General features: G+C 64.5%; 72 protein-coding genes and 2 tRNA genes (1 of these 74 cut by a window edge). 59 read left to right on the plus strand and 15 right to left on the minus strand.

Annotated elements, in window-relative coordinates:
• The 11 genes from treY to JWQ90_RS16010 form a co-directional block, all read left to right on the plus strand.
• Positions 1-116: the 3' end of a malto-oligosyltrehalose synthase gene (treY, locus tag JWQ90_RS15960; RefSeq protein ID WP_299695976.1), read on the plus strand. 2,728 nt of this gene lie to the left of the window's left edge; only the last 116 of its 2,844 coding nucleotides appear in the window; its start codon lies beyond the left edge, outside the window; it ends in the stop codon at positions 114-116.
• 165 nt (positions 117-281) lie between these two features.
• Positions 282-815 carry a nucleotide exchange factor GrpE gene (gene grpE, locus JWQ90_RS15965; RefSeq protein WP_299695978.1) on the plus strand — a complete coding sequence of 178 codons (534 nt, stop codon included), beginning with the start codon at positions 282-284 and terminating at the stop codon, positions 813-815.
• A gap of 116 nt (positions 816-931) precedes the next feature.
• Complete coding sequence (gene dnaK, locus JWQ90_RS15970) at positions 932-2,854, plus strand: molecular chaperone DnaK (RefSeq protein ID WP_299695980.1); 1,923 nt, start codon at positions 932-934, stop codon at positions 2,852-2,854.
• Positions 2,855-2,998: 144 nt separating this feature from the next.
• Complete coding sequence (gene dnaJ / locus JWQ90_RS15975) at positions 2,999-4,123, plus strand: molecular chaperone DnaJ (RefSeq protein WP_299695981.1); 1,125 nt, start codon at positions 2,999-3,001, stop codon at positions 4,121-4,123.
• Between the two features lie 305 nt (positions 4,124-4,428).
• Positions 4,429-4,911, plus strand: coding sequence for a hypothetical protein (locus tag JWQ90_RS15980; protein WP_299695983.1), 483 nt, complete (start codon positions 4,429-4,431; stop codon positions 4,909-4,911).
• Positions 4,912-4,930: 19 nt separating this feature from the next.
• Positions 4,931-5,743 (plus strand): BcsR/BcsP family cellulose biosynthesis protein, encoded by an 813-nt coding sequence (gene bcsR, locus JWQ90_RS15985; protein ID WP_299695985.1) that lies wholly within the window; start codon positions 4,931-4,933, stop codon positions 5,741-5,743.
• 21 nt (positions 5,744-5,764) lie between these two features.
• Complete coding sequence (gene bcsQ, locus JWQ90_RS15990; RefSeq protein ID WP_299695986.1) at positions 5,765-6,541, plus strand: cellulose biosynthesis protein BcsQ; 777 nt, start codon at positions 5,765-5,767, stop codon at positions 6,539-6,541.
• A gap of 6 nt (positions 6,542-6,547) precedes the next feature.
• Positions 6,548-11,035 (plus strand): UDP-forming cellulose synthase catalytic subunit, encoded by a 4,488-nt coding sequence (gene bcsA, locus JWQ90_RS15995; RefSeq protein WP_299695987.1) that lies wholly within the window; start codon positions 6,548-6,550, stop codon positions 11,033-11,035.
• 32 nt (positions 11,036-11,067) lie between these two features.
• Positions 11,068-12,210 carry a cellulose synthase complex periplasmic endoglucanase BcsZ gene (gene bcsZ, locus JWQ90_RS16000; RefSeq protein ID WP_299695988.1) on the plus strand — a complete coding sequence of 381 codons (1,143 nt, stop codon included), beginning with the start codon at positions 11,068-11,070 and terminating at the stop codon, positions 12,208-12,210.
• Entirely contained in the window at positions 12,195-17,135 is a 4,941-nt protein-coding gene (locus JWQ90_RS16005) for a cellulose synthase subunit BcsC-related outer membrane protein (RefSeq protein WP_299695989.1), read from the plus strand. Before bcsZ ends, JWQ90_RS16005 begins: the two co-directional genes overlap by 16 nt.
• Positions 17,132-17,641 (plus strand): tetratricopeptide repeat protein, encoded by a 510-nt coding sequence (locus JWQ90_RS16010; protein ID WP_299695990.1) that lies wholly within the window; start codon positions 17,132-17,134, stop codon positions 17,639-17,641. Before JWQ90_RS16005 ends, JWQ90_RS16010 begins: the two co-directional genes overlap by 4 nt.
• A gap of 113 nt (positions 17,642-17,754) precedes the next feature.
• Here the strand turns inward: JWQ90_RS16010 and JWQ90_RS16015 are convergent, their stop codons facing one another.
• Positions 17,755-18,525, minus strand: a complete 771-nt coding sequence (locus JWQ90_RS16015; RefSeq protein WP_366919524.1) for a ParA family protein — start codon at positions 18,523-18,525, stop codon at positions 17,755-17,757.
• Positions 18,526-18,681: 156 nt separating this feature from the next.
• On the opposite strand from JWQ90_RS16015, the gene JWQ90_RS16020 reads away from it, so the two are divergent.
• Complete coding sequence (locus tag JWQ90_RS16020) at positions 18,682-19,113, plus strand: thioesterase family protein (protein ID WP_366919525.1); 432 nt, start codon at positions 18,682-18,684, stop codon at positions 19,111-19,113.
• Positions 19,114-19,193: 80 nt separating this feature from the next.
• On the opposite strand, the gene JWQ90_RS16025 is transcribed toward JWQ90_RS16020, so the two are convergent.
• Both JWQ90_RS16025 and JWQ90_RS16030 read right to left on the minus strand, forming a co-directional pair.
• Entirely contained in the window at positions 19,194-19,628 is a 435-nt protein-coding gene (locus JWQ90_RS16025; RefSeq protein ID WP_299695993.1) for a DUF3293 domain-containing protein, read from the minus strand.
• Positions 19,625-20,140, minus strand: a complete 516-nt coding sequence (locus JWQ90_RS16030; RefSeq protein WP_299695994.1) for a YqiA/YcfP family alpha/beta fold hydrolase — start codon at positions 20,138-20,140, stop codon at positions 19,625-19,627. Before JWQ90_RS16030 ends, JWQ90_RS16025 begins: the two co-directional genes overlap by 4 nt.
• A gap of 40 nt (positions 20,141-20,180) precedes the next feature.
• On the opposite strand from JWQ90_RS16030, the gene JWQ90_RS16035 reads away from it, so the two are divergent.
• From JWQ90_RS16035 to JWQ90_RS16050, 4 genes are all read left to right on the plus strand, one after another.
• The gene (locus JWQ90_RS16035; protein ID WP_299695995.1) at positions 20,181-20,474 is read left to right on the plus strand and encodes a hypothetical protein; all 294 of its coding nucleotides are present in this window, start codon (positions 20,181-20,183) and stop codon (positions 20,472-20,474) included.
• A complete protein-coding gene (locus JWQ90_RS16040) occupies positions 20,471-20,767 on the plus strand; it encodes a hypothetical protein (protein ID WP_299695996.1) in 297 nt (98 codons plus the stop codon). Before JWQ90_RS16035 ends, JWQ90_RS16040 begins: the two co-directional genes overlap by 4 nt.
• A 93-nt stretch (positions 20,768-20,860) precedes the next feature.
• Entirely contained in the window at positions 20,861-22,291 is a 1,431-nt protein-coding gene (locus tag JWQ90_RS16045) for a hypothetical protein (protein ID WP_299695997.1), read from the plus strand.
• A 55-nt stretch (positions 22,292-22,346) separates the two neighbouring features.
• On the plus strand, positions 22,347-23,468 hold the full coding sequence (locus tag JWQ90_RS16050; protein ID WP_299695998.1) for a beta-ketoacyl-ACP synthase III: 1,122 nt from the start codon (positions 22,347-22,349) through the stop codon (positions 23,466-23,468).
• Here JWQ90_RS16050 and JWQ90_RS16055 read toward each other — a convergent pair.
• Positions 23,432-23,713: a hypothetical protein gene (locus tag JWQ90_RS16055; protein WP_299695999.1), complete on the minus strand. Its 282-nt coding sequence runs from the start codon at positions 23,711-23,713 to the stop codon at positions 23,432-23,434. The two genes, JWQ90_RS16050 and JWQ90_RS16055, sit on opposite strands and share 37 nt — an antisense overlap.
• A 74-nt stretch (positions 23,714-23,787) precedes the next feature.
• Here JWQ90_RS16055 and JWQ90_RS16060 point away from each other — a divergent pair, with 74 nt between their 5' ends.
• Both JWQ90_RS16060 and JWQ90_RS16065 read left to right on the plus strand, forming a co-directional pair.
• Entirely contained in the window at positions 23,788-24,441 is a 654-nt protein-coding gene (locus tag JWQ90_RS16060; protein ID WP_299696000.1) for a CoA pyrophosphatase, read from the plus strand.
• 103 nt (positions 24,442-24,544) lie between these two features.
• Positions 24,545-24,910, plus strand: coding sequence for a MazG nucleotide pyrophosphohydrolase domain-containing protein (locus JWQ90_RS16065; protein WP_299696001.1), 366 nt, complete (start codon positions 24,545-24,547; stop codon positions 24,908-24,910).
• Positions 24,911-25,072: 162 nt separating this feature from the next.
• Here the strand turns inward: JWQ90_RS16065 and JWQ90_RS16070 are convergent, their stop codons facing one another.
• Genes JWQ90_RS16070 through JWQ90_RS29195 form a run of 3 tightly spaced genes read right to left on the minus strand, consistent with a single transcriptional unit; the run spans position 25,073 to position 28,977 of the window.
• Complete coding sequence (locus tag JWQ90_RS16070) at positions 25,073-26,413, minus strand: sigma 54-interacting transcriptional regulator (RefSeq protein ID WP_299696002.1); 1,341 nt, start codon at positions 26,411-26,413, stop codon at positions 25,073-25,075.
• Complete coding sequence (locus JWQ90_RS16075) at positions 26,379-26,894, minus strand: hypothetical protein (protein ID WP_299696052.1); 516 nt, start codon at positions 26,892-26,894, stop codon at positions 26,379-26,381. The genes JWQ90_RS16070 and JWQ90_RS16075 overlap by 35 nt, the downstream gene beginning before the upstream one ends.
• A complete protein-coding gene (locus JWQ90_RS29195) occupies positions 26,842-28,977 on the minus strand; it encodes a HAMP domain-containing sensor histidine kinase (protein WP_366919520.1) in 2,136 nt (711 codons plus the stop codon). The genes JWQ90_RS16075 and JWQ90_RS29195 overlap by 53 nt, the downstream gene beginning before the upstream one ends.
• Here JWQ90_RS29195 and JWQ90_RS16085 point away from each other — a divergent pair.
• The 34 genes from JWQ90_RS16085 (at position 28,879) to pnp (ending at position 71,416) form a co-directional block, all read left to right on the plus strand.
• The gene (locus tag JWQ90_RS16085; protein ID WP_299696003.1) at positions 28,879-30,339 is read left to right on the plus strand and encodes a mannose-1-phosphate guanylyltransferase/mannose-6-phosphate isomerase; all 1,461 of its coding nucleotides are present in this window, start codon (positions 28,879-28,881) and stop codon (positions 30,337-30,339) included. The two genes, JWQ90_RS29195 and JWQ90_RS16085, sit on opposite strands and share 99 nt — an antisense overlap.
• A gap of 153 nt (positions 30,340-30,492) precedes the next feature.
• Positions 30,493-31,803, plus strand: a complete 1,311-nt coding sequence (locus tag JWQ90_RS16090; protein WP_299696004.1) for a nucleotide sugar dehydrogenase — start codon at positions 30,493-30,495, stop codon at positions 31,801-31,803.
• 100 nt (positions 31,804-31,903) lie between these two features.
• A complete protein-coding gene (locus JWQ90_RS16095) occupies positions 31,904-33,367 on the plus strand; it encodes a glycosyltransferase family 2 protein (RefSeq protein ID WP_366919526.1) in 1,464 nt (487 codons plus the stop codon).
• Positions 33,368-33,463: 96 nt separating this feature from the next.
• The gene (locus JWQ90_RS16100; RefSeq protein ID WP_299696006.1) at positions 33,464-34,705 is read left to right on the plus strand and encodes a PilZ domain-containing protein; all 1,242 of its coding nucleotides are present in this window, start codon (positions 33,464-33,466) and stop codon (positions 34,703-34,705) included.
• 10 nt (positions 34,706-34,715) lie between these two features.
• A complete protein-coding gene (locus tag JWQ90_RS16105) occupies positions 34,716-36,410 on the plus strand; it encodes a hypothetical protein (protein WP_299696007.1) in 1,695 nt (564 codons plus the stop codon).
• Between the two features lie 74 nt (positions 36,411-36,484).
• On the plus strand, positions 36,485-37,945 hold the full coding sequence (locus JWQ90_RS16110) for an alginate export family protein (protein ID WP_299696008.1): 1,461 nt from the start codon (positions 36,485-36,487) through the stop codon (positions 37,943-37,945).
• A complete protein-coding gene (gene algG, locus JWQ90_RS16115) occupies positions 37,942-39,708 on the plus strand; it encodes a mannuronan 5-epimerase AlgG (protein ID WP_299696009.1) in 1,767 nt (588 codons plus the stop codon). Before JWQ90_RS16110 ends, algG begins: the two co-directional genes overlap by 4 nt.
• Before the next feature lie 183 nt (positions 39,709-39,891).
• On the plus strand, positions 39,892-41,322 hold the full coding sequence (locus JWQ90_RS16120; protein WP_299696010.1) for an MBOAT family protein: 1,431 nt from the start codon (positions 39,892-39,894) through the stop codon (positions 41,320-41,322).
• Between the two features lie 41 nt (positions 41,323-41,363).
• Positions 41,364-42,470, plus strand: a complete 1,107-nt coding sequence (locus JWQ90_RS16125; RefSeq protein ID WP_299696011.1) for an alginate O-acetyltransferase — start codon at positions 41,364-41,366, stop codon at positions 42,468-42,470.
• A gap of 144 nt (positions 42,471-42,614) precedes the next feature.
• Entirely contained in the window at positions 42,615-43,238 is a 624-nt protein-coding gene (locus JWQ90_RS16130; RefSeq protein ID WP_299696012.1) for an alginate O-acetyltransferase AlgF, read from the plus strand.
• A gap of 20 nt (positions 43,239-43,258) precedes the next feature.
• Positions 43,259-44,845, plus strand: a complete 1,587-nt coding sequence (locus tag JWQ90_RS16135) for an alginate biosynthesis protein AlgX (RefSeq protein WP_299696013.1) — start codon at positions 43,259-43,261, stop codon at positions 44,843-44,845.
• Positions 44,829-45,932 carry a mannuronate-specific alginate lyase gene (locus JWQ90_RS16140; RefSeq protein WP_299696014.1) on the plus strand — a complete coding sequence of 368 codons (1,104 nt, stop codon included), beginning with the start codon at positions 44,829-44,831 and terminating at the stop codon, positions 45,930-45,932. The genes JWQ90_RS16135 and JWQ90_RS16140 overlap by 17 nt, the downstream gene beginning before the upstream one ends.
• A 201-nt stretch (positions 45,933-46,133) precedes the next feature.
• Positions 46,134-46,919, plus strand: a complete 786-nt coding sequence (gene dapB, locus JWQ90_RS16145) for a 4-hydroxy-tetrahydrodipicolinate reductase (RefSeq protein WP_299696015.1) — start codon at positions 46,134-46,136, stop codon at positions 46,917-46,919.
• A 155-nt stretch (positions 46,920-47,074) separates the two neighbouring features.
• Positions 47,075-48,397 carry an amidohydrolase gene (locus tag JWQ90_RS16150; protein WP_299696016.1) on the plus strand — a complete coding sequence of 441 codons (1,323 nt, stop codon included), beginning with the start codon at positions 47,075-47,077 and terminating at the stop codon, positions 48,395-48,397.
• 154 nt (positions 48,398-48,551) lie between these two features.
• Positions 48,552-49,622: a PA0069 family radical SAM protein gene (locus JWQ90_RS16155; protein WP_299696017.1), complete on the plus strand. Its 1,071-nt coding sequence runs from the start codon at positions 48,552-48,554 to the stop codon at positions 49,620-49,622.
• A 413-nt stretch (positions 49,623-50,035) separates the two neighbouring features.
• Positions 50,036-51,184, plus strand: a complete 1,149-nt coding sequence (carA, locus tag JWQ90_RS16160; protein WP_299696018.1) for a glutamine-hydrolyzing carbamoyl-phosphate synthase small subunit — start codon at positions 50,036-50,038, stop codon at positions 51,182-51,184.
• Between the two features lie 7 nt (positions 51,185-51,191).
• Positions 51,192-51,881, plus strand: a complete 690-nt coding sequence (gene leuE, locus JWQ90_RS16165) for a leucine efflux protein LeuE (RefSeq protein ID WP_299696019.1) — start codon at positions 51,192-51,194, stop codon at positions 51,879-51,881.
• A gap of 7 nt (positions 51,882-51,888) precedes the next feature.
• Positions 51,889-55,113 (plus strand): carbamoyl-phosphate synthase large subunit, encoded by a 3,225-nt coding sequence (gene carB, locus JWQ90_RS16170; RefSeq protein WP_299696020.1) that lies wholly within the window; start codon positions 51,889-51,891, stop codon positions 55,111-55,113.
• 79 nt (positions 55,114-55,192) lie between these two features.
• Positions 55,193-55,669: a transcription elongation factor GreA gene (greA, locus tag JWQ90_RS16175; protein WP_299696021.1), complete on the plus strand. Its 477-nt coding sequence runs from the start codon at positions 55,193-55,195 to the stop codon at positions 55,667-55,669.
• A gap of 17 nt (positions 55,670-55,686) precedes the next feature.
• The gene (gene rlmE / locus JWQ90_RS16180) at positions 55,687-56,316 is read left to right on the plus strand and encodes a 23S rRNA (uridine(2552)-2'-O)-methyltransferase RlmE (RefSeq protein WP_299696022.1); all 630 of its coding nucleotides are present in this window, start codon (positions 55,687-55,689) and stop codon (positions 56,314-56,316) included.
• Between the two features lie 72 nt (positions 56,317-56,388).
• Entirely contained in the window at positions 56,389-58,323 is a 1,935-nt protein-coding gene (gene ftsH, locus JWQ90_RS16185) for an ATP-dependent zinc metalloprotease FtsH (protein ID WP_299696023.1), read from the plus strand.
• Between the two features lie 79 nt (positions 58,324-58,402).
• The gene (folP, locus tag JWQ90_RS16190) at positions 58,403-59,236 is read left to right on the plus strand and encodes a dihydropteroate synthase (RefSeq protein ID WP_299696024.1); all 834 of its coding nucleotides are present in this window, start codon (positions 58,403-58,405) and stop codon (positions 59,234-59,236) included.
• A 278-nt stretch (positions 59,237-59,514) separates the two neighbouring features.
• Positions 59,515-60,855: a phosphoglucosamine mutase gene (gene glmM, locus JWQ90_RS16195; RefSeq protein ID WP_299696025.1), complete on the plus strand. Its 1,341-nt coding sequence runs from the start codon at positions 59,515-59,517 to the stop codon at positions 60,853-60,855.
• Positions 60,856-60,894: 39 nt separating this feature from the next.
• Positions 60,895-61,665: a triose-phosphate isomerase gene (gene tpiA, locus JWQ90_RS16200; protein WP_299696026.1), complete on the plus strand. Its 771-nt coding sequence runs from the start codon at positions 60,895-60,897 to the stop codon at positions 61,663-61,665.
• 56 nt (positions 61,666-61,721) lie between these two features.
• The gene (secG, locus tag JWQ90_RS16205) at positions 61,722-62,093 is read left to right on the plus strand and encodes a preprotein translocase subunit SecG (RefSeq protein WP_299696027.1); all 372 of its coding nucleotides are present in this window, start codon (positions 61,722-61,724) and stop codon (positions 62,091-62,093) included.
• 163 nt (positions 62,094-62,256) lie between these two features.
• A tRNA-Leu gene (locus JWQ90_RS16210) sits at positions 62,257-62,341 on the plus strand.
• 96 nt (positions 62,342-62,437) lie between these two features.
• Positions 62,438-62,514, plus strand: a tRNA-Met gene (locus JWQ90_RS16215).
• A gap of 139 nt (positions 62,515-62,653) precedes the next feature.
• A complete protein-coding gene (rimP, locus tag JWQ90_RS16220; protein ID WP_299696028.1) occupies positions 62,654-63,103 on the plus strand; it encodes a ribosome maturation factor RimP in 450 nt (149 codons plus the stop codon).
• Complete coding sequence (gene nusA / locus JWQ90_RS16225) at positions 63,100-64,587, plus strand: transcription termination factor NusA (RefSeq protein ID WP_299696029.1); 1,488 nt, start codon at positions 63,100-63,102, stop codon at positions 64,585-64,587. The genes rimP and nusA overlap by 4 nt, the downstream gene beginning before the upstream one ends.
• A 31-nt stretch (positions 64,588-64,618) precedes the next feature.
• On the plus strand, positions 64,619-67,402 hold the full coding sequence (infB, locus tag JWQ90_RS16230) for a translation initiation factor IF-2 (RefSeq protein ID WP_299696030.1): 2,784 nt from the start codon (positions 64,619-64,621) through the stop codon (positions 67,400-67,402).
• Between the two features lie 23 nt (positions 67,403-67,425).
• Entirely contained in the window at positions 67,426-67,821 is a 396-nt protein-coding gene (rbfA, locus tag JWQ90_RS16235; RefSeq protein ID WP_299696031.1) for a 30S ribosome-binding factor RbfA, read from the plus strand.
• Positions 67,818-68,741 (plus strand): tRNA pseudouridine(55) synthase TruB, encoded by a 924-nt coding sequence (gene truB, locus JWQ90_RS16240; protein ID WP_299696032.1) that lies wholly within the window; start codon positions 67,818-67,820, stop codon positions 68,739-68,741. The genes rbfA and truB overlap by 4 nt, the downstream gene beginning before the upstream one ends.
• A gap of 80 nt (positions 68,742-68,821) precedes the next feature.
• On the plus strand, positions 68,822-69,091 hold the full coding sequence (gene rpsO / locus JWQ90_RS16245; RefSeq protein WP_299696033.1) for a 30S ribosomal protein S15: 270 nt from the start codon (positions 68,822-68,824) through the stop codon (positions 69,089-69,091).
• 213 nt (positions 69,092-69,304) lie between these two features.
• On the plus strand, positions 69,305-71,416 hold the full coding sequence (gene pnp / locus JWQ90_RS16250) for a polyribonucleotide nucleotidyltransferase (RefSeq protein WP_299696034.1): 2,112 nt from the start codon (positions 69,305-69,307) through the stop codon (positions 71,414-71,416).
• An 816-nt stretch (positions 71,417-72,232) separates the two neighbouring features.
• Here pnp and phaR read toward each other — a convergent pair.
• Both phaR and gluQRS read right to left on the minus strand, forming a co-directional pair.
• The gene (gene phaR, locus JWQ90_RS16255) at positions 72,233-72,697 is read right to left on the minus strand and encodes a polyhydroxyalkanoate synthesis repressor PhaR (RefSeq protein WP_299696035.1); all 465 of its coding nucleotides are present in this window, start codon (positions 72,695-72,697) and stop codon (positions 72,233-72,235) included.
• A gap of 58 nt (positions 72,698-72,755) precedes the next feature.
• Positions 72,756-73,652, minus strand: a complete 897-nt coding sequence (gene gluQRS, locus JWQ90_RS16260; protein WP_299696036.1) for a tRNA glutamyl-Q(34) synthetase GluQRS — start codon at positions 73,650-73,652, stop codon at positions 72,756-72,758.
• 217 nt (positions 73,653-73,869) lie between these two features.
• Between gluQRS and JWQ90_RS16265 the strand changes: the two genes are divergently transcribed.
• A complete protein-coding gene (locus JWQ90_RS16265) occupies positions 73,870-74,655 on the plus strand; it encodes an HAD-IA family hydrolase (protein ID WP_299696037.1) in 786 nt (261 codons plus the stop codon).
• Positions 74,656-74,670: 15 nt separating this feature from the next.
• Here the strand turns inward: JWQ90_RS16265 and queF are convergent, their stop codons facing one another.
• Positions 74,671-75,096, minus strand: a complete 426-nt coding sequence (gene queF, locus JWQ90_RS16270) for a preQ(1) synthase (protein WP_299696038.1) — start codon at positions 75,094-75,096, stop codon at positions 74,671-74,673.
• A 143-nt stretch (positions 75,097-75,239) separates the two neighbouring features.
• Between queF and smc the strand changes: the two genes are divergently transcribed.
• The 4 genes from smc to JWQ90_RS16290 all read left to right on the plus strand — a co-directional run bounded on the left by smc (position 75,240) and on the right by JWQ90_RS16290 (position 83,226).
• Complete coding sequence (gene smc, locus JWQ90_RS16275) at positions 75,240-78,800, plus strand: chromosome segregation protein SMC (protein ID WP_299696039.1); 3,561 nt, start codon at positions 75,240-75,242, stop codon at positions 78,798-78,800.
• A 54-nt stretch (positions 78,801-78,854) separates the two neighbouring features.
• Complete coding sequence (locus JWQ90_RS16280; protein ID WP_299696040.1) at positions 78,855-79,883, plus strand: cell division protein ZipA C-terminal FtsZ-binding domain-containing protein; 1,029 nt, start codon at positions 78,855-78,857, stop codon at positions 79,881-79,883.
• A gap of 7 nt (positions 79,884-79,890) precedes the next feature.
• A complete protein-coding gene (ligA, locus tag JWQ90_RS16285) occupies positions 79,891-81,960 on the plus strand; it encodes an NAD-dependent DNA ligase LigA (RefSeq protein ID WP_299696041.1) in 2,070 nt (689 codons plus the stop codon).
• A gap of 120 nt (positions 81,961-82,080) precedes the next feature.
• Positions 82,081-83,226 (plus strand): hypothetical protein, encoded by a 1,146-nt coding sequence (locus JWQ90_RS16290; RefSeq protein WP_299696042.1) that lies wholly within the window; start codon positions 82,081-82,083, stop codon positions 83,224-83,226.
• A 54-nt stretch (positions 83,227-83,280) separates the two neighbouring features.
• On the opposite strand, the gene JWQ90_RS16295 is transcribed toward JWQ90_RS16290, so the two are convergent.
• Positions 83,281-84,912: an alpha-D-glucose phosphate-specific phosphoglucomutase gene (locus JWQ90_RS16295; RefSeq protein WP_299696043.1), complete on the minus strand. Its 1,632-nt coding sequence runs from the start codon at positions 84,910-84,912 to the stop codon at positions 83,281-83,283.
• Between the two features lie 111 nt (positions 84,913-85,023).
• Between JWQ90_RS16295 and JWQ90_RS16300 the strand changes: the two genes are divergently transcribed.
• Positions 85,024-85,539: a DUF1249 domain-containing protein gene (locus JWQ90_RS16300; RefSeq protein ID WP_299696044.1), complete on the plus strand. Its 516-nt coding sequence runs from the start codon at positions 85,024-85,026 to the stop codon at positions 85,537-85,539.
• Between the two features lie 113 nt (positions 85,540-85,652).
• Here the strand turns inward: JWQ90_RS16300 and JWQ90_RS16305 are convergent, their stop codons facing one another.
• Complete coding sequence (locus JWQ90_RS16305) at positions 85,653-87,008, minus strand: phosphomannomutase (RefSeq protein WP_299696045.1); 1,356 nt, start codon at positions 87,006-87,008, stop codon at positions 85,653-85,655.
• Between the two features lie 117 nt (positions 87,009-87,125).
• Between JWQ90_RS16305 and JWQ90_RS16310 the strand changes: the two genes are divergently transcribed.
• The gene (locus tag JWQ90_RS16310; RefSeq protein WP_299696046.1) at positions 87,126-87,644 is read left to right on the plus strand and encodes a gamma carbonic anhydrase family protein; all 519 of its coding nucleotides are present in this window, start codon (positions 87,126-87,128) and stop codon (positions 87,642-87,644) included.
• A gap of 98 nt (positions 87,645-87,742) precedes the next feature.
• On the opposite strand, the gene JWQ90_RS16315 is transcribed toward JWQ90_RS16310, so the two are convergent.
• Genes JWQ90_RS16315 through JWQ90_RS16325 form a run of 3 tightly spaced genes read right to left on the minus strand, consistent with a single transcriptional unit; the run spans position 87,743 to position 89,301 of the window.
• Positions 87,743-88,237, minus strand: coding sequence for a histidine phosphatase family protein (locus tag JWQ90_RS16315; RefSeq protein ID WP_299696047.1), 495 nt, complete (start codon positions 88,235-88,237; stop codon positions 87,743-87,745).
• A gap of 25 nt (positions 88,238-88,262) precedes the next feature.
• Positions 88,263-88,988 carry a class I SAM-dependent methyltransferase gene (locus JWQ90_RS16320; protein ID WP_299696048.1) on the minus strand — a complete coding sequence of 242 codons (726 nt, stop codon included), beginning with the start codon at positions 88,986-88,988 and terminating at the stop codon, positions 88,263-88,265.
• Entirely contained in the window at positions 88,981-89,301 is a 321-nt protein-coding gene (locus JWQ90_RS16325) for an SCP2 sterol-binding domain-containing protein (protein ID WP_299696049.1), read from the minus strand. The genes JWQ90_RS16320 and JWQ90_RS16325 overlap by 8 nt, the downstream gene beginning before the upstream one ends.
• Positions 89,302-89,518: the final 217 nt, after the last annotated feature.

Consider the following 89,518-nt stretch of genomic DNA (forward strand, 5'->3'; position numbering starts at 1 on the left):
CCGGCCGCTATTGCGACGTGTTGAGCGGCCGGGGCCTCGAGTTGCCGTCCGATCAGTCCCTGCCGCTGGCCCGGCTGCTGGCCGATTTTCCCGTGGGACTGCTGCTGAAGGCCTGAGGTCGCTACAATCGCGGCCCCAACGGCTGGCGCGTTTGCTAACGGCCAGCGGCGGCTTCGGCTGTTTTGGGGCTTGAACGACCTGTTTTTGCCCCCAAAACAAGCCGCACACGACGTTTTTCATACAAAACCCCTACAGAACCCAGACATCATTCGACTCAGACCATGACGGCGACTCCCGAACCTTCGATAGACGAGACCGCTACCGCGGCCGACGCCCCGCCCGACCTGGCCGCGCTGACTGCCCAGATCGAGGATCTGCGTGCCCAGGCCCAGGCCGCCCGCGAGGCGCAACTGCGGGCGCTGGCTGAACTCGACAACGTGCGCAAGCGCGCCGAACGCGAGATCGGCGCGGCGTCCAAGTTCGGGGCCGAGAAGCTGCTCGGCGAGTTGCTCGGCATTTCCGACTCCGTCGATCTGGGCCTGCAGGCCGCATCGGCACCCGACGTGCAGGTCAAGACCATCGTCGAAGGTCTGGAGCTGACGCGCCGCCAGCTGGTGGCGCTGCTGGAGAAGCAGGGCGTGACCCAGGTCGACCCCAGGGGTCAGCCGTTCAACCCCGACTTCCACGAGGCGGTCAGCATGGTGCCTTCGGCCGATGTGCCGCCCAACCATGTGCTCAACGTGATGCAGAAGGGCTACAAGCTGCACGAGCGGCTGCTGCGTCCGGCAATGGTGATCGTCGCTCGCGCACCCTGACCTGCGTCAAGGCTTTATGGCGGTACCCGGTAAAAACTCTCTTGAATGCCGACGACCGGCCACTAGATAGGCAGCAGTCGTCGGCAATACGAACCAATATTTTCGGAGTTACTCAAATGGCAAGAATCATCGGCATCGACCTCGGCACCACCAATTCCTGCGTCGCCATCATGGAAGGCGGCACGGTCAAGGTCATCGAGAACAGCGAAGGCGAGCGCACCACGCCGTCGATCGTCGCCTACGCCGACGACGGCCAGGTGATCGTCGGCCGCGCCGCCAAGCGCCAGGCCGTGACCAATCCGCACAACACGCTGTATGCGGTGAAGCGCCTGATCGGCCGCCGCTTCGAAGACAGCGTCGTGCAGAAAGACATCGGCATGGTGCCCTACAAGATCATCAAGGCGCCCAACGGCGACGCCTGGATCGACGTCAAGGGCAAGAAGCTGTCGGCGCCGGAAATCTCCGCGCAGACCCTGCTGAAGATGAAGAAGACCGCCGAAGACTATCTCGGCGAAACCGTCACCGAAGCCGTGATCACGGTGCCGGCCTACTTCAACGACAGCCAGCGCCAGGCGACCAAGGACGCCGGCAAGATCGCCGGCCTGGACGTCAAGCGCATCATCAACGAGCCGACCGCGGCCGCGCTGGCTTTCGGCCTGGACAAAGTCAAGGGCGACCGCAAGATCGCGGTGTACGATCTCGGCGGCGGCACCTTCGACGTGTCGATCATCGAGATCGCCGAAGTCGATGGCGAGCACCAGTTCGAAGTGCTGTCCACCAACGGCGACACCTTCCTGGGTGGCGAAGACTTCGACATGCGCGTGATCGAATACATCGCCGACGAGTTCAAGAAAGAGCAGGGCATCGACCTGCGCAAGGACCCGCTCGCATTGCAGCGCCTGAAAGAGGCCGCCGAGAAGGCCAAGATCGAGCTGTCCAGCACCACCCAGACCGACATCAACCTGCCGTACGTGACCGCCGACGCCTCCGGCCCGAAGCATCTGAATATCAAGATGACGCGCTCCAAGCTGGAGTCGCTGGTCGACGAGCTGATCGCCAAGACCATCGAGCCCTGCAAGATTGCGCTCAAGGATGCCGGCCTGAAGGCAGGCGACATCCAGGAAGTGATCATGGTCGGCGGCCAGACCCGCATGCCCAAGGTGCAGGACGCGGTCAAGGAGTTCTTCGGCCGCGAACCGCGCCGTGACGTCAACCCCGACGAGGCGGTCGCTGTCGGCGCCGCGATCCAGGGCGCCGTGCTGTCCGGCGAGGTCAAGGACGTGCTGCTGCTCGACGTCACTCCGCTGAGCCTGGGCATCGAAACCCTGGGCGGCAAGATGACCAAGCTGATCGAGAAGAACACCACGATCCCGACCCGCAAGAGCGAGACCTTCACCACCGCCGACGACAACCAGACGGCCGTGACGATCCAGGTGTTCCAGGGCGAGCGCGAAGTCGCCTCGGCCAACAAGATGCTCGGCCGTTTCGACCTCACCGACATCCCGCCGGCCAGCCGCGGCATGCCGCAGATCGAAGTGACTTTCGACATCGACGCCAACGGCATCCTGAATGTCGGCGCCAAGGACAAGGCCACCGGCAAGAGCCAGAGCATCGTCATCAAGGCGAACTCGGGCCTCAGCGACGCCGAGATCCAGCAGATGATCAAGGACGCCGAAGCCCACGCCGAGGACGACAAGAAGTTCAACGAGCTGGTCACCGCCCGCAACCAGGCCGACCAGCTGATCCACGGCGTCGAAAAGTCGCTGAAGGATCTGGCCGACCAGGTGCAGGCTGACGAGAAGACCCAGATCGAGTCCGCGATCAGCGAGCTGCGCGAAGCGGTCAAGAGCGGCGACAAGGACGCGATCGACGCCAAGAGCGCGGTGCTGTCCGAGTCCGCCGGCAAGCTCGCCGAGCGCGCCTACGCCAAGGCCGGTGCCGCCGAGGGCGCCTCGCCGAACGCCAAGAACGCGGGTGGCAACAAGGACGGAGACGTGATGGACGCGGAGTTCACCGAAGTCAACGACGACAAGAAATAAGTCGGCGATGAGCGAACGGGAGACGGGCGAGAAATCGCCCGTCTCCTTTTGCGTCTCTAGCGCGGTCCTTGCTTCCACCAAGTTGTTCGCCAAACTATTCGCCGATCCATACCCCGTTCCAACTCTTCTGGATTTCCCGGTCTCATGAGCAAGCGTGACTATTACGAAGTTCTCGGTGTCAGCCGCCAGGCCAGCGACGAGGAACTGAAAAAAGCTTATCGCCGCCTGGCGATGAAGCTGCACCCGGACCGCAATCCGGGTGACACCGCTGCCGAAGAGAAATTCAAGGAGGCCAACGAGGCCTACGAAGTGCTGACCGACGCGCAGAAGCGCGCGATCTACGACGAGCACGGTCACGAAGGCCTGCAGCGCGGTGGTGCCGGCGGTGGTTTCGGCGAAGGCGGTTTCAGCGACATCTTCGGCGACGTCTTCAGCGACATTTTTGGCGGCGGCGGTGGCCGTCGCAGCGGGCCGCGCCGCGGCTCCGACCTGCGCTACATGATGGAGCTGAGCCTGGAGCAGGCGGTGTTCGGATCGGCCGAGACGATCCGCATTCCGACTTTGGCAGACTGCGCCAGCTGCAACGGCCAGGGCACCGCCGACGGCAAGGCGCCGCCCAAGTGCATCAGCTGTGCAGGCAGCGGCCAGGTGCGCGTGCAGCAGGGTTTCTTCGTTCTGCAACAGACCTGCCCGCATTGCCGCGGTCGCGGCACCCAGATCAGCGATCCCTGCAAGACCTGCCGCGGCGCCGCCAAGATCCGCCGCGAGAAGACCCTCGAGGTCAAGATCCCGGCCGGCGTCGATACCGGCGATCGCATCCGCCTGACCGGCGAAGGCGAGGCCGGCGAGCGCGGCGCACCTCCGGGTGATCTGTACGTGCAGGTCAACGTCAAGCCGCACGAGTTCTTCGAGCGCGATGGCAGCGATCTGTACTGCACGGTGCCGATCGACTTCGTCACCGCCGCGCTCGGCGGCGAGCTCGACGTGCCGACCCTGGCCGGCCGCGCCCAGCTCAAGCTGCCGGAGGAAACCCAGACCGGCAAGGTGTTCCGCCTGCGCGGCAAGGGCGTCAAGTCGGTGCGCGGCGGTGCGATCGGCGACCTGCTATGCACGGTCGTGATCGAGACGCCGGTGCGCCTGAACAAGAAGCAGCGCGAGAGCCTGCGCGAGTTCGGCGCCTCGCTACAGGGCGACGGCAGCACCCGCCACAATCCCGAAGCCGCAGGCTGGCTGGACCGGGCCAAGAAGTTCTTCGGCGCGGCGGATTAGCGGCGCGATGCCTGACGTGTAGGAGCGGGTCATACCCGCGACTGCGGCCCCACCGGCGCAGTCGCGGGTATGACCCGCTCCTACAACTGCGGGAAATATCCGGCGTGGTTGTGGAGCAAATTGCCCAGCGGCGCGCACGGCGCTGACATCGAGTTCAATATGCGCCCCAGCCGTAGCGCTGACATGGGCGATGCGTATGCCTGTAAGTTACGGCCTTGGCATTGTTATCAAAGCTTTCCCCGATTAACTTAACGGCATTCGCAGCGCGCTCGCCTGACCCGGGGCGAACGCGAACAAGGGACCGCATGAGCGATTTGGAACAGGGCAGTCTCCAGTATTTCCACAGCCGGGCGTCCCACAGCCTGTGGTTGCCTCTGCTGCGTGCGCTTGCCGATGAACTCAATGCGCAGATGCCGCCGGAAGAGCTGCGTTCGTTTTTCTTCGCGATCGGCGGGCGCATCGCGGCGGCCGACCCGCTGCCGGCCGGCACCTCGCTGGCCGATCTGGAGCGCAACGCCAACCATTGGTTCGGCTACGCCGGCTGGGGCTGGGTCAAGATCCGCGATCTGCAGTCCTCGCTCGAGTTTGTCCATGCCTGCGCTCCGCTGCGCCAGGCTTTCGGCGACGTCGCGCTGGCCTGGTCGCCGGCCGTCATCGAAGGCATCTACGCGGCCTGGCTGAAACGACTGGGCGCAAGCGGCCCGCTGGAACTGCACCAGGTCGGCGGCGTCGAGGGCCCGGTCGACGTGCTGCGTTTCCGCCTGGCTCATCCCAGCTACTTCGTCTGAGCGCCCGAGCCCGTCCGCCATGGCCGATCGTAGCGACGACATCAAGCAGCTGTTCTCGCATCTGGGTCTGAACCCGGGCGACTACCAGGAGCTGCGCGAGAAAACCCGCGCCGCGACTCGTGGCGGATCGCTGATGCCGCCGACCGTCGCACCGACGACCCTTGCTGCGGCCACCGTCCAGCTGCCGCCGACCGTTCCGGCCGCGGTACCGATGCCGCCGCCGATCGCGCCCACGACGATCGCGCCGCCGCCGGTGCGTCTGCAGGCGCCGACCGTGACACCGGTTGCGGCTGCTGCGACCGACTTGTCCACGCGCTGGTCCTTGCTGCGTGCCGCGGTGGAAACACCGACTCGCGTTGCCCAGATCGAACGCAGTCAGGCACCGATCGCGCCCGTCGAAATGCCGATTCCGGTGATCAGCGAGGACCAGCCGACGCGCCGCCTGTTCATGGAGTTGAGCCGTCGTCCGGTCGCCGAAGCCGTCGATCAGCTCACCGAGGCGGCTCGCCGGCGCTGGCGGGAGCCGGTGGCTCCGGCCGAGCCCATGCGGCCGCCCGCAGCAGCGCCGGTTTCGGCCGAGGCGCCGCAAGCCCCGGCGCCTGGCGCGCCGACTTTTGCCGATGCCGGGCCGTCTGCAGAGGTGCCGGCCAGCGGCGAACTGCTCAGCACCTTCCGTCGCCTGGTCGCGCCCGAACGCGTAGCGCAGCAGAAGCCGGCACATCTGCACTTCAACTACAGTGCCGATTCCATCGCGCCACGTGCCATGCAGGCGCGCGAGGAGAATCTGGGCGATGTATTCAGCCGGATTTCCGACCCGCGTCCGCCGCGCTGAGCGCTCGGCGGCGTATCGCACGTGAATCCACGCTCAACGCTCGTTGCCGTCGTATCGCCCAAGGGTGGAGTCGGCAAGACGAGCGTCGTCGCCAATCTGGCGATGGCCCTGGTCGATCGCCAGCGGCCGGTGCTCGCGGTCGATCTCGATCCGCAGAACGCGCTGCGCCTGCATCTGCGCATGCCGGTCGACGATGCGCGCGGCCTGGCGGTGCAGGGCCTGCAGCAGTGGACGCTGGCAGGCGCGGAATTCGCCAGCCCTTATGGGGTACGCCTGCTGCCTTACGGCTCGCTGGCCGAGTCGGATCGCCGCGACTTCGAGCGCGGCCTCGATCGCGATCCAGATTGGCTGCGGCGCAATCTGCAACAGGTTCCGGCCGAGCCGGGCACGATCACGCTGATCGACACGCCGCCCGGCGGTTCGCTGTATCTGCAGCAGGCTCTGCTCGCTGCCGATGTCGCGCTGACGGTGCTGCTGCCCGATGCGGCTTCGTTCGTCACCATCGCCAGTATGGAAAGATGGCTAGCCGAGTACTGCCGTTCCCGTTCAGAGTTCGCGAGTTCCTATTACCTGGTCAACCGGATGAACGCGGCCCGCCCGCTGTGCCGCGACGTGCTGGCCGCGATGCAAGGCGAGCTCGGCTACCGGCTGGTACCGTCGGTGCTGCGCTTCGACGCGTTGGTGGAGGAGGCCCTGGCCTCGCAGGCTCCGGTTTCGCGTTATGCGCCAGACTCGATCGCCGCGCAGGATGCCGGCCAGATCGCCGACTGGCTACTGAACCAGCCAGAGTTTAGGTAAAGACCGATGCCCCTGATCAACAATCTGGACCGCCGCATCGAGCATCTGATCGAGAAGCCGCTCTGGGAGCATCCCTGGGCGCTGTGGGGCGTGCTGCTGGTCTGTGTGCTGCCGATCTACGTGGTGGTCACGGTGCCCTTGTCGCTGAGTTGGCAGTTTGCTTTCGGCGTCGCGATGTTCCTGGCCGCGACCTGGCTGAACCGCATCGAAGGGCGCCTGGTGTCCTTGATGATGATGGGCATCTCGGTGCTGGTTTCGACCCGCTACATGTACTGGCGCGTCACCGAATCGGTGAGTTTCTCGGCGCATTCGGTGTTCGACAACGGCTTCGCGATCGGCCTGATCCTGGCTGAGTTCTATGCCTATGTCGTGCTGGTGCTCGGCTATTTCCAGGTGCTGTGGCCGCTGCAGCGCAAGCCCAGCCCGCTGATGTCGCCGCCGACGCAGTGGCCGACGGTCGACATCTATATCCCGACCTACAACGAGCCGCTGAAAGTGGTGCGGCCGACGGTGCTCGCCGCGCTGGCGATGGACTGGCCGAAAGATCGCTTCAACGTCTACGTGCTCGACGACGGACGCCGCCAGGAGTTCAAGGACTTCTGCGCCGCGGTCGGCGTCACCCACATTACGCGCAACGACTCCAAGCACGCCAAGGCCGGTAACCTGAACCGGGCGATGGAGAAGACCCACGGCGAGTACATCGCGATCTTCGACTGCGATCACGTGCCGACGCGCTCGTTTCTGCAGATCACGCTCGGCTGGTTTTTGAAGGACAAGAAGCTGGGCATGCTGCAGACGCCTCACCATTTCTTCTCGCCCGATCCGTTCGAGCGCAACCTCGGCACGTTCCGCAAGGTGCCCAACGAGGGCGAACTGTTCTACGGCCTGCTGCAGGACGGCAACGATTTCTGGAACGCGACCTTCTTCTGCGGCTCCTGCGCGGTGCTGCGCCGCACCGCCTTGATGGAAGTGGGCGGCATCGCGGTCGAGACCGTAACCGAGGACGCGCATACCTCGCTGAAGATGCATCGGCGCGGCTGGAACACGGCCTACATCAACCTCGCGCAGGCCGCGGGCCTGGCCACCGAATCGCTGTCGGCGCATGTCGGCCAGCGTATTCGCTGGGCGCGCGGCATGGCGCAGATTTTCCGCACCGACAATCCGATGTTCGGCAAGGGCCTGAACTTCGGCCAGCGGCTGTGCTACACCAACGCGATGCTGCATTTCTTTTATGGCCTGCCGCGGCTGGTGTTCCTGACCGCGCCGCTGTCGTACCTGTTCTTCCAGGCGCACATCATCCAGGCTGGCGCGCTGGTGATTCTGGCCTACGCCGCGCCGCACATCATGCACGCCAACCTGACCAACTCGCGTCTGCAGGGGCCGTTCCGGCATTCGTTCTGGGCCGAGGTCTACGAGACCGTGCTCGCGACCTACATCCTGGTGCCGACGCTGCTGGCCTTGATCAACCCGAAGCTGGGCACTTTCAACGTGACCGCGAAGGGCGGCCTGGTGAAGCACGAGTATTTCGATCGCGATATCGCCAAGCCCTACGTGACGATCCTGGTGCTGAACATCCTCGGCCTGCTGGTCGGCGTGATGCGGCTGCTGTTCTGGAACACCCACGAACTCGACACTGTCGTGCTGAACCTGCTGTGGACCACGTACAACATCATCATCGTCGGCGCGGCTCTGTCGGTGGCCTGGGAATCGCGGCAGATCCGCGCGTCGATCCGCGTCTCCACCGACATCGGCGCGCTGGTGCGGGTGCCGGGCGGCCCGGAGATCGCGGCGACGACGATCGATCTGTCGGAAGGCGGCACCGCGCTGACCCTGACGCAAGCCCTGCATCTGCCGCTGGACGCGCATGTGCAGGTCGCGCTGGCGCCGGAATACAAGAAAGTCTGGATCGACGCGACGGTGACGCGCTCGACCGGCGACGTGCTGGCGATGCAGTTCTCCGAGATGAACCTGCGCCAGGAGAGCCAGCTGATCTATGCGATCTTCGGCCGGGCCGACGCCTGGGTTCACTGGGCCGAGAATCGTCCGATGGACGATATGGCGCACTCATTCAGACAAGTGTTGGCGCTGGGCACCGTAGGGACGCTCAGAATGGTCAATGTGGGCTTTGCGACGGCGGGAAGTGAAATGAAACAGTCTTTGAAGAAAATGATCCGGTCGCTCCGGCCGCGCAAGGCGATTGTGACGGGCTTGCTGATCGGTCTGGCCTGCGGGAGTGCCGGCTTCAGCCCGCCGAGCCGCGCGCAGGACGGCAATCTGGCGCAGCCGGCCGGCACGCTGCCATCATCGGCGGTGTCGCAGGCGCTCGCCCAACCGACGGCGCTGAACTCGTCGACTCGCACCGAGACGCGCTCGCTGAGCTTCAAGGACCTGGGCGTGCAGAAGCCGATCCGGCTGCGCGGCGTACAGGGTGAGTACGCGATCCCGCTTTCGGTGCGCGACGACGAGGTCATCACCAAGGCCAGGCTGAAGATCAAGTTCGCGCATTCACCGGCGCTGCTCTACAACATCAGCCACCTGAACATCCTGGTGAACAGCGAACTGGTCGGCACGATCCGCATCAACGACGAAACCGCCGGCGGTGCCGAGCGCGAGATCGACGTCGATCCGCGCCTGTTCGTGCAGTACAACCAGATCGGCCTGCAGGCGATCATGTCGTACACGATGGACTGCCAGAACCCGGTCGATTCCAGCCTGTGGACGATCGTCAGCAATACCTCGTCTCTCGACGTCGAGGTGCAACCGCTGGCGCTGCCCAACGACCTGAAGACCCTGCCGCAGCCGTTCTTCGACGCGCGCGATTCGCGCAAGCTGAGCCTTCCGTTCGTGTTCACCTCGGCTCCCGGCCTGCAGGAACTCGAGGCGGCCGGCGTGATCGCCTCGTGGTTCGGCTCTATTGCGACTTATCGCGCCGCCAGCTTCCCGGTCTACATCAACCAGCTGCCGCCTGGCCACGCGGTGGTGATTTCCAGCAATGGTGCGCTGCCCGAAGGTTTGCAGCTGCCGGGCGGCAGTGGCGGCGCCAAGGTCAGCATGATCGACAACCCGCGAGGCCGTGGTGCCAAGCTGCTGGTGGTGTCGGGCAGCGACGGCGCGGCGCTGAACATGGCGGCGCGCGCGCTGACCCTGAGCACGCAGGCGCTGACCGGCGACAACGTCTCGGTGCGCGAGCTGACCGAACCCAAGGAGCGCAAGGCCTACGACGCGCCGCGCTGGGTACCGACGGACCGGCCGGTGCCGGTGGGCGAGCTGGTCGAGCCGTATGCGCTGGAAGCCACTGGCCTGTATCCAGAGCCGATCCGCGTGCCGTTCCATGCTCCGCCCGATCTGTTCACCTGGCGCGGCGAAGGCATGAAGCTGAAGCTGAAATACCGCTACACGCCGACCGTGGGTTCCAAGTCGACCTTGAACATCAACAGCAACGGCGAGTTCGTGTCGGCCGTGGCGCTGTCGTCGACCGGTGAGGACCAGGCCTCGGCCGATCGCATCAACCTGCCGTTCGTGTCGCAGTACGACTCGATCAACACCGCCACCGTCTACGTGCCGGACTACAAGTTCGGCGCCGACAATGCGCTGCAGTTCCAGTACTACTTCGAGCGCAAGAAGGAAGGCCCCTGCAAGGACGTGGTGCTGGACAACCTGCGCGGATCGATCGACGAAGACTCCACGATCGACCTGTCGGCGTATCCGCACTACACCCATCTGCCGGAACTGGCTCTGTTCGCCAATGGCGCCTTCCCGTTCAGCAAGTACGCCGACCTGGCGCAGACCGGCATCGTCGTCCCCGAAGCAATGGGCGCCAAGGATATCGAGGCCTATCTGACGGTGATGGGCCGCATCGGCAATGCCACCGGCTATCCGGCGTATCGCTTCAAGCTCGGCCACGCCGCCGATGTCGGCGGCATGGCCGACCGCGATATCCTGGTGCTGGGCTCCGGTCCGAGCCAGCCGCTGCTGGATCAATGGGCGGAGCAGATGCCGATGACGTTCTCGGGCGGCGTCACGCGCCTGCGCATCATCGGCCCGGTCGAGCGCCTGCGCGCGCGCTGGGAAGGCCGCGACATCGAGGCGGCGATGGACCATGCCGGCAATGTAATCCTGCAGGCCGGCCGCAGCCTGGCGGCGATGATGAGCTTCGAGTCGCCGCTGTCCTCCAGCCATACCGTGGTCGTGCTGACCGCCGGTGACGGCGATCGGCTGGCGGAACTCGCCAGCATCCTGTCCGACAGCGGCAAGACCCAGTTCCTGCGCGGCGACCTGGTGCTGCTCAACGGCGAGGAGATCAACCACTACGTGATGGGCAGTCAGTACGCCGTCGGCCATCTGCCGTTCTTCACCGCGCTGCGTTGGTGGTTCGCGCAGCAGCCGGTGATCCTGGCCTTCGTCGCGTTGTTCGCGGCGCTGCTGGTCGCGGTGGTGCTGTTCCGCACGCTGCGCCGCATGGCGGTCAGCCGCAAGAGCGGTGCCGGCCACTGACACAATCGCTATAGAAGGCGGGAACGCAAGGCATGAAGGCGGTACTCGTCAGCCTGACGCTCGTGCTACTGGCGGCCGCAGCCGGTTTCGGCTGGCTGTGGCAGCGAGCCTACGGGCCATGGTCACAATGGCAGGTGTATGCGGAGCACTTCGTGCAGCCCGACGGCCGCGTGGTCGACATCACCGCCGACTCGCGCAGCACCTCGGAAGGGCAGGCCTACTCGCTGTTTTTCGCGCTGGTCGCCAACGACCGGCCGCGCTTCGATCGCATACTGAAATGGACGCGCGACAATCTCTGCGCCGGCGATTTCGCGGTGCAGCTGCCGTCGTGGCTGTGGGGACGCAAGGCGGACGGCAGCTGGGGCGTGCTCGATGCCAATGCCGCCACCGACGCGGACCTGTGGCTGGCGTACACGCTGCTGCAGGCGAGCCGAGTCTGGAACGATGCGGCTCTCGGCCAGAGCGGCCGCGTGCTGCTGTGGCAGATCAAGGCCCAGGAAATCGCCGACATGGGCGTGTCCGGCAAGCTGATGCTGCCGGCGCCGCAAGGTTTTGCGCTCGAAGGCCAGCGCTGGAAACTGAACCCCAGCTATTACCCGCGGTTCCAGTTCGCGGGCCTGGCCACCGAGGATCGGTCCGGGCCCTGGAACGAGATCTGGCAGAACTATGAGCGACTGCTGCCGAAGATCGCCGCGCGCGGTCTGGTTCCGGACTGGTTCCTGCTCGACGCCATGGGCCAGGTGCAGCCGGACCCGGGCGCGCCCAATGTCGGCAGCTATGACTCGATCCGCTCGTATCTGTGGGCCGGCCTGTCGACCGCGGCGGACCCCGAGGGTATCCGGCACTACGCGGGTTTCGTCGACGTGATCAAACGCAACGGCGTGCCGCCTTCGAGGATCGACGTTGCATCCGCGGCCGTCACTAGTACAAACGCTCCAGTGGGTTTCAGCGCGGCTGTATTGCCTTGGCTCAAAGACTTGGGTGAAGATGTTGCAGTAGAACATCAACAACGGGAACTGCAGAACCATCGTGTCGATGGGCTGCTGGGGCGTCCGGCCCATTACTACGATCAGGTGCTGGCCTTGTTCGGCGAAGGCTGGATCTCCAGGCGCTACCGGTTTGAAGCGGATGGGCGGGTAACGCTGAGATGGGAGAGCCTATGGTTCGGACTGTGAAATCGACGGCTGCTTCGCAGCGCGCGGTGTTGACGGCGATCCTGCTGTCGATCACGCCGTGGCTGATGCCGTCGCTTGCACAGGCGCAGGCCTCGACCGACCAGCTCGTCACCCAGGCGCATTACTGGGAAGACAAGGGCCGCTACGATCTGGCCCGCGAATCCTGGCTGAAACTGCTGCGTGTTTCGCCCGACAATGCCGACGCGCTCTCGGGCCTGGCGATGGCCGAGGCCAAGAGCGGCCGCGGTGCCGCTGCCCAGGTTTACCTGGATCGTCTGCGCACCACGCATCCCGACGCCGCCGGCACCAGCGGTATCGAAGACGCGATCCGCAGCGGCAGCTACGACCAGGACAAGCTGCAGGCGCCGCGTGCACTCGCCCGCGATGGCAAGTTCGACGAGGCCGTGGCGGCGTACCGCCAGATATTCAACGAGCAGATTCCCGACGGCCGTCTCGGCCTGGAGTACTACCAGACGCTGGCCGGCGTCGCAGACGGCTGGGAGCCGGCGCGTGCCGGCATCGACAAGCTGGCCAAGGCGCATCCGGACGAGCCGCTGTATCAGCTGGCGCTGGCGCAGCATCTGACTTATCGCGAAGAAACCCGGCGCGAGGGTATTAGCAGTCTGCAGAAACTGGCCGGCCAGCCGAGCATCGCCGCACCGGCCGAGCAGGCCTGGGCCCAGGGTCTGATCTGGCTCGGCGCCAAGCCGGGCGACGAGCATCTTTACCAGTCGTATCTGGCCAATCACCAGAATGCCCAGGTATCGGCGAGGTTAGAGACCCTGCGCAGCGGCCAGGCCGCGGCTGCGGCGCCGGCCGCCTCCGGTTATCCGGGCCGGGTCGAAGCGCCGCGCCCATTGAGCGCCGAGCAGATCCGCGGCCAGCAGGTACAGCTGGCCTACGACAAGCTCAATGAAAACCAGCTGACCGAAGCCGGGCAGATGTTCGAGCAGATCCTCGCCAGTTCGCCGGGTAGCGACGATGCGATGGGCGGCCTCGGCATCGTGCGGCTGCGCCAGGAACGCTACGGCGAGGCCCGCCAGTATTTGCAGCAGGCCACCGCAATGGCGCCCAAGCGCGCCGCGCGCTGGAAAGAAGCGCTCGGCACCTCGCGTTTCTGGGAACAGGTGCGTGCCGGGCAGGCCGCCCGCACCGCCGGCGATCTGTCCGGTGCGGAACGCATGCTGCGCCAGGCGATCACGGCCGATCCGGCGATCGCCGCGAAGGAGACCTCGGTCAAGTCCTCGCTGGCCGACATCCTGGCCGAGGACGGCGATGTCGAGGGCGCCGAAAAGCTCTACCGCGAAGTGCTCGCCTCCAAGCCCGACGACATCGGCGCCATGCGCGGCCTGATCGCGGTGCTGGTCAAGCGCAACCGTCTGCCGGAAGCGCTGAACCTGGCCGACCGCCTGCCGCCCGATCAGAAGGACGAACTGGGCAATCTCGGCGCGCTCAAAGGTCAGTACCTGCGCGATCAGGCCAAGCTCGCCAGCGACGCCAAGGACGACGCCCAGGCCGAGACCCTGCTGAAGCAGGCGCTGCTGGAAGATCCGGAAAGCCCCTGGACGCGGCTGGATCTGTCACGCATCTACCAGCGCCAGCACCGCACGCGCGAAGCCAACACCCTGATCGACGGCCTGCTGACCGGCGGCAAGACGATGCCGGAGGCGCTGTACATCAAGGCCCTGCTGGTCGCCGAGAACGAGAACTGGCTGGAAGGCCTGCAGATCCTCGAACAGATCCCTTACGAGCAGCGCACCCAGCCGATGGCCGATCTGCAGCGCCGGCTGTGGGTGCGCTACCAGACCACGCGCGCTGGTGTCTACACGCGCTACGGCCGCCCGCAGGAAGCGGCCGCGATCCTGCAGCAGGTCGAGCCTTTCGCCCAGGATTCCCCGGAACTGCTGGGCGCGCTGGCGACCGGCCTGGCCGACATCGGCGAGGACGGCCGCGCGCTCAACTACATCCGCCAGGCGCTGTCGCGCCAGTCGACGCCGGACGTCGGCCTGCGCATGCAGTACGCCGGCCTGCTGTTCAAGCTGCGCCAGGACGCCGAGTTCGAAGTGGTGATGGAGGAGCTGATCAAGTATCAGAACTTCGATCAGCAGCAGTCGCTGGATCTGGCCAACCTGCGCATCGCCTACCGGCTGCGCCAGGCCGACCTGGTTCGCGAAGAAGGCAACCTCGCGCGCGCCTACGAATATCTGGAGCCGCTGCTGCGCGTGAACCCGAACGATCCGCGCCTGGTGATGGCGCTGGCGCGTCTGTACAACGACGCCAAGGAATACGACAAGGCCGCCGAGCTGTACAAGCGCGCACTGCAGACCGACCCGAACAATCTCGACGCCTACAAGGGCGCGGTCAGTGCGGCGCTGTCGATGAATCAACCGGAGCAGGCGCAGGCGCTGCTGGATGATGCGATCCGCCTCGACCCGCAGAACCCGCGCCTGTACGCACTGGCCGCGCGCACCGCGCGGGCCCGTGGCGAAGACGGCCGCGCGCTGCAGCTGTATCAGCAGGCGCTGCGCCTGGATCAGGAACATGGCGGCGATAGCGAGTTCGGCGACGGCCGCTACACGCCGCAGCTGTATCTGCTCGATCCGAGCAGCAGCCCGGTCAACAACCCGTTCTACGGCCCGACGCCGCCCAGCAACCTGCCGCGCCCGCAGATCGGCGGCCGCTATGGCGCGATCGACTCCGCGCCGCCGGCCGTGGCCGCCGCGTCGGTGACGCGGTCGGCACCAGCGGTCAAGGTCGCCCGCCTGCAAGCCGCTCCGATCACCGGGGCCGAAAAAAAAAAGCAGCTGACGCGGACGTATTCGCCGGCGCCTGAAGCTCTAGCGTCGAATCGCATTGCGCCGCGCCGCCGATCTCTGCAGCAGGGCGACATCGTGCTGACGACGCTGCCGCGCTGGTGGAAGTCGGGCCGGCTGATCAAGGTTTCGACCTATCCCGAAGGCAGTGTCGCGCAGGTGCCGCCCGCGCCGGTGACGAGCACGCAGGGCTGGGTGCAGACCGCGCCGGGTCGCTACAGCTACGGCGTGCAGACCGTGCAGCCGTCCTCGGTCCCGGTGCAGCCGCAGTACGCGCAGCCGGTGAATTCGTTGCCCGCTTATGTGCCGCGGCAACTGGTGCCGAGCCAGCAGCTCAGCGTTCCGCGCCCGAAAGTCCAGCCGCGTTCGACGCTGCGCGACGAGGTGCTGCGCGACATGGGCGAAATCACCGGCCAGCCGGCGATGCCCTATGTCGCACCTTCCGCATCGTCCGCGCCGCGTCTGCAGACGATGGGACCCGCTCAACAGCAGCCGGCGCAGCCCTCCGGTTATCCGGCCGGCGCGATGCGCGCGCAGCAGCAACCGCTTCAACCGCAATACGCGCAGCAGATCGTCGTCGTGCCGCCGCAACAGTACACGGTCACCGCGCCGCCGCCGGGCGTCGGAGCGACCGAGGCCGATTACGCGCGCCAGGGTTTGCGGGTGCTGCCCGGCTCCGCGCCGGTGCCGGTCTACAGCACGCCGGTGCCGGCGCAGACCTATGTCGTCCAGGTGCCGGCCCAGCAAGTGCAGCCGATCGCGCCGATGCCGACTTACGTACCGGCTCCGGTGCAGGCCGCGCCGGCGCCGATTTACGGTGCGCCGATCGCGCCGAGCTACGGCATGCAGCTGCGCTCCGATCCGGCGCTGGCTACGCCCGACTTCGTGCTCGCGCGCCGCCGCCCGACGGCCGATCAGCCGAACGAAGTGCTGCGCGAAATCGCCGACATCAATGCCAAGCGCACGTCCTATGCGTCGTTCGGTCTGAGCATCCGCAGCCGCGACGGCCAGGCCGGCCTGGACAAGCTCACCGATCTGGAAACGCCGGTTGAATTCAGCGTTGCCGGCGTGCAGGCCGGGCGCTTCAAGCTGCGCGCGGTGCCGACCTTCCTCGACGCCGGCAGTGTCTCCGGCTCGCAGATCCCATTGTTCGGTGCGATGGCCCTGGTCGATCCGAATACCGGCTACGACTTCAGTCAGAGCGAGACCGGCATCGCGGTCGGAGCGGCTTACGAGATCGGCGATTTCAAGGCGGATTTCGGCTCCTCGCCGCTGGGTTTCCCGGTCGAAACCCTGGTCGGCGGCATCAACTGGCGGCCGCATATGGACAAGGTCAGCTTCAAGCTCGACCTGTCGCGGCGCCCGGTCACCGACAGCCTGCTGTCGTACGCCGGCACCGTGGACCCGGCCACCGGCAATACCTGGGGCGGCGTGACCAAGACCGGCGGGCGGCTCGATGTCGCCTACGATCTGGGCCAGTTCGGCGTCTATGTCGACGGTGCCTACCACGTGCTCGACGGCGAGAACGTTGCGCGCAACAGCGTCTACGAAATCGGTGGCGGCTTCTATGCGCGCGCGCTCGACCGCCGCGATATGCGCATCACCTACGGCGTCAACATGACCACGTTCTTCTATAACAAGAACCTGCGCCGTTTCACCTATGGCCAGGGCGGCTATTTCAGCCCGCAGAGTTATTTCGCGATCGCGATTCCGGTCGAGTGGAGCGGCGGCCGCGACCGCTTCTCGTACAAGCTCAACGCGGCGATCGGTATCCAGTCGTTCAAGGAGGACGCCAGCGCAGCGTTCCCGAACAACTCCGACCTGCAGACTGCGATCGAGACTTTCGTGATCGACAATCCCGACACCACCGCGGTCGCCGGTTATCCGTCGCAGAATTCGACCGGCATCGGCTTCAACTTCGGCGGCGCGTTTGAATACCTGATCTCACCGAACCTGATCGCCGGCGCGCGCTTCGGCGTCGACAATGCGCGCGACTACGAAGAGGCGCAGGCTCTGGGCTACATCCGCTTTGCGTTCAGCGGCCAGCGCGGCGTGGCGAATCCGCCGGCGACGCTGATGCCGTTTTACGATTTTGGAGACCCGACCGAATGAAGCCCGCCCTGATGCTGATGCTGTTGTCGTGCGCGGCGAGCCTGGTTGCGTGCAGCCTCGATGGTGGCACTGGCACCGGGCCGACGCCGTCCGGCGCTTATGTTCCGGCACCGAACGCCGGCCCGGCTTACGCCGCCGGCGGTGCCGACAGCAGCGCCAAAAGCAGCCTCGCCAACGGCGATATCGCCGGTGCGGCGGCCGGTTTCGGCCAGGCGGTCGACACCAATCCTTTCGATCCGATCGCGCTGAACAATCTGGCGGTGGCGAAAACAGAAGCCGGTGATTTCCATACCGCGCTGGAGTTGCTGGAGCGGGCAGAGCGCCTGGCGCCGCAGAACACCGAGGTCGCCGCGAACCTGGCGCGCCTGCGCAGCTGGAACCAGAACTACGCGATGCAGGACGGCAGCACGCTGGGCCAGGCCGGTGTGCCAACTGGCACCACGTTCAAGAACCTGCCGCCGGAACCGCCGCCGTTGTGGGATACGCGGACGAGCGCGGAGAAGTAGGCGGTTTGTCGGCTTGATGTTGGGGTTCGCTGCGCTCACCCCAACCTACGGATCGATGTGTGTAGGTTGGGGTGAGCGCAGCGAACCCCAACAACATCGCCCGAGCCGAACCCTCAAGCCTCGCCGCTCAGCGCATCCCACAGCGCCAGATACTCCCTGGTCACCCGATGCGAGGCCTCGAGATAGACCATCGGGCAATGCTTCTCGTGGCTTTCCTTGACCCGCACCGAGCTTGAGATCGTCTGGTCCAGCAACGGCCGGCCTTCGGCTTTCAGCTCCTCGACCACGCGCGTCGGCAGCTTGCTGCGCGACTGGAACTGGTTGACGACGATGCCCTCGATCTCCAGATCCTCGTTATGGTCGCCGCGGATCTCCTCGATGTTGTCGACCAGCGTATACAGTGCCTGGCGCGAGAACTCGTCGCAATCGAACGGGATCAGCACGCGATCCGCCGCAATCAGCGCCGAGCGCGCATAAAAGTTCAGCGCCGGCGGCGTGTCGATGAAGATCGCGTCGTAGCCCTTGATCTTCTTCAGCGCGTCGCGGAACTTGTAGATCTTCTGCTTGGCTTCGAGCTTCACCGTCAGCTCTTCGAGCCGCGGATCGGCGGCGACCACGTCCAGGTTCTCGAAAGGGCTGTTGGTCGCATAGCTGACGAAGGGCGGCGACTGCAGCGAGAACGACAGTGTCGCCTCGAAGAAATCGGCGACCGTGCGGTCGGGCTTGGCGCTGTCGGCACCGAGCAGGTATTGCGTCGAATTGCCCTGGGTGTCGAGATCGATCACCAGCGTGCGCAGGCCGCGCGAGGCGGCGATCGCCGCCAGGTTGCAAACGATGGTGGTCTTGCCGACTCCGCCTTTCTGATTGAACACGACCCGCTTGATCATCTCGCTCGTCCTTGAAGGGTGATTGAAGCCGGTGCACAGACGCTTTCATAGCAGAAAGCTTGCCGCGCGGACATGGCCCCGCGGGCAATGCGACAATCCTGCGCTATGAACGACGCCGCCTCTTCACTCACCGCCGCACAGGCCGCCGCCGATCTGCCATGGGACGTGACGGAGCCCTACATCGAGCGGGTGGTGGTTGGGCCCGAGCATCTGGACTTCTTCGGCCACACCAACAACGTGGTTTATCTGTCCTGGCTGGAGCAGGTTGCCTGGGGCCATTCGCAGCATCTGGGGCTGGATTTCGCCGACTATCAGCGGCTCGGTGCCGGCTGCGTCGCACGCCGGCACGAGCTGGACTACCTGGCGGCAACTTTCGAGGGCGATGTGCTGTGGCTGTCGACCTGGATCGCCGAAACCGACTCGCGGCTGACGATGTGGCGCGCCTACCAGGTGATCCGCGAGCGCGACAAGCGCACCGTGATGCGCGGCCGCACGCAATGGGTCTGCGTCGACATGGCCAGCGGCCGGCCGCGAAGAATGCCGCCGGAGTTTGTCGCTGCTTATCGGGTCACGACGTCGCGGTAGGTTGGGGTGAGCGCAGCGAACCCCAACATTCATTCGCGCTGATGTTGGGGTTCGCTGCGCTCACCCCAACCTACACGGCGTTACGGATTGAGCCACAGCAGCCGCGGTGCTTCGCCGATTTTCGCGGTAACCAGCGCGTTCTGGTAGAAGCGCTCGCCGAGATCCATGACCCAGACCCGGTCCGCGTCCGCGAGCAGAAAGCCCGGCTCGTCCGGCCATTCCTGAGTCGGGTCGCAGTTCAGAGCCTGGATCCAGTTGCCGGCGCGCGTCTCCAGTTCGTAACGCAGTTCGTTGAAATAGAAAAGATTGAGTTCCGAGCGCGCCAGTTCCGAGCGCGGATTGCAGGGTGTGATGATGTACCACTCGCGCCGCATATGAGTCTGCTCGCGCAGCCGGCGTTCAAGCTCGGCGTCGTACTGGCCGATGCGCAGGGTGATCGTGCCGGAGTCCAGCATCACCTTGTATTCGGTTTTGCGGTAGACCGATTCCCAACGGCTCTTCACCGTGTCGTTCATGGTGCTGAAACCTGCGTCGCGCGGTCGAGGAGATCAGCAAACAATACGCCGAGTTCGGGCAGCCGATCGTTGAGAGAGTGGTCGGAGCGCAGCATGTGCAGATCGGCGCGGTGGCGCTGGGCGAAGCGCAGCGCACGCTCGAACGGCACGATCTCGTCGTCCCAGCCGTGCACCACCGAACACAGCGCCGGAATGGCCTCGGGTTCCTCGTCGTAATGCGGGAAATACAGTGCTGGCGCCATCAGGAACAGCGCGGCCGGCGCTAGCTGTCTGCAAGCCCGCGCCGACACGTAACCACCCATGCTAGAGCCGGCCAGCACCAGAGTACGTGCGCTGGGTGCCAGCGTATGCAACTCGGCTACGCGCTGCCGGGGATTGCTCGTGTGACTATAATCCGGACTGATCACATCGAAACCGCGTCCGCGCGCGATCTCCGCCAGGTGCGTGATCTTGATACCCCAGGGACCGCTTTCCTTGCCATGGGCGAAGCAGACCAGCTTGTCGGGCTTCATGTGTGGACTTTTTGGGGCAAGGGATTGAGGAGCGGCGACCATGATAGCGAAAGCACGCCGCAGCGCCGGCCGGAGTCGTCGCCGTGAGCCACTCGACATCAAGCTCACGCTCGCTTTCCGCTTCGGCGACGAGCCGGAGGATCATGTGACGGTGATGAACGATCGATCCATCCCGCTGGTCGGAACGGTGTTCGAGTCGCGTGACAGGATACTGCGCGGCTTCTCGCGGCTGCTGTTCAAGGCGGCGGCGCAAAAGCCGAAGGTCGTGTCGGAACTGGTCCCGCTGTTCAAGTTACTGGGCGGCCGTGGCCGCCGGAAGAAAAAAGCGAAATGAAGACGCTGCTGCTGATTGTCGACGGATCGATCGCCTGCCTCGGCCTGACCATGGGCCTGGTGCAGGCGGTGGTCTGCATCCTGTACGGCTTCGTGCTCGACATGTCGCCAGCGCTGGTCAAGCAGATGCCGATGCTGCTGTGGAGCACGACGATCTTCACTGCCGTCGGCCTGATTTTTCTTGCCGGTTTCTTCTTGCTGCTGCGCGGCCGCAGTTGGGGCTGGCCGGTGCAGGGTTTCGCGCTGGCATCGCTGGCGCCCGCCGGCGTCGTGCTGACGCGGTTGTTCGCCTGACCACCCCTATTCGAAGGGCCTGTTGACATTGAATCGAGCGCAGCAACCGATTCAATGTCAACAGGCCCTAAGCTGGCACTCTGCGGAGGCTACATGGCTATGCAAATCGCGGCACCGCGTCAATGGGAATGGATGGCCCTGATCCCGCTGCTGGCCGGGCTGTATGCCCTGGCTTCGCATGAAGGTTTTTTGTGGTGGTTGTTCGCCGGCGTGCCCGGCACCCTGGTGCTGGCTTCAGCGGTGGCGCTGTTGCTGATGCCGGGCGATCCGCGCGTGACCGCGTACATGAGCCTGGGCTCGGTGCTCGGCCTGCTGTTTGCGCTGCCGTTGATCCTCGCGCACGGCTTCGGCCCAGCGCTGGTCGCAGCGCTGTTGTTCGTCGGCTCGTTCCTGGTCGCGGGCCGCAGCGGGTTGCGCAACGAGCCGGTATACGAAGGTGCGGCCGACTTGCATCTCGACGTGAAGATGGACGCCAAAGCGGCGGTGGACGAGGCGGTGCTCGGCTACTTCCTGGCCTCGGCCGCGGTGCCCAGCGGTGAAGCCGCGGCGCGGATGAGCGAGGACGCGGTCAAGCTGGAGGCGATGCTCGACGCCAATGGCTGGCGGCAGAATCCCGAGCTGTTCCACAAGGAGCCGCCGCCGCCGGAGCGCGTGCAGATCCACAAGGCGCGGCTGTTCGGTATCGAGTACGAGCGCGCCAGCTTCGACAGCGGCTTCAGCCTGCCGCCGGAACTGCCGGGCGCGCAGGTCTGGATGGGCCATGAAAAGAACAACCGCTGCGTCGCCAACGTGCTGCGCCATCCGGGTGCACCGCGCCCCTGGCTGATGTGCATTCACGGCTACCGGATGGGTGAGGCCTGGCTGGATTTCGGGCTGTTTTCGCCGAATTATCTGCATCACCATCTCGGCCTGAACGTGCTGATGCCGACCCTGCCGCTGCATGGCACGCGCAAGATCGGCCTGCGCACCGGCGATCATTTCCTGGACGGCGATCTGCTCGATCTGCTGTACGCCGAGTCGCAGGCGCTGTGGGATCTGCGCCGCTGGCTGGCCTGGCTGCGCACGCAGGAGGAAAACCCCGCAATCGGCGTCTACGGAATCAGCCTCGGCGGCTACAACGCCAGCCTGCTCGCCGGCTACGCCGAGGGCCTGGATTTCGTCGTCGCCGGCATTCCGATCGTCGACCTGGCGATCGGCATCTGGCGTTTCGTGCCTTCGATGCACCAGCGCTACCTGACATGGCGCGGTCTCGACGAGAAGCGCTACCAGGACATTCTCCGTGTGGTGTCGCCGCTGACGCGGCCGCCGAAGCTCGACCAACGCAGCCTGCATATTTTTGCAGCCACAGGCGACCGCATCGTCGCGCCGCGCAATCCGGTGATGCTGTCGCAGCACTGGAACGTGCCGGTGACCTGGTATCAGGGCTCGCATCTGTCGATCCGCTATCAGCCTGAGCCGAAACAGGTTCTGGAAGAGGCGATGAGCCGCGCCGGCTGGCGCTCGAGTGCATACGCGACGATATAAGCCTTTCGCCGGTTAGAATGTGACCTTTGGAACGCGACCTGTCGATGGATCTGCGATGAAATCTGTCTGTATCAGCGGCACCGGCCTGTATACCCCGACCGAGTCGATTTCCAACGACGAGTTGGTGGCCTGCTACAACGCCTACGTCGGCGAATACAACGAGGAGCATGCAGCCGAGATTGCGGCCGGTTCGCTGCAAGCGCTGCCGCCGTCGAGTTCGGAATTCATCGTCAAGGCGTCCGGCATCCAGGCGCGCTACGTGGTGAACAAGTCCGGCGTGCTCGACACCCGGCGCATGCGGCCGCAAATCCGCACGCGCAGCAACGATGAGCCCTCGCTGATGGCCGAGATGGGCGTGGCTGCGGCGCGTCAGGCACTGCAGGCGGCGCGTCTAGAAGGCAGCGATATCGACTGCGTGCTGGTTGCCTGCTCGAACATGCAGCGTGCGTATCCGGCGATCGCGGTCGAGATTCAGAGCCTGCTCGGCGCTGCCGGTTACGGCTACGACATCAACGTTGCCTGTGCATCCGCCGCGTTCGGCGTGCAGGCCGCGGTCGACGCGCTGCGCAACGGCAGTGCCAGGCGCGCGCTGGTGATCAGCCCCGAGATTTGCTCGGGCCATCTGAACTTCCGCAATCGCGACTGCCATTTCATTTTCGGCGACGCCGCGACCGCGATCGTGGTCGAGGCCGCGGAGACGGCGCGCGGCGAGCGTAATTTCGAGATCCTGGGTACCCGGCTGCAGACGCAGTTCTCCAGCAATATCCGCAACAACGCCGGCTTCCTGAATTCGGCCGAAGTGCCACCGCGTCCCTGGGACGACGTGCTGTTCCGCCAGGAGGGCCGCAAGGTTTTCAAGGAAGTCGTGCCGATGGTGTCCGAGCTGATCGCCGGCCATCTCGCGGATTTGCAGCTGGCGCCGGCGCAGGTCAAGCGTTTCTGGCTGCATCAGGCCAATCTGTCGATGAACGAATACATCACGCGCAGACTACTGGGCCGCGATGCCGAGCGCGCCGAAGCGCCGGTGATTCTCGACGAGTACGCCAATACCAGTTCGGCCGGCTCGGTGATCGCGTTCCACAAATATCAGCAGGATCTGGTCCCCGGCGATGTTGGCGTGCTGTGTGGTTTCGGTGCCGGCTACTCTGCCGGGTCCGTGATCATGCGCCGCATCTGAGCGCGCACCGCAGTGGCTAGAGCGGGCGACAGCAGCAGCAGATTCACCGTCGAACTGTAGATGCGCTGCTTCGCACGCAGGCTGTCGATGATGGCGCGATCGTCGTCGTGATGCAGCACGCGAAAGTCTTGCGGCTCGCTCCAGTGAGCTTCGATGCGGCGGAACGCGCGGAATGCCGTGCCCTTGGCGGCGTGCTCTGCCTCGTCGACTTCGCGCAGCGTGATCCAGTTTTTCTCCATGTTCATACCTTAGTGCCGCGGATTCGTGATCGTACTTGGGAACCGAGGCACTTTGTCGATGATGCGCCGGGAGTCCGCGCTTGAACGACTGCGCGGACACCATCGCCGCCGACGCCAGTGGCTGGGAACGACGCCTGCGCGACGCACTGGCCGGCAGCAGCGATGCCGAGCCGCGGCCGATGAGCCGCACGGAACTGCCGCTGCATCTCGATCGTCTGATCGAGTCCGAATGGCTGGCAAAGCTGCGCCGCGCCGCGGTGCTGGTCCCGGTGGTGGACCGGCCCGGCGGGCCGACGGTGGTGCTGACGCAGCGCTCCGAGCACTTGCGCAACCATAAGGGCCAGATCAGCTTTCCGGGTGGCCGCCGTGACGATGACGATGTCGATTCGGTCGATACCGCGCTGCGCGAAGCCGAAGAAGAAATCGGCTTGCCGCGTCAGCATGTTGAAGTGCTCGGCTATCTGGACGACTATCCGACGATTTCGCTGTATCGCGTGACGCCGGTAGTCGGCGTGATCCGCGAGCTGCCGCTGCTGCGCATCGATGCCGCCGAGGTTGCCGAGGCTTTCGAGGTGCCCTTGTCGCTTTTGCTCGATCCTGCCTCCTACGAGCGGAAGCATCTTTTCTTCGGCACCGTGAAGCGGCCGTTTTACGAGGTGAATTACGGCAGCTACCGGATCTGGGGCGCGACCGCCGGCATGCTTTGGGATCTGTGCCGCAAGGTGAATGCTTGAGCGCACTGCGACACGGTGTCTGCCGCGTAGCGGCAGTGGGTGCGGGAGCAGGGCGACTCGCTCACGCTTCCGACGGGTGCCTCTCATGCGGAAAGGTACGCCAGTGAGCGACCCGTTGATCGAAGCCGAAGCCCTGCAGTGCGACGCCGCGCTGCAGGGCTTCGACTGGAACACGCTCGCCGAGCTATGGCCGAAGCTGTTCGAGGAAATCGCCGAACTACAGGAAGCCGTCGATCAGGGCGCGGCGCGCCGGCTCGACGAACTCGGCGATCTGCTATTCATGGTGGTGAACATCGCACGCCATCTCGGCGCCGATCCGGCGGCGGCGCTGGCTACCGCGAATGCGAAATTCCGGCGCCGCTACGGCCATGTGATGGCGCATGCGGCGACGCTGCCGCCGCTCGGTTCGCCCGAGCGTCTCGATCGAATGGAAGCGCTGTGGGTCGAGGCCAAGAAGCTGGGGCTGTAGCCCGGGTGAAACCCGGGGTTCGATCGCGCCGGCCCCCGGGTTTCACCCGGGCTACCAATGCTGTAACCGCGCAGGGTTTTGTAGGTTGGGGTGAGCGTAGCGAACCCCAACATGGGTTCCGCGCCGACGTTGGGCATCGCTACGCTCAGCCCAACCTACGAGCTATTCCTCGCCAACCGCCTTGAACTGCGTCGGCGCCAGCCCGTAGCGATTCAGCAGCTTGTAGAAATCCGTGCGATTGCGCCGCGCCAGCCGCGCCGCGCGGCTGATATTGCCCGACGACAGCTCCAGCAGCTGCCGCAGATACGCCCGAGTGAAATCGGCGCGAGCCTCGTCGAACGAGGCCAGGCTGCCGCTGGTTTCACCCAGGCAGCGGCGTGCGAGGGATGCGCTGATGATGCGCGCTGGCGCCAGTGCGGCGCAGCGCTCGACGACGTTGAACAACTGCCGCACGTTGCCCGGCCATGCGGACGCGACCAGCAGCTCCATCGCCTCCGGCGCACACACGCGCCGCGGGCCGCCGGCCGCATGCAGATAATCCAGGTGATGTGCCACCAGCGCCGGAATATCTTCGCGGCGCTGATCCAGCGCCGGCAGGCGCAGGCGCACCACGTTCAGGCGATAGAACAGATCGGCGCGGAACGAGCCGTCCTCGACACGCGCCTCCAGATCGCAGTGCGTCGCCGAAATGACCCGCACATCGACCCGCACCGTGCGCGTTTCGCCGAGTGGGCGCACTTCGCGCTCCTGCAGTACGCGCAGCAGCTTGGCCTGCAGGTTCAGCGGCATGTCGCCGATTTCGTCGAGAAAAATGCTACCTCCTTCCGCGGCGCGGAACAGGCCGGGATGGTCGGTAGTGGCGCCGGTGAAACTGCCGCGCTTGTGGCCGAACAACTCGGATTCGAGCAGCTCCGAGGGTACGGCGGTGCAGTTGATCGCGACGAAAGGCCGCGGGCCGCGCGGACCGCCGCGATGGATCGCGCGCGCCAGGACCTCTTTGCCGCTGCCGCTGGCGCCGGTGATCAGGACCGCCGAGTCGGTGCGCGCGACACGTTCGGCATCGTCGAGCAGTGCATGCATCAGCGGGCTGCGCGTGACCACGTCATGTGCCCAGTTCTTGGTGCCGGCATGCAGCGGTTCGGTATAGCGGCGAATGCAGGCGAGCAGGCCATCGCGATCGATGGGCTTCAACAGAAAGTCGACTGCGCCGGCGTGCGTTGCGCGCACCGCATCGGGCACGTCGCCATACGCCGACAGGATTGCAACCGGCAGGCTCGGATGACGCTGCTGAATCTGCGTCATCAGCTGAATGCCGTCGAGCCCGGGCATGCGCATATCCGTCAGCACCATGTGCGGCCGCGCGATGTCGAGCCGTCGCAGGGCCTCTTCGCCAGAACCGGCCGCAATCACGCCATAGCCTTCGGATTCCAGGCGCAGAGTCAGGATACGCAGCAGTTTGCTATCGTCGTCAACGACTAATATTTGCGGGCTTTCCACTGTCATTCCTGCCTGGTTGCTTGTCCGCTGCCGTATCCAGGCTGCGTTCGATCGAGACGATCTTGTCGAGGCGGCGCTGCAGATCAGCATTCGACGCCTGGTATTCCAGCATCGTGTCGAGCTCGGCGACGCGCAGCTTGGCAAGGTTGCGCAGATCGGGATCTACCTGACTGCGCGAGCTGATCTTCTTCAAGTCCCGCTGAGCTGCGGCTGGGTCGTATCCGCTGTGCGAGGGCAGGCTTTGGAGCAGCGCGATCCGCAGACGGCCGGCTTCGCTGCCGGTATCACCGCGATGTGCGCGCCACAGCTTTTCGCGCTGATCGGGCGTTGCATTCATTGCCGCAACCAGGAATTCCAGTTGCGATGATGGTGATGAGCGCGCATCGCCGCGCGGACTTGCGTCAAGCACGCAGGCCGATAGCAGCATGCCTGCGCTAATCGCAGGGAACAGGCCAGAGCAGATGAAAGCGCGCGCCAGGCTGAGCATCTTCGATAGTGATTGTGCCACCATGAGCTTCTGCAACTTCCTTGACGATGGAGAGACCGACACCGGTGCCCCGGATGCCTTGTTCTTCGGCTTCGCCGCCGCGGACAAAGGGCTCGAAAATGTTCTGCTTCTCGGCTTCGGCGATGCCGCGGCCGTAGTCGCGCACGCTGATTCTGCAATGCACCTGATCGCGGGCCGTGCGGATCTCGATCACGCTGCCGCTCGGTGCATGCTTCAGTGCATTGGTCAGCAGATTGTCCAGTGCGACGCGGATCTGCGAACGCTGGCCATGCAGCGGAATATCGTCGGCGGTGTCGACGTCGATGAACAGCTCACGTTTGGCCATCGCCAACGCGTGCATGGCCAGCACCTCGTCGAGCAGCGGCCGCGGCGCAAAGTCGACGCACCGCGCCTGACGCAGTCCGTCGTGCCACTGCGCATATGCCAGCAGATTGCTGATCAGCGAGTCGAGCTCGGCGGTCGCTTCGGACAGAATGCCGGCGACTTCGCTCTGTCTCGGCGTCAGTCCGCCGAGCGCGCCTTCGCACAGCATTTCGGTGCCTTCCCGAAGGCTTGCCAGCGGTGTTTTCAGCTCGTGCGAAACCTGGCGCAGAAAGCGGTCCTTGTCGGCTTCAAGCTGTGCTAGGCGCCGTCGCAGCCATTCGAGCTGTTCGCCGAGCCTATGCATCTCGCGCGGGAAGCCGATCGTGACGGCGGGCACGGCGCGGCCATGGCCGAGCGCGGCAATCGTGCGGTATATCTTGCGCAGCGGGCGGGTCACCGCCAGCGTGCAGGCGAAGGCGAGCAGCGCGGCGAGGGGGATCAGCGTGATCGCCGACATCATCATTTCGCGTCGCGCATGCAGCGTGGTACCGCGCAGTTGATCGAGCCGCAGGATGGTGCGCTCGCGCATCAAGACGATGATGTCGTGCAGCTCGGTGGCGACCGCATGCAGCTGCTCGCCGGACCGATCCCCATTGGCGGCTTCTTCGGTGCCGACGTCGGCTTCCCAGGTCCTGCGCGTGTCCAGCAGCTGCCTGCGCACTTGGGTAACCTGCGCAGCGAGCTCGATTCCGAGCGGCTGTGCGGCCAGGCTCTGTGCGGTCGCGAGTGCAGAGTCCCAGCGCCGCTCCGCCAGTTGATACAGCTGAGGATCGCGCAGCACCAGATACTGGCGCACGCTGCGCTCGACATCGTCCAGTTGGCTGTCGAGGTCACCGGCCAGTTGTGCAACGGTAACGCCTTCGTCGATCAGCGCCTCGGTGCTGTCGATGATGCGTTCCAGGGACTGCCCGGCGAGCCACAACGCAAACAGCAGTGGCGTCGCCGCCAGCAGGCAGCCTCCACCGACGAGGCCGGCCATGGTTCGAGGCCGCCGCAGCAGCCAGTTCGCGAAGCGACGCGGGCTTTCGGCTCGCCGCAACGCGACATCGATGGGCACGCTGATGGTATTCACTCGCTTTCGCGGTCCACGGAAACCCAGCCCTTCCTTAGGCAATGAGCCGATTTCGGACGAAGTGGACTTAACCAGCGATGAACGCGGAGTTCGTCGGGTGCTCGGCTGCGCGAGCTGTCGCTGAATCGCGACAGGCCGCGCCTTGGCGTTCGCCGCAAGCGGCTGGTCGGCAGTACCGGGGCAGGAGTAACGGGCTGTGCTTGACGCTGCCCGGTGTTGCTCGATGGCGACAGCGGCAGAAATGGTGCAGCGCATGCCGGTCGCCGGCGGTTTCGACGATTGGCAGAACGATTCTTGTCGCCAGATCGCGACGCTTTTCAGCGTGTGCGGCGCGGCAATATTCGGCTTGACGGCGGGCACCGATCGCAAGTCACTGATCTCACAGGCAGCACTTCGAGCTGGCACGGCCATTGCCATATTTCTGCTGCGAGTTGGTGGCAAGGATTGCCGGAAGACCGAGCTCGCATCGCCACGGGCAACCGCAACGAGAGGTGTGACATGGACGTTCCCCCTAGACTTTTTCCTTCGATGATTTCGGCGCGAACCATCGTTCCGGTGCTGCTCGCCGGCGGTAGCGGCAGCCGGCTCTGGCCCTTGTCGCGAGAGCACTACCCTAAACAGTTTCATGCGCTGCTCGGTGCCGAAAGCCTGTTTCAGGACACCGTCGCGCGTGCATCGCAAATCGAGAACGCGCTCGGGCCGGTCGTGATCGGTGCCGAGAAGCATCGATTCGTCATCGCCGAGCAGCTGCGTCAATCGGATATCCGCGACGCATCCGTGCTGCTGGAGCCCGATGCGCGCAATACCGCGCCGGCGGTCGCGGTTGCCGCGCATTTCGTGATGGAGAATTTCGGATCCGAGGCTCTGGTCTTCGTGATGGCGGCCGATCATGCGATCGGCGACATCAAGGCGTTCACCGAGGCGGTGACGGCCGCGGCCGAAGTCGCCGAGCGCGGTTACATCGTCACTTTCGGCATCAAGCCGACGCGCCCCGAAACCGGCTTCGGTTATCTGAAGGCCGGCCCCAGGCTCGGCACCAGCAGCGCCCATCTGGTCGAGAGCTTCGTCGAGAAACCCACGGCGACGCGCGCCCAGGAATTTATCGAGCAGGGCGATCACTACTGGAACGGCGGCATGTTCCTGTTCCGCTCCGGCCAGTTCCTCGCCGAGCTGCGCAAGCACGAGCCGGCGACGTATGAGAAATCGCGTGAGGCGATCGACAAGGGCCGCCGCGATAAAAATGTGATCAGCCTGGATGCCAAGTCCTTCAGCGGCTGCCGCGCCGATTCGGTCGACTATGCGGTGATGGAAAAGAGCGACCAGCTGGCGCTGGTGCCGCTGGATGCCGACTGGGACGACGTCGGCTCCTGGAATTTTCTCGAGCGTCTACCCGAGCAGGACGCCGACGGCAACCGTAGCCGCGGCGATGTGATGTTCGAGTCCTCGCACGGCAACCTGGTGCATTCCGGTGGGCGGCTGATCGCGATGGTCGGCGTCGATGATCATGTTGTCGTGGAGACCGAAGACGCGGTGCTGGTGGTTCCGCGCAGCCGTGTGCAGGACGTCAAAAAACTGGTGCAGCAGCTGAAGCGCCGCAAACGCAGCGAGGCCGATGCGCACCGCCGCGTCTATCGGCCCTGGGGCTTCTACGAAACCGTTGCGTTTGGCGAGCGCTTTCAGGTCAAGCGTATTGCCGTCAAGCCAGGCGAGCAGCTGAGCCTGCAGATGCATTACCACCGCGCCGAGCACTGGGTGGTGGTCAAGGGCTCGGCGATGGTCACTTGCGGAGACAAGCGCTTCATCGTGTCCGAAAACGAGTCGACCTATATCCCGACCGCCCAGGTTCACCGCCTGGAAAACCCGGGACGCGTGACGCTGGAGCTGATCGAAGTCCAGTCCGGCTCCTATCTGGGCGAGGACGACATCGTGCGCATGAGCGATGTCTACGGCCGCATCGAAAGCAAGGCCGACAGCCTCGCAAAAACCTGATGCCTGCACCACTGACGCGGCGCGCTCCGGAAGCGCGCCGCGTCAGTGGAGCGACGCCCGTCACCGCGCAAACAGTTTCACTCCGCCTCGCCTTGTATCGCTCTCTTGTGTCGCTCTTTTGAATCGCTACTTTGAACAGGAAACCGCTCAATCATGGACATCAGCATTTTTGGTATGGGATATGTCGGCGCCGTCTGCGCCGCCGCCCTCGCAGACCGTGGCCACGGCATCATCGGCGTCGACGTTTCCAAGGACAAAGTCGATCTGATCAATGCCGGCCGTTCGCCGATCGTCGAACCCGGCCTGGAGGAGCTGCTCGCCAAGGGCGTCAAGTCCGGCAAGCTGCGCGCGACTTCGGACATCATCGACGCGATCACGGCGACCAGCCTGTCGATGATCTGCGTCGGCACGCCGAGCAAGAAGAGCGGTGATCTGGATCTGGAGCATATCGAGGCGGTGTGCCGCCAGATCGGCGCCGCGCTGAGAGGCAAGCAGGAGCGTCATACGATCGTGGTTCGCAGCACCGTGTTGCCGGGCACCGTGCGCAATGTCGTGATGCCGATCATCGAAGAAGCGTCCGGCAAGCAGTTCGGGCCGCAGCTGGGCCTGGCGGTGAATCCGGAATTCCTGCGCGAGAGCACCGCGATCAGGGACTACGCCGAACCGCCGATGACGGTGATCGGCGAGCTTGACGAATCGTCCGGCGATCTTCTCGCATCGATCTATGAAGACTTGCCGGCGGAGATCCTGCGCCGATCCATCGAAGTGGCGGAGATGGTGAAGTACTCGTGCAATGTATGGCACGCGACCAAGATCTCGTTCGCCAACGAAATCGGCAACATCGCCAAGGCCGCCGGCGTCGATGGACGTGACGTCATGGAAGTCGTCTGCCAGGACAGCAAGCTCAATCTGAGCGACTACTACATGCGCCCGGGCTTCGCGTTCGGCGGTTCCTGCCTGCCCAAGGACGTGCGGGCGCTGTCGTATCGTGCGACGCAGATGGACGTCGAGATCCCTCTGCTGAAGTCGCTGATGCTGACCAACCAGGGCCAGATCAAGAAGGCCTTCGACCTGGTCGAATCCTTCGGCCTGCGCAAAATCGGCATGCTCGGCCTGAGCTTCAAGGCCAAGACCGACGATCTGCGCGAGAGCCCGCTGGTCGAACTCGCCGAAATGCTGATCGGCAAGGGCTACGAGCTGAGCATCTACGACAAGAACGTCGACTACGCGCGCGTGCACGGCGCCAACCGCGACTACATCAACAGCAAAATCCCGCATATTTCGTCGCTGCTCAAAACCGAGCTTAGCGATGTGATCGACGAATCCGAAGTTCTGGTGCTTGGCCTGCGCGACCGCAGCTTCGAGAAGTACGTCAACGGCTCACGTGCGGACCACAAAGTCGTCGACCTGGTCGGCTTCATGCCGGAATTGTCCGACGAGGACATGCAGGGCATCTGCTGGTAGATGCGGAGTACTCAGCGTGATTGCGCCAAGCCAGATCGCCGTGCCCGCAAGGCCGGTCGAGGTTCGCCAGCCGCAAGGCCGCTCGAAGTTTCGCGACTTCATCGGCTGGCTGCTGTACGCCACCGGCCTGCTGTTGATCGCGATCCTGCTGCCGGCGGACGCTTTTGATCCGGCATCGGCGAACTACTTCATGGCGATCGGCGCGCTCGGCATCTGGCGCTACTCACTGCGAGCGATCCACTTCATCCGCGCGATGCTGTTCCTGAAGTGGGAGTATCCGCGGCTGCGCAAGCTCGCCGATGCGGCGGGTGACAGCGCGGCGCCTTCGCATGTGTATCTGCTGATCACCAGCTTCCGCATCGACGCGCAGACCACCGCCGACGTTTATCGCGCCAGCATCCAGGAGGCGATCCGCTGCGGCTGGCCGGCCACCCTGGTCGCGTCGATCGTCGAGATGTCGGATCAGCGCATCATCATGTCGCTGTGGGATGCGATGCAGCCGCCGGATCGGGTGCGGCTGAAGATCGTGCGCATTCCCGGCACCGGCAAGCGTGACGGCCTGGCGCAGGGCTTTCGTGCGATCTCGCGCGACATGCCCGACGACGATGCCGTGGTTGCGGTGATCGACGGCGATACGCTGCTGCAGCCAGGCGTGATCAGCCGCACCGCGCCGTTCCTGAAGCTGCTGCCGGGCGTCGGCGCGCTGACCACCAACGAGTTCTGTCAGGTCGAAGGCGGCTACCTGATCAGCGAGTGGTACAAGCTGCGGTTCGCGCAGCGCCACCTGAACATGTGCTCGATGGCGCTGACCCGGCGCGTGCTGACGCTGACCGGAAGAATGTCGCTGTTCCGCGCCAGCATCATCACTGACCCGAGCTTCATCTACGACGTGCAGCACGACGCGCTCGATCACTGGCGTCTCGGCCGCTTCCAGTTTCTGACCGGCGACGACAAGTCCAGCTGGTACAGCCTGATGCGTCTGGGCTGGGATACCTGGTACGTGCCGGATGCGTCGATCAGCACGGTCGAGCATCCACCCGATCCCAGTTTTTTCAAATCCTGCAAGCAGCTGATGTTCCGCTGGTACGGCAACTCGCTGCGCCAGAACGGCCGCGCGATGGGCCTGGGCCCGGGGCGCCTCGGCTGGTTCACCTACTACGTGCTGCTCGATCAACGCATCCTGATGTGGACCGGCCTGCTCGGGCTGGCGCTGGCGGTCGCGGCCAGCATCCGCTTCAACATTTTTTTCCTGGTCAGCTTTCTGCTGTGGGTCGGGCTGACGCGCCTGATCATGGCCTGGCTGCTGGTAATTTCCGGTCATCCGGTCGGTCCGGGATTCCCGCTGCTGCTGTACTACAACCAGATTCTCGGCTCGCTGATGAAGATCAAGGTTTCGTTCCGTCTCGACCAGCAGTCGTGGACGCGGCAGAAGACCACGCTCGACCGCGGCCTCAACGATTTTCAGACTCGATTCAATCGCTGGTCTTCCAACATTTTCACTTTTGCCGCGTGCAGCTTGTTTGCAGCTTTCGTGGTGGCGATGGTGACCGCGCCGGCACCGTAGCGCCGTAGGGCGGGTCGTGACCCGCCGTTTTTTAGACGATGCAGAAACAGCGGCGGGTCACGACCCGCCCTACACGGACAGTCAACAGGAACGCTCATGGACGATGTCAGACCTTCACTGGTGCACGAGGCCGAGGCACAACGCCAGCATCCGCGGGTGCGCGTCGCCGGCAGTTTTCTGCTCGACGGCGAAGGCGCGCCGCGCAGTTATCGCCTCAACGACCTGTCGGCCGGCGGGCTCAGCTTCGACGCGCAGAGCGATCGCTTCCAGGTCGGCGCCACGCTGCGCGGACGGCTTGGTTTCCAGCTCGAATCGGTGTCGATGGTGTTGCCGATCACGCTGCAGATCCGCAATGTATCGCCGGGCGGCAGCCGCGTCGGCGGCAGCTTCATGGCGCTGGGCACGCGCGAAACCTCGGTGCTGCGTCAGCTGATCAACTCGACGCTGGCGGGCGAGCTGGTATCCACCGGCGAGCTGATCAACGTGCTGTCGCGCGACAATTTCGTCAAGCCGCGCGCGGTCAAGGACGCCGGCGGGCTCAGCGGCCGCGCACGCTTTCGCGCGATGATGGCGACCGCGGCGATGGCCCTGGTCGGAATCGCTGCCTGCTTTTATGCGGGGTCCAAACTCTATGCGATGGCCTTCGTCACGCAGGCGTCCGCGGCCAAGGTCGCCGCGCCGAGTTTCGCGGTGACGATGCCGCGCGACGGTACGTTCTTCAGCCTGATTCCGGCCGACGGCATCGTCAAAAAAGGCCAGCCGCTGGGTTCGTTCCAGGCGGCGATGCTCGACGTGGTGCAGTCCGATCTCGGCTCTATGCATCTGACGCCGGAACAGCTGTCGGCGCTGATGGGCGAGCAGCTCAAGGGCACCTTGTCGAGCCCCTGCGATTGCCGCGTGCAGCAGCAGATCGCGTTCGACGGCCAGTATGTGAACCGCGGCCAGCCGCTGTTCGAGCTGGTGCCGGTCGACGCCAAGCCTTACGTGCTGGCGCGCTTCCGCTTCGAGAGCATCGATCGTCTGCCGATCGGCCGTGTCGTCGCGTTCACGGTCACCGGCGATTCGACCGAGCGCTACGGCAAGGTGCGTGATCTGCGCCTGCTGTCGCCGGCCGGCGCCGCCGAAGCCAGCGCCAGCGACATGCGCGGCCTCAACGGCGCCAGCGCTCTGTCCGACGTGATCGCGACGATCGAGCCGGACCGCCCGCTCGACAACCAGCTGATCGACCGCCCGGTGCAGGCGACACTCGGCAACGAGTCCGCGATCAGCGCAGCGGTGGCGAGCCTGAGCGAACGCGCGCGCACGCTGGTGTCGCAGAAGCTGGTCGCGCAAAAGTGAGCCGGCGCGCATGAGCCGGTTCCGGCATGGCGCCGCGCGCTTATCGGTGATGGCCTTGTCTGGCGCGCTGCTGGTTGCGGCGGTCGCCCGGGCGCAGGAGACCGTCGTCGTCGAGGCCAAGTCGGCTGCGGCCCGCGGGCTGCCGGATCTGAAGCGCGGCCAGCTGGCCGCCACCGAAGATCGCATGGACGATGCCGAAGCCGATCTGCTGCCGCTGGCCGAGCTTGGCTATGTCGAGGCGCAAATCGCGCTCGGCAAGCTCTACGCACGCATCGGCACGCCGGATCGCATCGCTGCGGCGATCGTCTGGCTGCGCCATGCCGGGCAACGGGCACCGGTGCCGGTGCAGGTTCCGCTCGGCCGCCTGCTGGCCCGCTCCAATGATCCCAACGAACTCGTCGAAGCCCAGCAGCTGTTGAGCACGGCCTACGCGGATCGCAGGGACAGCGAGGCGCTGGCCGGCCTGGTGCGCCTGTACTCCGGACATCCGCAGCTGGATCGCGAGCGGCAGGTCGCCAGGCTTGCCGCGCGTGCCGAGAAGATTCCGCAGCCGGACACCCTCTCGGCCGCCGTTGGCTGGTATCGCAGCACGCCGCAGATAGAAGGCCATCCCGCGCATCTGCTCGAGCTGTGCCGCAAGGCGATCGACCAGGTACCGGAATGCCATATCGATCTGGCCAAAGATGCGCGGCGCCGCGGCGATCACAAGCAGCTCGAAAAGCAGGTCGACGACAGCATCGTCGCGTATGACGCTCAACTGCTGAGTGAAACCGCGCTGACTTCGCTGGCGCGTGTACTGGTCGACGATCCGAAAGACGACAGCAACGATCCGATCCCGAATCTGTCGGCCCTGGACGTGAAGCTGTCCGATGTCGAGGAAGACGAAGGCGAGGCGGCGCTGCGCCAGCAGGCTGCGGAGCACAGCCAGATCTCGCCGGGCTGCAGCGGGCCGAGCCTGCCGGTCGCGGCGAAACCCGCCGGCGATGACGCCGCTCCGACGGACGCGGCGACTTCGGCAGCCGCGCAGGAGATCGCAGCCGAGCCTGAACTTGCCGGCAAGGTCCTGCAGAAACTGCTGCAGGGGCAGGGCCTCGCACCGGTGCTCGCGGCCGGCGTGGTGGTGCGCTATCCGTATCTGTTGCCCGGCACCGACGTCGAAGCCAGGCTGAAGCAGGGCGACGAGGATGGGGTGCCGGAAGCGCGGCTGTATCTGGGCACGCTGTATCTGCAGGGCGCTCGGGCGGTCCGCGATCCGGCGCGCACGCTGCAATATCTGAGCAAGGCCGAACACGATCCGCAGACGGCGCTGCAGGCGCATTATTTTCTCGGCCGTCTGTATCAGTACGGCTATCTGGACGAGAGTTCGCCGCTGTTGGCAACCCGGCATCTGATCTACGCCGCGCGGCATGGCTATGCCTCGGCCGACGGCGCGATCGCGCGGCTGTTTTCGTCCGGCAAGGGGCTATGCCCGAATCTGCTCGACGCCTACGTGTTCGCCAAGCTTGCCGTTGCCGGCGGCAGCGACAACACCGCGCCGCTGCTCGCTGCGATCAAGGCGCAGCTGAGCCCGCAGCAGGCCACCGAGGCCGAGCAGCGGCTGCGCGCCGAAATCGCCGCGCGCCCGGATGCCGGCGCCGGCCGCTATGCCCAGCAAACGCCGGCGAATCCGCTGGCCGCCGGTTCTGCCAGGGACGGCCAGACCTGATGAACATGATCTATAAAAACGGGATCAATAAACAGGATCAATAAACAGGATCAATAAACGGGATCAATAAAAACATGATCAATAAAAATTCCAATGGAGCCTTGGCTGTTGTTCGCCGCCGGCATCTGTCGATGCTCGTCGCCGCCGGCTTTGGTGTCGCGATGCCGGTGATCGCCGATGCGCTCGAACTCGACTATCGGCTGAAGGCCACGGTCGCCGGCGTCGCCGATGGCGGCCGCGATCTGGATCTCAACAATGCGGACTCGACCGCCGAGGCCTACGTCGACATGACGCCCTGGGTGCATCTGCAGTTCAATGAGGACTGGGCCGCGTTCGTCCGCGTGCGTGCTTATCAGCCGAGCGGCAGCTTGCTGCAGCCCGGCAACGAGAACGACAACCTCGGTGCCACCAGCAAGGGCTTCGTCGCGCTGAAGGAAGCCTGGGTTGAATACGGCGGCCTGACCAGCTATCCCGGCGAAGTACTGCGGCTTGGCCGGCAGCGCATCCGCGATGAAGATGCCCAGTTCCTCGATCAGGAAATCGACGCGCTGCGCTGGATCGTCGACACCACGCTGCTCAACAGCGAGCTCGGCGTCGCCCACCAGTTCGACAGCTACCGCAGCGATGGCGCCGATATCGCGCGCGAGCAGAAGGACCGTACCTACGTATTCGGCCATATCGATTACGACTGGATCGAGCGTCAGCGCATCGGCCTGCGCGTGGCGCATGCGATCGACGACGAGCATCTGCCGGCGCCTGGCGACACCGTTGACCCGAGCGAGCGCAACACCCAGGGGAATCTGACCTGGATCGGCGTCTACGCCGACAACCATTCCTATGATTGGCGGCCGATCCAGCCTCAGGGCGCCGAGCTTTCGTACTGGAGTTCGGCGACTTTCCTGAGCGGCCATCGCGATCGCATCATCGAGGACCCGGCGACGCACACGGTCGTCGGCAGCGCCGGCGAAGACACGCATGCCTGGGCTGCCGAGACCGGCATCCGCGCGCGCGTCGCGGGCCCGGTTCAAGTCGGCGCGGCTTACGCCTACAGCAGCGGCGGCAGCGCCGATGACGCGGACCGGCAGTTCGAGCAGACTGGCATCCAGAGCAACTACTCGCGCTTCACCGGTACGCGCACGCAGATCTATCGCTACAACGAGGCCTACCGGCCCGAACTAGGCAACCTGGAAGTGGCCAGCGCGTTCGCGTCGCTCAGCGAAGCCGGCTACGACGCCAGCCTGATCTACAACCGCTTCCGCCGTACCCAGAGCGACGGTGCCGTGGTCAGCGACGGGCTGAGCGTATCTCCCGTGCAGGACAGCCACGACCTCGGCGACGGCCTCGACCTGGTGATGAGCCGATACTTTTCGCTCGGCCGCGCCAGCACCGACGAGCTGCCGGACTACACGCCGTCCGACGACGCGGCCGACAGCTCGCTGCGGCTGCGTGCGTCCTGGTTCAATCCGGGCAAGGCCTACGGCGCGCAGGCCAAGGACGAGTACCGCGTGATGCTGGAGTTGACGCTGTGGTATTGAGATGGCCAGCGACGCTGTCGGGCCTGCTGCTGAGCCTGATGCTGGGGCTGGGCTGCGCGCCGGCGGATGCGCGGCCCGCGGCGCAGCATACGCCGCTGCCGAGCGCAGCGAGCGACCCGGACGAAGACCCGGATGTCGTGACGCCGAAGTTTGCAAAAACGCCGCGGCTCGGCCTGGGCGATCACGACGACGCATCCAGCGACGACGAGATGCTCGATGCCTCGCTGGACGATCCCGGCGAGCGCTATCAGACCGACGGCTCGGATCAGGACGATCCGGCCGAGGACGATCGCAAGCTGCTCGAAGCCGAGAAGCGGCCGTACGAGATCAGCACCTCGTCCGGCGCCGAGCTGAAGATGGCGCCGCCGACCTTGCCGGATCTGACGCCTTATACCGCCGACAAGGTGATGGAGAAGATTCAGCAGAAGCGGCCGGGCCGTGCCGAAGTCGCCAGCGTGCTGAACCAGCTGTCGTTCCGCGGCTTCATGGGCCGCGACGAACGCATGCGCGACTGGGCGGCGCGGCAGGGCGGCTTGCCGAAAGCGATCTTCATCCGCGGTGGCTACGTCACGCCGCGCGACATCGCCCGGCAGGTACCGCGCCAGTACTTCGAGGAAGTGCAGAAGGGCGTGTTCGTCGCGCGCCTGCCGATCGACGTCGCGCCGGGCGCGACCCTGCATATCGACGACTCGGTCGGCGATTTCCGCTTGTCGCAGGATCGCGGATCGTTCCTGATCAACGAGGGCCGGCTGTTCATCACCGGCAGCCGGCTGCGTGCCTGGAACGAGGCACGCAAGGACGCCGCGCAGTTCGAGGACAAGCACGACTTCCGGCCCTTCATCGTGTCCTGGGGCGGATCGCAGACTTACATCGTCAACAGCGTGATCGCCAACCTCGGCTATGCATCGAGCAAATCCTACGGCGTGTCGATTTCGCAGTTCTCGCCGTCGCTGAAACAGGTGATGAACCGGCCGAACCCGAGCGGCTGGATCATCGACTCCGAGTTCTATGACCTGTGGTATGGCTTCTATTGCTACGAGGCTGAAGACTTCGTGCTGCGCGGCAACGACTACCACGACAACATCAAGTACGGCATCGATCCGCACGATCGCTCGCGGCGCCTGATCATCGCCGAGAACAAGGCGTATAGAACTCGCGAGAAGCACGGCATCATCGTCTCGCGCGAAGTCGACGACAGCTGGATCATCAACAACGAGGCCTATGAGAACCATCTGTCGGGCATCGTCGTCGACCGCAACAGCGTCAACAACGTAGTTGCGTACAACCGTGTCTATCGCAACAAGTCCGACGGCATCACGATTTACGAGAGCCCGCAGACGCTGATCTGGGGCAACCTGGTCACACGCAACAACCGTCACGGCATGCGCGTGCGCAACAGCACCGACGTGCGCCTGTACGACAACGTCGCCATCGCCAACGGCCTGTCCGGCGTCTACGGCCACGTCAAGGACCTGCGCGGCACCGGCCGAAACATGGCGCTCGATCCTTTCCGCAAGACGATCTCGATGATCGTCGCCGGTGGCCAGCTGATCTCCAACGGCTCGTCGCCGGTCAACATCGATCAGCCGCTGAGTCTGGAGTTGTACGACGTCGACCTGCGCGCGCCGCAGCGCGAGCTCGGCATCAAGTTCACCGGCATTCTCGGCAAGCACCAGGACGAAGTGCTGAACATTCTGATGCGGCAGAAGAAGGCGGTGGTGGTGCGGCCCGCAACCGCCACCGTCGTCGGCACGAGCAACTGACGTGAAACTGGCAATGCCCATCAATCACGCCGCTCCGTTCCTCCCGAGTAGCCTCGCGCAGCGAGACGTATCGAGGGACTTGAGCACGATGCATCCCTCGATACGGCCACTGCGTGGCCTACTCGGGAGGAACGGGGTTTCCCGAAGAGTGTCGATCCACGCCACCAGCGAGCGACTGTAACCATGGTCTTCTCATCCAACGTATTCCTGTTTCTGTTTCTGCCGCTGTTCCTGGCGGTGTACTACCTGACGCCGGATCGCGGCCGTTACCGCAACTGGGTCGTGCTGATCGGCAGCTATGCGTTCTACGCCTGGTGGCGTGTCGATTTCCTGCTGCTGTTCGCCGGCGTCACGGTGTTCAACTACCTGATCGGTCTGCGCATCGGCCAAGCCGGCGCACGTAGCGCGCTGGCCAGGCGCTGGCTGATGCTGGGTGTCGGCGTCGATCTGGCAACGCTGGGCTATTTCAAGTACGCCAACTTTGGCGTCGACAGCTTCAACCTGCTGCTAGCCCAGTTCGGGCTGCAGCCCTTCGTGCTGGCGCATGTGATCCTGCCGATCGGCGTGTCGTTCTATGTGTTCGAGTCGATCAGCTACATCGTCGATGTTTATCGCGGCGACGTCGAAGCCACCAAGCATCCAGTGGACTTCGCGACCTTCATCGCGCTGTTCCCGCATCTGATCGCCGGCCCGGTTTTCCGTTACAAGGATCTCGCCGGGCAGTTCGAAAAGCGCGAGCACAGCGTCGAGCTGTTCGGTCAGGGTTCGCTGCGATTCATGCAGGGTTTCGTCAAGAAAGTCTTCATCGCCGACTCGATCGCGCCAATGGTCAGCCAGGCTTTTTCGCTGAGCGATCCGACTACGGCCGACGCCTGGTTAGGGGCGATCGCGTATACGGTGCAGCTGTACTTCGATTTCAGCGGCTACAGCGACATGGCGATCGGCCTGGGCCTGATGATGGGCTTCCGCTTCGTCGAGAACTTCAACCAGCCCTATGTCAGCCAGAGCATCACCGAGTTCTGGCGGCGCTGGCATATGAGCCTGTCGAGCTGGCTGCGCGACTATCTGTACATCGCGCTCGGCGGCAATCGCGGCGGCGTCGCCAAAACCTATCGCAATCTGTTCCTGACGATGCTGCTCGGCGGGCTGTGGCACGGCGCCAATTTCACGTTTCTGATCTGGGGTGCCTGGCACGGCGCGATCCTGTGCATCGAGCGGGTACTCGGCGTGAAGGCCGAGCGTCCGGGCTTCAGCCTGATTCGCTGGGCGCCGACTTTCCTGTTCGTGGTGCTGGGCTGGGTCATGTTCCGCGCCGAGCGCGTCGGCGTCGCCTGGCAGTTCTATACCGCGATGTTCTCCTTCGATGGCCTCGGCTTGAGTGAGGCTTTCGGCAGCTCGATTACGCATCTGCAGCTGGCGACGCTGCTGCTGGCAGTGCTGGTGCTGATCTGGCGCGGCGCCACCGCCGGTCGTGCCGAGCCGACGGCACTGCGGCCGGTGATGGCGCAGCGCATGTTCAGCCTGGCGCAGTGGCTGGTGTGGCCGCTGTTCGTGCTCGCGGTGCTGAAGCTGTCGGCACAGAGCTATTCGCCCTTCCTGTATTTCCAATTCTGAGTTCCCGTTCTGAGTTCCAGTTCTGAGGCCGGAGAGATCGCATGAATCTGCCCGTTATCCGTCGCCCGCAACTCGCGGTTCACGCCGCGTTATTCACGCTGGTGGTCCTGGGCGTCGCCATCACCGCGTTCAGCCGTGCGTCCAGCTTCGAGCCCCAGGTCGACCAGGCAGTGCTCGACGGCCGCATGGCCAAGTCGTTCGAGACGCACTACGACCAGGCTTTCCCGGCGCGCGGATTCGGCATCAGCCTGTGGGCCGCGATCGACTATCTGATCTTCGGCGAAGCCCAGAGCGGCGTTGTTCTCGGCAGGGACGGCTGGCTATATACCGACGAGGAATTCGTGGTGCCGAAGGCGGCCGAGCAGCAGGTGGAGCGGAATTTCGCGCACATCCGTGAAGTGCGCGACCAGCTCGCCGCGCACGGCGTCAAGCTGGTGGTCGCGCTGGTGCCGGCGAAATCGCGCGTCTATCCGGAGCATCTGCGCAAGCGCAAGCCACCGGCGTTTCGCGAGGGGCTATATGCGCAGGCGGAGGAAGAACTCACAGCGAACGGCATCGCCAGTCCCGATCTGCTGCAGTCGCTGATCTCTGGCAAGCGCGATGGCCCGACGTTTCTGCGCACCGATACGCACTGGACGCCGCAAGGTGCGGCGCAGGCCGCAGTCGTGGTCGCGGCTGCACTGCGCCGGATGCTGCCGGTGTCGGCCGAGGCCAGCGCAGGCTTCACGACGGTAACGGCGGCGAAGCGCAAGCATCATGGCGACCTGCTGAACTTTCTGCCGCTGGATCCTTACTTCAGCCGGCTGCTGCCGCCGCTGGACGAAGTGTCCACGGCCAGCACCACCGCCGCTGGCGGCGACGATCTGCTCGGCGCCGCCGCCGCGCCGCGCATCGCGCTGGTCGGCACCAGCTACAGCGCCAATCCGGAATGGAATTTCGTCGGCGATCTGCGCCAGGCGCTGTCCGAGGACATCGCCAACTACGCCAAAGACGGCCGCGGCCCGTTCCAGCCGATGTTCGACTACCTGCAGAGCGAGGACTACAAACAGGCACCGCCGCGCGCGGTGATCTGGGAACTGCCCGAGCGTTATCTGCCGTACGACAAGCCGCCGGAGCTGGCGGCAAAGCACGAGGACGGGCATCCGTGAGAGCGGGAACTTCATTCGCCGCCACCGCTGCCGTCATTCCCGCGAAGGCGGGAATCCAGGGATGCGAGCGGCGTGCTATCCGCTCTGGATTCCCGCCTTCGCGGGAATGACGAAGCTTAAGTAGTTCAAATCAGGAGAACCACCATGAAGCATTCCAACAAGCAATCCCCGGCGATCATCGCCGCCCTGGTGCTAAGTGCGGCAACGTTCAGCGCCGATGCCGGCCTGTATCCGCCGGCCGCGCCGCCGGATTCCGCGTTCGTGCGCGTGTTCAACGCGACGCCTCAGGGCCGGCTCAAGGCCACCATCGGCGATCACGCGATCCCCGACGCGGCGCCGATGGACGCGAGCAGTTACGTGTTCCTGCCGCCGGGCAGTTATCCGGCAAAGATCAGCGGCGCCGAGAAGACCGTCAGCCTCGACAGCAAGCGCTGCTATACCGCGGCCGCGGAGCCCGGCGCCATCCAGCTGTTCGACCAGGACTGCTTCAACAGCCAGCTCAAATCGCTGGTTTCGGTCTACAACCTGATCGACGGCGCAACGCTCAGCGTCAAGGTCGGCGAGAACGGCCCGGCCGTGATCGACGGCGTCGCTGCCAATACCGCCGGCCATCGCGAAGTCAATCCGGTGAAGGCCGATCTGGTGGTCTACAACGGCGGCACCAAGCTCGCGCAAGCCAAGCCGGTGACGCTGGAGCGCGGCAAGGTGTTCAGCCTGTTCGTGACCGGTTCGGTGGCCGCGCCGGTGCTGACCTGGGTCGTCAACTGAGCCGGCTGATGAACCGGCTGATGAGTCGACGCACTCTGTTGATGGTGTCGAGCCTGCTCGCCGCGCTTGCGACAGGCGCGGCCGCCGCCGATGCGGACAGCGAAGCGGCGAGTGCGAGCGCGCCGGTCTACAACGTCGCGCTGTGCTGCCAGCTGTGTCCGCAGGCAGCCGATCCGCAGAACTATGCCGGCTCGACCTATCTCGAGGAGTTCAGCGTGCTGCAGCAGGGCCGGGATGGCTGGCTGTTCCGATCGCGCGTCGATCTGAGCACGCGGATCGAAATCACCGACGACAGTCTGGCCGAACTACGGCGGCTGGCATCGGCGATGCGCGCGCGCGGTACCGAACTGGTGGTCGTGCTGCAGCCGCCGCGCGCGCTGATGGATCCCGACAAGCTCGGCGACGATCAACGCGCAAGCTACGATCTCGGCGCCGCGCGCGCAGGCTATGCCCAAGCGCTCGCACGCATCCGCAGCGCCGGCGTCACCGTGCCGCCGCTGGACACGCTGGTCGACGAGCACAAGCACTACGAGTATTTCTTCCGCCGCGATCATCACTGGACGCCGGCCGGCGCAGAAGCAACGGCCAAAGTCGTTGCGGCGACGGTGCAGCAGATGCCGTCGTTCCGGGAGGTGCCGCGGCTGACGTACGCGACGCGCGCCAACGCGCTGATCGGCAAGCCCGGTACCTTGCAGAAGGTCGCCTCGCAGATCTGCGGCGGCAGCTACTCGATGCAATACCTGACCGGCTATATCACCGAGGCTTCCAGCGATAACGCGGCGGCCAGCGCCGATGCGCTGCTCGGACCTCAGCCAAAAAAATCCGACAGTCCGTCCGGCGGCCTGCTCGACGACCACGCTGCGAGCGCCGGCTCGGGCGGCCTGCTCGATGATGGCGATGCCGGTGGCGACTCCGGCGCGCCGCAGATCGCGTTGATCGGCACCAGCAACAGCGATGCCAAGGGCGGCTACAACTTCGGCGGCTACCTGCAGCAGTACATCGGCGCCGACATTCTGAACGCGGCGCTGTCCGGCGGATCTTTCGATGGATCGCTGCTGCACTACCTGCCGAGCGAGGCTTACCAGAAGCACCCGCCGAAGATCGTGATCTGGGAAATGCCCTGGCAGAACTGGCCGGGCGCCGACAAGAACCCGTACAAGACCTTCCGCCAGGCGCTGCCGCTGGTGCACGACGGCTGCCGCGAACGGCCCGCCGTGCTCGAGCGGCAAATGGCGCTGAAAGCCGGCGACAACGAACTGCTGTTCAATGCCGGCGGCAAGCCGCTGCAGGGCGGCCGCTACTGGCTCGACCTGCAGTTCGACGATCCGACGATCAAGGATCTGCATGCGATCATCTGGTACTACACCGGCCAGAAGGAATCGCTGAAGCTGCACTTCAATCAATACGTCGACAACGGCGGGCGCTTCGTCACCGAGTTGCGCCGCAACCGCCCCGATTACGCGGCCGCGACCTTCATGGGCGCGACGCTGAACCTGGAGCAGGAGCCGGTCAAGCCTCTGAGCGTCAAGGTGCGTGTCTGCTCCATGGAAGGCCCACAGCAGCAGACGGCTACGGCCGCGGAGATTCCAAATGCACATTCGCACTAGCACCCCGATCATCGTCAGCGGCCTGTTGCTGAGCGCTCTCGGCATGAGTGCTTCGGTCAAGGCAGCCGATCTGGTCCCGCCGCCGGGCTACTACGCGCCGGTTGGCCAGCAGAAGGCCAAGTCGTTCAGCTGCCCGGCGGCGCCGGAGCCGTTCGCCGGCACGCTGGATTTCCCAAGCAAATACGAAGGCTCGGGCAAGGCGCGCGACCAACTCAACGAGGCGGCCGACCAGAAATACAAGGCGCTCACAAAGCCCATTACCGACATGGAAACCGGCGCGACCAAGCTGGTCGATCAGTACATGGAGTCCGGCCAGAGCGAAGTGCTGCAATGTGCGCTGGACTGGTACGGCGGCTGGGCCCGCGCGCGCGGCCTGCTCGGGCCGGCGGCGAATCACACCGGCGCGTCGATGCGCAAATGGTCGCTGGCCAGCCTCAGCGGCGCCTGGCTGCGGCTGAAGTTCTCGTCTTCAAAGCCGCTGGCATCGCGCAGCGCGCAGGCCGCGCAGATCGATGCCTGGCTGGGTGAAGTGGCTGACAAGGTCGTCGGTGAATGGGATCTGAAAGCGCCGCTGGACAAGATCAACAACCATTACTACTGGGCCGCGTGGAGCGTGATGGCGAGCAGCGTCGTCAACAACCGGCATGACCAGTTCGACTGGGCGGTGAAGATGTACGACATCTTCGCCGGGCAGGTCGATGCCGAAGGGTATCTGCCGAACGAGATGAAGCGCGAAAGCCGCGCCGCCGGCTACCAGGTGTACGCGGTCACGCCGGTGGCGATGATCGCGGCTTTCGGCAAGGCCAACAACGCCGACCTCGCCGCGACCGGCAACAAGGCGCTGAGCCGGGCGGCCGAGCGGGCGCTGAGCGCCTACGACGATCCCAGCCAGTACGAGGCCAAGACCGGCAAGCAGCAGACGCTGGAAGGCGCCGACGAGCAGAGCGCCAAGCTCGCCTGGCTGGAGCCGTATTGCTGGGCCACCCAGTGCAGCGCGGCGACGATCGCCAAGCGCGACCAGCTGAGGCCGATGAAGAATCGCCGGCTTGGCGGCGACGTCACCGCGGAGTTTCGCAACGCGTCCTGAGGGGCGCTCGCGGATGCGTCCCTCGATACGGTTCGCAAGCGAGCCTACTCGGGAGGAACGGGGGTTTTTTTGCGCTCTTGAAGCGATGCCTCCACTCCGTTCCTCCCGAGTTGCGCCGCAGGCGCGTATCGAGGGACCGCGCTGCAGCAGCGGCAAATTCCGCCGAGTTTGCCTAAACTCCGCAGCCTTCCGGAGACCGACATGACCGACCCCATCCGCATCGCGATCCTTGGCGCCGCCGGCCGCATGGGCCGCGCGCTGATCGACGCGCTGCCCCAGCACGGCACCCTGCGCCTGGGCGCGGCGCTGGATCGCGCCGAGGCCGCCGGGCAGAACCAGGAAGTCGCGGCCGGCGTGCCGCTGTCCGCCGACCTCGCCGCGCAGACCGGCAACTTCGACGTGCTGATCGACTTCACCCGGCCCGAAGGCACGCTGGCCGCGCTCGATAGCTGCGTCGCCGCCCGCCGCGGCATGGTCATCGGCACCACCGGCTTCAGCAGCGAACAGCGGGCGCGGATCGAGGCCGCGGCGCAGCGGATTCCGATCTGCATGTCCGGCAATTTCAGCATCGGCGTGAACCTGTGCCTGGCGCTGGTCGAACACGCGGCGCGTGTGCTCGGCGAGCGCTTCGACATCGAGGTGATCGAGGCGCATCACCGCCACAAGGTCGATGCGCCCAGCGGTACCGCGCTGATGCTCGGCGAAGCCGCGGCGCGCGGCGCCGGCGTCACGCTGGCCGAGCAAGCCGTGTACGCGCGCGAAGGCCATACCGGCGCGCGCGCCGCGAACACGATCGGCTTCTCGACGATCCGCGGCGGCGATGTCGTCGGCGATCACAGCGTGCTGTTCCTCGGCGACGGCGAGCGCATCGAGATCACGCACAAGGCCAGCAACCGCGCCAACTTCGCCAACGGCGCACTGCGTGCGGCGGCCTGGCTGCAGGGCAGGCCCGCGGGCCTGTACTCGATGACGGACGTGCTGGCGTGATCCTGTAGGTTGGGGTGAGCGCAGCGAACCCCAACGATCACCACCGTTGGCGCGAAACGAATGTTGGGGTTCGCTGCGCTCACCCCAACCTACAGCTGGGTTGACAGACCGGGCGTCCACGGCGAGCCTGCAAGCTCGAACACCGGAGTGTGCGCATGAAGTTGGGACGCTGGGTTTCCGTCGGAATTTTGCTGGCGACCTCATCGCTGCCGGCGGCCGCCGCCGAAGCCGATCTGCACGCGCAGATCGACCAGCTCACCGCCGAGATGAACGGCACGCTGGTCGAGGACCGTCGCTGGCTGCATCAGCATCCCGAGCTGTCGAATCGAGAAGTGAACACCGCGGCCTACGTCGCAAAACGCCTGAAGAAGCTCGGCCTCAAGCTGCAGACCGGCGTCGCCAAGACCGGTATCGTCGCGATCCTGGAGGGCGGCAAGCCCGGTCCGGTGATCGCGCTGCGTTCCGACATGGACGCGCTGCCGGTGGTCGAGGAGGTCGACCTGCCGTTCAAATCCAAGGTCAGGAGCACATACGACGGCAAGGACGTCGGCGTGATGCATGCCTGTGGCCACGATGGCCACATGTCGATTCTGATGGGCGTCGCCGAAGTCGCCTCCAAGCTCAAAGCGCAGTGGCCGGGAACCTTGAAGCTGATCTTCCAGCCGGCCGAAGAAGGCGCGCCGGACGGCGAGGAAGGCGGCGCCGAACTGATGGTCAAGGAAGGCGTGATGAGCAGCGCGCCGAAGCCCGAAGTGGTGTTCGGCCTGCACCTGTTCTCGCAGTGGGATGTCGGCCAGCTCGCGGTGCGCTCCGGCGGCGCGATGGCCAGTTCGGACGATCTCGACATCGTCGTGCACGGCAAGCAGACCCATGGCGCGCGGCCCTGGGCCGGCATCGACCCCATCGTCGTCAGCGCGCAGATCATCGAGGGCCTTCAGACCATCACCAGCCGGCAGATGGACATCAGCCAGGCGCCGGTCGTGGTCACCATCGGCAAGATCGACGGCGGGGTGCGCAGCAACATCATCCCGGACAGCGTGACCATGCGCGGCACCTTGCGCGCGCTCGACACCGGCATGCAGAAGGACATGCAGGAACGCGTGATCCGCACCGTCACCAAAATCGCCGAAAGCGCCGGCACGACGGCCGACGTGAGCATCGGCAAGGACCACGCGTATCCGGTGACCTACAACGACCCGGCGCTGACCAAGGCGATGCTGCCGACGATGCAGCGCGTGGTCGGCGAGAACAATGTGCTCGATGTGCCGCCGATGCTGGGCGCCGAGGATTTCTCGTTCTTTGCGCGCGAGGTTCCGGGCTTGTTCGTGTTCGTCGGCGTGCGCACGCCGGGCCAGCCGGCCGCTGATTGGGCGGCGAATCATTCGCCGCGCTTTCATATCGACGAGGCCTCGTTGGCGGTCGGTGTCCGCACGCTGAGCAATCTGGCGCTGGACTATGCGACGGCGCATCAGAAGTAGAGCTTCGTGTTTGAAATTTATAAACCCAGTCCGTTCCTCCCGAGTAGCCGCTTGCGGCGTATCGAGGGACTTGAGCGATGCGTCCCTCGATACGCCCGCAAAAGCGCGGGCTACTCGGGAGGAACGGGGTGTGGTGCTGGCATGAAGAATAACCTTGGCCACCGCTAGCGGACCGCGCAAAGGGCAGGGTGCCGGCTCCAACCCGGCGGGGCGCTTCGAGTCGCGGCGCACCGAGGTTTTTCACGACGACTGGGATCTGCTTGAAGAAGAGCCCGCTCGGCTGAAGATCGAAGTCCGCGAGGACCGTGCGCGCAGCATCATCAGCCACAACGATTCGCCGGACATCGGTTTCGATCAGTCGATCAATCCGTATCGCGGTTGCGAGCATGCCTGCATTTATTGTTTTGCGCGGCCGACGCACTCGTACCTGAACCTGTCGCCCGGCCTGGATTTCGAGACCAAGCTGTTCTACAAGGGCAACGCGGCCGAAGTGCTGGGTGCGGAACTGCGCAAACCCGGCTACGTGCCGAAGATCATCGCGCTCGGCACGGCCACCGATCCCTATCAGCCGATCGAGCGCGAGCATCGCGTGACGCGCCGGATACTCGAAACCCTGTTCGCGTTCCGTCATCCCGTCGGCGTGATCACCAAAGGCGTGCTGATCGAGCGCGACCTGGATCTGCTGGCCGAGATGGCGGCGCTGAACCTGGTCAGCGTCGGCATGACCCTGACCACGCTGCGCGACGAGCTGAAGCGCGATCTGGAACCGCGGGCGGCTTCGGGCCGGGCACGGCTGCGGGTGATCCGCCGGCTGACCGAGGCTGGCGTTCCGGTGCGGGTGATGTTCTCGCCGGTGATTCCGTTCGTGAACGACCACGAGATGGACGAGGTGCTGGCGCTGGCGGCCGAGGCGGGTGCGCGTCATGCGTCGTGGGTGATGCTGCGGCTGCCCTACGAGGTCAAGGACCTGTTCCGGGAATGGCTGGTTCAGCGCTACCCGCTGAAAGCCGAGCACGTGATGAGCCTGGTCCAGCAAGTGCGCGGCGGTCGCGACTACGACTCGACTTTCGGCAAGCGCTTCCGCGGCACCGGCCAGTACGCTGAGTTCACCGCCCAGCGGTTCCGGCTGGCCTGCCGGCGAAATCAGTATCTGGAATCGGGGCCGGATCTGGACTATTCCGGCTTCCGCATTCCGGGCGCGGGCGGGCAGATGTCGCTGCTGTAGCGCTGACTGCTAGCAGCCTGTCGGGCTTGGGAGATCGTAGCGAGGGTTTGGCCTGCTGTGTCCAAGCTGCGGGCGACTGAGGAAAATATCGAGTCATATTTGACGAGGGCGCCCGCAGCTTGGACACAGCGGGCCGAAGCCGCAGTAGATCTTGCCAAGCCCGACAGGCTGCTAGGCCTCAATCGCGGACAAGGTCCGCTCCTACAGGCAGCTTGCGCAGCCCTGGTTCCGCAACTGTAGGAGCGGACCTTGTCCGCGATCGAGGCCAGGATTACCGATCGCGCCGACTTCCTCCGTGGACGGAACAGGCTTCGACCGGTAAACTGCCGGCCTAATCACGCGAGGGGGGCGCAAGCCCCCTTTGCTATGTCTGCAACGCGGATTAGCGCATAAATGAGTCTTTAAGAGAGCCGATGACGAATCACAGACCGGCCCTGCTTGCCCTCGCCGACGGCAGTGTTTTCAAAGGTGTATCGATCGGCGTCGACGGGCAGACCGTTGGCGAAGTGGTTTTCAATACCGCGATGACCGGCTACCAGGAGATCATGACCGATCCCTCGTACCGCGAGCAGATCGTCACGCTGACCTATCCGCATGTCGGCAATGTCGGCAGCAACCCCGAAGACGCCGAGTCCGACCGCGTGCATATCGCCGGCCTGGTGCTGCGCGAAGTACCGCGAAAGCACAGCAGCTGGCGCTCGCAGATGGATTTCAGCGAATACCTGCGGACCAACCAGGTCGTCGCGATCGCCGAGATCGACACTCGCCGCCTGACCCGCATCCTGCGCGACAAGGGCGCGCAGAACGGCTGCATCGTCGCCGGCGACACGGTCGATGAGGCTGCCGCGCTGGCCGCGGCGCGCGGCTATCCGGGCCTGAAAGGCGCGGATCTGGCCAAAGTGGTGTCGGTGAAGGAGGCCTACAGCTTCACGAGCGGCTCGTGGTCGCTGGGCAGCAACCGCGAAGTGCCGCTGATCGAGGAGCGTTTCCACGTCGTCGCCTACGATTTCGGCGTCAAGCGCAACATCTTGCGCATGCTGGTCGACCGCGGCTGCCGCGTGACCGTGGTGCCGGCGCAGACTTCGGCCGCGGACGTCTTCAAACTCGAGCCGGACGGCGTGCTGCTGGCCAACGGCCCGGGCGATCCCGAGCCCTGCGATTACGCGATCGCGGCCGGCCGTGAGTTCATCGCGCGCAAGCTGCCGTTGTTCGGCATCTGCCTCGGTCACCAGATTCTGGGCCTGGCTGCCGGCGCCAAGACCTTGAAGATGAAGTTCGGCCATCACGGTGCCAACCACCCGGTGCAGGACGTCGAGTCCGGCCGCGTGCTGATCACCAGCCAGAATCACGGTTTCGCGGTCGACGAGGCGACGCTGCCGAAGAATGCCGTGGTCACGCACCGCTCGCTGTTCGACGGCTCCAACCAGGGTTTCCGCCTCATCGACGCCCCCGCTTTTAGCTTCCAGGGTCACCCGGAAGCCAGCCCCGGCCCCCATGACGTGGACTATCTGTTCGACCGCTTCGTGCAGTCGATGACGCCCGCCGCGGCGCTAACCGCGTAAGGCGCCCATGAATAGCTTCGGCCTCATCGACCTGCCGACTTATCTGCTCGGCACGTTGATCATCGTGCTGCTGCCCGGCCCGAATTCGCTGTTCGTGCTCGGAACCGCGGCACGCGGCGGCGTAGTCCCGGCGTATCGCGCAGCTTGTGGGGTCTTCCTCGGCGACGCGCTGCTGATGGTGCTGGCGGCCGGCGGCGTCGCCTCGCTGCTGAAGACCTATCCGGCCGCATTCATGGTGTTCAAGTACGTCGGCGCGGCTTATCTGATCTGGATCGGCGTCGGCATGCTGCTAGCGGCCTGGCGCGTTTCCCCTCTCCTGGGAGAGGGTGGCCCGGAGGGCCGGGAGAGGGCCCTCTCCCCCCGCTATGCGGGACCCTCTCCCAGGAGAGGGGAAAAGAATCCGTTCCGCAGCGCCCTGCTGATCAGCCTGCTGAACCCCAAGGCGATCATGTTTTTCATGGCCTTTTTCATCCAGTTCGTCGACCCGGCCTACGAGCACACGGTGCTGTCGTTCGCGCTGCTCGGCCTGATCGCGCAGACCATGAGTTTCATCTACCTCAGCACGCTGATTTTTGCGGGCGCCAGGCTGGCCACGGGCTTCCGCAGCCGCAAGCGTCTGTCCGCCGCATTGAGCGGAGGCGCCGGGACCCTGTTTCTGGGCTTCGGCGCAAAACTCGCGACTGCCAGCCTGACCTAAGACTCCGATGCCCAAACGCACAGACCTCAAAAGTATCCTGATCATCGGCGCCGGCCCCATCGTCATCGGCCAGGCCTGCGAGTTCGACTACTCCGGCGCCCAGGCCTGCAAGGCGCTGCGCGACGAGGGCTACCGGGTGATCCTGGTGAACTCGAATCCGGCGACGATCATGACCGACCCGGACATGGCCGACGCGACCTACATCGAGCCGATCCGCTGGCAGACGGTGGCCAAGATCATCGAGGCCGAGCGCCCCGACGCGGTGCTGCCGACGATGGGCGGCCAGACCGCGCTGAACTGCGCGCTGGACCTGGCCAAGCACGGCGTGCTGGCCAAGTACAAGGTCGAGATGATCGGCGCCAACGAGCACGCGATCGACCTCGCCGAAGACCGCCAGAAATTCCGCGACGCAATGACTGAAATCGGCCTGGGCTCGGCGCGCTCCGGCGCCGCGCATTCGATGGAAGAGGCGCGCTACATCCAGCAGCAGATCGGCTTCCCGGCGATCATCCGGCCGAGCTTCACGATGGGCGGCTCCGGCGGCGGCATCGCCTACAACATCGAGGAATTCGAAGAGATCATCATCCGCGGTCTCGACCTGTCGCCGACCAAGGAAGTGCTGATCGAGGAGTCCCTGCTCGGCTGGAAAGAGTTCGAGATGGAAGTCGTGCGCGACCGCGCCGACAACTGCATCATCGTCTGCTCGATCGAGAACTTCGATGCGATGGGCGTGCACACCGGTGACTCGATCACGGTCGCGCCGGCGCAGACGCTGACCGACAAGGAGTACCAGTTGTTACGCGACGCCTCGATCAAGGTGCTGCGCAAGATCGGCGTCGATACCGGCGGCTCCAACGTGCAGTTCGCGATCAACCCGGATGACGGCCGCATCATCGTCATCGAGATGAACCCGCGCGTGTCGCGCAGCTCGGCGCTGGCGTCGAAGGCCACCGGCTTTCCGATCGCCAAGATCGCCGCCAAGCTCGCGGTCGGCTACACGCTCGACGAGCTGCGCAACGACATCACCGGCGGCGTCACGCCGGCGAGTTTCGAGCCGAGCATCGACTACGTCGTCACCAAGATTCCGCGCTTCACGTTCGAGAAATTTCCGCAGGCCGATTCGCGTCTGACCACGCAGATGAAGTCGGTCGGCGAGGTGATGGCGATCGGCCGCAATTTCCAGGAATCGCTGCAGAAAGCGATGCGCGGCCTGGAAACCGGATCAGACGGCTTCGACGAACAGGTTGCGGATTTCCGCGTCTCCAGCCTGGCCAAGATCCGCGACGAGCTGATCACGCCGCGCGGCAAGCGGCTGTGGTTTGTCGGCGATGCTTTCCGCGCCGGAATGTCGGTCGACGAAGTGTTCCAGCTGTCGAAGATCGACCCCTGGTTCCTCGACCAGATTCACGAGCTGATCATGGTCGAGACGCGTATCGCATCGACGGCGCTGGCAGAAATCCAGGCCGACACGCTGCGCCGCTACAAGCGGCTCGGTTTCTCCGATCGGCGCATCGCCAAGCTGACCGGCAGCCACGAAAACCAGGTGCGCGCGCATCGCCACGCCAACGGCGTGCGCCCGGTGTACAAGCGCGTCGATTCCTGCGCCGCCGAGTTCGCATCCAGCACCGCGTACATGTATTCGACGTATGACGAGGAATGCGAAGCCCGGCCGACCGACCGCAAGAAGATCGTCGTGCTAGGCGGCGGCCCGAACCGGATCGGGCAGGGCATCGAGTTCGATTACTGCTGCGTGCACGCGAGTCTCGCGCTGCGTGAAGATGGCTATGAGACCATCATGATCAACTGCAATCCGGAGACCGTGTCGACCGACTACGACACTTCGGATCGCCTGTACTTCGAGCCGCTGACCTTCGAAGACGTGATGGAAATCATCGATCTTGAAAAGCCGGTCGGCGTGATCGTGCAGTTCGGTGGCCAGACACCGCTGAAACTGGCGCGTGCGCTCGAAGCCGCTGGCGCGCCGATCATCGGCACCACGCCGGACGCGATCGATCTGGCCGAGGATCGCGGCCGATTCCAGAAGCTGGTCGATGAACTCAAGCTGCTGCAGCCGCCGAACGGCATCGCGACCTCCGAGGCCGAGGCGCATGCCGTCGCCGAGCGCGTCGGCTATCCGCTGGTGGTGCGCCCCAGCTATGTGCTCGGCGGCCGCGCGATGGAAATCGTGCACGACGACGAGGATCTGAACCGCTATATGACCGAGGCGGTCAAGGTCAGCAACGATTCCCCGGTGCTGCTGGACCGCTTCCTGAACAACGCCATCGAAGTCGATGTCGACGCGCTGTCCGACGGCGAGCGCGTGGTCATCGGCGGTGTCATGGAGCATATCGAAGAGGCCGGCGTGCATTCCGGCGACTCGGCCTGCTCGCTGCCGCCGTATTCGCTGCCGAAGTCGGTGGTCGACGAGATCCGCTCGCAGATGGAAAAGCTGGCGCGCGCGCTGAACGTGGTCGGTTTGATGAACGCGCAGTTCGCGGTGCAGGACACCACGGTTTATCTGCTGGAAGTGAACCCGCGCGCCTCGCGCACCTCGCCGTTCGTGTCCAAGGCCACCGGCCGGCCGCTGGCCAAAATCGCCGCGCGTTGCATGGCCGGCCAGAGTCTGGCGAGCCAGGGCGTGCTCAGCGAAATCATCCCGCCGTATTTCTCGGTCAAGGAGTCGGTGTTCCCGTTCGGTAAGTTCCCCGGTGTCGATCCGCTGCTCGGGCCGGAAATGCGCTCGACCGGTGAAGTCATGGGCGTCGGCGCCTACTTTGGCGAGGCCTTCAACAAGGCGCTGCTGGCGGCCGGCATGATCGTGCCGCGCCAGGGCACGGCCTTCATCTCGGTGCGCGATGCCGACAAGCCCAAGGCGATCGAGCTCGCCAGGCTGCTGGCCGCGAAGAGCTTCCGCGTCACCGCCACGCACGGCACCGCGGCCGCGATCCGCGCTGCCGGCATCGACTGCGAAGGCGTCAACAAGGTTAAGGAAGGCCGGCCGCATTGCGTCGACATGATCAAGAACGGCGAAATCCACTTCATCGCTAACACCACCGAAGGCAAGACCTCGATCGAGGAATCGCGCTCGATCCGGGCGGCCGCGATCCAGCACAAGATCTGCTACTTCACCACCATTGCTGGCGCCTACGCGGCGGCGATCGCGATGGATCACCTCGACGCGCTCGACGTGAACCGGCTGCAGTCGCTGCATCAGCAGTTGGCTTCGGTTTAAGCTAGCTTCAAGGTAGTTTCCACATAGTGCCGCCGCGGGCGCGCACCGGCTTTTTATATTTGAACCGATCAGAAAAACCATGAGCAAAACGCCCCTCACCGTTCGCGGTGCCGACAAACTGCGCGAAGAACTGCGAGTGCTGAAGTCCGAAACGCGGCCGCAGATCATCGCCGCGATCGCAGAAGCCCGAGCGCACGGCGATCTGAAAGAAAATGCCGAATACCACGCCGCCCGCGAGCAGCAAAGCTTCGCCGAGGGCCGCATCGGCGAACTCGAAGGCAAGCTCGGCGACTGCCAGATCATCGACATCACCAAGATCGAACCGACCGGCAAGGTCATTTTCGGCAGCACCGTGACCCTGGTCGACACCACCAGCGAAGACCAGTCGCGCTACCAGATCGTCGGCGAGGACGAGGCCGACTCCAAGGCCGGCCTGATCTCCTACAACTCGCCGATCGCCCGCGCGCTGATCGGCAAGGTCGAGGGCGATGTGGTCGAAGTCCGCGCACCCGGCGGCGCCCGCGAGCTCGAGATCATCAAGGTCGAGTACATCTAGGGCCTCGCGCCCTTCCCATGAGCCAGAAGCGCAGTAACAGCAGCTCGCGCTGGCTTGCCGAACACGAGGCCGATGAGTACGTCATCAAGGCGCGCAAGCTGGGTTACCGCTCGCGCGCGACCTTCAAGCTGCTGGAGATCCTCGAAAAGGACCGGCTGATCAAGCCCGGCATGGTCGTCGTCGATCTCGGCGCCGCCCCCGGCGGCTGGAGCCAGGTTGCGCGGCCGCTGCTCGGCCACAAGGGCCGGTTGATCGCGTTGGACATCCTGCCGATGGAGCCTTTAAAGGAAGTCGAGTTCATCCTCGGCGACTTTCGCGAAGACGCTGTCCTCAAGGAACTGGAGGCCGCGGTCGGCGAGCAGGCCATCGATCTTGTTTTGTCCGACATGGCCCCCAACATCAGCGGCATAGGGGCGGCTGATCAGGCGTCGTCCCTGTATCTCTGTGAACTGGCACTGGATTTCTGCGGCGCCCATCTGAAGAAGGCGGGTGTCATGGTCGTCAAAGTGTTCCAGGGCGAGGGATTCGACGAATACCTGAAGGTGGTCAGGCAGAGTTTCGAGAGCGTGACGATCCGTAAACCCAAGGCTTCGCGGCCCAGAAGTAGGGAAGTTTATCTGGTGGCGCGAAACTATCGGCGGGTGTAAGGTTCAGACGAAGCGGTCTGTCCACGACCCATGCAATAAGTTGATGAATCCGTTGATGGATAAGGAAATAGCTTGAACGATCTGGCCAAAAATCTCCTGCTCTGGGTGGTTATCCTCGTCGTGCTGATGAGTGTGTTCCAGAGCTTCGCCGGCCGTGGACGCGCTCAACCGGAAATCCAGTACTCGGACTTCCTCGACCAGGTCAAACAGGGCAACGTGTCCGAAGTGGTCATCGCCGGCGATCAGCTCCATGGCGAATTGAAGGGCGGCTCACGTTTCCTGACGGTCAGCCCCGAGACGATCAATTCCGGCCTGATCAAGGACCTGATCGAAAACAAGGTGAAGTTCACCGGCGAGAAGCCCAAAGAAACGCCGATGCTGATGCAGCTGCTCTTCAGCTTCGGCCCGATCCTGCTGCTAATCGCGGTCTGGGTCTACTTCATGCGCCAGATGCAGGGCGGCGCCGGCGGACGCGGCGCGATGAGCTTCGGCAAGAGCCGGGCGCGCATGCTCAATGCCGACCAGGTCAAGATCACTTTCAATGACGTCGCCGGTGTCGAAGAGGCCAAGCAGGAGGTCTCCGAACTGGTCGACTTTCTAAAAGACCCGGGCAAGTTCCAGAAGCTGGGTGGCAAGATTCCGCGCGGCGTGCTGATGGTGGGCTCACCGGGTACCGGCAAGACCCTGCTGGCCAAGGCCATCGCTGGCGAAGCCGGCGTACCGTTCTTCACGATCTCAGGCTCGGACTTCGTCGAGATGTTCGTCGGCGTCGGCGCCAGCCGCGTCCGCGACATGTTCGAGCAGGCCAAGAAGCATGCGCCCTGCATCATCTTCATCGACGAAATCGACGCCGTCGGCCGCCATCGCGGCGCCGGTCTGGGCGGTGGTCACGACGAGCGCGAGCAGACCCTGAACCAGCTGCTGGTCGAGATGGACGGATTCGAGGGCAACGAGGGCGTGATCGTCATCGCCGCCACCAACCGCCCTGACGTGCTCGACCCGGCGTTGCTGCGCCCGGGCCGTTTCGATCGCCAGGTCGTCGTGCCCTTGCCGGACGTGCGCGGCCGCGAACAGATCGTCAAGGTCCACATGCGCGCGCTGCCGCTGGCCGAGAACGTGAAGCCGGAAATCATCGCCCGCGCGACGCCGGGTTTCTCCGGTGCCGACCTGGCCAATCTGGTCAACGAGGCGGCGCTGTTTGCTGCCCGCTCCAACAAGCGTCTGGTCGATCACGACGACTTCGAGAAGGCCAAGGACAAGATCATGATGGGCGCCGAGCGGCGCTCGATGGTGATGTCCGAAAGCGAGAAGAAGCTGACCGCCTATCACGAGGCCGGCCACGCGATTGTCGGTCTGACCGTGCCGGATCACGATCCGGTCTACAAGGTCACGATCATCCCGCGCGGCCGCGCGCTGGGCGTGACGATGTTCCTGCCGGAAGAGGATCGCTACAGCTATACGCGCGAGCGCCTCAACAGCCAGATCTGCTCGCTGTTCGGCGGCCGCCTGGCCGAAGAGATCATCTTCGGTATGGACAAGATCACCACCGGCGCCTCCAACGACATCGAGCGTGCCACCGACATCGCCCGCAACATGGTCACCAAGTGGGGCATGTCGGACAAGATGGGCCCGCTGGCCTATTCCGACGACAACGGCGAAGTGTTCCTCGGCAAGAGCGTTACCCAGACCAAGAGCGTGTCGGACGACACCGCCTATGCAATCGACCAGGAAGTGCGCGGCGTCATCGAGCACAACTACGCTCGCGCCAAGCAGATCCTGGAAGACAACATCGGCAAGCTCCACATCATGGCCGAGACGCTGCTGAAGTACGAAACCATCGACAGCGAACAGATCGCCGCGATCATGGCCGGCCGTACGCCGGGCCCGCCCGAGAGCTGGAACGACGGCAACGGGCGGTCCAATCCGCCGCCGCGTAGCAGCGGTTCGGGCTCCAGCGCCACGATCCCGCCGAGCGGCTCGCCGCGTCCGGCTGGCTCGCCGCCCTGATCCGGCGTCGGTCAGCAGTGGCACCGAAGAGGCCGGCCCAGTGCCGGCCTCTTTTTTGTGAACTCTGGTTTTGATGAAGATGCAGCTGAGAACCCGCGATCGCCTGCTCGATCTGAGCGAGCCCCTGGTCATGGGCATTCTCAATCTGACGCCCGACTCTTTCTCCGACGGAGGCCGCTATGCCGCTCGCGATGCCGCGCTGCGCCGGGTCGAGACGATGATCGGCGAGGGTGCGGTGATCATCGACGTCGGCGGCGAGTCGACGCGTCCCGGCGCAAGGCCGGTTTCGGTCGCCGAGGAACTCGACCGCGTCGTGCCGCTGATCGAGGCGCTGCGCGCCGGTAGCGACATTCTGATCTCGATCGATACCTTGAAGCCCGACGTCATGGACGCTAGCTGCGCCGCCGGCGCCGACCTGATCAACGACGTGCTGGCCTTGCAGGCGCCCGGCGCTCTGGCGGTGGCGGAGCGGCATCGCGTCGCCGTGTGCCTGATGCATATGCAAGGCGAGCCCAGAACCATGCAGGCGGCTCCTCACTACGACGATGTCGTCATCGAAGTAGGCGCGTTTCTGAATCAGCGGCTGCAGGCCTGTATCGATGCCGGCATCGATGCCGAATGCGTCGTGCTCGACCCGGGTTTCGGTTTCGGCAAGACTCTGCAGCACAACCTCGAACTGCTGGCGGATTTGCCGCGGATGCGCGTCGGCGGCCGCCCTGTGCTGGCCGGCCTGTCGCGTAAATCCATGTTCCAGAAGCTGCTCGGCCTGCCGGTCGATCAGCGCCTGCACGCCAGTCTCGCGGCTGCCGCGCTGGCGGTCTGGCAGGGAGCGTCTATCATTCGCGCCCACGACGTGCGCGCAACGGTGGAAGCGGTCAGGGTCGCCGCCGCCGTGTTAAGGGCTCGTAAATGAACAATTTGGACGAACGTTGCCGCCCCGGAACGCGCCAGGCAAGGCGCGAGGAGCGAAGTGTGCTCATTGCACATGAGCGACGAGCAACGCCGCATGGCGCGTTCCGGGGCGGCAACCCGAAGGGCCGGGGTCTGTTGTCGCGCACTGCGGCGTCATTCCTCGCTTATGTACGTAAAGTACACCGCGCTCGTCATTCCTTGCATTGCACGACAACAGACCCCGGCGTTCGTCCAAATTGTTCATTTACGAGCCCTAAGAGCAAGAGAAACGATGGCCTGATGAGCAGACAGTATTTCGGAACCGACGGTATTCGCGGCCTGGTCGGCAAGGCGCCGATGACGCCCGAGTTCGCGTTGAAGCTCGGCTGGGCTGCCGGCCGCGTGCTGGCGCGCGATCCGGGTGCGCACGTGCTGATCGGCAAAGACACGCGCCGTTCCGGCTACATGTTCGAATCGGCGCTGGAGGCGGGGCTTTCCGCCGCGGGTGTTCGCGTCAGCCTGCTCGGCCCTTTGCCGACGCCGGCGGTGGCATTTCTGACCCGTGACGTCGGCGCCCAGGCCGGCGTCGTCATCAGCGCATCGCACAACCCTCACCACGACAACGGCGTGAAATTTTTCTCGGCCGAAGGCGACAAGCTCAGCGACGCCATCGAGCACGAAATCGAAGGCTGGCTGGAACGCGATCTGGAGTGCGTTGCTCCCGAGCAACTCGGCCTGGTCCGGCGTCTGGTCGATGCACAGCAGCGCTACGTTTCCTATTGCTGCTCGACTTATGTCGGCGAGCCGCTGAGCGGCCTGCGCGTCGTTGTCGACTGCGCTAACGGCGCTGCCTATCAGGTCGGCCCCGACGTACTGCGCCGGCTGGGGGCCGAAGTCGAAACCATCGGCGACGCGCCCGACGGCTTCAACATCAACCGCGACTGTGGTTCGACCCATCTGGCCGGTTTGCGGGCTGAAGTTCTGCGCCGCAAGGCCATGCTCGGCATCGCGTTCGACGGCGATGCCGACCGCTGCCTGATGGTCGACGAGAACGGCGAGACCATCGACGGCGATCAGATCCTCTTCGTGATCGCGCGCCAGCGGCTGGGTGAGAACGCATTGCAGGGCCCGGTTGTCGGCACGCTGATGAGCAACCTGGGTCTGGAGCAAGCGATCCTCAAACTGGGCGTCGGCTTTACCCGTGCGAAAGTCGGTGATCGCTACGTGCTCGAACTGATGCGCAGCAGCGGCTCGACGCTCGGTGGCGAGACATCCGGCCATACGCTGTGCCTGGACCGTTCGCGCACCGGCGACGGCATCGTCACCGCGCTGCAGGTGCTCGCGGCGATGAAGGCTGCTGCCTTGCCGCTTTCGGCCATGGTGGCCGGTCTGCGAAAATGCCCGCAGGTGCTGATCAACGTGCCGGTAAGCGGCAAGGCCGCGCCGGTGCTGGCGCTGCCGGAAGTGCAGCAGGCGGTGACCCAGAGCGAAGCGCGTCTCGGCGCCGATGGCCGCGTCCTGCTGCGAGCCTCGGGCACCGAGCCGCTGATCCGTGTGATGGTCGAGGCAACGCGCGCCGAGGACGCTCAGGCCGAAGCCGATGCGATCGCCGGCCGCGTCCGCGCCGCCTGCCGCGCTTGATTCAATCGAAGTCCCAATCCCGACCGTTCTGGAATCGCTATGACTCGCCAATATCTCGTCGCCGGCAACTGGAAAATGAACGGCTCGCTGAAAGCCAATGCCGAACTGCTTTCGGGCATCGCGGCGCAGGCGGCCACCGTCGCGGACGTGGAGCTGATGGTCTGTCCGCCGTCCGTGTACCTGGACTCGGTCGGCCGCGCCTTGTCGGCGGGCGTTGCACTAGGCGCCCAGAACCTGAGCGAGCAGGCCAAGCCCGGCGCGTTCACCGGCGAAGTGCATGGCACGATGCTGGTCGAATTCGGCTGCCGATACGTGCTGGTCGGTCATTCCGAGCGCCGCGCCCTGTATGGCGAAACCGATCAGCGCGTCGCCGAGAAATACCAGACGGCGCAGACGCTCGGCCTGATTCCGGTGTTGTGTATCGGCGAAACCCTGGAAGAGCGCGAATCCGGCGCCACCGAACTCGTGCTGAGCCGCCAGCTGGATGCGGTGCTCGACCGATGTGGAATCGCGTCCTTCCAGTCGGCGGTGGTGGCGTATGAGCCGGTCTGGGCGATCGGCACAGGCAAGACCGCCAGCCGGGAACAGGCCCAGGCCGCGCACGCCTTCCTGCGTGGTCTGCTGGCGGGGCGGGATGCTAAGATCGCGGGCTCGACACGCTTGTTGTACGGCGGTAGCTGCAGACCGGACAACGCGCACGAGCTGTTTTCCTGCGCCGACATCGACGGCGGACTGATCGGTGGAGCCTCGTTGAAGGCCTCCGATTTTCTGGCGATCGCCGCCGCTGCCCAGTCCCTCTCCAAGGCCTGAGCCGTCGGCGCTCCGGCAATTTTTCAATCGCGTTGTTTTTGACGGATCTACAGAACATGCATACGTTTCTGGTCGTTGTTCAGGTTTTGGTGGCGGTTTCGCTGATCGGCCTGGTGCTGATTCAGCACGGCAAGGGCGCGGACGCCGGTGCGGCTTTCGGCAGCGGCGCCTCGGGTACGGTGTTCGGCTCGCGCGGCGCGGCCAACTTCCTGTCTCGAGTGACCGCCGGTCTGGCATTCGTGTTCTTCGTGTCCAGCCTGGCGCTGGCCTATTGGGTCGGCGGCCGCGGCACGGCTCCGAGCAGCGTCACCGATTCGATCCCGGTCCAGCAGGAGGCCGCGCCGGCTCCGGCAACGACGGTGGTGCCGGGCGACGACACCAAGCCTGCTGCGGCCCCGCCGGCCGAGGCGCCGAAGGTTCCGGAATAAGCATAAGCCGCGGTTGTTCCTGCCGAGCTTCGGGTGCGCCGGGCAGGAAGCAGTGCAGAAACAAGGCATTTTCCAGCCTGTTTCGACCGGACTTCGGAATATCGGAAAAAACCGAAGACAAATGCAATTTCAAACGGTAAGATGCGCGCCCTTGCCGATCCGTGCCGACGTGGCGGAATTGGTAGACGCACTACCTTGAGGTGGTAGCGGGGAAACCTGTCCGAGTTCGAGTCTCGGCGTCGGCACCATGATTTGGCTGGGTTTTTTGTGATGTTGCGCTAAGTTGCAAAGCGGTTTCAGATTGCGGTAAAGGGCACAAGGCTCTATACTAGTCGTCTGTCTGGTGCGGGGTGGAGCAGTCTGGCAGCTCGTCGGGCTCATAACCCGAAGGTCGTAGGTTCGAATCCTGCCCCCGCTACCAATTTGATTGTGTTGGAGCCAGGCCCCTTGTGGGCCTTTTTTTATTTTGAAATTTAGTAATTGTGTTTGGTTGGGCGGTTGGTTGGCGGATTGATTGGGCGTCGTTGCGACGCAGGAGCGCGGGTTTGCTGAGAGATCGTTTGCAGGATCTGCTGGAGCCGGTCATTACGGATCTGGGATATGAGCTGGTGTTGCTGGAGTTCGCTCCTTCGACCGGCCACGCGATGCTGCGCCTGTTTATCGATTCTCCCGAAGGCATCACGCTCGATGATTGCACCATCGTCAGCCGGGAAGTTGCCGGCGTGATGGATGTCGAAGATCCGGTCAGCACGCCGTACCAGCTTGAAGTGTCATCGCCGGGCGTTGATCGCCCGCTCACCAGGCCCGAGCATTTCGAGCGTTTTGCAGGTGAGCAGGCGCGCGTGCAACTGCTGGCTCCGCTGAACGGCCGCAAGCGCTACTCCGGAACGATCGCCGGATCCAGCGATGAAGCCGTCATTCTCACTACAGAACTTGGCGACGTCGAACTGCCGTATTCGACGATCGAACGAGCCCGACTGATCCCGGATTTTGACAAGGGGAAGCCGTGAACAAGAACATCCTCCTGATGGCCGACGTCGTTTCCAACGAGAAAGGCGTCGACAAAGCGACCATCTTTGACGCTCTGGAAGCGGCTCTGTCGTCTGCCACCAAGGAACGCTACGGCGACGAATCCGACGTGCGCGTCGCGATTGATCAACACACCGGCGAATACGAGTCCTTCCGCCGCTGGACGGTCTTTGAAGACGACAGCGAAGATTTCGAATTTCCCGAGCGCCAGATCAAGCTGAGCTATGCGCAGAAGGACTATCCGGATATCCAGCCGGGTGAAGTCATCGAGCAGAAGATCGAGTCGATCGACTTCGGCCGCATCGGTGCCCAACGTGCCAAGCAGGTCATCGTGCAGAAAGTGCGCGAAGCCGAGCGCGCGCAGGTGGTCGAGGCTTACAAGAATCGCATCGGCGAACTGCTGACTGGTCTGATCAAGCGCCTCGAGCGCGGCGCCGTGATCGTCGATCTCGGCGGCAGCGCCGAGGCGATCATCCCGCGCGAGCACATGATTCCGCGCGAGCCGGCACGTCCGGGCGATCGCATCCGCGGTTATCTGTACGAAGTCGGCCCGCAGGTGCGCGGGCCGCAGCTGTTCATGTCGCGCACGCTGCCGCAATACCTGATGGAGCTGTTCAAGCTCGAAGTGCCGGAAATCGCGCAGGGCCTGATCGAACTCAAGGGTGCTGCGCGCGATCCGGGCCTGCGCGCGAAGATCGCGGTGCAGGCCAAGGACAAGCGCATCGATCCGGTCGGCGCCTGCGTCGGCATGCGCGGTTCGCGCGTGCAGAGCGTCAGCAACGAACTCGCCGGCGAGCGCGTCGACATCGTGCCCTGGGACGAGAATCCCGCGCAGTTCGTCATCAATGCGATGGCGCCGGCCGAAGTCGAGAACGTGGTCATCGACGAAGACGCGCACAGCATGTCGATCGGCGTCGCCGAGGACAAGCTGGCGCAGGCGATCGGCCGCGGCGGCCAGAACGTGCGGCTCGCCTCCGAGCTGACCGGCTGGACGCTCAACGTGATGACCACGGGCGATCTCGAGTCGAAGAAGGACGAGGAAAACCGCGGCATTCTCGACATCTTCATGGCGGAACTCGACGTCGACGCCGAACTGGCCGGCGTGCTGGTGGACGAAGGTTTCACCAGCCTGGAGGAGGTCGCCTACGTCCCCACTGAAGAACTGCTGCAGATTGAAGAGTTCGACGAGACCATCGTCGAAGAGCTACGCAACCGTGCCCGTGACGTGCTGCTGACCAAGGCCATTGCCAAGGCCGAGCGCGCCGCCTCGGTCAAGCCGGCCGACGACCTGCTGGCGGTCGACGGCATGGACGAGGAAACCGCCTACCGTCTGGCTGAGGCCGGCATCATCACTGCCGAAAACCTCGCCGATTTGGCGACTGACGAACTGCTGGAAACCGTGCAGCTCGACGAAGCTTTTGCGCAGGCGCTGATCATGGCCGCCCGCCAGAAGCTGTACGCCTGAGCCCGGCGCCCCCGATACGAGACGAGGATTCATGTCCATTACCGTTCAAGATTTCGCCGAAGAGCTGAAGCGGCCGGTCGCCGAACTGCTCACGCAGTTCAAGGAAGCGGGCGTCTCGGTCGATAGCGCCAAGTCCGCGATCAGCGCCGCAGACAAGATGTCGCTTCTCGGCTACCTGCGTACCAAGACCCGTGCTCAGGTTGGCACCGTCAGCTCCAGCGTCCCCAATACCAGCGGCGCACCCGCGGCTACACGCGGCTCGATCACGCTGAAGCGCAAGGAAACCACCGAGCTGCGTCTCGGCGGCGCCCGTGGCGCGCCAACCAAGACCGTCAGCATCGAGGTGCGCAAGAAGCGCACATTCGTCCAGTCCGATCTCGAAGAGATGGGCTCGCCGGCGGCCGCTGTCGAGGAAGTCGCTGCCACTCCGGTCGAAGAGGACGTGATTGCCCAGCAGCCTGTCGAGCAGGCGCCAGTCGAAGAGACGGCGCCGGTTGAAGCCGCTGCGCCGGAAGTGGTCGTGGTCTCCGAAGATCCGGAAGTGCAGGCTCGTGCCGCTGCGGAAGCCGAGGCCGCGCGCTTGCGCGCCGAGGCGGACGAGCTGGCTCGTGCCGAGGTGGCCGCCAAGCTGAAAGCCGAGCAGGAAGCAGTGGAGCGCCGCCGTCTGGAAGAGGCCGAGCGCATGAAGACCGACCCGATTTATCGGGCGCGCATGGACGCCGAGAACTCGCGCAAGCGTGCTCAGGAAAACATCGCCCGTGCCGCGGAAGCGGTGCGCCAGATGGCGGCCAATCCGCCGCCGCCGGTGGCTACTGCACCAGTCGCTGCGGTGAAGAAGCCGGCCGAGCGTCCGGCACCGGCTACTACCACCACCAACGATCGCGGCAACGATAAGGATCGCGGCCGCGGCGGCCGTACCGAGCTGCATATCGCCGAAGGCAAGGGCGGCAAGCGCGACAAGAAGAAACGCAAGCCGACCGGCCAGGTTCGTGTCGATAACGCGCACACCTTCGAGCGCCCGATGGCGCCGGTGGTGCGTGAAGTCGAAGTGCCGGAAGCCATCTCGGTCGGCGAACTCGCCAACCGCCTGGCGGTGAAAGCCACCGAACTCATCAAGATCATGATGAAGAACGGCGTCATGGCGACGATCAATCAGACGATCGATCAGGACACGGCCGCGCTGATGGTCGAAGAGCTCGGCCACAAGGTGCGCCTGAGCAAGTCCACCGATGTCGAGGACAGCCTGGTCCAGGCGGTCGCCGGCGTGCAGCTCGACGTGCCGCAGGTGATCCGTGCGCCGGTCGTGACCATCATGGGCCACGTCGATCACGGCAAGACCTCGCTGCTCGATTACATCCGCAAGACTCGCGTTGCCGCGGGCGAGGCGGGTGGCATCACCCAGCACATCGGCGCGTATCACGTGAAGACCGACAAGGGTGTGATCACCTTCCTCGACACGCCGGGCCATGCTGCGTTCACGCGCATGCGTTCGCGCGGCGCGCAGATCACCGACATCGTGATCCTGGTCGTCGCTGCCGACGACAGCGTGATGCCGCAGACGCGCGAAGCGATTCAGCACGCACGTGCGGCGAAAGCGCCGATCGTGGTCGCGGTGACCAAGATCGACAAGCACGACGCCAAGATCGACCGCGTCAAGAACGACCTGCTGAAGGAAGAAGTCGTCTCCGAAGATTTCGGCGGCGACGTTCAAGTCGTTGGCGTGTCTTCGCTGACCGGCCAGGGCGTCGACGATCTGCTCGACGCGATCCTGCTGCAGGCCGAAGTGCTCGAACTGAAGGCGCCGATCGATGTTCCGGCGCGCGGTACCATCGTCGAATCGTCCTTGGAAAAGGGTCGTGGCCCGGTCGCCACCGTGCTGGTTCGCGCTGGCACGCTGAAGCAGGGCGACGTGATCCTGACCGGTCCGCATTTCGGCCGCGTCCGCGCGATGTTCGACGAAGCCGGTCGCCCGGTGAAGGAAGCCGGGCCGTCGATTCCGGTCGCGGTGCTCGGCTTATCCGGTGTGCCGGATGCCGGTGACGACGTCGTCGTCGTCGCTGATGAACGCAAGGCGCGCGAACTGGCGCTGCTGCGCGAATCCAAGATGCGCGAGCAGAAGCTGGCCTCGTCGCAGGCGGTGCGCATGGACCAGATCTTCGCGCAGATGGGCGATGGCACCGGCCCGGATGCGAAGTCGCTGAACCTGATGATCAAGAGCGACGTGCAGGGCTCGGCCGAAGCGCTGTCGGACGCGCTGCGCAAGCTGCCCAGCGCCGAGGTCAAGGTCAACGTGCTGGTCTCCAGCATCGGCGGCATCAGCGAATCCGACGTCGATCTGGCGATGGCGTCGAAAGCGATCATCATCGGCTTCAACGTGCGTGCTGACAGCCAGGCGCGCAAGCGCATCCAGGACTCCGGCGTCGACGTGCGTTACTACTCGATCATCTATGAAGTGATTGACGATGTGACCAGTGCAATCGCCGGCCTGCTCGGCACCGAGACGCGCGAACAGATCGTCGGCATTGCCCAGGTTCGCGACGTGTTCCGCAGCTCGCTGCTCGGCAACATCGCTGGCTGCCTGGTCATGGAAGGCTCGGTGCAGAAGAGCCTGCCGATCCGTGTGCTGCGCAATCAGACCGTGGTCTACGAAGGCGTGCTCGAATCGCTGCGCCGCTTCAAGGACGACGTTGCAAAGGTCGAGGCCGGTACCGAATGCGGCATCGGTGTGAAGAACTACAACGACGTCAAGCCGGGCGATCAGATCGAATGCTTCCAGCGTGTCGAAGTGCGTCGCACGGTCAAGGCCGAAGCGTAGTCGGCTAGATAATCGAGAGCCGAGTGCCGAAGGAATATTCCCGCAAGTCACGGATCAACATTCAGCTGCAGCGCGAGCTGACGGGTTTGATCCGTGATGAGTTGACCGACCCACGCGTGGCCAATGTGACGGTCACGCGCGTCGATGCCTCGCAGGACATGCGCAATGCCAGCGTGTTCATCAGCGTGATGGGTGAAGATGAGCGGATTCCCGAGGCGGCCAAGACGCTCAATCATGCGTCGGGCCGTTTGCGTCACGGGCTGGGGCAAAGGCTCAAGCTGCGCCACATCCCGGCGCTGCATTTTCTCGGCGATTTCCAGCTGGTGCAGGCTACTCGCGTGAGCCAGGTCATCCGCGATGCGATCCGCAACGACGAGGGCAACGCCCGCGATCGCGACGACGACTCGACCGAGTCGTGAACCGTCGGCGGGACCGGCCAAGATGGCGCCGCGTCGATGGCATCGTTCTGCTCGACAAGCCGCTGGGCCTCAGCTCCAACGACGCGTTGCAGCGGGTCAAGAAATTGTTCAATGCGGAGCGCGCTGGCCATACCGGCAGCCTCGATCCGCTGGCGACCGGTTTGCTGCCGATCTGCCTGGGTGAGGCGACCAAGCTCTGCGGAATCCTGCTCGAAGGTGACAAGCATTATCACGCCAGCGTCGTGTTGGGCATCAGCACGACTACCGGCGATGGAGAGGGGCAGGAACGCGCGCGATCGGATGCGTCGACAGTGATCCGGGAGGATATCGAGCGCGTTATGCCTCGGTTTCGCGGCTCGATTTCACAGATACCGCCGATGTACTCGGCGTTGAAGCAACAAGGTCAGGCGCTGTACAAATTGGCAAGAACCGGCCTCGAAGTCGAGCGACCCCCGCGCGACGTCCATATCCACAAGCTCGACATTCTTTCTTTCGAGCCGGGCCGGCTGGAACTGGACGTTGTCTGCTCAAAAGGGACTTACATCCGCACGCTGGCCGAAGATCTGGCGGCCGCTTTCGGGCAGCAGGCGCATCTGGGTGGTTTGCGCAGAATCGGTGCCGCCCCGTTCGACGAAGGCGTACCGATGATGAATTTGGAAACCTTGCAGCAGGCATCGGAACACGGTCAGGCGATGCTGGATGAGTTGCTGCTGCCGGCGATTGCCGGTCTCAGCCATTGGCAGCAGTGGCAGGCCGACGATGAGCAATTGCCGCTGCTGGCCGGTGGCCGGAGGATCAAGACCAGCGGTCTGAAGCCGGGCCGATTGGCCGTCGTCGATGCTCAAAACAGGCTCTGCGGCATGGCCCGGGTCGATCCGGACGGCATCGTGGCGCCCGAGCGGTGGCTGCTGCCGGAATGAACGACTTGTGACCTCCACCAGGGGAGGCTACAATTACGGACTTTGTTATAGCTTTAGACACGTTTTCGGAGTTTTTTAGAATGACCCTCACCGTTGAACAGAAGGCTGGCGTGGTTGAGAAGTATGCACGCGGCAAGAGCGATACCGGTTCGCCGGAAGTCCAGGTGGCCCTGTTGTCTGCCCGCATTGCGGATCTCTCCGGCCATTTCGAAAAGAACGCGAAGGATCACCATTCCCGCCGCGGTCTGCTGAAGATGGTCAATACGCGCCGTAGTCTCCTGGACTATCTGAAGCGTAAAGACGAATCGCGCTACACCAAGCTGATCGGTGATCTGGGTCTGCGTCGCTGATTTTTCCGATCGCGCGCTCCCGCTTCGCCCGTGGGGTCATGCGGTGCTCAGTCTGATGCTCGGTTAAATCCGCATCGGTCCGAGCACACGCCATGACCCCATTGTTGTTTCGGTAGATTTATTCGGATTTGGTTGTTCAAGCATATTTGGTTGTTCCAACAGGCGCAGCGCAATGCGCTCCTGAGCTTTCATACTAGAAAAGTGAGCACTCCTATGGCGATCCCCGCCACCCCCGCTACACCGATCAAGAAGAGCTTCAAGTACGGCTCTCACAACGTCACTATCGAAACCGGTGCCGTCGCCCGCCAGGCGACCGCCGCGGTGATGATCAACGTCGACGACACTGTGCTGCTGGTCAGCGTCGTCGCCAAGAAAGAAGCCAAGGCCGGCCAGGACTTCTTCCCGCTGACCGTCGATTACATGGAGCGCACCTATTCGGGTGGCCGCATTCCCGGCGGTTTCTTCAAGCGCGAAGGTCGTCCGACCGAACGTGAGACGCTGACCTCGCGCCTGATCGATCGCCCGATCCGTCCGCTGTTCCCGGAGGGCTATTACAACGAAATCCAGATCGTCGCGATGGTCGTGTCGCTGAATCCGGAAGTCGAAGGCGACATTCCGGCGATGCTCGGCGCATCCGCTGCGCTGGCGCTGAGCGGCGTGCCGTTCGCGGGGCCGATCGCCGCTGCCAAGGTGGGCTATCTCAACGGTCAGTACATCTTGAATCCGACTGCCACGCAGTTGAAGACTTCCGAACTGGAACTGGTTGTCGCCGGCACCGCCGAGGCGGTGATGATGGTCGAGTCCGAAGCGGCTCAATTGTCCGAAGAAGTGATGCTCGGTGCGGTGCTGTTCGGCCACGCTGAAATGCAGGTCGCGATCAATGCGATTAAGGAACTGGTCGCCGAAGCCGGCAAGCCGCGTATCGAGTGGAAACCGGCCGCTGAAGCCGTCGAACTGACTTCCGCGATCACTGCGTTTGAGGGCCGCGTCGTCGATGCCTATGCGGTTACTGACAAGGGCGCTCGCCACGACGCGCTCAACTTCGTAAAGAAGGACATTTTTGCGGCGCTGTCGTCCGGCGAGTCCGCCCGCTTCGACGAAGCCGCAGTCAAGGATGCGTTCTTCAACCTCGAAGCCCGCGTCGTGCGTAACCGCATCATCGACGGCCATCCGCGTATCGATGGTCGCGACACGCGAACCGTTCGCGCGATCAGCATCAGTGCTGGCGTGCTGCCGCGTACCCATGGTTCGGCGCTGTTCACGCGCGGCGAAACCCAGGTGCTGGCGGTTGCGACGCTCGGTACCGGCAAGGACGCGCAGCTGGTCGATAGCATCGAAGGCGAGTGGCGTGATGCGTTCATGCTGCATTACAACTTCCCTCCGTACAGCGTCGGTGAAACCGGCCGTCTGAACGCACCGAAGCGCCGCGAAATCGGCCATGGCCGTCTCGCCAAGCGCGGCGTCGCCGGCGTGATGCCCGACCTCGAGAACGATTTCCCGTACGTCGTGCGTGTGGTTTCGGAAGTTACTGAATCCAACGGCTCCTCGTCGATGGCCTCGGTCTGCGGTTCGTGCCTCGCGCTGATGGATGCGGGCGTGCCGATCAAGGCGCCGGTGGCCGGCGTCGCGATGGGCCTGATTCTGGAAGGCAGCAAATACGCGGTGCTGACCGACATCCTCGGCGACGAAGATCATCTCGGCGACATGGACTTCAAAGTCGCCGGTTCGCGCAACGGCATCACCGCGCTGCAGATGGACATCAAGATCACCGGCGTCACCGGCGAGATCATGAAGCAGGCGCTGAGCCAGGCGCTGGAAGCGCGTCTGCACATCCTCGATCAGATGGATCAGGTTCTATCGGAACCGCGCAAGGAGATGTCCAGCTTTGCGCCGCGCATCACCACGATCAAGATCCATCCGGACAAGATCCGCGAAGTCATCGGTAAGGGCGGCGTCACGATCCGCAGCATCACCGAGGAAACCGGCACTTCGATCGACATCAACGACGACGGCACGATCAAGATCGCCGCGGTCACCAAGCAGGCGGCCGATGCGGCGATTGCGCGGATTGAATCGCTCACCAAGGACGTCGAAGTCGGCGCGATTTACGAAGGCAAGGTTGCCAAGCTGATGGACTTCGGCGCCTTCGTGACGATCCTGCCGGGCAAGGACGGCCTCGTGCACATCTCGCAACTTGCCGACAAACGTGTCGAAAAGGTCGAGGACGTGGTCAAAGAAGGGCAGGTTGTCCGCGTCAAAGTACTCGAAGTCGACAAGCAAGGTCGCGTACGCCTGTCGATGAAGGCTGTTGATCTGGCCGAGTAATCGGTTTCGTTCGGGCCGTAAACAAAAAGCCCGCGAATCGGACGATTCGCGGGCTTTTTACTACCCGCTTGTTCTGGGCGCTCCCGGTTTTGGCGCGTCACAGTAGGTCGGTAATCTTTTGCCGACGTGCAAGGTTCGATGCGCAATCGTCGCCCCGTGTCAGCAAAGGTCCTCGAGCCTACGGCGATCGAACGCGAAACGCGGAGGTCACCAAACTAAATGCGCCGCACAAAAAAGAACCCCCCGGAGGCCGGGGGGCAAGGTGCGAGGAAGGCGCGAAGCCTTCCTGGAGGAGACTCTAGAACCGGAATCCTGGCGCTTGATCTTGCGATCCCTAGCTGCCACAAATTTCGCTTCATGTTGCGATGCAATATACGGATAACTTACCTTTGTGTCAATAATCAGCTTGTAACTTTTACGAATATTTACCAAAAAAGCTAAGCTTCCAACGAAAAAGCTTGATTCGTCCTGATGGACTAGGCACAATCGCCTCAGCCTATCGCGGGGATCAACAAAATAGATATCTCGGCAGCGCAGCGCACGAGATACGCCTCGTAAAAAAAGAACCCCCGATATCGGGGGCAAGGTGCGAGGAAGGCGCGAAGCCTTCCTGGAGGAGACCCTTAGCCCGGCAACGTCGCCCGATGTTGTCGGGTTTTGGCGTTTTGGAGCTGCGTTGCGTGCAATATATGTCTAACTTACCTTTGTGTCAATAAAGGCAACTGAATCAATTTAACATTGCACCGCTTAATCGTTAATCACCTCCCATCTCGGTGACCTGTTGTTCACTTAAAGGCACGCATCGTGCCAGAATGGCTAGGGTGCTTTAGGCCGGCTCAGATTTTTGAGGAACTCTTTGCGGACGCTGCGCCAGATCGGTACCTGCCGATCCGCCAGTTCCTTCAGCAGCGATAGTGGCTGGTGCGCCTGGCCGAGCATGCCGCGCAATTGTTCGGTGAAATTGACCTGCTGGTCGAGGAACAGTCGGATCGATAATTCAAGATACCGGCTGATACTGCCTTGCATTGGATCGCCATAGAAACGAAGGATGAAAGTCAGCAGTTCGGTCGTGAAGATCGGATCGCCGCCCTGTTCCTGTTCGGCGATCACTTGCAGCAGAATGCTGCGTGTGATGTCTTCGCGGCTACGTTTGTCTTCGACGCGGAATTTGATGTTCTGCAAAACGAGCTGCCGGATTTCCTCCAGCGTGATGTACCGGCTAATCTCGGTATCGTAGAGGCGGCGGTTGGGGTACTTCTTGATGATGCGGACGTCGGTCATTCCAGCAAGTCGCCTTATGTTGCAGTGCGTGGAGGATAGGCCAGTCGTTGGGTCCTCGCTACAAGGTTCGCATCTCGATGGACGGTCGACGCGGCACCGAATCGGCAACCCAATGTGGAACGGCCCACGCCAGGATTTCGCGCGGCGCGGCCTTGGCCAACGCCGGCGGTGGCGACTGGCCGAGCAAACTCAGGCAGCGCAAAAGATTGGCGCTTGCGTGGGATGTGGCGATTGCCAGCGAATGATTCTGTTTGCTGAACTTGCGTTTCTCTGAATCGACCAGCACCGGCAGATGCCGATATCGGGGCGCACGCAGACGCAGTTGCTGCATCAGGTGCTGCTGCATGAAGGTTGAGCCGAGCAGGTCGGCGCCGCGTACCACGTTGGTGATTCCTTGCGAATGCTCGTCGATTGCGCAGGCCAGCTGATAGGCGATACCGCCATCTCGGCGGCGTACGACGAAGTCGCCAATGTCCATTTCCAGGTTGCGGCGCTGCAGGCCCTGGCCGGCGTCTTCGAAGCTGAGTTCTTCATCGGGCAGGCGCACGCGCAGCGCCAGGTCGGCACCTTGCAGTTGTCGATTTCGGCAGGTGCCGGGGTAAATCGCTCCGTCGAGTCCGGGTAGCGAGGTCTGGGCCAGCACCGCCCGGCTGCAGTCACAGCGATAAATCAGCTTCTGCCGCATCAGCGCGTCAAGCGCCGCACGATAGTCGTCCACGTGCCGGGATTGGCGGCGAATCGCGCCGTCCCAGTGCAGGCCGTGGGTCTCCAACTGCCGCAGGATTTCTGCTTCCGCGCCTGGATTGATCCGTTGGGTGTCGAGATCATCGATACGCAGCAGCCAGTGGCCCAGGTTGCGGCGCGCGTCCACGTAGCTGGCCAGTGCTGTCAGCAGAGACCCGAGGTGCAAGGGGCCGGATGGAGTGGGGGCGAAGCGCCCGCGATAGCGGCTCATCGCGGCTCCAGGACTCTTTTATGTGGCGCGCCCGATAACTGGTAGCTAATCCGTTTGCATAAGGAGGTATTCACTACTGAATGAAAGCCCAGGTTAAGCCGATTTGTTTTAGTATGCCGTCTACAACGTCAAGCGATGTTCGCATGCCCCCTTCTCCTTCGGGGCGAAGAACTGCGGTCAGGTTCTCCGCTCCTGCAACTAGCTTCAAGAGTCAGCCGTGAAACTTCGAGCCCTGTTACTCGACGTCGACGGCACTCTGGCGGACACCGAAAGCCACGGACATCGTCCTGCCTACAATCAGGCTTTCCGTCAGCTGGGGCTGAAATTCCGCTGGAATCAGAGGCTGTATCGCAAGCTGCTCGAGCAGCCGGGCGGACGTGAGCGGCTGACCTATTACCTGCGCCACTATCATCCGGAACTCGGTCCCCAGGCGGATGCCGCCCGGACCGATGAAGCCGCATGGGTTGATCGTGTTCATGAGATCAAGAGCTGGTATTTTCGCGCCTATGTCCGCAAGGGCAAAGTGCCGCTGCGTCCGGGCATCGCGCGACTCATTGCTGAAGCCAAGGCTGCGGGTGTCAAGGTGGCCCTGGTCAGCAATGCCAGCCGCGAAAGTCTCAATGCGGTGCTGAATCACAGCATGCCGGGCTTGGCGGATCAGGTCGATCTGATTGTCAGCGGCGCCGATGTCGCTACCAAAAAGCCATCTCCCGAGTCCTATCTGCGTGCACTCAGCCAACTCAACCTGCAGCCCGGGCAGTGCATCGCGCTCGAGGATTCGGCGATGGGTTTGAAAGCGGCCACAGCCGCCGGCATCACGACGATCATCACCCGCAACGAAAACACGCTGGACGACGACTTCAGCAGCGCCTCACTGGTGCTCGACGGCCTCGGCGAGCCGGAATCCCCGGTCGCCGCGATCCGCGGCAAGCTGGAAGGCGGCTGGCTGACGCTGGCCGACGCGCAGGCCATGCTGACAACCGCATATTCCCGGGCGGCTTAGGCCCGGCCACCAGCGCTACTGCTTGTGCCACTCCGCTGCCGGTAGAATCACCGGCGGCGCCGGTGACCAGCCTGCAGCGCGATGCTCGGCGACCACATGCGTATAAATGCCGCCGCGGACGCCGAAGTCCGAGGTCAGGCGCGCATAGCGCGGCTGTAGCAGATTGACCAGGTCGTCGAGAATCCGGTTGGTCACGGCCTCATGGAACGTGCCCTGGTTGCGGAAACTCCAGACATAGAGCTTCAGCGACTTCAGTTCGACGCACAGCGCCTCCGGTATGTATTCCAGATAGAGCGTTGCGAAATCCGGCTGCCCGGTTATCGGGCAAAGGCAGGTGAACTCCGGCATCCGCATCCGGACGACAAAGTCGCGGCCCGGATTCGGGTTGGGGAAAGTCTCGAGATCCGTACTGGCGACGGTGCTGTTCGGGGTAAGCGGCATTGGGGCAGGCGCCAACAGGCGCCAAACAAAAGGGGCCGCGTAATTTACACTATGGTCCCGGCCGTCGCGGACCTTCGCGCGCCGATCCGGGCCCGATCCAGACCCGATCCAGACCAATAACAAGTAGCTAAGCAAGCATCTCAATGCGCTTATCCGGTATCAAGCTGGCCGGCTTCAAGTCGTTCGTCGATCCCACCCAGCTGCCTCTGCCCGCGAATCTGACCGGCGTTGTCGGCCCGAACGGCTGCGGCAAATCCAACATCATCGACGCGGTGCGTTGGGTGCTGGGCGAAGCCAGCCAGAAGCAGCTGCGCACCCAGGAATCCGAAGACGTCATCTTCAACGGATCCAAGTCGCGCAAGCCGGTCGGCCGCGCGATGGTCGAGCTGACGTTCGACAACAGTGACGGCCAGATCACCGGTCCGTTCGCCGCATACACCGAAATTGCGGTGCGTCGCGAGCTACTGCGCGACGGTGTGTCTCAGTACTACCTGAACGGCCGCAAGTGCCTCAAGCGCGATGTCACCGACCTGTTTCTCGGCACCGGCCTCGGCGGCAAGAACCAGTACGCGATCATCGAGCAGGGCATGGTTTCGCGCATGGTCGAGGCCAAGCCCGAGGAACTGCGCACCTGGCTGGAAGAAGCGGCCGGCATCTCCAAGTACAAGGAGCGCCGCCGCGAGACCGAAAGCCGCATCCGACAGACGCGCGAGAATCTGTCGCGTCTGTCGGATCTGCGCAGCGAACTGCAGGGTCGTCTCGAGGTGCTGCGCAAGCAGGCTGCGAACGCCGAGAAATATCGCGAGTTCAAGCAGCAGGAGCGCACGCTCAAGGCCGAGATCCTGGTGCTGCGCGAGCACGCCCTGGTCGAACAAAGCGTCGGATTCGAAACCGCAATTACAGCGCTGCAAGCCGATCTCGAAGCGCGCCGTGTCGCTGTCACCGATGCCGACGGCGCGCGCGCACTGGCCGAGACCGTGCAGCGTGATGCGCAGACGAAGCTGTCGCATGAGCAGACGCAGGTCTACGAGGCCGAAGCGCGGCTGGCGCGGCAGGAGCAAAGCCTCAGCCACGCCAGGGAACTGAAGTCGCTGAAGCTCAAAGAGCTGGATCAGCTGACGCAGCAGCTCGCCGATCTGGAGCGCCGCCGCAACGCCGAAAATGCGCGTATGGAGTCGCTGTCGCGCGAAGTTCAGCAGCTGGAGGCACAGGCCGAGCAGACCGAGCAGAACGCGGTCGAGATGCAGCGCCAGCTTGCCCAGGCCGAAACCGAACAGCAGGAACAGCAGGCAATCTGGGAAGATTTCCAGACGCGATCCGAGGAGCCCTTGTTTCAGACCGAAGGCGAGCGCGTGCGCCTGCAGGGCCTGGAGCGCGCACTAGTGCAGGTCGACGAGCGCCTGAAGCGTTTGAACGGCGAGCGCGCGACGCTGGACGCGACGCCGATCCAGGATTCGCTCGCCGAGGCCGACCAGGATCTGGAGCGCCTCGGCGCCGAACAGGCCGAATATCAGATGCGTCTGCAGGCCGTGGATCGCGAGCTGCAGACGCTGCGCGAGCAGCGCTCGGGCATCGAGGCCTCGCTGCATGAAACCCGCCAGCAGCTGCAGTCCGCGCGCGGGCGCCTGGCCTCGCTGGAAACACTGCAGCAGGCGGCACTGCGCCAGGATGACGCCGAACTCAATGGATGGCTCAAGCAGCGCGGCTTCGACCAGGCGCCGCGCCTCGCCACGGTTTTGAATGTCGAATCCGGCTGGGAATCCGCGGTGGAACATGTGCTCGAAGGCTGGCTGCAGGCGCCGCTGCTGGCGCGCATGCAGCAGCAGACCGAGAACTCCGCGAGCCTGCCGAAAACCGGTGCTGCGCTGCTGTACGAGCATGCCGGCGTCGCCAGCGGCGATGCGCGCCAGCTGTCAGCGAAAGTGCAGGGACCGTCGGCGCTGCTGGAACTGCTGCATGGCATCTACGGCATCGAAGACTCCGAGCTGACTCCGGATCGCCTGAACGCGCTCGCGCCCGGCGAATCGGTGGTGACCCGTTCCGGCATCTGGGCGGGCCAGGGCTGGAGCCGCTATCCGCGGCGCGATTCCGATCGCGGCGGTGTGATCGCGCGCGAGCAGCTGCTCAAGCAGTTGCGTCTGCAGGTCGAGGAGCACGGCCGCCTGCTGTCGACCCGGGAACAGGAACTCAACGAGCTGCGCGGCAAGCAGCAGCAGCTCGAGACCGAGCGTCGCGAACTCGCGCCGCGTTTCGAGCACAGCCGCAGCCGCCATGCGCAGCGGCTTGCGTTCCGCCAGGCCCAGGCGGTACGCCTGGAGCAGACGCAGTCGCGTATCGAAGCACTCGGCAAGGAGATCGACACGCTGAGCCAGCAGCGCGAGCAGAATGCGGCCGAGCTCGGCGCCTCGCGCGCCAAGCTCGGCGAGCTGGAAGCGATCGCGCAGCGTCTGCGTGAAGAGCGCGTGCAGCTGCAGCAGACCGTCGCCAAGGCGCGCGACGCCGTCGGCCGCTTGCGCAACGCGGTCGCTCAGGCGACGCAGTCGCGCAACACCGTGCAAGTGCAGCTGGCGGGCCGCCGCAGCGCGATCAGCGCGCTCAATCAGACGCTGCACGATCTGGCCGAAGCCCAGGAAATACTGGTTCATCAGCGCGGCGGCCGTGAACGCGAAGCCGAGGAACTGGATGCGCCGCTGGGCGAGCAGAGCGACGAGCTCGAGGCCGCACGCGCCGGCGTCGTGCAGACCCGCGAGGCGCTGCGCGCAGCGCGTGTAGCGCTCTCCGCTCTGGAAGCGGCGCTCGGCGCCGCGCATCAGAATCTGCGTCTGGCCGAGCAGGCCAAGGAAGCCGCGCAGGAAGCGCTGCAGCAGGCGCGTCTGGATTTCGAAAACCTGCGGGCGCGGCGCGAAGGTCTCGAACAGCAGATCGTCGAAGCTTGCCTGGAGGGCAATATCGAGCGGGAGCTGCTGGTCGCCGGCGTCGCCGAAAACGCCGATCTCGCGAGCTGGGAAGAAAAGTTCGCCTCGACGATCCGGCGCATCGAGCGGCTCGGTGCGATCAACCTGGCCGCGATCCAGGAGCTGGAAGAAGCCGACGCCCGCGAGAAATATCTGTCCGAGCAGAACGCCGATCTGAGCGGCGCGCTCGACACCCTGGAAGAGGCGATCCGCAAGATCGACATCGAGACCAAGGACCGCTTCAAGAACACCTTCGACCAGGTCGATACGATTTTCCGCGACCGCTTCCCGAAGCTGTTCGGCGGCGGCGAGGCCTACCTGGAGCTGACCGGCGACGATCTGCTCGACGCTGGTGTACGCGTGATGGCGCGGCCGCCGGGTAAGCGCAATTCCTCGATCCAGATGCTGTCGGGCGGCGAAAAAGCCATGACGGCCGTTGCCTTGCTGCTGGCACTGTTCCAGCTGAACCCGGCGCCGTTCTGCCTGATGGACGAAGTCGACGCGCCGCTGGACGATGCCAACGTCGTCCGCTTCTGCGACATCGTCCGCGAGATGTCGCAGAACGTGCAGTTCATTATCATCACCCACAACAAGATCACGATGGAGATGGCCACGCACCTGCACGGCGTGACCATGCAGGAGCCGGGCGTGTCGCGGCTGGTCAGCGTGGACGTATCGCAGGCGGTCGAGATGGTCGGCTCGGACATCAAGGGGCCGGCCGCTGCCGAAATCCAGCCGTTCCAGACTTGATCACGGTGATGTCACAATGACAAAGACCCGGACCATCGAGCGAGGCAGATTGGCATGAGCGCATTGCAATGGGCGCTGCTTATCCTGAGCGTGGCGATCGTGATCGCCGTGGTGGTGATCAGCCGTCGCGACCGTGAGCCGGCCGCCCCCAAGCCCCAGCGTGAAAGGCCGCGCGCCCAGCAGGCGGACACCGGCTCGGCCGTGGCCGAGCCGGTGCGCGAGCAGCTCGATATCTTCGCCGTGTCGCCAGAGCCCCCGGTGCCGGAGCCGGCCTCGGAGCTGGAACTGGAGTACGAGGAAGAAGAAGACCACCAAGAGCCTGCGCCGCCGCCGCCGCTGCTGCGCCCGTCGCTGCGCAACCTGCCGCCTCAGCCTCAGACCGAGCCAGCTGCGCCGCAGCGCCGTGTCGATCCGGTGGATGTCGCCGGCGTTCCGCCGCTGGATCCGATGATCAACCCGCTGTCTGGCAAGCAGTACGACGAGTTCGGCGTCGGCCGTCCGCGGCGCCGCACGATGCCGTCGCTGGAAGCGAGCCCGGCCAACGACACGCGCGCCGCCGAGTTGGGCACCGCGGCTGCCAGCCAGCCACCGGCCAGCGTGCCGCCCTGGGTTCGCGCCGCGCCTTCCGCGGCTCCGTCAGCGCCCAGGGCCGCCGGGGCGCCGCCGAAAGTCGAGCAGAAGATCGTCGCGCTGCTGATCGTCGAACGCGAAGGCGGCATGATCAGCGGCACCAAGCTGCACTCGGCGCTGGCCGCCCAGGGTTTGCAGTTCGGCGCCAAGCAGATCTACCACCGGTTGGCGCGCGAGGAGTCGGTGTTCGCGGTCGCGAGCCTGACCAAGCCGGGCATGCTGATCCCGGCCGAGGCGACGCAGTTCGCAACGCCGGGTCTTTCGAGCTTCATGGTGCTGCCGGGGCCGGTCAAACCGCTCAATGCCCTGCACGACATGTTCTCCACCACACAAGCGCTGGCGCGTGCCCTGAACGCCGAGGTCTACGACAGCAAGAAGCAGCCGTTGACCTCCGAGACCATGCGTGCCCTGCAGGCCGACGTGGAAGCCTGGGCGCGCGCGGCGCAGTTGTAGTGCTGGGATGAAGCCTGCTGCGCGTGCCGCACAGCTCCGCAAGGAGCTGGCGGAATACAACCACCGCTACTACGTGCTCGACGATCCGAGCGTGTCGGATGCAGTCTACGACGAGCTTTTCAGTGAGCTGCTGCAACTCGAGGCCGCGCATCCCGAGCTGGTTTCGCCGGAATCGCCGACCCAACGTGTCGGCGCGGCACCCTCCAAAGAGTTCCTGCCGGTGCGGCACCGGCAGCCGATGCAGTCGCTGCGCAAATGCGCGGACGAGGGTGAGTTGCGCGACTTCGATCGCCGCGTGCGCGAGACCTTGAATGTCGAGTCTGCCGACTATGTCGCGGAACCCAAGCTCGACGGCCTCGCGGTTTCGCTTACCTACGAAAGCGGCCTGCTGGTACGCGGCGCCACCCGCGGCGACGGCGAGACTGGCGAAGACATTACCGAAAACCTGCGCACCATCCGCCGCATTCCGCTGTGCCTGCGCGGCGACGCGCCGCCGCTGCTGGAAGTCCGCGGCGAGGTCTATCTGCCGCTGCAAGGTTTCCGTCGCATGGTCGAGGACGCGATCGCCAAGGGCGACAAGCCACCGGTGAATCCACGCAATGCCGCCGCGGGCAGCCTGCGCCAGCTCGATCCGCGCATCACCGCGCAAAGGTCGCTGGCGTTCTACGCCTACGCCGTCGGCTACAGCGAAGGCTGGAAGCCACCGAAGCGGCATTCGCAGGTGTTGAAGCAACTGGCCGACTGGGGGCATCCGGTTTCAAAGCTGGTCGAGACGGTGTCCGGCATCGATGGCTGCCTGCAGTATTTCGCAGGCATAGCCGAGCAGCGCGCGAAGCTCGGCTTCGATATCGACGGTGTCGTGTTCAAGCTCGACGATCTCGCCGGTCGCGAGGAACTCGGCTCGGTCTCGCGCGAACCGCGCTGGGCCTGCGCATACAAGTTTGCGGCCGAGGAAGCGAGCACGCTGCTGGAAAACGTCGAGTTTCAGGTCGGCCGCACCGGCGCGATGACACCGGTTGCGCGCCTGAAGCCGGTGTTCGTTGGCGGCGCGAACGTGTCCAATGCGACGCTGCACAACATGGACGAAGTCGAGCGCAAGGACGTGCGCGTCGGCGATACGGTGATCGTGCGCCGGGCAGGTGACGTGATTCCCGAAGTCGTCGGTATCGTCGTCAATGATGACGCGGCGCGCAGCGAGCACGAGGCGCGCGCCAAAGTCGAATTGCCCGCGGCGTGCCCGGTCTGCGGTGGCGCCGTCGAGCGTGTCGAAGGCGAAGTGGTTGCCCGCTGCACCAACGGCCTTTCCTGCCGCGCGCAGCTGCATGGCGCGCTGATCCACTTCGTCTCGCGCAAGGCGATGGACATCGAGGGCCTAGGCGAGAAGTTGCTGGCGCAGTTGATCGACGCCGGGCTGGTGCGTTCGCCGGCCGACATCTATCGGCTCGACGCCGCGACCTTGGCCGATCTCGAGCGCATGGGCGAGAAGTCGGCAGCCAATGTCGTCGAGGCGATTCATGCGAGTCGCGACACCACGTTCCAGCGCTTTCTGTTTGCGCTGGGCTGCCCGCAGATCGGCGAAACCACCGCACGTGAGCTGGCGCAGCATTTCGGCACGCTCGAAGCCCTGTATGCGGCCGCGGAGTCCGACGCGCCGAGCGAGCATGACGAAGCCTTGAAAGCGAAGGATCGGTTCCCGACGCTGCGGGCGGTGGCCGACGTCGGCCCGACCGTCGCGGCTCACGTCACGCACTTCTTCACCGAGCCGCGCAATCTTGACGTGATAAAGGCATTGATCGATGCCGGCATTCACTGGCCGGCGCCGAAAGCGGCCGCAGCCGGTGCATTGAGCGGCAAGACCTTCGTCATCACCGGAGCGCTGCCCGGTGTCAGCCGCGAAGAGGCCTCGGCGCTGATCGAGTCGCAAGGCGGCAAAGTCTCCAGCAGCGTGTCGAAGAACACCGATTTTCTGCTGGCCGGCGAAGCGGCCGGGTCGAAGTTGGCGAAAGCCGAGAAACTCGGCGTCGCGATTCTCGACTGGTTTGGATTGCAAGAACTGATCAAGAATTCCGAACTGTAGGAGCGGACCTTGTCCGCGATTGTGCCGGTGAAGTCTCAATCGCGGACAAGGTCCGCTCCTACAGTTGCGGCATCGAGCCTCCTCATTCCCGATCGAGCTGTTTTGAGGCACAGTCGTGGCATGTGCAATCTGATCGCCATCTTCGCCTCGCTGCTGCGCATCGCGACCGCCGCGCTGCTGGTCTGGATCTGCGTGCAAGCGCTGCCGGCCTGGGATGCGCGCGCCGCCTTTGCTGCGCTGCCCGACTACGACTATCGCGTCGAGGCCGAGCGGCTGCGTTCCGCGGAGCAGTATTCCGAAGCCCTGCTGGTCGTCGATGCCGGCCTGAACGCCGATCCTGATCCGGTGATGCGCGAGCGCCTGGACGATGCCCGCGTTGGTATCGTGGCCGAGCGCGATGCATTCATACGACGTCTGAGCGATGTCGGGCAGGGCGCGCTGACCGGCACTGGCGATTCGGTCGAAGCCCTGGCCGGCGCGGTCGCCGCCGACCTGTTCGTGTTCGGCGATGTGCGCGATCTGGTCATTCAGGGCGGCAAGGGCCTGCGTGGTGAAGACACCGACGAAGTGATCGTCGCGCTGTCGGCTGCCGGGATTGCACTGACTTTCGCTCCCGAGATCGATTTCGGCACCGCCGTGCTGAAGTTCGCGCGCCGTGCCGGCGCGCTGAGCGAAGCGTTCGCCCGGCGCTTGTTGAAGCTGACGCGCGATGCGATCAGCGAGCGCGACATGACACCGCTGGCCGATGTGGCCGGCGACGTCGCAACGCTGGGCCGCCAGGCGCAGCCGGCCGCGGCGGTGGCGATCCTGAAACACATTGACGATCCCGAGGCTCTGCGTGCGGCCGCGCGTGTTTCGCAGCGGCCGGGCGGCAGTTTTGCGTTATGGGTCGGCGAAAAACCGGCGCTCGAACTCGCGCAACAGGGCGCAGCAGGCGAGGCGCTGTTGTTGCGTGCTGCACGCAAGGGCCGCGCCGGCGTCGATTACGCAGCGAGCCATCTGCGGCTGCTGACTCGCGCGCATCCGCTGATCGGGCTGATCAAGGGCGTCTACAAGGGCAATGTCGAGCGCCTGCTGGGCGACTGGCTGATGCAGCAGGCGCCAGCGGTGCTCGGTCTGCTCGCCGGCTGGCTGCTGTTCGAGTGCTGGCGGTTCGCGCATCGTGTCGGCTTGGCGATGCGCAAGCCGGCAAGCGTGAAAGAGATCGTCGAAGAACAGCCGCCAGCTCCGCAACCGAAGCCGGTCAGAAGAGCGCCGAGCGCGTAGGGCGGGTCGAGACCCGCCGTTTGGACCGTCAAAAACGGCGGGTCTCGACCCGCCCTACGTGATCACGCTCGGCGTCTTGCGGCCGGTGATTTCGCTGATCTGCACCAGCTTGTCGGCGATAGTGGCCAGCGCTGCGAGCGCGTCGCCGGTCTTCCAGCCGAGCCTGTCGGCCGCGGTCTCGTAGCGCTCCAGGTACAGGCGCAAGGTCGCGCCTTTGGTGCCGGTGCCGGACAGGCGCACGATGATGCGCGCGGCGTCGCCGAACACCACACGCAGGCCCTGCGCGCTGGCCTTGCTGCCGTCGACCGGATCCAGGTAGCCGAACTCGTCGGCCTGGCTCACGGTCCAGTCGCCAAAGCGCTGGCCTACCAGCTCCGGCATCCGCGCGATCAGGTTCTGCATGACCTTGTTCGCGGTGTCGTTCGCCAGTTCGTCGTAGTCGTGCCGCGCGTAGTAGTGGCGGCCGTACTGCTTCCAGTGCGTGTCGGCGATCTGCTGCATCGACAGGCCGGTCGTCGCCAGGATGTTGAGCCAGGCCAGTACCGCCCAGACGCCGTCTTTCTCGCGCACGTGGTTGGAGCTGGTGCCGAAGCTCTCTTCGCCGCACAGCGTGATGCGCCCGGAGTCGAGCAGGTTGGCGAAGAACTTCCAGCCGGTCGGTGTCTCGTAGCAGGCGAGCTTGCGGCCCTCGGCGACCTTGTCGAGCGCGCGGCAGGTCGGCATCGAGCGCGCGACCCCCGCCAAGCCCTTGGCATAGCCGGGCAGCTTGTCGAGATGCGCCGCCAGCATCGCCAGCGAATCGCCGGGCGAGATGAAGATGCCGCGGCCCAGAATCATGTTGCGATCGCCGTCGCCGTCCGAGGCGCCGCCCAGATCCGGCGCCTGTTGCGAGTACATCAGATCGACCAGCGGCTTGGCGTAGATCAGGTTCGGGTCGGGGTGGCCGCCGCCGAAATCCTCCAGCGGGATCGAGTTCATCACGCTGCTCTGCGGCGCGCCGAGCATGTCGACGAAGATGCGCTGCGCATACGGCCCGGTGACCGCGTGCATCGCATCGAAGCTCAAGCGATGGCCGCGTCTGAACCAGTCGCGGATGCGGTCGAAGTCGAACAGCGTCTGCATCAGTTTGGCGTATTCGTCGACGCAGTCGACCACCTCGACTTCCATCGCGCCGACGCTCTGCACGCCGCGACGATCCAGATCGACATAGACATTTTCGACGATGCAGTACTTGGCGATCACCTTGCTGGCTTCATAGATCCTGTCGGTCAGCGCTTCGCCGGCCTGGCCACCACCGTAGATGTTGAACTTGATGCCGAAGTCGCCATCCTCGCCGGCCGGGTTATGGCTGGCGGTGAACACGAAGCCGCCGGCGGCGCCGCTCTGGCGGATCAGGTGGCTGGACGCCGGTGTCGACAGGATGCCGCCCTGGCCGACGATCACCTTGGCGACGCCGTTGGCGGCGGCCATCGCGATCGCGGTCTGGATCGCGGTGCGGTTGTGGTAGCGGCCGTCGCCGCCCATGACCAGGGTTTTGCCCTTCAGACTGGCTTCGACATCGAAGATCGCCTGCAGAAAGTTCTCGAGATAATGCGGCTGCTGGAACACCGCCACCTTTTTTCTGAGCCCCGCCGTGCCGGATTTCTGGTCGGGGTAGGGCTTGGTCGCGATCTCGCGGACGGGCATGGAGTTCTCGGCTCTCGGGGTTGGGCCGGCCACTGTAGCCCGACATTCGTGCCTATAGGAAGCCAAAAAAGCAAGACTTGAAAGCTACCGCCCAGGCCTTATAGTCCCGCAATGCCTGTGACTTCACACCCCGATGCCGGCTCGTTATACAGCGGCGGCCAGACGCGGCGCCTTGCGCAGCTGCTGGACCTGTATGAGCGCAACTATCGCCTGATCGAGCGTCTGGTCCCCGAACTGGAGATGCCGTTCGAGGAGGCGGTGTCCAAGTCCGCTTCCGACCTGCCGCTGCACCTGACGGTGCGCGAGCGCGACCGGTACACGGTCACCTTCAAGCTCACCTACGAGTTTGTCGACGCCGACGGCGTGCGCCGCCAGCCTGATATCTGGGTTCGGGTTTACCGCGACGCCACCATGGCCGAGGCGCTGGAATGCAGCCATCGCCCGCCCTGGCAGGCCGAGGACGACGCCGACCCCAAGGCCTGGCAATTCCTGAACGAGCAGTGGCGGCGCAACCTGATGCTCGGCAAGTGGCTCGAGTACCTGCTCGACCATGGCCATGGTTTCAGCCTGACGGCGCGGCCCAGGCAGCGTGGCAAGAGCGGTGCGGCAACGGCTGCCGCAGGCTAAATAAAAGCTCACCGGTTGATCCCGGATCTGTAGGAGCGGGTCATACCCGCGACTGAGGCCTTGAACGGTACAGTCGCGGGTATGACCCGCTCCTACAGGTGCAGCTGTAATCGTTAGCCCGCGTCGATCAGCGCCAGGATCTCGCTGGTTTTCGCCTGCATCAGCGCCTCGTCGGCGCGCGATTCCACGTTCAGGCGCAGCACCGGTTCGGTGTTCGAGCCGCGCAGGTTGAAGCGCCAGCTGCCGAAATCCAGGCTGATGCCGTCGGTCTTGTCCACCTCGCCGGCCTGCGGCGCGTAGATCGCCTCGATCTTCGTGATCGTGGCCTTGACGTCGCCGACCTTGCGGTTGATCTCGCCGCTGGCCGGAAAGGCCTTCATCCGCTCTTCCACCAGCTTCGACAGCGGCTTGCCGGTCTCGCAGACCAGGGCCGCGGCCAGCAGCCAGGGGATATTGCCGTTGTCGCAATAGGCGAAGTCGCGGAAGTAATGGTGCGCGCTCATCTCGCCGCCGTAGATCGCATTCTCGGAGCGCATGCGCTCCTTGATGAACGCATGCCCGGTCTTGGACAGCACCGGTACGCCGCCGGCAGCCTTGACCATGTCGACCGTGTTCCAGGTCAGGCGAGGGTCGTGGATGATTTTGCCGCCCGGCTCCAGCCGCAGCAGCGCCGCCGCCAGCAGGCCGACGATGTAGTAGCCCTCGATGAAGCCGCCGCTCTCGTCGAACAGGAAGCAGCGATCGAAGTCGCCGTCCCAGGCGACGCCGAAATCGGCACCATGTTGTTTGACTGCATCGGTGGTCGGCGCGCGCATTTCGGGTAACAAGGGGTTCGGAATACCGTTCGGGAAATCGCCGTCCGGCTGGTGATGCACCTTGATGAACTGGAACGGCAGGAACGGCTCCAGCGCATCGACCACCGCACCGGCGACGCCATTGCCGGCGTTGACGACGATCTTCAGCGGCTTGAGTTTGCTGACGTCGACATAACTCAGCAGATGTTTTATGTACAGGGCGCGGTAATTCACCGGCGTCATGGTCGGCTCGCCTTCGGGGCAGCGCGCGTCGGATGCGGCGACCGCCTCCTCGATTTCGCGCAGGCCGGTATCGCCGGACACCGGGATCGCGCCGCCGCGTACCAGCTTCATGCCGTTGTAGTCCATCGGGTTGTGGCTGGCGGTGACTTCGATGCCGCCGTCGACGCCGGGCTGCTGCGCGGCCCAGTAGATCTCCTCGGTGCCGCACAGGCCGATGTCGAGCACCTCGACACCGCGCGCGTTGAAGCCGTGCGCCAAGGCCTTCAGCAGCGGCAGCGAGGAATGGCGGATGTCGCGGCCCAGCGCGACGCGCTTGGGCTGGAAGCGCTCGGCATAGGCGATGCCGAGGCGATAGGCGATATCGGGGTTCAGCTCGTCGGGCACGCGGCCGCGGATGTCGTAGGCCTTGAAAGCGGGCAGGCGAGTGCTCATGGGTTCTTTGCGGGTCGGGTTCGTGGCAATCGTATGCGAACACCGCATCGGCGGAAACCTGTCTCCAGGCGGCGACAGCGGCATGGCGACACCGGGCACGGCGATATACTGCAGGCCATGCTCTACCAACTCGACTCCCATTCGCCGCAGCTGCTCGGCAACAACTTCGTCGCCGAAAGCGCGCAGCTGATCGGCAATATCGTGCTGGAACGCGGCGCCAGCGTCTGGTTCAACTGCGTGCTGCGCGGCGACAACGACGAGATCCGCGTCGGCGAAGACAGCAATATCCAGGACGGCGCGGTGCTGCACACCGATCCCGGCATCAAGCTGCGTATCGGGCGTGAGGTCACGATCGGCCATCTGGTGATGCTGCATGGCTGCGAGGTCGGCGATCACACGCTGATCGGCATGAAATCGGTGTTGCTGAACGGCGCGAAGATCGGCAGGAATTGCCTGGTCGGCGCCAACAGCCTGATCACCGAGAACAAGCAGTTCCCGGACGGCGTGATGATCCTCGGCGCGCCGGCCAAAGTCGTGCGCGAGCTGACGCCGCGGGAGATCGTCGGGCTGCGGGCGCCGGCGAAGGTTTATGTCGCGAACGCGCAGCGGTTTTTGACGGGCTTGCAGAAGTTGTAGGTTCAATCGCGGACAAGGTCCGCTCCTACAGGCCATATTGCGCACCCTTGGTTCCGCGCCTGTAGGAGCGGACCTTGTCCGCGATTGAACCTACCAGCTTACTGCCGCTCTTTCGGAAAGCTATACGCAGTCAGCCGCCCGCAGCCCGGCGCCACGTCTCGCCAGCGCTCTACATCCAGATCGATCCTGGCAACTGCGCAGGTCGGCAGTTCGTTGAATTCGCAACGCGCCAGTGAGTGGCAGAAGTCGGTAAAGCCCGGGTTGTGGCCGAACAGCACGGCATCGGGCAGGCGTTCATCGAGCCCGCGGACGATCTCCATCAGCGTCGCCACATCGGCCTCGTAGATTTTGGGCTCGTAGCGGATGGCGCTCGGCTGAATGTTCAGCGCATCGGCAAAGATCGCCGCCGTACTGGCCGCGCGCAGCGCCGGGCTGGCGAGCAGTTGCAAAGGCAACTCGGCCGAATGCGCGAAACGTTGCGCCATCACCGGTGCATCGCGACGACCGCGCTCGTTGAGCGGGCGGTCGAAGTCGGAGAGGGCAGCGTTGTCCCAGGACGATTTGGCGTGGCGAACCAGAGTCAGCGAGCGCATCCTTGCGACGTCCTCCTGTATGGCATCAGCGACTGTTCAGATAGATATCGTAGCGCGCCTGGGTGCCGCTGAGTTCATGTGTGGGTTTGCGCTCGCCCAGCCAGCCGGCTTTCGCTCCGCGCTTGACCGCAACACGCCGGGCCGGGCTGGCCAGGGCCGCATCCAGCAGGGCGGCCGCGTCGGCATCGCCACCCGTCAGCTCGCGCAGCATCTGCATGGCCTTCTGCGGCAGCGCGGTCTTGCCGTCGTCGGGATACATCGGGTCCAGGTGCACGGCGTCGATGTCGCCGCTGGTCTGCGCCAGCCACTGGATCGCGTCGCCCTCGACCACGCGAATGCGCTGCGCGGCTTTCGATAACGGCGAATCCAGTGCTCGGCGCTGCGCGTCGCGCAGCAGCGCGGCCATCATCGGCTGGCGCTCCAGCAGCGTCACCGTCGCACCCAGCGCGGCCAGCGTAAAACCGTCGCGGCCGAGGCCGGCAGTAGCGTCGACGACGTGGATATCGAGCTTTTTCTGCATGCCGAGCGCTCGCGGCAGTAACTGCTTGCGGCCGCCCAGGATGCGCCGCCGCAGTTCCGCCGAGGTCCAGTCCAGGCTCAGCGGCTCCCAATCGGGCCGATGCAGCGCGCGCAGCGACAGTGCGCCGGCCAGGGTTTCGAGCGCAAACGAAAAACCCCGGGCGTCGCCGCCCAGGGTCGTCGTCGAGCTTTGGTCAGCCGGGTCGCGTTCCCGGCCCGGCTGCTCAGCCAAGCTTGCCGGCGTCGAAGATCGTGGTCATGCGCTGCGCCAGCATCAGGTCGCCGTCGACCGACAGTTTGCCGGTCATGAACGCGGTCATGCCGTTGAGTTCTCCGGTCATCAGCGCGACCAGATCGTCGTCTTCCATCGTGATGCTGACGTCGGCGGCCGGCGAGGTGCCCTCGCGCGATTCGCAGGTGCCGTTGGCGATCACCACGTACATCGGCGTCGACACATTGAACTGGATCGTGCAGTCGGTGCCGGCGCCGGCGTCGGCGTCGAAAGCTTCCGGCAGTCTCTTGATCAGGTCGGTTGCTGCGCTCATGGCTACGGGCCTCGGGTCTGAAATACGTCTGCAAAGCGATGGCGCGGATACTACGGAGCGCGCCGGCGGCGGGCAACCGTCCGTTTGGACCAGACCCTGAGGTTTCCCCTCATTTTCCCCGCAGAAATCCCTTTTCACTCAACTGATTGAAGCGTAGTCTGACGGCAAAAAGATGCACGCGAGAGCGTGCATGGCACGGCTTGTATCTCTGATGACG

The organism is Hydrocarboniphaga sp. (assembly GCF_028291725.1).
Taxonomy (GTDB): domain Bacteria; phylum Pseudomonadota; class Gammaproteobacteria; order Nevskiales; family Nevskiaceae; genus Hydrocarboniphaga.

Bases quoted from the DNA above. Each gene is read 5' to 3' on its own strand.
- JWQ90_RS16040 (WP_299695996.1), top strand. From the start codon at position 20,471: ATGAAGACGCTGCTGCTGATTGTCGACGGATCGATCGCCTGCCTCGGC.
- bcsA (WP_299695987.1), top strand. From the start codon at position 6,548: ATGCCCCTGATCAACAATCTGGACCGCCGCATCGAGCATCTGATCGAG.
- JWQ90_RS16300 (WP_299696044.1), top strand. From the start codon at position 85,024: ATGCCTGTGACTTCACACCCCGATGCCGGCTCGTTATACAGCGGCGGC.
- JWQ90_RS16100 (WP_299696006.1), top strand. From the start codon at position 33,464: ATGGACGATGTCAGACCTTCACTGGTGCACGAGGCCGAGGCACAACGC.
- JWQ90_RS16130 (WP_299696012.1), top strand. From the start codon at position 42,615: ATGAAGCATTCCAACAAGCAATCCCCGGCGATCATCGCCGCCCTGGTG.
- JWQ90_RS16050 (WP_299695998.1), top strand. From the start codon at position 22,347: ATGAAATCTGTCTGTATCAGCGGCACCGGCCTGTATACCCCGACCGAG.
- smc (WP_299696039.1), top strand. From the start codon at position 75,240: ATGCGCTTATCCGGTATCAAGCTGGCCGGCTTCAAGTCGTTCGTCGAT.
- JWQ90_RS16110 (WP_299696008.1), top strand. From the start codon at position 36,485: ATGATCAATAAAAATTCCAATGGAGCCTTGGCTGTTGTTCGCCGCCGG.
- dnaJ (WP_299695981.1), top strand. From the start codon at position 2,999: ATGAGCAAGCGTGACTATTACGAAGTTCTCGGTGTCAGCCGCCAGGCC.
- dapB (WP_299696015.1), top strand. From the start codon at position 46,134: ATGACCGACCCCATCCGCATCGCGATCCTTGGCGCCGCCGGCCGCATG.
- JWQ90_RS16295 (WP_299696043.1), bottom strand. From the start codon at position 84,912: ATGCCCGTCCGCGAGATCGCGACCAAGCCCTACCCCGACCAGAAATCC.
- JWQ90_RS29195 (WP_366919520.1), bottom strand. From the start codon at position 28,977: ATGAAACTGTTTAGGGTAGTGCTCTCGCGACAAGGGCCAGAGCCGGCT.
- carA (WP_299696018.1), top strand. From the start codon at position 50,036: ATGACGAATCACAGACCGGCCCTGCTTGCCCTCGCCGACGGCAGTGTT.
- JWQ90_RS16290 (WP_299696042.1), top strand. From the start codon at position 82,081: ATGTGCAATCTGATCGCCATCTTCGCCTCGCTGCTGCGCATCGCGACC.
- JWQ90_RS16280 (WP_299696040.1), top strand. From the start codon at position 78,855: ATGAGCGCATTGCAATGGGCGCTGCTTATCCTGAGCGTGGCGATCGTG.
- JWQ90_RS16045 (WP_299695997.1), top strand. From the start codon at position 20,861: ATGGCTATGCAAATCGCGGCACCGCGTCAATGGGAATGGATGGCCCTG.
- carB (WP_299696020.1), top strand. From the start codon at position 51,889: ATGCCCAAACGCACAGACCTCAAAAGTATCCTGATCATCGGCGCCGGC.
- JWQ90_RS16005 (WP_299695989.1), top strand. From the start codon at position 12,195: ATGGTTCGGACTGTGAAATCGACGGCTGCTTCGCAGCGCGCGGTGTTG.
- JWQ90_RS16305 (WP_299696045.1), bottom strand. From the start codon at position 87,008: ATGAGCACTCGCCTGCCCGCTTTCAAGGCCTACGACATCCGCGGCCGC.
- folP (WP_299696024.1), top strand. From the start codon at position 58,403: ATGCAGCTGAGAACCCGCGATCGCCTGCTCGATCTGAGCGAGCCCCTG.
- tpiA (WP_299696026.1), top strand. From the start codon at position 60,895: ATGACTCGCCAATATCTCGTCGCCGGCAACTGGAAAATGAACGGCTCG.
- JWQ90_RS16070 (WP_299696002.1), bottom strand. From the start codon at position 26,413: ATGACAGTGGAAAGCCCGCAAATATTAGTCGTTGACGACGATAGCAAA.
- ligA (WP_299696041.1), top strand. From the start codon at position 79,891: ATGAAGCCTGCTGCGCGTGCCGCACAGCTCCGCAAGGAGCTGGCGGAA.
- phaR (WP_299696035.1), bottom strand. From the start codon at position 72,697: ATGACCGACGTCCGCATCATCAAGAAGTACCCCAACCGCCGCCTCTAC.
- JWQ90_RS16125 (WP_299696011.1), top strand. From the start codon at position 41,364: ATGAATCTGCCCGTTATCCGTCGCCCGCAACTCGCGGTTCACGCCGCG.
- JWQ90_RS16105 (WP_299696007.1), top strand. From the start codon at position 34,716: ATGAGCCGGTTCCGGCATGGCGCCGCGCGCTTATCGGTGATGGCCTTG.
- gluQRS (WP_299696036.1), bottom strand. From the start codon at position 73,652: ATGAGCCGCTATCGCGGGCGCTTCGCCCCCACTCCATCCGGCCCCTTG.
- secG (WP_299696027.1), top strand. From the start codon at position 61,722: ATGCATACGTTTCTGGTCGTTGTTCAGGTTTTGGTGGCGGTTTCGCTG.
- rpsO (WP_299696033.1), top strand. From the start codon at position 68,822: ATGACCCTCACCGTTGAACAGAAGGCTGGCGTGGTTGAGAAGTATGCA.
- leuE (WP_299696019.1), top strand. From the start codon at position 51,192: ATGAATAGCTTCGGCCTCATCGACCTGCCGACTTATCTGCTCGGCACG.
- JWQ90_RS16075 (WP_299696052.1), bottom strand. From the start codon at position 26,894: ATGCTCAGCCTGGCGCGCGCTTTCATCTGCTCTGGCCTGTTCCCTGCG.
- rlmE (WP_299696022.1), top strand. From the start codon at position 55,687: ATGAGCCAGAAGCGCAGTAACAGCAGCTCGCGCTGGCTTGCCGAACAC.
- JWQ90_RS16325 (WP_299696049.1), bottom strand. From the start codon at position 89,301: ATGAGCGCAGCAACCGACCTGATCAAGAGACTGCCGGAAGCTTTCGAC.
- JWQ90_RS16035 (WP_299695995.1), top strand. From the start codon at position 20,181: ATGATAGCGAAAGCACGCCGCAGCGCCGGCCGGAGTCGTCGCCGTGAG.
- JWQ90_RS16315 (WP_299696047.1), bottom strand. From the start codon at position 88,237: ATGCGCTCGCTGACTCTGGTTCGCCACGCCAAATCGTCCTGGGACAAC.
- JWQ90_RS16055 (WP_299695999.1), bottom strand. From the start codon at position 23,713: ATGAACATGGAGAAAAACTGGATCACGCTGCGCGAAGTCGACGAGGCA.
- greA (WP_299696021.1), top strand. From the start codon at position 55,193: ATGAGCAAAACGCCCCTCACCGTTCGCGGTGCCGACAAACTGCGCGAA.
- JWQ90_RS16120 (WP_299696010.1), top strand. From the start codon at position 39,892: ATGGTCTTCTCATCCAACGTATTCCTGTTTCTGTTTCTGCCGCTGTTC.
- JWQ90_RS15980 (WP_299695983.1), top strand. From the start codon at position 4,429: ATGAGCGATTTGGAACAGGGCAGTCTCCAGTATTTCCACAGCCGGGCG.
- JWQ90_RS16030 (WP_299695994.1), bottom strand. From the start codon at position 20,140: ATGAAGCCCGACAAGCTGGTCTGCTTCGCCCATGGCAAGGAAAGCGGT.
- bcsZ (WP_299695988.1), top strand. From the start codon at position 11,068: ATGAAGGCGGTACTCGTCAGCCTGACGCTCGTGCTACTGGCGGCCGCA.
- JWQ90_RS16310 (WP_299696046.1), top strand. From the start codon at position 87,126: ATGCTCTACCAACTCGACTCCCATTCGCCGCAGCTGCTCGGCAACAAC.
- bcsR (WP_299695985.1), top strand. From the start codon at position 4,931: ATGGCCGATCGTAGCGACGACATCAAGCAGCTGTTCTCGCATCTGGGT.
- JWQ90_RS16090 (WP_299696004.1), top strand. From the start codon at position 30,493: ATGGACATCAGCATTTTTGGTATGGGATATGTCGGCGCCGTCTGCGCC.
- JWQ90_RS16150 (WP_299696016.1), top strand. From the start codon at position 47,075: ATGAAGTTGGGACGCTGGGTTTCCGTCGGAATTTTGCTGGCGACCTCA.
- JWQ90_RS16135 (WP_299696013.1), top strand. From the start codon at position 43,259: ATGAGTCGACGCACTCTGTTGATGGTGTCGAGCCTGCTCGCCGCGCTT.
- JWQ90_RS16025 (WP_299695993.1), bottom strand. From the start codon at position 19,628: ATGAACGACACGGTGAAGAGCCGTTGGGAATCGGTCTACCGCAAAACC.
- grpE (WP_299695978.1), top strand. From the start codon at position 282: ATGACGGCGACTCCCGAACCTTCGATAGACGAGACCGCTACCGCGGCC.
- dnaK (WP_299695980.1), top strand. From the start codon at position 932: ATGGCAAGAATCATCGGCATCGACCTCGGCACCACCAATTCCTGCGTC.
- infB (WP_299696030.1), top strand. From the start codon at position 64,619: ATGTCCATTACCGTTCAAGATTTCGCCGAAGAGCTGAAGCGGCCGGTC.
- JWQ90_RS16140 (WP_299696014.1), top strand. From the start codon at position 44,829: ATGCACATTCGCACTAGCACCCCGATCATCGTCAGCGGCCTGTTGCTG.
- JWQ90_RS16085 (WP_299696003.1), top strand. From the start codon at position 28,879: ATGATTTCGGCGCGAACCATCGTTCCGGTGCTGCTCGCCGGCGGTAGC.
- pnp (WP_299696034.1), top strand. From the start codon at position 69,305: ATGGCGATCCCCGCCACCCCCGCTACACCGATCAAGAAGAGCTTCAAG.
- queF (WP_299696038.1), bottom strand. From the start codon at position 75,096: ATGCCGCTTACCCCGAACAGCACCGTCGCCAGTACGGATCTCGAGACT.
- glmM (WP_299696025.1), top strand. From the start codon at position 59,515: ATGAGCAGACAGTATTTCGGAACCGACGGTATTCGCGGCCTGGTCGGC.
- JWQ90_RS16010 (WP_299695990.1), top strand. From the start codon at position 17,132: ATGAAGCCCGCCCTGATGCTGATGCTGTTGTCGTGCGCGGCGAGCCTG.